74 protein-coding genes, 1 tRNA gene and 2 pseudogenes are annotated in these 90968 nt (G+C 47.0%); 42 read left to right on the forward strand and 35 right to left on the reverse strand.

The genetic code is table 11. From position 1 onward, the window contains the following. Nucleotides 1-39: 39 nt before the first annotated feature. The gene (locus tag OXH39_14215) at nucleotides 40-1635 is read right to left on the reverse strand and encodes a DUF262 domain-containing protein (protein ID MCY3551613.1); all 1596 of its coding nucleotides are present in this window, start codon (nucleotides 1633-1635) and stop codon (nucleotides 40-42) included. A 472-nt stretch (nucleotides 1636-2107) separates the two neighbouring features. Here OXH39_14215 and OXH39_14220 point away from each other — a divergent pair. The 10 genes and pseudogenes from OXH39_14220 to OXH39_14265 all read left to right on the forward strand — a co-directional run bounded on the left by OXH39_14220 (nucleotide 2108) and on the right by OXH39_14265 (nucleotide 10666). Further along, a tRNA-Met gene (locus OXH39_14220) sits at nucleotides 2108-2181 on the forward strand. A 76-nt stretch (nucleotides 2182-2257) separates the two neighbouring features. Beyond that, a complete protein-coding gene (gene tilS, locus OXH39_14225; GenBank protein MCY3551614.1) occupies nucleotides 2258-3745 on the forward strand; it encodes a tRNA lysidine(34) synthetase TilS in 1488 nt (495 codons plus the stop codon). Then, nucleotides 3720-4283, forward strand: a complete 564-nt coding sequence (hpt, locus tag OXH39_14230) for a hypoxanthine phosphoribosyltransferase (protein MCY3551615.1) — start codon at nucleotides 3720-3722, stop codon at nucleotides 4281-4283. Before tilS ends, hpt begins: the two co-directional genes overlap by 26 nt. Before the next feature lie 126 nt (nucleotides 4284-4409). Beyond that, nucleotides 4410-5201, forward strand: coding sequence for a c-type cytochrome (locus OXH39_14235; protein ID MCY3551616.1), 792 nt, complete (start codon nucleotides 4410-4412; stop codon nucleotides 5199-5201). 179 nt (nucleotides 5202-5380) lie between these two features. Next, a complete protein-coding gene (locus OXH39_14240) occupies nucleotides 5381-5911 on the forward strand; it encodes a hypothetical protein (GenBank protein MCY3551617.1) in 531 nt (176 codons plus the stop codon). A gap of 153 nt (nucleotides 5912-6064) precedes the next feature. Continuing rightward, a pseudogene (locus OXH39_14245) lies at nucleotides 6065-6370 on the forward strand (LysM peptidoglycan-binding domain-containing protein). A gap of 57 nt (nucleotides 6371-6427) precedes the next feature. Next, nucleotides 6428-6757: pseudogene (locus OXH39_14250) on the forward strand (M23 family metallopeptidase). Between the two features lies 1 nt (nucleotide 6758). Then, nucleotides 6759-8267, forward strand: a complete 1509-nt coding sequence (locus tag OXH39_14255) for a transglycosylase SLT domain-containing protein (GenBank protein ID MCY3551618.1) — start codon at nucleotides 6759-6761, stop codon at nucleotides 8265-8267. A 45-nt stretch (nucleotides 8268-8312) separates the two neighbouring features. Further along, complete coding sequence (locus OXH39_14260; GenBank protein MCY3551619.1) at nucleotides 8313-9569, forward strand: Gfo/Idh/MocA family oxidoreductase; 1257 nt, start codon at nucleotides 8313-8315, stop codon at nucleotides 9567-9569. Nucleotides 9570-9601: 32 nt separating this feature from the next. Then, nucleotides 9602-10666: a Gfo/Idh/MocA family oxidoreductase gene (locus tag OXH39_14265; protein MCY3551620.1), complete on the forward strand. Its 1065-nt coding sequence runs from the start codon at nucleotides 9602-9604 to the stop codon at nucleotides 10664-10666. A 2-nt stretch (nucleotides 10667-10668) separates the two neighbouring features. On the opposite strand, the gene OXH39_14270 is transcribed toward OXH39_14265, so the two are convergent. The 3 genes from OXH39_14270 to OXH39_14280 are packed head-to-tail and all read right to left on the reverse strand — an operon-like array spanning nucleotide 10669 to nucleotide 18466. Next, nucleotides 10669-16200, reverse strand: a complete 5532-nt coding sequence (locus OXH39_14270; GenBank protein ID MCY3551621.1) for a DUF3320 domain-containing protein — start codon at nucleotides 16198-16200, stop codon at nucleotides 10669-10671. A 48-nt stretch (nucleotides 16201-16248) separates the two neighbouring features. Then, nucleotides 16249-17436: a mandelate racemase/muconate lactonizing enzyme family protein gene (locus tag OXH39_14275; protein MCY3551622.1), complete on the reverse strand. Its 1188-nt coding sequence runs from the start codon at nucleotides 17434-17436 to the stop codon at nucleotides 16249-16251. A gap of 28 nt (nucleotides 17437-17464) precedes the next feature. After that, on the reverse strand, nucleotides 17465-18466 hold the full coding sequence (locus tag OXH39_14280; GenBank protein MCY3551623.1) for a Gfo/Idh/MocA family oxidoreductase: 1002 nt from the start codon (nucleotides 18464-18466) through the stop codon (nucleotides 17465-17467). A gap of 194 nt (nucleotides 18467-18660) precedes the next feature. On the opposite strand from OXH39_14280, the gene OXH39_14285 reads away from it, so the two are divergent. The 5 genes from OXH39_14285 to OXH39_14305 all read left to right on the forward strand — a co-directional run bounded on the left by OXH39_14285 (nucleotide 18661) and on the right by OXH39_14305 (nucleotide 24268). Then, entirely contained in the window at nucleotides 18661-19827 is a 1167-nt protein-coding gene (locus OXH39_14285) for an ABC transporter substrate-binding protein (protein ID MCY3551624.1), read from the forward strand. 191 nt (nucleotides 19828-20018) lie between these two features. Continuing rightward, nucleotides 20019-21182: an ABC transporter substrate-binding protein gene (locus OXH39_14290; GenBank protein ID MCY3551625.1), complete on the forward strand. Its 1164-nt coding sequence runs from the start codon at nucleotides 20019-20021 to the stop codon at nucleotides 21180-21182. Nucleotides 21183-21247: 65 nt separating this feature from the next. Then, nucleotides 21248-22105, forward strand: a complete 858-nt coding sequence (locus OXH39_14295) for a hypothetical protein (GenBank protein MCY3551626.1) — start codon at nucleotides 21248-21250, stop codon at nucleotides 22103-22105. A gap of 305 nt (nucleotides 22106-22410) precedes the next feature. Further along, on the forward strand, nucleotides 22411-23394 hold the full coding sequence (locus OXH39_14300; protein ID MCY3551627.1) for a hypothetical protein: 984 nt from the start codon (nucleotides 22411-22413) through the stop codon (nucleotides 23392-23394). Next, nucleotides 23360-24268, forward strand: coding sequence for a hypothetical protein (locus OXH39_14305; GenBank protein MCY3551628.1), 909 nt, complete (start codon nucleotides 23360-23362; stop codon nucleotides 24266-24268). The genes OXH39_14300 and OXH39_14305 overlap by 35 nt, the downstream gene beginning before the upstream one ends. A 4-nt stretch (nucleotides 24269-24272) precedes the next feature. Here the strand turns inward: OXH39_14305 and OXH39_14310 are convergent, their stop codons facing one another. The 10 genes from OXH39_14310 to OXH39_14355 all read right to left on the reverse strand — a co-directional run bounded on the left by OXH39_14310 (nucleotide 24273) and on the right by OXH39_14355 (nucleotide 35301). Next, nucleotides 24273-25370, reverse strand: a complete 1098-nt coding sequence (locus OXH39_14310; protein MCY3551629.1) for an FAD-binding oxidoreductase — start codon at nucleotides 25368-25370, stop codon at nucleotides 24273-24275. Nucleotides 25371-25461: 91 nt separating this feature from the next. Then, nucleotides 25462-26082 (reverse strand): hypothetical protein, encoded by a 621-nt coding sequence (locus OXH39_14315; protein MCY3551630.1) that lies wholly within the window; start codon nucleotides 26080-26082, stop codon nucleotides 25462-25464. A 55-nt stretch (nucleotides 26083-26137) separates the two neighbouring features. Next, nucleotides 26138-26602 (reverse strand): hypothetical protein, encoded by a 465-nt coding sequence (locus OXH39_14320; protein MCY3551631.1) that lies wholly within the window; start codon nucleotides 26600-26602, stop codon nucleotides 26138-26140. Between the two features lie 197 nt (nucleotides 26603-26799). Continuing rightward, on the reverse strand, nucleotides 26800-27537 hold the full coding sequence (locus OXH39_14325) for a phytanoyl-CoA dioxygenase family protein (protein MCY3551632.1): 738 nt from the start codon (nucleotides 27535-27537) through the stop codon (nucleotides 26800-26802). 209 nt (nucleotides 27538-27746) lie between these two features. Next, nucleotides 27747-28871 (reverse strand): mandelate racemase, encoded by a 1125-nt coding sequence (locus OXH39_14330; protein MCY3551633.1) that lies wholly within the window; start codon nucleotides 28869-28871, stop codon nucleotides 27747-27749. 122 nt (nucleotides 28872-28993) lie between these two features. Beyond that, a complete protein-coding gene (locus tag OXH39_14335) occupies nucleotides 28994-29503 on the reverse strand; it encodes a DUF1854 domain-containing protein (protein ID MCY3551634.1) in 510 nt (169 codons plus the stop codon). Between the two features lie 80 nt (nucleotides 29504-29583). Continuing rightward, nucleotides 29584-32028, reverse strand: a complete 2445-nt coding sequence (locus tag OXH39_14340) for an ABC transporter ATP-binding protein (protein MCY3551635.1) — start codon at nucleotides 32026-32028, stop codon at nucleotides 29584-29586. A 195-nt stretch (nucleotides 32029-32223) separates the two neighbouring features. Continuing rightward, the gene (locus OXH39_14345; GenBank protein ID MCY3551636.1) at nucleotides 32224-32640 is read right to left on the reverse strand and encodes a cupin domain-containing protein; all 417 of its coding nucleotides are present in this window, start codon (nucleotides 32638-32640) and stop codon (nucleotides 32224-32226) included. Between the two features lie 85 nt (nucleotides 32641-32725). Continuing rightward, nucleotides 32726-33544, reverse strand: coding sequence for a glucose 1-dehydrogenase (locus tag OXH39_14350; protein MCY3551637.1), 819 nt, complete (start codon nucleotides 33542-33544; stop codon nucleotides 32726-32728). A 59-nt stretch (nucleotides 33545-33603) separates the two neighbouring features. Further along, nucleotides 33604-35301 (reverse strand): Na+/H+ antiporter NhaC family protein, encoded by a 1698-nt coding sequence (locus OXH39_14355; GenBank protein ID MCY3551638.1) that lies wholly within the window; start codon nucleotides 35299-35301, stop codon nucleotides 33604-33606. A 307-nt stretch (nucleotides 35302-35608) separates the two neighbouring features. Between OXH39_14355 and OXH39_14360 the strand changes: the two genes are divergently transcribed. From OXH39_14360 to OXH39_14395, 8 genes are all read left to right on the forward strand, one after another. Next, nucleotides 35609-36394 carry a sigma-70 family RNA polymerase sigma factor gene (locus OXH39_14360; GenBank protein ID MCY3551639.1) on the forward strand — a complete coding sequence of 262 codons (786 nt, stop codon included), beginning with the start codon at nucleotides 35609-35611 and terminating at the stop codon, nucleotides 36392-36394. A 66-nt stretch (nucleotides 36395-36460) separates the two neighbouring features. Then, nucleotides 36461-36826 carry a hypothetical protein gene (locus OXH39_14365; protein ID MCY3551640.1) on the forward strand — a complete coding sequence of 122 codons (366 nt, stop codon included), beginning with the start codon at nucleotides 36461-36463 and terminating at the stop codon, nucleotides 36824-36826. 66 nt (nucleotides 36827-36892) lie between these two features. Next, nucleotides 36893-37552: a hypothetical protein gene (locus OXH39_14370; protein ID MCY3551641.1), complete on the forward strand. Its 660-nt coding sequence runs from the start codon at nucleotides 36893-36895 to the stop codon at nucleotides 37550-37552. 530 nt (nucleotides 37553-38082) lie between these two features. Next, nucleotides 38083-38331: a hypothetical protein gene (locus OXH39_14375; protein MCY3551642.1), complete on the forward strand. Its 249-nt coding sequence runs from the start codon at nucleotides 38083-38085 to the stop codon at nucleotides 38329-38331. Nucleotides 38332-38560: 229 nt separating this feature from the next. Further along, nucleotides 38561-39505: a ribokinase gene (rbsK, locus tag OXH39_14380; protein MCY3551643.1), complete on the forward strand. Its 945-nt coding sequence runs from the start codon at nucleotides 38561-38563 to the stop codon at nucleotides 39503-39505. Nucleotides 39506-39558: 53 nt separating this feature from the next. Further along, complete coding sequence (locus tag OXH39_14385; GenBank protein MCY3551644.1) at nucleotides 39559-42516, forward strand: tetratricopeptide repeat protein; 2958 nt, start codon at nucleotides 39559-39561, stop codon at nucleotides 42514-42516. A 5-nt stretch (nucleotides 42517-42521) separates the two neighbouring features. After that, nucleotides 42522-43199, forward strand: a complete 678-nt coding sequence (locus OXH39_14390) for a biotin--[acetyl-CoA-carboxylase] ligase (GenBank protein ID MCY3551645.1) — start codon at nucleotides 42522-42524, stop codon at nucleotides 43197-43199. Further along, nucleotides 43183-43620 (forward strand): DUF523 domain-containing protein, encoded by a 438-nt coding sequence (locus OXH39_14395; protein MCY3551646.1) that lies wholly within the window; start codon nucleotides 43183-43185, stop codon nucleotides 43618-43620. Before OXH39_14390 ends, OXH39_14395 begins: the two co-directional genes overlap by 17 nt. Before the next feature lie 27 nt (nucleotides 43621-43647). Here OXH39_14395 and trpC read toward each other — a convergent pair whose 3' ends face one another. Both trpC and trpD read right to left on the reverse strand, forming a co-directional pair. After that, nucleotides 43648-44457, reverse strand: coding sequence for an indole-3-glycerol phosphate synthase TrpC (gene trpC / locus OXH39_14400; GenBank protein ID MCY3551647.1), 810 nt, complete (start codon nucleotides 44455-44457; stop codon nucleotides 43648-43650). Between the two features lie 25 nt (nucleotides 44458-44482). Beyond that, the gene (gene trpD, locus OXH39_14405) at nucleotides 44483-45523 is read right to left on the reverse strand and encodes an anthranilate phosphoribosyltransferase (protein MCY3551648.1); all 1041 of its coding nucleotides are present in this window, start codon (nucleotides 45521-45523) and stop codon (nucleotides 44483-44485) included. A 244-nt stretch (nucleotides 45524-45767) separates the two neighbouring features. Here trpD and OXH39_14410 point away from each other — a divergent pair, with 244 nt between their 5' ends. Next, entirely contained in the window at nucleotides 45768-46232 is a 465-nt protein-coding gene (locus OXH39_14410; protein ID MCY3551649.1) for a GNAT family N-acetyltransferase, read from the forward strand. An 87-nt stretch (nucleotides 46233-46319) separates the two neighbouring features. Here the strand turns inward: OXH39_14410 and OXH39_14415 are convergent, their stop codons facing one another. Both OXH39_14415 and OXH39_14420 read right to left on the reverse strand, forming a co-directional pair. Next, complete coding sequence (locus tag OXH39_14415; GenBank protein ID MCY3551650.1) at nucleotides 46320-48245, reverse strand: hypothetical protein; 1926 nt, start codon at nucleotides 48243-48245, stop codon at nucleotides 46320-46322. Nucleotides 48246-48355: 110 nt separating this feature from the next. Next, the gene (locus OXH39_14420) at nucleotides 48356-49306 is read right to left on the reverse strand and encodes a hypothetical protein (protein MCY3551651.1); all 951 of its coding nucleotides are present in this window, start codon (nucleotides 49304-49306) and stop codon (nucleotides 48356-48358) included. Between the two features lie 174 nt (nucleotides 49307-49480). On the opposite strand from OXH39_14420, the gene OXH39_14425 reads away from it, so the two are divergent. Further along, nucleotides 49481-50317 (forward strand): phytanoyl-CoA dioxygenase family protein, encoded by an 837-nt coding sequence (locus tag OXH39_14425; protein MCY3551652.1) that lies wholly within the window; start codon nucleotides 49481-49483, stop codon nucleotides 50315-50317. A gap of 41 nt (nucleotides 50318-50358) precedes the next feature. Here OXH39_14425 and OXH39_14430 read toward each other — a convergent pair whose 3' ends face one another. Next, nucleotides 50359-51264 carry a cytochrome c3 family protein gene (locus OXH39_14430; GenBank protein ID MCY3551653.1) on the reverse strand — a complete coding sequence of 302 codons (906 nt, stop codon included), beginning with the start codon at nucleotides 51262-51264 and terminating at the stop codon, nucleotides 50359-50361. A 209-nt stretch (nucleotides 51265-51473) separates the two neighbouring features. Between OXH39_14430 and OXH39_14435 the strand changes: the two genes are divergently transcribed. After that, entirely contained in the window at nucleotides 51474-52139 is a 666-nt protein-coding gene (locus OXH39_14435) for a DUF1080 domain-containing protein (protein MCY3551654.1), read from the forward strand. 39 nt (nucleotides 52140-52178) lie between these two features. Then, a complete protein-coding gene (locus tag OXH39_14440; protein MCY3551655.1) occupies nucleotides 52179-53267 on the forward strand; it encodes a Gfo/Idh/MocA family oxidoreductase in 1089 nt (362 codons plus the stop codon). A 104-nt stretch (nucleotides 53268-53371) separates the two neighbouring features. On the opposite strand, the gene OXH39_14445 is transcribed toward OXH39_14440, so the two are convergent. The 15 genes from OXH39_14445 to OXH39_14515 form a co-directional block, all read right to left on the reverse strand. Continuing rightward, nucleotides 53372-53794: a DUF5069 domain-containing protein gene (locus OXH39_14445; GenBank protein MCY3551656.1), complete on the reverse strand. Its 423-nt coding sequence runs from the start codon at nucleotides 53792-53794 to the stop codon at nucleotides 53372-53374. Between the two features lie 167 nt (nucleotides 53795-53961). Continuing rightward, complete coding sequence (locus OXH39_14450) at nucleotides 53962-54249, reverse strand: septum formation initiator family protein (protein ID MCY3551657.1); 288 nt, start codon at nucleotides 54247-54249, stop codon at nucleotides 53962-53964. A 66-nt stretch (nucleotides 54250-54315) separates the two neighbouring features. Beyond that, nucleotides 54316-55617: a phosphopyruvate hydratase gene (eno, locus tag OXH39_14455; protein ID MCY3551658.1), complete on the reverse strand. Its 1302-nt coding sequence runs from the start codon at nucleotides 55615-55617 to the stop codon at nucleotides 54316-54318. A gap of 157 nt (nucleotides 55618-55774) precedes the next feature. After that, nucleotides 55775-56467, reverse strand: coding sequence for a heme exporter protein CcmB (locus tag OXH39_14460; protein MCY3551659.1), 693 nt, complete (start codon nucleotides 56465-56467; stop codon nucleotides 55775-55777). 73 nt (nucleotides 56468-56540) lie between these two features. Next, entirely contained in the window at nucleotides 56541-57242 is a 702-nt protein-coding gene (locus tag OXH39_14465; protein MCY3551660.1) for an ABC transporter ATP-binding protein, read from the reverse strand. A gap of 122 nt (nucleotides 57243-57364) precedes the next feature. Then, nucleotides 57365-58270: a thiamine pyrophosphate-dependent enzyme gene (locus OXH39_14470; protein MCY3551661.1), complete on the reverse strand. Its 906-nt coding sequence runs from the start codon at nucleotides 58268-58270 to the stop codon at nucleotides 57365-57367. Nucleotides 58271-58288: 18 nt separating this feature from the next. After that, nucleotides 58289-60073, reverse strand: coding sequence for a 2-oxoacid:acceptor oxidoreductase subunit alpha (locus OXH39_14475; GenBank protein ID MCY3551662.1), 1785 nt, complete (start codon nucleotides 60071-60073; stop codon nucleotides 58289-58291). Between the two features lie 254 nt (nucleotides 60074-60327). After that, on the reverse strand, nucleotides 60328-60855 hold the full coding sequence (locus tag OXH39_14480; GenBank protein ID MCY3551663.1) for a hypothetical protein: 528 nt from the start codon (nucleotides 60853-60855) through the stop codon (nucleotides 60328-60330). A gap of 13 nt (nucleotides 60856-60868) precedes the next feature. Continuing rightward, nucleotides 60869-61483 carry a HEAT repeat domain-containing protein gene (locus OXH39_14485; protein MCY3551664.1) on the reverse strand — a complete coding sequence of 205 codons (615 nt, stop codon included), beginning with the start codon at nucleotides 61481-61483 and terminating at the stop codon, nucleotides 60869-60871. Nucleotides 61484-61488: 5 nt separating this feature from the next. After that, nucleotides 61489-61884, reverse strand: a complete 396-nt coding sequence (locus OXH39_14490; protein MCY3551665.1) for a hypothetical protein — start codon at nucleotides 61882-61884, stop codon at nucleotides 61489-61491. Beyond that, nucleotides 61877-63199: a carboxypeptidase-like regulatory domain-containing protein gene (locus OXH39_14495; protein MCY3551666.1), complete on the reverse strand. Its 1323-nt coding sequence runs from the start codon at nucleotides 63197-63199 to the stop codon at nucleotides 61877-61879. Before OXH39_14495 ends, OXH39_14490 begins: the two co-directional genes overlap by 8 nt. Nucleotide 63200: 1 nt before the next feature. Beyond that, the gene (locus tag OXH39_14500) at nucleotides 63201-63548 is read right to left on the reverse strand and encodes a hypothetical protein (GenBank protein ID MCY3551667.1); all 348 of its coding nucleotides are present in this window, start codon (nucleotides 63546-63548) and stop codon (nucleotides 63201-63203) included. Nucleotides 63549-63613: 65 nt separating this feature from the next. Continuing rightward, nucleotides 63614-64186 carry a cytochrome c-type biogenesis protein CcmH gene (locus tag OXH39_14505; protein MCY3551668.1) on the reverse strand — a complete coding sequence of 191 codons (573 nt, stop codon included), beginning with the start codon at nucleotides 64184-64186 and terminating at the stop codon, nucleotides 63614-63616. An 18-nt stretch (nucleotides 64187-64204) separates the two neighbouring features. Next, complete coding sequence (locus OXH39_14510) at nucleotides 64205-66223, reverse strand: heme lyase CcmF/NrfE family subunit (GenBank protein ID MCY3551669.1); 2019 nt, start codon at nucleotides 66221-66223, stop codon at nucleotides 64205-64207. Nucleotides 66224-66320: 97 nt separating this feature from the next. After that, nucleotides 66321-66767, reverse strand: a complete 447-nt coding sequence (locus tag OXH39_14515) for a cytochrome c maturation protein CcmE (GenBank protein ID MCY3551670.1) — start codon at nucleotides 66765-66767, stop codon at nucleotides 66321-66323. Between the two features lie 242 nt (nucleotides 66768-67009). On the opposite strand from OXH39_14515, the gene OXH39_14520 reads away from it, so the two are divergent. The 8 genes from OXH39_14520 to OXH39_14555 all read left to right on the forward strand — a co-directional run bounded on the left by OXH39_14520 (nucleotide 67010) and on the right by OXH39_14555 (nucleotide 77284). Then, entirely contained in the window at nucleotides 67010-67957 is a 948-nt protein-coding gene (locus OXH39_14520; protein MCY3551671.1) for a dihydrodipicolinate synthase family protein, read from the forward strand. Nucleotides 67958-68012: 55 nt separating this feature from the next. After that, a complete protein-coding gene (locus OXH39_14525) occupies nucleotides 68013-69224 on the forward strand; it encodes a Gfo/Idh/MocA family oxidoreductase (GenBank protein MCY3551672.1) in 1212 nt (403 codons plus the stop codon). 154 nt (nucleotides 69225-69378) lie between these two features. Then, on the forward strand, nucleotides 69379-70350 hold the full coding sequence (locus tag OXH39_14530; protein MCY3551673.1) for a Gfo/Idh/MocA family oxidoreductase: 972 nt from the start codon (nucleotides 69379-69381) through the stop codon (nucleotides 70348-70350). A gap of 110 nt (nucleotides 70351-70460) precedes the next feature. After that, entirely contained in the window at nucleotides 70461-71447 is a 987-nt protein-coding gene (locus tag OXH39_14535; protein MCY3551674.1) for a Gfo/Idh/MocA family oxidoreductase, read from the forward strand. A gap of 137 nt (nucleotides 71448-71584) precedes the next feature. After that, on the forward strand, nucleotides 71585-74002 hold the full coding sequence (locus OXH39_14540) for a VWA domain-containing protein (protein ID MCY3551675.1): 2418 nt from the start codon (nucleotides 71585-71587) through the stop codon (nucleotides 74000-74002). A gap of 127 nt (nucleotides 74003-74129) precedes the next feature. Then, on the forward strand, nucleotides 74130-74696 hold the full coding sequence (locus tag OXH39_14545; GenBank protein MCY3551676.1) for a Uma2 family endonuclease: 567 nt from the start codon (nucleotides 74130-74132) through the stop codon (nucleotides 74694-74696). Nucleotides 74697-74823: 127 nt separating this feature from the next. Further along, entirely contained in the window at nucleotides 74824-76182 is a 1359-nt protein-coding gene (locus OXH39_14550; protein MCY3551677.1) for a sulfatase, read from the forward strand. Nucleotides 76183-76291: 109 nt separating this feature from the next. Next, nucleotides 76292-77284: an AAA family ATPase gene (locus OXH39_14555; protein MCY3551678.1), complete on the forward strand. Its 993-nt coding sequence runs from the start codon at nucleotides 76292-76294 to the stop codon at nucleotides 77282-77284. 4 nt (nucleotides 77285-77288) lie between these two features. On the opposite strand, the gene argG is transcribed toward OXH39_14555, so the two are convergent. Continuing rightward, entirely contained in the window at nucleotides 77289-78527 is a 1239-nt protein-coding gene (gene argG, locus OXH39_14560) for an argininosuccinate synthase (protein MCY3551679.1), read from the reverse strand. A 315-nt stretch (nucleotides 78528-78842) separates the two neighbouring features. On the opposite strand from argG, the gene OXH39_14565 reads away from it, so the two are divergent. From OXH39_14565 to OXH39_14595, 7 genes are all read left to right on the forward strand, one after another. Next, nucleotides 78843-81866: a hypothetical protein gene (locus OXH39_14565; GenBank protein MCY3551680.1), complete on the forward strand. Its 3024-nt coding sequence runs from the start codon at nucleotides 78843-78845 to the stop codon at nucleotides 81864-81866. A 556-nt stretch (nucleotides 81867-82422) separates the two neighbouring features. After that, entirely contained in the window at nucleotides 82423-83055 is a 633-nt protein-coding gene (locus OXH39_14570) for a hypothetical protein (GenBank protein ID MCY3551681.1), read from the forward strand. A 26-nt stretch (nucleotides 83056-83081) separates the two neighbouring features. Further along, on the forward strand, nucleotides 83082-83837 hold the full coding sequence (locus tag OXH39_14575) for a biotin/lipoate A/B protein ligase family protein (protein ID MCY3551682.1): 756 nt from the start codon (nucleotides 83082-83084) through the stop codon (nucleotides 83835-83837). Then, nucleotides 83834-84901 carry an SUMF1/EgtB/PvdO family nonheme iron enzyme gene (locus OXH39_14580; protein MCY3551683.1) on the forward strand — a complete coding sequence of 356 codons (1068 nt, stop codon included), beginning with the start codon at nucleotides 83834-83836 and terminating at the stop codon, nucleotides 84899-84901. The genes OXH39_14575 and OXH39_14580 overlap by 4 nt, the downstream gene beginning before the upstream one ends. A gap of 95 nt (nucleotides 84902-84996) precedes the next feature. After that, nucleotides 84997-85845: a phytanoyl-CoA dioxygenase family protein gene (locus tag OXH39_14585; protein ID MCY3551684.1), complete on the forward strand. Its 849-nt coding sequence runs from the start codon at nucleotides 84997-84999 to the stop codon at nucleotides 85843-85845. 294 nt (nucleotides 85846-86139) lie between these two features. Beyond that, nucleotides 86140-88404, forward strand: coding sequence for a TonB-dependent receptor plug domain-containing protein (locus OXH39_14590; protein MCY3551685.1), 2265 nt, complete (start codon nucleotides 86140-86142; stop codon nucleotides 88402-88404). A 36-nt stretch (nucleotides 88405-88440) separates the two neighbouring features. After that, a complete protein-coding gene (locus OXH39_14595; GenBank protein ID MCY3551686.1) occupies nucleotides 88441-90696 on the forward strand; it encodes a TonB-dependent receptor plug domain-containing protein in 2256 nt (751 codons plus the stop codon). Nucleotides 90697-90968 lie beyond the last annotated feature (272 nt).

Below are 90968 nucleotides of genomic sequence, written 5' to 3' on the forward strand. Positions count from 1 at the left end.
TGAAGGATACCCAGTATCCTGACTTTTGGCAACTATTATTTATGAAACACCCTCATTTAAATACAAGGAACTATAGCGAAACCCCTCTTTTAGGAGGTCCCTTTTCTCCTTGAAACGACGATTGCCTAACTCTGAATTGCGTCCGGTAAGCGTGAGATTCCCAATGTCGTTACAATACAATTCATGCACTCTTTGATAATCGTCTCCTAAATCCTGTTCCCACTCGTTAGTGAGTGTCTGTGGCATTATATGCTCAATGGTATACTCCTTGAGATTAATAGGTTCCCTACGCTGACAATTCTCCAGTTTTCGGAGCAGATAATCTAGACGGGAAAAGTTAGACATATCTTTACTCGTAAACACGCGCTTGAATTCCCTATTTCTCGGAAAACGTCTATGCGCCTGCAATTCTAAGAAAGTCTCATTTAGATTCTCAAGATAATTGTTTTCATCATCCGTGTCCATTTCGGACAAAATATCGACAAATATATGGTTTAGAAATTTGTCGGACAGTCCACATACGGCGCGTCGGAAGATGTAACTCTCTATCAATCGCAAGGTTTCTATCACTTCTGATTTTTTAATTTTGTCGCTTACGTAATAGTCATAGACCTTAAGCAGAAATGGATAGGCAGTGTCTGCTTTGAGTTCATGTAGATCTGCCAAACACGCCTTTAGTTGCGTATCTTCTTCATCAAGCATTGCGATGTTACGGTAGTACTTTGAATAACGAGAAACTTCTTTGACGATTTCCTCTACCTCTAACTTGTCTGAAGATTGTCCTGTTTCAACATAGATTCTAAAGTTCTTGTAAATATCACTCAGTTTCGGAATTTTCCGAGTTTTTAACGTTAGGTAATGCCTCATGAAACGCTTAAAGTGCTGATCCTCATTCCGAAAACGTTGCTCTATAGGATACCATAAATCGTTATACAATCTTGTTTGGGAATCAAGGTCTTTTCCCATCAGCAAATAGTTACGAATCTTGTCCGTTTCAGAAAGCTCAAGTCCCTTTGTGTTAAGCGTCTCAAAAATCAATTGCGGATTATCTTGAGCAGGTTCCAGCACAATACTGACAATCTCTAATCTTTCAATACCTCTATACACGATTTCAAGATTTGCTTTTTTGCATTGGGAATAAAAAAATCGGTAATTTTTTTCTAAGAGTGGAGCGTAAGGTGTAGGAAGTTCTCTATCTTCTTCCAAGAGGCAAATCAACGTTTCTTTATCGCTTTCAGTGAGAATCTGTTTGTAGCGTGCCTCTCCCATTTTATTGTCATTGAAAAGATAACGATTTGATAATTCTTTTGGACTGATGCCAATATCAACGCCTTGCTCTTGAATAACTCTGCTGAGTGCCGAAATTAAAAGCGATAAGGTCGTCAATCGTTGTTGTCCATCAATCACCAAAAATTCTTGGACGTCTCCAATGTTCTGAGGTTCTTCTGGATCCATGTAGACGATTGAGCCGAAAAAATGGGGTTTAGGTTCTGTGTTTCCGCCAATATATAGGACATCGTCCCAGAATAGCGAACACTGCTCTCTTTTCCATTCATACGTGCGTTGATAGATTGGAATTACAAATTGTCTGGCACCTTCTAAAAATGTCAAAATAGATGTTACCGTAGATTTCATAGATCCTCCTTTTGTAAAAGCAGGCTGTTGCTCTGAGCCCTCGTACAACCTATAAAGCGAGGCTCCGAAAAAGAATTGAATTCGCTCCAATAGACTGCTTGGAGGCAGATAGGCAACAACAAGGCACGTTTAGTAAAACCTATCCGTGCGTTGAATCAGTGTGCGTGTTTCTGTTTACAGCTGATATTATTGTAAATTGCGGCCCGTAGGGGGCCGCGTCAAAAAACAGGTTCGCGATTGAGGTTCTTTTCATTTCAAGAAAGGAAATTCTGGTTGAATCTGACAAAGCCTCACGGTTTCAATCTCGCGATCAAGATTCTTTTTATTTCAAGATAATCATAACAAATTAATAAGATAAAGTCAAATATCAGTTTCCAATCGCAATCGCAAGAAAATGCTTGACTTTTTTGGTAATATATGTTATACTTAATGTAGATTTTAGGGCAAAGTTTGTAAGCCCATCCAGACACGCGCCGGTGTAGCTCAGTGGTTTAGAGCACACGACTCATAATCGTGCTGTCCGGAGTTCGAATCTCCGCACCGGCATTGCTCTTTTTGACACAACTTGCAGCCCAGTTAATATTCCAACGGCATAATTTGCTGTCAAAAATAGGCACACCTCATGAAAGCCGACTTCGTGCGACAGATGCACCGCTTCATTTTGCGGCACGCGATGATCGAAAATGGCGAAACGGTAATTGTTGCGGTCTCAGGCGGTGCGGATTCTCTCGCACTCCTATACGGTTTACATGCCTTACGTACCCAACTCAATTGTCAACTTCATGTCGCGCATTTAAATCACTGTCTTCGTTCGGATGCGGATGCGGATGCGGACTTTGTGCAGCAACATGCAACGAACTTAGAATTGCCGTGCACCATTGGACGTGCGGACGTTCCTCTTTTAATGAAGCAGTGGAAGCTTTCTGTAGAGGCAAGTGCGCGTAGGGCACGGTATCAATTTTATGAAGACATCTGTACACAAATTCGAGCGACCAAAGTCGCTTTGGGACACCATCGGGACGATACTGCCGAGACGGTTTTGATGAACCTCATCCGCGGGAGCGGAACCACTGGATTGAAAGGCATTGCCCCTGTTAGAGATGTCAAGTTTATTCGACCGCTCGCAGATTTTACCCGACAACAGATTGAGGCGTTTCTTACGTCCATGGGGCTGGTGCAGCGACAGGATTCAACCAACACGGATACACGTTACCTTCGTAACCGTATCCGCCACGAATTGATCCCGCTACTTGAAAGGGACTATAATCCGAACATCAAGACCGGATTAAGCCGTACGGCGGATGTGTTGGGCACTGAATCGGAATACCTTGATACGGTCGCGCGGGAGGCGTTTGAGGTGTGTCGGATACAAGATTCGACTGAAATTGAGACATCTATAAAGTCAGGAAGCGTTGTCTTAGACAGTGCGAAACTTCGGCAGTACCATATCGCGGTACAGAGACGGGTGCTGCGGCGGAGCTTCGCTGAGATGTCAGGGTACACGGGCGATCTCTATTTCACACACTGTGAAGCGATGCTAAGCATCGTCGAGGGAGAATCCCCCAATACTGTGTTAGCACTTCCGAACGGCTTGCGATTCCGACGTGTGTATCAGTACCTTATCTTTGAGGCGAACGCGGGTTCCAGATCGCCGGTTCCCGCTGAGATGGAAAATTTTGCGTATCCACTCGCTGTTCCGGGTAAAGTGTCTATTACTCCTTTAAAAGCAGAAATCACCGTAGAACTGGGTAATATCCAATCTCGTGAAGCACCTACGTTACCAGACGGGAAATTTGAAGCAGTGTTCGATTATGAAAAGTTAAAGGAGATGTTTGCAAATCCATCTTTAGACACATTACCACTCACGGTACGCAATCGACGGCAAGGTGATCGGTTTCGACCCTACGGTATGCAGGGAACGAAAAAGCTTAAGGATTTTTTGATGGACGCTAAGGTGCCTCGCTATGAACGGGATAGCGTCCCACTACTCGTTTGTGGTGATGAAATGCTCTGGATCGTTGGTTATACCACCAGTGAACGGTTCAAGATTCATCCCGGTACGCAGCAATATCTTTATTTACGTTATGTCAGCAACGAAACCTCTCCCTGAATCTGTTCTTATATCCGAATCCCGCCTCCAGAGCCGAATTCAGGAACTTGGTGCTCAGATATTTACCGATTACGAGAACCAAGAACTGGTCTTACTTGGTGTACTTAGGGGAAGTGTTCTGTTTTTCGCAGACCTTGCGCGTGCCATCTTTAGGGCGCAACTTGCGGATCAAGGAAGAGAAGTCGCACTTCGCTTTGAATTTGTGCAACTTGTGAGTTACCACAATAGCACAAAACCATCAGCAGTTCAACTTATTCGTGGTGGTAGTGATTACCTTAAACAACGGCACATCCTGATTGTGGAGGACATTATTGATACAGGACGGACTTTGGAGTTTCTACATGAACATCTCAAGCCGTTGAATCCGAAGACTGTTAAGGTTTGCACACTGCTTGATAAGCCTGTTCAACGTCAAGTATCCGTTGCTGTCGATTATATTGGCTTTGAAATTCCGGATGCTTTCGTTGTTGGATATGGACTTGACTATGCGCAACAGTATCGGAATTTACCCTACATTGCTGTTTTGGAGTCAACCTAAATGCCTTTTGGAGCGTTGAAGCTATACAGTGTATAGCATTCAAGATAAAAAAACCTGGATTTTTTATTGACAATAAATTATACATTTGATAAAATACTTAGAATATACATCAAAAGGAGATTCATAATGCGTAAATTTGTTTCGTTTTCCCTTTGCAGCGTTTTGATTATAGGATTTATCCTTCTGGCATACGCCCAAATGTCACAAATGTCGGACAAAGCGAAGCTGGGACGCGAACTTTTCCACGATCCAACTTTCAAAGGAACAATTAAACCAGGTCCATCCAGATCAGGTTACGCGACTGGGCTTTCCTGTGCGAACTGCCACGCCGATTTTGACGACAAAGCAAACCCAGACGGTCTGATTCGTGCAGGGCACAGCGTTGTCGGTGTTCCACACCGCGGAGAAGCTAAAGGCGGGATGATCAAAGGCGCAGATTTCGCACGCGCAGCGGGTGGCGGCGGGTTCTGTTATGAGCATTTCTTACAGCGGGTCGCACACGATAAAGTGAATCCTACCGCGATTCCAGCAGAACATGCTGAAGCACTCATGGCTTATTTTGAATTTATCTCTGGGGACAACAAAGGTCCCGAGTTTGAAATTGCGATGCTGGATGAAACTGCGAAAAAGGCAGCGGGTGAGAAACTCGCCGCTATGAGTGGCGATGCGCAAAAGGGATGGGAACTTTTTGGGCGCGCTTGTGTTGTGTGCCATCCAACCCCTTACAAAGCTGGCATCGGGTCGCAAGTTATCCGTTCCAGAGCTCCTCGCAATATTGACGCAGCGATAGAACGTTGGGCTATTAAAATTCGCGGTGGTGGCTCTCTTATGCCATTCTATGCCCCCGATATCCTTAGTGATCAGGACATCGCGGACATTCTCGCGTTCCTGCGTCAAGAATTAGAAAACATAAAATAATAATCAAATGTTTAGGCTGGGAAAATTCATCTCAGCCTAATACCCTATTTCTAAACCTACTTGATTGTTTGTAACCAAACTCTCTTCTTATCCGTTTCTGTTAGTGGAAATAGATGTTCTATTGGGCATGCCCCGTATAAGTGTTTTTACTGACCTGAATATGAAGAGAGGATGGTACCATGAGAGTATATCGATTCCTTGGAGTGTTTTTTTATATTCTCGTAGTGGGTTTCGTATTAAGTTTCGCGAGTTGCGGTGGTAGCAACCTAAACAATCCTGTGTCCGAGACAGATACAACGGCAACGGATAGTGAAGCCACTGGTGATATCATTGAACTTACAGAAAACCCAGATGCTGCGGAGACGACGGAGCAAGTTACCGATCTTGACGTAAAGATCACCGTTACAAAGAAAACGGTGGAACCTGGCGAAGAGGTGGAACTGACTGCTTCGGTGAAAGGGGTTAGAGGTACCAGTGTCACGTTAAACTGGCTGAATATTACCCAGTTTGGGGTGCTTTCCAATTCTAACGAAAATTCAGTTACTTGGACTGCCCCACAGACGCTAAATGGAGAGAGCGTTCAAGTTGAAGTTATTCAACTTGTTGTAACCGTAATTAGCGAGGTTGTTTCGGTCGGAGCCTCTGGAATTGATACCGATACCCAAATTTTTTCGGAAACAAAAACGGTTTTGCTAACCGTTAGAGATTAGTTTGTAAAAGTTAATTCTGTCCTGAAAGTGGTGTTCGCTTTGCTTGGCATGCTGGTAGAATTTACTTTTGCTTATATTGTCTTAGGGTATCAAATGAAGAGGAAGTTAATTCATATTTCTATAGCTGTTGTGTTTGTGGTAGCGTTCTCTGGAATGAGACTTGATGCTGGTGGGCACCAGCATCTGGTGAAAAAAGGAGATACGTTGTGGGGCATTTCTCGGAAATATAAAGTCCCACTCAAATCGATTATCCAAGCGAATAGCATTCAGCCAACAGAATCGTTGCAAATCGGGAAAAAGCTGCTGATTCCTGGAGCCCCTGTCCCTGTTGAGGGAACTTGGTACCGAGTAAAAGCAGGAGATACGTTGTGGAGTATCGCACGTCGCCATAACGTTGAATCACGGGACCTTCAGAGAATCAACGGTATCTCTTCACCTCGCAGCCTCCAGATTGGCACAAGAATTCGCATTCGACAGGATGGCAGTCCCAGTTTTGGAAAGCCCCTTCGGGTACCTTTGGTTGTTACTTCAAGATACGGGTACCGTCCTCACCCTGTAACGGGCAGATACCAGTTTCATGAAGGTATAGATTTCCGTGCTGCTACAGGGACGCGTGTTTATGCTTCTAAAGCTGGCAGAGTTATCGCTGCCGGTCGACGGGGTGGATACGGTAAAATTGTAGGCATTGAACACGATGACGATTTTACCACGTGGTATGGACATTTATCTCGTATTCGGGTGAAGAAGGGTCAAACCGTCTCCAAGGGGCAAGTAATTGGTCTTTCCGGGAATACAGGTGTTTCAACAGGACCCCATTTACATTTTGAAATTAGGTACAAAGGCAGAAGTGAAAAACCAACTAAATACCTTATTATACCGTAAACGGGGCTGGCTCCTCATAGCGACTGTTCTTCTTTTAATAGCGTATCTCCTGAGTCAAACAAACACATTATCAAATCCACCCAATCTAAGACCTGAGGTCGGAACGCGTGGACTTGGACTGAGCGGCGCGTTTATCAGCAGTGCCGATGATGCAACAAGTCCACTCTGGAATCCTGCTGGGCTTGCAATGCTGCAACGCGGAAATCTCATCTATGACCTGTCCCAAGGTGCAGTTTCTCTCGCGTATCCTATTAAACCGATCGGAACATTCGGTATAAATTTCTTGGATTTAAATAGCAACGACCGATTTCTCGTGGAGCACACCGCGAACCCGATTGGTAGTTTTGAACTTGGTAACAATCAAGCACTGTTTTCTTATGCAAGGAAATTCGGGACTTTACAACTCGGTGCAAGCACAGGCTATAGTCGTGCCCCGTATCACGGTAGCCTCTGGGCACAAAATTATGATGTCGGTGTGGTAACAGATGTTAATTCCTACCTTACCCTTGGCATCCGGTTCCGCGATATTTCTGGTGTGACCATCCGCCACCAAAATGGGCAGGTTTTACAAACTTTCGACCAGCAGCTTGCGTTCGGTGCAGTCCTAACTCCCCATCCAATTATTCGATGGCATAATCGCTTTGATATTACCACACCCGGTTTCGGAACCAGTGTAGAAGTCGGGAATGAGTCAATTATGGCTCGGTTCGGTTCAGCGTTCTCCTTTACCGACAAAACCCTCCCGCAGTCTTGGAGCATCGGGTTCTCACTTAACCAATTGGGAAAACAGTTCCATTACACCTATCTCAATCACGGTGATTTTGACCGTAAACATCTCGCTTCAGTAGGAATGTATTTTGGCGGAGAGCACTCTATTTCACAGAGATCGAATGATGGAACGCAGTTTACCTCACAGAAACCTCAGATTACAGACGGTTTAACGACACAACCACCAGTAACGGAATCAGAAGTTCAAACACGACAATCAAAGCAGACAGATTCCGTATACAAGAGCGTCCAAATCTCAAAAGAATATGATATTGATGTCGAACTCATGCTTTCCATCATTCACACTGAGTCCAACTTTAACCCGCTCGCTGTGTCGAAGAATGGAGCAGCAGGGTTGATGCAGCTAATGCCTGCTGCCGCAAGAGAACTTGGACTCAAGGTGCCACGGTACGAAAATAAACGCAAGCCGAATTTTGATCCGAACATAGATGAACGGTTTGACCCACACAAAAACTTGCACGCTGGTTTAACTTATTTCAAGAGGCTGTATAAAAAACATTTGAATAATTTGACTTTGGCACTCGGCGCGTATAACGTCGGTCCCGGTAAGGTGAGGATACGCGGTCCCCTTATCAGCAGAGGTAAAAGATATGCGAATAAGGTCATTAATCGTTCCCAAATGTACCGAGATAATGAGACACAAATGAAAGTTGATCTTAAGCGGTTAGAAGCGGTCCTTGATTAAACGGAGGGTGCTTGCAAGACGCACCGTCAGCTGCAGGGGGATAACATGGATAAAATTAGATTGGCAATTGTTGGATGCGGCGGGATGGGACACCGACACATGTACGGATTGGCAGAACTCCATCGGGTAGGGTGGCCACGTTTTGACCTCGTCGGTGCTTGTGATCCGGTTCTTGACAATGCTGAGTCACTCGCGGCACAGGCAGAAGAACGTTTCGGTCAAAAGCCTGCTGTTGTTGGAAGTCTGGAAGAACTCGCTGAAGTCGGCGTAGATGCTGTAGATGTGACGACCACGCCACCGTATCATCACACCGTCGCTGTTGAGACCCTTGAACGCGGTTGGCATACTATGGTTGAAAAGCCGATGGGGTTGACGGTTCGGGCGTGCAATCTCATCCGTCGTGCGGCTGATGCTTCTGAGGCAATCCTCAGCGTTGCAGAGAACTATCGACGCGATCCAATGAACCGGCTTGCTAAGGCACTGCTGGACGCGGAAGTCATTGGCACCCCACGTTTCCTCATCCACCATGCAATTGGTGGCGCAAATCGTATGACTATCTCCGTCTGGCGACACCAAAAGGATCAGAGTGGTGTGTTGCTTGATGTCGGTGTTCACTATGCTGACATGATGGAATACCTACTCGGTGAAATTGATACTGTCTACGCGCAAACCCGTCTTCATGAACCTATTCGGCATAATTCTGCCGCAGTGACCGGTGAATCTGGTTCTAACCCCGCTGGTGTCTACACCAAATGGCAGCGCGAGATGCCTGCTGAATTTGAGGCAACAGCGGAGGATGCCGCTTACGCAACGATCACTTTCAAAAACGGTGTTGTCGGGCAATATATTGAGGAGCACGCGGCATGGGGACAAGGCGGTTGGCTCCGCAAAATCCATGGATCCCGAGGTTCTATGACGCTCCCTGGTGACCGGAGCGGTGGGACTATTACCCTCAATATTGACGGACAAGAAACGATTAATGACCAACGGGTTTTGGACCTCGTCCCAGACTTTCATTTAGATGCTGTCACAGCGGACCTTTTCGGCGGCGACCGATTGTGGAACTACAAGTTTACGCAAGGGGACGCGAAAAATATTGCTATTGAATACGGTGAATTTGCTGAAATTATTGCCGGAAACCGAGAAGTTGAAGTCAACGCCTATCAAGGCACACGCTCTGTCGCTGTCTCTTATGCAATCCTTGAGTCTGGTGCAACGGGCAAGATTGTTCAAATGGATCAGATGCTGGACGAATCGATTAACACGTATCAGCGTGAGATTGACGAAGGGTTAGGTATTTAAGTATTTCGCATGCATTGGGGGCAATCGAAACAGTGGCAGACAATCGAGAATTCGGCATCGGTTTGATTGGGTTAGGGATTGGACAGCAGCATCTGCTCGGTTATCAACGTCAAGGTTTACGCGTTGCTGCAATCTGTGACAAGGATGCTACACGCCTTAACGAGGTCGGCGACAAGTTTGATATTGATAAACGCTACACCCGTATTGTTGATTTAATTGCCGATGTCGATGTTGACGTGGTTGACATGGCAGTGCAACCGTGGATCCGTTCTCCTATCGTTAAAGCTGCTGCTGAGGCTGGCAAGCATATCCTCTGTCAAAAACCCTTCTCGATGTCGATGCAACAAGCCGTTGAGATGGTGGAAACCTGTGAACGACACAACGTGCAGCTCATGGTAAACCAAAATTCCTGTTTTGTTCCCGGCTTCCTCGCTATTGAACCCTACATCAATGCTGAACACCTCGGCGAAATCTATCATGTCTCAATAACTTGCAACGGGTTTTACACGGAGTTCCCCGAACGCCACTTGATTCCGGCGATGCAAGTACACCACGTCGGACTCGTCCATAAATGGTTTGGCGAGTATGAGAGCGTTTATTGCCAAGCGCACGGACATAACAGATCTATTGAAGACGGAGAAACTGTTTCTTTAGCACTTTTCAAGAGTCGGAGCGGCATACAAGGATTGCTTTCGTGTAACTGGGCGTCTCTCGCCAATCCCGGACGCAATTTGCAGCACCCGCACGAGGAGATTCGCATCCAAGGCACTAAAGGCGCGATCTACGGAAATAGCGATGATATGACCGTTCACCTCACGGAGCCGGAGCCTCGCGAAATTAAACCGTCGATAGAGGGAACTTGGTTTCCAGATGCCTTCGGTAACGTGATGGCTCACTTTTTGGAATGCTTGCGTACTGGAGAGAAGTCTATCACTAATGGGCGTGGCAACCTACACGTTGTTAAAACCCTTTTCGCCATGCACCAATCCGCCACATCAGGCGAGGTCGTTATGCTTGACGATATTTCACTGGATGGCGACTACGATCTGAACCCTCACCCTGTCCACAGCGCGGATGATACAATCATCCTACGATGACATCATGATAGTTGCACCCTACTGTTCGGTAAGATCTGGAATTCACCGGCTTTGACGAGCTTGTCCAAAAGCGGTTTCATTTTCTCCATAACAGTCTTCCGTGCAGATTTGTAACCGAAAAGTTTAGCAGTTTCAGTTATAAGGGACTTATCAGGCATTGCCCCTTGTGAAGTTAGAACAAATTTCATTGCCTCAACAATTTCCTCTTCACATATCCACTCAATTTTAGGTTTTGTTCGACAACGAACCTTTATCTCCCTATTGTCTGCTGCCCACAGAAAATCTCCATTCTGATGGATAAGTTTGTCTCTTTGGGCAGCTGCTATGCCTGCCTCAATCGCATTTTTAATTCGTTCCCCTGCTCGTTTTAATCCCCAGAGTTGGCGGATTCGGCGGGCAACCAAGTCAGTATGAACAGGGCTCTCAATTTTTACAACCTCTCTCACAGCTTTGGCGAGTTGGAATGTAGTTTGCAGGTGTAACTCACCCTGCATTGGGATTTTTAGATCTTTACAAGTTTGGTAATCCTGAACATGGTCTGCAATAGAAAGAGAATTTGAGGGATTGAAATTGGATTCAGAAGAACGGGCTGGCTCGGATGGTTTTGGCGGATCGATAGGTTCTGGTATTGGAACCGGTGACAATTTTTCAGCCTTAGCACGCTCAACAGCTTCCAAAAGTCGTCGTCTTGTTTCTGCACGATTGCGATACCAGTCTGTTGACCAGATACGATGGAGTTTCCATCCTAACCTTTCAAGTTGCTGCTGTCTTAATCTATCCCTATCTCTTGCTATAGGTGAACTGTGGTAAGGTGCACCATCGCATTCAATGCCAATAAGATAACGTCCAAGGGCGGTTGAATCGACCACTGCCAAATCAATCCGATAGCCTGCACACCCAACCTGTTTACTGACCTTACAACCTTGGCTTTTCAGGAATTCATACACAGATTCTTCAAACGGAGACTCAGGATCTACCAGTGGATTGTTAGATTCAGGCACTGGTAGATTCCCAGTTTCGGCATAATCAAGAAAAGTCTTCAGTGCCCTCACTCCAAAAGGCGCATCAATATCTAATTGAAGATCACTTGCACGAAAATTTGAAAAGACGACACACTTCTCACGAGCACGCGTGATGAGAACATTCAAACGGCGTTCCCCACCATCGCTGCTAAGAGGACCGAAATTTTTATGGAGTTTTCCATCCTTGCCGAATCCATAGCCGACACTTATGAAAATAACGTCGCGCTCATCACCCTGAATTGTTTCTAAATTTTTAACGAAAAAATATTCCTCTCGGTTGCTCGCAAAAAATTCTACCATTTCTGGTTGCTGCTGGAATTGGACTTCAAATTCGTCAAGAATTGCTTGTTGTTGTTTTATGCCAAAGGTGCCTATGCCAAGACTTTTATTTGGATAATTTCGGTAATGCGCAAACGCAGCTTTAACAACAGCTTGTGCCTCTTGCCGATTAGTAGAACTTTTACCACGGTCATAGACAGCATCAGGAATGTGTTCAAACTTAAGTCCCAAATGTTCTGCTTTATCAATAGCCGATGGAAAGACATACAAGTTATTGTCATAAAACTCCTGATTAGAAACAGCGATGAGAGACTCGTGCCGACTTCGATAGTGCCATTTCAACTCCTTCATAGGAACACTTTGCCTACACAGATCTAAAATGCTTACCACACCAACGATTGGGTTTGTAAAATCATCTTCATCTTTTTCCTCATCATCTTCAACGATACCATCAAAAAAACGAGTGGGCGGTAGTTGCCGAGTGTCGCCAATTACGATGGCTTGCTTGCCACGCAAAAGCGCGCCAAGCGCGTCTTCCAGACGAATTTGGCTTGCTTCATCAAATACAACTACGTCAAATTGAACCATCTGCGGATCGCAGAACTGCGCTATAGAGAGCGGACTCATCATAAAGCAAGGTTTGATTTTTTGGATTAAGCCTCCTGCTTGTGTTAAGAGATCGCGAATAGACATGTGCCCACGTTCTCGACTGAATTGCTTTTGTAGAATACCGATTTCTGAATCAGAAGATGCACCGCTAAAAAGACGAGGACGGTTCTGATGCAATTGAGTGATGAGACGTAGTCGATTCAATTCAATGATTTCGCTGTCAAGTTTTCGGAAACCTACTATTTTTTCTTCATGCAGATTAAAAACAAAATCGCGTAGTTCAGATCGTCCCCGAAATGCTTTGTCAAGAAAAGCATCTGCCAAATTTCCCTCAAAGCATGGAACTATATCCTCTGGTTCAAGCAGATCGTTCTCAATTCTACTAATTAATGGTTGTGCAATTGTTTGTTGGCAAGTGTCGCGCAACCTAACAAATTGCTCCCATGCTTGAAGGCGAGTTAGTCCCTGTTCCCATAATTCGAGGCGCGAACGTAGTTCAGTGAAAGAAACTTTTTTAGTTTCTACACCAAATAAGGCATTGGCATCGGTTCCAAGATGATTGAATAAAGCGGCACGTTTCTGTACGAAACGAATTTTAGCGGTTTCAACCTGTTTCGCAAGATGTTCAATTTGTTCTTGATTCACGCCAGTCCCAACTATATCAATAGCTTGTTCTGTAAGCACATCTCCGATCAATTGTTTGCGAAACTCAACAATCCACTCTTTAGACTCGCGTAATCGTTTTGGATCGCTATCCTCACCACGCCAGTACCTACCAAATAAATCCTGTCCTGTTTGTTCCATATCTTGAATCTCTGTTCGGATGTCAGTACATTGTGACAATTTCGCGAGGTCTGTAATAAGTTGCTCCGGTTTTTCAGACAGTTCACCAACATTGCCGTGAACGAATTGTATCCATGAATCAAATAACGGTAGTTCTGCTTTCCACATTTCAAGTTGTGAAGAGAGTTTGCCAAAAAATACATCTTCTGCATCTAAACCGAATACAGTTTTAGAATCAATTTCAAGTTGGCTAAGAAGTGTTCCGCGTTCTTTCACAAAACTCTCGCGTTGAGTTATAGCCTGCCTAATAAGGTCTTTCAGGTGTTCACTTGCAATTCCTTCACTAACAAGGTCTACTGCCCTGTTAGTCAGTGTGCCATCAAGAAATTCTTTCCGAAACAGCATAATCCATTTCGCAAACTGGCGGAGTTGGTCTGTATCGCTCTCCTCTGCTTTCCAATGCGATCCAAATAAAGAGCGGCCCGTCTGCTCCAACGCTTTTATCTCTTTTCGTTTGTTAATACAGTGCGCGAGTTCATCAAGGGATGTGAGAATCGCTTCAATTTTACGGGGTGGTTTGTCTTTGTAAAGACTACGAATCTGCTTTTTAATAGAATTGTATTTAGAGTGGAAGAATCGAACGGGTGGAAAGATCCCACATAATTCTTTGTACTCATCCTGTAGTAAGTCAATATCATCCCGCTCTAAAACTACTGACTCGAAAGTAATTCGTGCCTTAGTTAGAATATTCTGAACGTTTTCGACTTGCTTAATGAGTTTTTCCACCTCAGGGTTGGCATGATTCCAGTCTTCATTCAATAGGACTTCCCGCTCAACTGGGATTGAATTGACCATTACATTTGCTGCATTAAGCACGCGCCGGAGATCTTTAGGTGTACTAATGGATTGAATACCGCAAATTTCCTTTATATCATGGACTTTGTCTTCTAAAGCGCGTAATGCTTCCAAAGTAACGATGAGCTGTTCTTTGTTAAACTTAGCACGGGCTTCTATAATGCCTTTCTGCACGTCTTCAATTTTTTTGATTAATGTGTCAGACTCGCGATTTGGACGATTCCAAGCATCGTTTAATAATACCTCTCGTTCAACAGGGATCGCTTTTGACATCACACTAACACCTTTTAAGGCTTGTGGTAAAGTTGCTAGCATCGTAGGAATCTGGATCGCACAAACGTCAGCGAGATCGTGAATCACTTTTTCCAAAGCATCCAATGCATTAATGCATGTTCCAATTAACGCTTTCGTATTTTTTATGTAGGCAGGTGTTACGATGTCAGGTTTGCAACCACGCCAAGGATTATTTGCTACAGGAGTTACAAGAGGCAGTATAGTTGCGAGTTCTTCAAGACTTTGCTTTGTTTTCGTCCAACAATCCGGTGTAGTTTCGGTTGGATTGGCAAACGTAATCAGCGGCATGTCGCGCTCAACATTTTCAAAATGACATTGCGCCATTTCGCGAACACCGAAAAGCGTAAAAGGAGATTTTTGTGTCTGGTTGATAGGTTCATGGAGTGCGTTGACATAGGCGTTGAGACTCTCTTTACGGGAATCAATTTGATCGAAGATATGATTCTGCTCCGTTTTTTGCGGAGGGCCTACAGCAAGCGAACGTTCAAGTTCTTTCAATACTTCACGTTTATTGGACTTATGACTGTGCAACTCCAAACAAAAATCACCAAGACCAACACTGTCAAGTCGCTCTTTTACAACTTCAAGTGCAGCCATCTTCTCACTGACAAAAAGGACTTTTTTGCCAGCAGCGAGAAGTTCAGCAATCATATTTGCGATAGTTTGAGACTTGCCAGTTCCTGGTGGACCTTCAACTACCAAGTTACGCTTTTTTTTAACTTCTTCTATGACTGCAATCTGAGAAGAATCTGCGTCCATCACATGATAAAAATTGCGACTCGGCACTTGGTCAACCTCTTCTGGTTTAAACTCATCGACTTTATGTGCTTGGGGTGATTCTCCAAGAATCTCCCCAAGCAAAGGATGGTCACCTATTACCCAGCCTGCCGGATTCAAATCTCTGTACATTACAAATTTGGTGAAACTAAAAAAATCAAGATAGATGTCTGGTACAACGCGCCAGTTTTTCTGATGGGATATTGCTTCGGTCACGGACTGAAAATAGGCATCAACGACAGTTTTTTCCTCAAGCATTTTAAGAATTTTAAGATCAGGAAGTTCAACGCCTTGTTCTTTGAGCTTAGCTTCCAGAGATATGTTCGGAAATAATTCCGCTCCACTCCAACAGAGGCTGAATCGGGTCCGAACCTTTTGCTGTTTTAGCTCAACTGGTATGAGTATTAATGGTGCCCTATTTAACTGATTGGCATGTTCTATTTCCGTCCATTCGAGAAAGCCAAGGGCAAGATATAGAATGGAATAACCCTGCTCTCTAAAGACTGTTTCAGCCTGTCGATGAACATAGGATAACTTTTTGTAGAGTTCTTCCTTTGTCAAATCAGTCTGTAAAAGCCGATCAGTGTGGTGCTTCGGAAGTTCAGCATTTTGCAGGTTGAGGAAAGGTGAATACTCATCTAGCTCTTCCTCCTTAAAAAGTGACCGAATTTCTTCTTCGGAAATTTCTGATGGTTTAAATTGCATCGTCTTTGGTTGCAAAACGAGAATGTCAAAAATTTCTCTCGGAATTTCATCAACCACTTGAATAGTTCGCCGTCTGCTTGGCCGATAGTTCAGGAGACGATTGTTCAACGTCAAGTCAAGAAGGCGTTGACGTGCCATCCGCACCGCTTCTTCAATCTTGGACTTGACAGAAGTACTTTTTTCGTTCAAAACATTGTTTTCGTTGTTCATAAAGTTAATTCTCCTGTTTGCGTTCAGATAACTCCCATGTAAGTATTATTACCATTCTCCTCTCCGATCAGGCCAAGGATGTGCCTTGGCAACTTCCTCATTGAGTTCGGTGCCCCACCCCGGACGCGTCGGGATCTTCATGTAGCCATCCGTAATGTCTGGGACGTGTGTCGTCAAGTCGTCTTTCCAAGGGACATCATCAATATCAATTTCCATGATTCGCACATTGGGCAGCACGGCACAAAGACTCGCGCTCATATAAGTGGCGAGGTGGCTATAGTAGTTATGCGGCGCGACGTTGAGTTGAAACACGTTCGCCAAGTCCCCAATCTTTTTTGAGGGTGCGAATCCGTTCCACGGTACGTCTATCATGAACACATCAGCGGCACGACATTCAAAATAGGGGAGGTATTCGCGCATGTAATAGAGGTTTTCGCCGGTACATATCTTCGTCGTTGTGGAATCCTTGATTTGACGGATAGCCTCGTGGTCGTACATATCGATCTCCAGCCACAGCATGTCGAACTGCTCAAGTACTTTGGCGATACGCATGCACGCCTCCGGTTTGAAGTTGAAGTTCAGATCAAGGTTGATACCAACATCGGGCCCCACTGCTTCTCTAAAAGTACCGATTAAGGTTTCGATGTGCCGTAGGACTTGAGGCGTTACGTTTCCGTCGGTCGTACCGGGTCCACCACCGAAACCACCGAAATGGACAGACGCGGTGTCACCGGGAAAAATGACATTGGTTTTAAGCGCGGTGAAGCCTCTTTCAACGACTTCACGACCTAATGCGGCGATGTCATCCATGCTTTTTAAGGGTGGCACACCAATCAGTTCATAATTGCGGGCACGAGAGCTACCACAGTGCGACCAATAGACACGCACGTCATCACGTGTCGGTCCACCGAACAACTCAACAACAGAGATTCCCAAGGCTTTCGCTTTAATGTCTACCAAGGCACACTCGATTCCAGCGATCGCCTTCGCTGCAATGCCGCCAGGACTTTGCCGAGAACCGCGAATCATGTCCCAGAACCGCATCTCATAAGCACGTGGATCTCGTCCAATCATCAGCGGTGTGAAATCCTTGATAGTTCCGACCACGCCGTTGGGGTTTCTGCCGTCGCTACATTCCCCATAACCGGTGATCCCTTCGTCTGTTTCAACCTTAACGAAAGTCCATGGGCGCCACCCTGCATCCACAATAAACGTTTCAATATTTGTAATTTTCATAGTTATCCTTTTCGTTCTATAGGGGCGATTACAACTTGACGACTTCTTTGCGTCGATTCGATTCAAGAAGCGCGTCACAGATGCGCGTTGTATTTACGGCTACTTCGGACCATTTTTCTTCAAGGTTCCCAGATTGCACAATCTGAGAGAACCGCTCAATCATTGTAACTTCCTGAATACACCCATCAATAGTGTTCCGTTCGTTTCCGTCCGGTCCGTGAATCCAGAATCGGGCAGTCTCTTCAGACGTAGGGACGGTGAAATCATCACAGACGATTGAGGCGCGCGTGCCAGCAACTTCAAACCACTTCCGAAGTCCTGTGTCAAACCCACAATCTAAGGTCGCAATGCGTTCGTCCTCAAACCAGAGGATACCAGTGAGATTAAAGTCCACCCCAACTTTGTAACGCGCTGTCGCGAAGACCTGTGTCGGCATCTGCTCGAATGCCCAGAGAATCGCACGGACACAGTAGTAGCCTAAATCTCCGAGACTTCCGCCTGCGAATTCCTTCATTGCTCGGATATTGCCGACAGGGATTGTGTCCCAATTAAAGGTGAACGCAGCTGTCACTCGGCGGAGGTGCCCGAGGGTCCCGTCTGTTAGTTTCTGCTTCATTGCCGCGGTGCGTTCATGATGCACCCACATGACCCCGTCCATCAGTTGCACACCATTTTGTCGACAGGCATCTGCCATAGCAGTGGCTTCATCAGCATTTGCGGCAAGCGGTTTCTCACAAAGGACGTGTTTACCGCGTTCTGCCGCTTTGATTGTCCATTCGGCGTGGAGTGAGGGGGGTAAAGGGATATAGATGGCATCAAGTGAGTCATCAGCGAGAAGCGCGTCGTAGGTGCCGTAGGTCGTAGGAGCATTATGCTCTTGTCCCCATGTAGTAGCACGTTCTTCAGTCCGACTCGCAACCGCAATTAAGTCAGCGTTCCGGGCGAGATGGATCGCATGGGCAACCTTTGTCGCAATATTTGCTGTGCTGAGGATTCCCCAGCGGACAGGTGATTTCGTTTCAGTGGTCATGTTGTTCCATCTGATGTAAGGTTGTTGTTTTTGCCTGTTAGGCTTATCATAATATATCGTATAATGGAAAATAGATCAAGTATATTAGATGTCCGGATCGAATCGGTTTTAACTTGATTTTCAGTGTGAAAATGATATAATGCGATAAGCACCGCGTCTGCTGCCAATAGACCGAAGTATACACAAGGAGTTTTATGAATACGAAAAAATTCATACGATGCGTATTTCTATTCGCGATTGTTGCCCTAATTATCGGATTTTCCGCGTGTGAACGAGTTTCCCAGATTACCCAACCTGCAACATCTCAGATGCCGGAAGTCGGTGAAGATATTTCTATCGGGGTCGTTTTACCATTGACGGGTCGGTTCAGTTACGTGTCTGGCAGCCCACTCTTGCAAAGTTTTGAGTTGGCACTCAGTGAAATTAACGCCGCCCGACCTCATGGTGTGGAACTCAAGCTTATCATCGAAGACGATCAAAGCACCACAGAAGGCGCAATCGCAGCTTTCAATAAACTGATCCACCAAGACGGGGTGTCCGTTATTCTTGGACCTGTTAATTCAGATCAAACGAAGGAAGCTTTTCCGATCGCACAAGAAAATGAGGTGGTCGCAATAAGTCCGACATCTTCTGCCCGCGGTCTCAGCGCGATCGGAGATTTTGTCTTTCGCGTCGCGTTGACTACAGATATACTTATCCCCAGGGGCATTGAAGTCACACAGACACACCTCGGTTATCAACGCGTCGCTACACTATATGATGAAACTGATCTTTTCTCCACCGATAGCGACACAGCAGTGCGGGAGGTCCTCAAGGCGCGCGGTATTGAAGTGGTCGCCACTGAAACCTTCCAAGGTGGAGATACCGACTTTTCCGAACAGTTAACCCGAATCCAGATACTGGACCCTGATGTTATCTTTGTTTCATCTCAACCCCCAGAAAAGCCTGACATACTCACCCAAGGGCACGCACTCGGCATATCTGCTCCGTTCATCGTGCGCACATTAACCGGAGCAGATGTGCAAGCCGCAGGCGCAGCCGCCGAGGGCGCGATGACTTTTATCGGATGGGGTGCCGTTGTTGATACGCCACAAAATCAAGCGTTTGTGGAGAACTATACCACCCAATTCGGCATGGCACCCAGCAACTTCGCGGCGCGCGCGTATGCCGCATTTCATATTCTCGCGGAGGCGATCGAGAGGGCACACGCAACCGATGCTGTAGCGATTCGAGACGCGCTCGCAAGTATCAGAGATTTTGACACAATTTTAGGGAAATTCTCTTTTGATGCTAACGGGGACGCGGTCTACGACCCGAAGGTTCTGATTGTCAAAGACGGCGAATTGCTCCTCTTTCAGTAGCCATGATAATAGGTTGATTTTCTCGTTCACGTAAAGTATAATCATCCAACGTGAGTTCAACTTAAGCGTGCAGGTTGGGTGGTGTACCTGAGAACGCAAGATAGAAGTGTGCGCTACAAAATCCCGTGGACATCAACACCTTTGCGTGGAAAACAAGGGCTACATATCTAAAATCTGATAGGAACTTTATTATGAATACTAAAAAATTCACACTTTTCGCATTTCTACTTGTAATTACTGGACTAATCGGATTCTCCGCGTGTGAGCGAGTTTCCCAGATTGTTCAACCTACCACACCCCAGATGACGGAGACCAGTGAAGAAATTTCCGTCGGTGTCGTTTTACCTCTGACAGGACGACTTACGGATTCATTTGGTAAACCAATACAGCAAGGCTTTGAATTAGCACTCAGCGAAATTAACGCTGCGTATCCCAGTGGAGCAAAACTCAATCTTATTATTAAAGATGGTCAGAGCACTATAGACGGGGCAGTTGAAGCCTTCAATAAACTGATTCACCAGGACGGGGTATCTGTTATTCTCGGACCTGCTACCTCAAGTCAAACTGAGATGGTTTTTCCGATAGCGCAAGAAAATCAGGTTGTGGCGATTAGCCCGACATCTTCTGCCCGCGGTCTCAGCGCGCTGGGGGATTTCGTTTTTCGCGTCGCGCTGACTACAGATATACTTATCCCCAGGGGCATTGAGGTAACACACACAAAACTTGGTTATCAACGCGCCGCTACACTATATGATGAAACCGATCTTTTCTCCACCGATAGCGACGCGTCCGTACAGGAAGTCCTTGCTGCGAAAGGGGTTGAGGTGATAGCTACTGAAACCTTCCAAGGTGGGGATACCGACTTTTCTGAACAATTAACCCGAATACAGACCCTGAATCCCGATGTTATTTTTGTCTCTTGCTTATCGCCGGAAAAGCCTGGGCTTCTCATGCAAGGGCATGAGCTCGGTATATCCGCTCCCTTTATCGTGCGCACATTGACTGCAACAGAGGTGCAGGCCGCAGGTGTAGCTGCCGAAGGGGCGATGACTTTTGTCGGGTGGGGTGCCGCTGTTGATACACCGACAAATAAAGCCTTCGTGGAGAATTATAGTGCCAAATTCGATATGGAACCGAGCAACTACGCCGCGCGTGCGTATGCTACACTTCATATTCTCGCGGAGGCGATCGCGAATGCACACGCAATCGATTCTGCAGCGATTCGAGACGCGCTCGCAAGTATCAAAGATTTTGACACAATTTTAGGGAAATTCTCTTTTGATGCTCACGGGGACGCGGTTTACGATGAGAAGGTTTTGATTGTCAAAGATGGTAAATTGGTACGCTTTGAGTAATCCTCGGCTGCATGTATTGAAACGGGCTGCCTTGAAAGATGCCGAAATGCTAAAGGATGGAAGGTTTGGAGAATGTATTAGGTCAGTTTTACACTAAATCAGAGGTCGCGGGAGTCTGTTGGGAGCATTTCACGAACACACTTTCAACCCTAAATCTGAATCTCAGCGACCTCTTTTTCGTGGAACCTGCTGCTGGCACGGGTGCGTTTTACAAACTCTTACCCCCTAAGAAACGATTCGGCATCGATCTCGTGCCGAAATATAAGGATGTAAAATCCCAAGACTTTTTTAGCATCACCGGTTTCCCATCCGCCCGCAGAGATACTGCAGTTATTGGCAACCCCCCATTTGGCAAACGTGGAAAGTTAGCCATAGCCTTTTTCAATCATGCTGCCCATTTGGCGGACATCATCGCGTTTATTGTACCTGTTAATTTCCGTAAGTTTACAACTCACAAACAACTTGATTCGAGCATGCGCTTCATCAGCAAATTGCCACTCCCAAGAGATGCTTTCCACCTTGATACAGGCAAGTCCTACTCAGTAAATACAGAATTCCAGATATGGACACGTTTGACAAGCACGCACCAAGATATGCGTCAGTATAAACCCTTACCGATTCAGCACCCAGATTTTCAGATGTGGCAGTACAACAACACACCCGATGCTTTGAAAGTTTTTCAGAACCCCTTTGATTTTGCTGTGCCGTGTCAAGGGTGGCAGGATTATTCCCGTAGGGAAACAGATGAAAAGCGGTGTGAACGGAATAAGCAGTGGATGCTTTTGAAAGCAAACAATTCCGGTGTTCTAAAACGATTGATGCATATAGACTATGAAAGTTTAGCACAAGAGTGTGCCACGGCTGTTCCGGGTTTCCGGAAGGGGGACTTAGTGAAGGCGTATGCAGATTACTATGGGAAATAGAATCTACTGCGAGGATAATCTCTAAATCCTAATGTAGAGTTATTCATCACAACGACGTGAAACCTAACTTCTTCATCATCGTTATTTTATTACCAGAAGAATGCGCGGTCCCAGAGTGATGGCAGGGCAATGATATAGCCAATTCTTTTGATTATATTGGTACTTTACTTTTTAATTTTGACAAATTACCTGATTTATGTTAACATATTGTTGGAGATTTCGGTTCACTTCATTTTTTAGGTAAAGTTGAGACTACAACAGAATTTTGCTTGAAACTTCGATTTTTTCACATGAAAGGTTGATTGATGCTCACGTATAAGGTTAACCCGAATACACATCAAGATTATCGCTCGCTCCTTCAAAAAGCTGTGCGCCGTAGTGATGATACTCTTGTTACTAAGGTTGTTGACCAGCTTTATAAGGTAGATGATGCAGCGTGGCTAAAGAGACGGACTGGTGTAATTATTGCTGAAGAGTGTTGGCCACTCATGGCAAAATGGGAATTGCCTAAAAAACTAGAGGAACAGCAGGCGGCGATAAAAGATATTCTTAGTCAGGTTGCTTTATCAAAAAAGTTTAAGGATGCTGCTGGATTAGGATCTCTGGCATATGCCCTGTCAGAAGGCGATAGTTCGGTACTAACCGGTTCTGACGAAGATTATTATATCAAACGTATTAGGGACGCCATTAAAGATGGGAAAACATATTGGAAGTGGGCTATTTCTCAATGTTCAAACGATCCTGTAACTAGGTTGGTTACACAAGCAGAAAGGGCTTATCGAAAAGCCGGATGGCCTTGGGATAAAGCTTTTATTCAAGCAACCGCATATTTAGCAATTAGGGATGGAATTCCTAAATGGAGACCGGTTCCTAATGTTAAAGCGAAGTTCCCATTTTGGGTCGCATTGGATAAGCACACCCCACAAGGAAAAATGGCTCTTCGCGAAGTTTCAAAGAAGACTGGAGTTTCTTGGAGGCAGCTGAATTGGGTCAGTTTTTACTGTGAAAGTGGCCATGTTGATAATTCAATACCTTCCCGATGGTGGGATAGAGAAGTAGAATGGCGACTCAGTAAAGTAGGTTTATCATTCAACATGGCAAAATCAATGTGGACAGAAGCGCGACCGGAATTTATTAAAGCACTACGGGATGAGCCCGCACGCCTTGAAGAAATTTTCGGAGATAGTATTCCTTATAATGTGGGTGGAAATGGACAACTTTGCTTCATTATCCTAAATCCTCGGGAAAAAATCCGTGATAACTGGCAACGACATTCAATCTTTGGTTAACTTGTTTGAGGAACGTCAGGTATTCCTTTATCACGCGTGTCAATTGATTGACTTTCAATCATATCTTCACCTTGGTGGGATTCCCTCACGCGCTCTACTTGAGAGTAAACAGGCAGAATTTACGAAATTCCAGACTGATGCCATTGATCGTGAAAATAGTGTATGGGATAAAGTGTTTGTAAATTTAGCGGACTTTGGTGAATCGTTTGCCCGTGGTGATAAGAGCGTACCGAATCCTTATGGACCTATACTTTTCCAAATCTCGCCCTCGGCTTTATTGGAAACATCTGATGTGGCTATATGTCTTCGGTCCGCCGGAGCACAAGGGTTTAATCGAGAAGGAGAGGCACTCAGGACAGTCGAGCAAATTAATCGACTATTCTTATATCCAAGTAATGTTTACCCCCTCTCTAAGAGGCGTTTAATTAAGTTTGGAAATAAACTGGAAGTAGAATTTGAAGACCCAAACGCTCAAACACCAGAAATCAGTTGTACAGTGTCAAGCGGTGTATTGTCAATTCAAAAGGTCCGACTTGTTAGAGTTGCCCCGTATATGGTAAACGGTCGAAGCCTACGAAATTGGGCAGATAGTATCAAAAAAAGACATGGTGCTCAATTTTCTATTTACGAGCGTACCCACTTTCAAGATAATTCAAGAAAGCTCCTTTATAACGAAATCGTGGAACAAATTGGTGAGGAAATTCCATCATTATATGCTATCACCCAAGATAATACATGTACTCAGCCCTTACGAGAGTGGGCAAGGCAGATCTCCCAAGGAGATTTAGAATGGCAATTCAAAAGATATGCTACATATTTACGTGATGGAACGCTTAAACTAATGCGAACAGCATCTCTGCCTAGCGAACGTTAACAACCTACCCAAACCGCTTAGGTCGATAAGGCGCAAACCAATCCACCCGTGCATCGTCAACAATTTCCAAGGTTGCCATTTCACCTACCAAAGGTGCCAGCGTCACACCGCTGTGCATTAAGGCAATATACAAATTCTCCACCGCTTCAGTAAATCCGAGTACTGGAAACCCATCAAGCGGCATCGGACGGTAGCCAACCGGTGTTGGGATCGCCTCCGCATCCGCTATCGCTGGTAGATAGACCCTGGCACGAGCAAGAAGCGCGTCGGCGTGCTGTTGTGAATTATCGCGGTTGATTCCCTCTTGGGTGCCTTGCCCGATTCTAAGACTCCCATCGGTTAATTGTCGCAGATGCAGGTGCTGATGGTTTTCATCCGTTGATGGCGCATGAATGATTGATACGTTATGTAAAACCTCGGCGCACGGCGTTGTTTTAATAACGATTCCTGGGCTTCGTTGTTGAGGGATGTGTACCTGCGCTAAGGATGCGAGTTCGGTTGTCTGAATACCGCTCGCTAAGACAACAACATCACACGGGAATTCGGCATCGCTGGTTTTGACAGCAGTGATACTGCCGTCGCGAATGACGAACCCTGTGACGTTGGTTTTGGGATGCACGACCGCACCTGCCTCGCATGCACGCTGAAGGCAGGCATCAATGAATTTATCGGTTTCAATATGAATGTCTGCTTCGGAGAAGGACGCGGCTTCCACGATGCCGGGGTGTAGATCGGGTTCAAATGCCAACATCTCGTCACGGGTAATGAGCCGACACGGGTACCCCCAGGTCTGAATTTGTTGGATGCGATCCCGGAGTTGCTGTGCGCGTTGCGGATTGTTTTCCCATCGCATTTCACCGCCGTAATGGATACCGATATCGGTATCAAGTTGATGTGCCAGTCGGTACCACATATCCAGCGAACGTCGGTTGAGGGTGTGATACTCACGCGGATCCTTCCCGAAAGCGTTTGCCCACGCAAATGAGTGTCCAGATGCGCCTGCACCGGGGATATCGCGTTCCAGAAACGTTACAGCAATGCCGTTTCGTCGGGATAGATGATAACCGAGTGCGGCACCGATGACACCCGCTCCCACTATCACAACGTTTTTCGGCTGGAGACTTGAAAAAAAAACTGAATTTTTGTTTGGCAATTTTTTAACGACAGTAAAAAGAATTAACAGTTGAAAAATTTTAGCGGTGTGCTGCGACAATAAATCCTGTTAAACCGGTAAGTAACAGTTGAAAGCCTGTTTGATAGAATAATATTAGAAACGGTTGGCAGAGTGCTATCAAGCCCAGCGCGATTAAACCGACAGAGATTTGTTCACACAAGGTTTTCTGTGAAAAAACAATCGAGAAAACGGTTACTCCGGGCAGCAGCAGGTGTAGAGCGGTACTATTAAGTGATGGAGAGAAAGGTTGGTAAAGGAAAACAATACCGGCGCATGCGAAGAGTGCTGAGACAATACTTACCGGACGCTTCGCGGTTGTTGTCATGCCGAACGCAATAGCACAGGCGAAAAGTATATGAAAAGTTGAGCCGCGCAGGATTGAGGGCACAGGTAGATAGAGAAACCCGAGACCGATCACTAAACCTATACCGGATATAACGGAGATTCGTTGTTTATTCTCAAAAGCGGTACCAGCAAGAATCGCAGCAATACTCAGCAGCACCAACGAGATCCCCTTCAATAGAACGGCATTTTGAATAATACGCGGCGGGAGCAGTGAAATACCTTCTACATAAAGAAATATAATACCAAATACGAAGAATCCGATTGCAAGCAGCTGATTCCGTTTTTCTTTTGCCATAGCAATTTTTCGATACCTATGGAGGCGGCACCTTTAACCTCGTTGTCTGTGCCCATCAATCTTTGCGTTTTAGCAGGCGGTTTACCCAAGTTTTGGATTGTTCCTCTGTTAATTGACTTTTCAGCTTGTCAACTTCCGCTGACAACTCCTGTTTTTCAACTTGAAAGGATTCAATTGTTTCCTGGAGTTGCGTATTTTCGGCAACAAGTGCTTGCTTCTCCCCTTCCAATTTGTCGCAGGTTTCCCGTAGGTGTGTTATATGAAAAACTTGACAACTGAGGTTTTCGATGATGTCATCTGTTGGAATGTTATAGGTAAGTTTTTTTATCAGCAGTGCGAGACCGTCAATGCGTAACTCAATTTGTGGTTTTGGACTATCTCCTGGTTTTTCGGATCGGGCAGAGACGACACGTAGATACGGTTCAATATCGACATCTCTCCGCTCTAACGTTCGATTGATGATTTCTTTTTCCACACCTATTATTTCAGTGATTTTGGAAGGATTCAGATAGAGGTCCATTCCCAAATTTCCTAAGTATATTTTTATGTATGAAGATGAATACTGTTGTCTGCTTTGAAAATAGAGTAAAAAGCAATCATAACATCTGTCAGAATATTTAGCAAGTTAAAGTTTCAGAGTGTCTGTAGGAGCGGTTTCGGCGCGCTTACGAAGCGCGCCGACAAAACAAATTCGAGACGCTGCGAAAAAACGAGATTCTATGAAATCCCATCCCAATATTTCCACATATCGTCGGGAGTCTCAAACTTAATCTGGTCCAAATCTTTTCGGCGGTACCGAGAGATGAGTGCGATTCGGACGTTGCGACCACAGTTGGATCCAGCCGTGTGGCTCATTTGATGATGCCAGAAACAGACATCACCTGCCCCGCCTGTGAATTCGTAACTCGGTCCCAAATCAAACGGAGCGATACCACCCGGAAGGCTATCCAAGTCGTGATGTCTAAAGTATTCTGCCCAAATCCGGTGGCTTCCGGGCCAAACCGTAAACCCGCCACCCTGTTCTTCAACTGTGTCGAGATAGACGGTAGCACCGAGCGTGAAGGCACCGACAACACCTTTAGGCACCCCGTTCGTGGGGGTATGGTAACCGTCAAGATGTCCCCTGGGTTCGCTCCATTTTCTGTCTGGGTCTGGAAAATTGATATGCGGTCCTGCTCCGCCGCTGGCGTTCAATTTGCCCTCACCGACGAGTTCTTCTGCCATAGCGAAGACTCGGTTGTTATATGTTGTCCCGCTGATAACATCTTCGCTGCCAACAGGCACTGTACGATAACCTTTACGAATCCAGGACTCTGGGTCGTTCCGATCTTCTTCCAGCTCTTCCCAAAGTCTGTCAAGTGCGGCATCAATCGCTTCCTGTTCCAGCGCGCCGCGGACGACCAAATAGCCATTTTCTTTAAAGAACGTTCTGTCTGCTTCCGTTAAATATGCCATGGTTCCGTTTCTCCCAGAATGTTTTGTGATCTGCCTTCAGGTTCGGAGATCGTTTCTCCTAACTTGTGTTGGCTTCAGCAAGTGCTGTGCCTACGGATTTGGAGGGTTGCAATATTTCTCCTATCCTCCAACAAACCACTTTATTAGCATAGCTACTGCTATCATACCAACGATGTATATAAGGGTTTCTATCGGTATCCCAATTACCACTATGCACGAACCTCAAATCCATTCTCTTCACGCGCTTTTTGGTAAGGTATCTCGTCTATATTCAATCCGAAACCCAGACTTTGGGGAACATTCACATAACCGTTGGATATGGAATAACCCGAATCATCTATACCCGGAGTCGTCGCGTGATCCCACTCGGTGAACTCAAACCGCTCTACCTTCGCTGCAAGGTGACAGGTGACGAAATTGCCATAATAACCACCATAGTGATGTGGTGCTGTGCCAACGTCCACCGCATCTAATTCGGGACCGAGTTCAAGCCAGCGTGAGAAACCGGGGTAAAAAATATCGTATTGCACGATGTCAATGAGTCCATCTTTTGCCCAGTCTACCAAATTCGGTGAGGCACCACCTTCGCCATCTGCGATACGCGTTTCTAAACCTTCGGCGTTCAGCCATTCCTTCAGTAGACTATAAACACGGGCATCTTCGTGAAACGCTTCTTCCATCCAATAGACATTTGCATCAGCAGCTCCACCTAATACCTGCTTTGTAAGATTGAGGTTATAGCCGTTGTTTGCGTCTATCAAAATCGAAGCATCGGGTCCGACAGCCTCGCGGACAGCACGAATAACATCAATATCCCGTTGTGTCCCTTTATCGAGTGGCATGTGCATCGCGCCGCGCCCTACCTTGATTTTGTAGGCGTTATGTCCGCGTGCCTTCCCCTCTAATGCCTCGGACGCAATAAGTGCCGCCGCTTCAGCATTGTCCTCAAGGTGCAAATCATCGATGTAGAGCGAAGTATCATAACACGGGGCGCGAAATTCTCCATTCCCTCCAGAAAGCATCGCATAGACCGGTTTTTGCGCCAAATTTCCCACCAGATCCCAGAGTGGATACTCCAACATTCTGAATTCTTCGGTGACACCACTTTCTGCCTTGAAAGCATCATTGAGTTGAAACCCAACGATTGCTTCCGCTTTTTCGCGCGAGATTGGCGAAAACCCAAAACCACTGGCACCATCTGTTGTCGTTAGACGTGCGATGGCGGGACGGACATACAATCCATGTTCACCGAGTCGCGAGTTGCAGCCAGCTTTACGAGGGCGTTCACCTGTTAAGCGTGCCCATTCAATTCGTTCGATTCTTACATCTTCCACTCTTACTGACCTCCGTAGGTATCGTTTTAGCAGTGCCGTTTTCGTTAAAAGGAGAGGCGCGATCCTATGTTTATATAGGAAGTTGCGCCTTAAAAAATAATTAAATCTCGTAGAATAAGCCGCTATAATTGCGTTTCAAGAAGTGCCAGACTTGCGGGGTCCAACCGATGGTAGTTCTCAATTTCGTAGCGATTGCCATCGGCATCTTTAATAAGCACTCGCCCGTTTTCAAGGCTGACGACATCGTAGCGAGTCCGCATGCCAAAGGTTACGGGACCACGGTTGGTTTCCACGACCCACCGCGTAACACCGAATTCGCCCTCAAGTTCATGGATCTTGGTGATTTTCGGCATAAAATATCGCTTCTGCAACTCTGACACGAGGATTTCCGCCGACTCTCGCGGTAACTGTCGGATGTCCTGAATAATACCGATTTCTTCGCCTTCGCTATCCAGCAGTGTGATATATTTGTTGGAATCAGTGAGTGGGAAGGATCGGATTGCTTCAACGTTTGTGTGGCTTGTGCCATCCGGCAGTTCAACCGTGAGTTCTTCAAACGAATCTCGCGCAATTTTGACCTTGGGGGCATCAAGGAACTGCACCTCATCGGTAATCGGCGTAGCTTCCTGCATAACGTGGTTTCTCCTTCTTCTATAGCAGGGAGGGTGCGGTGTGCGCTTTCTAAGCGTACACCGCAAAAATGTGTTATTGCCTACAAGGCACGAATCTTTGACAATTCCGTCTGCTTCTCACACAAGACTGCGTAAGTACCATCTTTGGCAAGAAGTTCTTCATGCGTACCGATTTCGTCAACTTTCCCATCTTTCAGCACGACTAACCGGTCAGCATACTTGAGCGTAGAGAGTCGGTGCGCGATGGCAAATACAGTACGACCGCGGACGAGCCGTTCCAACGCTTCCTGAATATTCGACTCGGTTTCTGTGTCTACGGACGATGTCGCTTCGTCTAAGATAAGGATTCTTGGGTCTTTCAGGATCGCGCGGGCGATAGAAATTCGCTGTCGTTCGCCGCCGGACACGCGAGCACCACGTTCACCGACCATTGTATCGTAACCATCGGTGAATTTGATGATAAATTCATGTGCATTTGCTGCTTTCGCTGCAGCGATAATTTCATGCCGAGAAGCCCCCGGTTTCGAGTAACCAATATTTTCGGCTATTGTCCCTTGGAACAGGAATGGATCTTGAAGCACCACACCTACTTGTTGCCGCAGTGCTTTCAACTTAATGTCTTGGGTATCATGCCCATCAATCTCTATTGAACCTTCACTTGGATCATAGAAGCGGGTAATCAGGTTAATCACGGTGCTCTTTCCAGCACCGCTGTGTCCGACGAGTCCAATCATCTCACCTGCCTCTGCTCGGAAACTGATACCGTTGATGGCGTTCTTTTCTGTGTCGTAAGAGAAATAGACATCCTTGAATTCGACATCGCCTTTGATATTTTCAAGGGTGACCGCACCTTCTCTGTCCGCAACACTTGGGGGGGTGTCTATGATTTCAAATACTCGTTCGGCAGATGTTGCGGCTCGGATGAATCGTTCGTTCATCTGACAGAGTGTGTAAACAGGTCTGAAGAACCGTCCCATTAATGCCTGGAACATAAAAAGTTCACCGAGCGTTAACAGTCCATTGAAGATTTGTGAACCACCAATCAACCATATCAAGATAGAACCGGAAAAGATAATAAATTCCATGATCGGGCGGTACAGCGTATACAACTTCGCCGCATTCATTTCGCCATCGAACACCTGATACGTCTTTTCGCTAAATCGGTTTACCTCGTAGCGTTCGCGCGCAAAAGCCTTGACGACTCGCACGCCTGGAATGGTACTTGCCAGTATTGTGCTAATGTCGGCATGCCGCTTCCATAGCACGGAAAACACTTTGCCCATCTTTTTCCCAAAGAAGATGGTAAAGAAAATAAGGCAGGGCACCGGAATCAACGTCCACGCAGCCAGTTTCCAATTGGTGAGAAACATAAAGGCGCAGATATAAACGAGCGTTAGTGAATCACCAATTAAATCTTGCAAGCCACTTGCAATGAACTCGCGGAGCCTTGCTACATCGCTTGTGATTCTTGACATGAGGTTACCGGTGTCACGCTGATTGTAAAAATCTAAGGAAAGCGAGTTGAGATGCTCGTATGTTTCGTTCCGAAGTCTGCGCGTGATATTTTGGCCTACCCATGCCATCATATAGCCCCGGACAGCACCAGCACCCATCGTGAAAACATTGAAACTAATCATTAAAATGATAATGGTGGTAAGGTGCCCCCAACTTCCAGCAACAGGAAGCGTTAGCCACCCTGAAACACCTTCAACTATCCCGCTGAGTTGTCCCCATGTCGGATCTGGAATCGGTTCACCAGTTGCGGTTAACGTAGCTCCGCTGACCCTACTTTGTGCTGGAGAAAGGACATTATCAACGACCTCCTTGCTCAGAACAGCTGGGAACAACGAAACGAGCCGGATAACCATCATCAAAGCAAGAGCAGGAACGGCAACGTGCCAAAAAGGGAATGAATATCTAATAAGTCGGAAGATGAGTTTCCCTTTTTCAACACAATTAACACAAACGCCAGACCAGCGCGGTAACGGTTGTCCGCATTTTTCACACTTGTTTTTATTTTTACCCCAGCCTTGCGGACGGTGTTGTTCCTCATGTTCTACATCCGGGTTCGCGTCTTGGACGAGCGTTTCCAATTCAGGCGTTGCTAACTCGAATTTTGGCGAGACTCGGCGTGAATAACGTGCAACTTCCGTGGCATCCTCGGACGTTCTGATTTTGAGGATATTGTTGCCGTACATTTCAACGATCTCAACAGCCTCAACTGATGTGAGTGGAATCTCACGAACTTGATGCTCAGGAGCACCGTTCTGGTTGAAAGCGAGGAGTCGTCTATCCGTAGCAATTACCCAATCTTTGCCATAATTGCCATCGAACCGAAGGTCGGTTGAAACAGCGACTTTAATTTCTTCGCCCTTTGCAAGTAACTCATGTGCCCGTGTTTCCAATTCCTCGGGCATTTCTTCCATTGTTGTTAACTCTTCGTTAGCCTGTTCGTCGGATGCGGGCTGTCCGTTAGAAGGGCCTTTCCGTAGAAATGTGCGCCTCACATCGGATGACTTCGACATTATCCCGCGCATAAATTAAAACCCCCACAGATTAAAAGGCGTGGTTTATCAGCCTATATTAAACAATTAAGACATTTTATTTAACGTAAAATATAGGAAAAGGGTTAAATTAAAATACAAAAAATTGACGAAAAGATATAAACATGCGCGGAATTGGCGGATTTAATCGTCTGGGACCTCAATTTGTCAATCAATTTACGGATTCGGGGGCGATGTACAAATCAACACCTCCATAGACTCATCACCTGTATTTTCGATACCATGCTCACACCAGGGTGGCAGATGGATAAATGTACCCGCCTCAACAGGAACCTTTTCACCAGCAAGAGTCATTACCCCTTTTCCTTTTAGGATAACGTAGCATTCCTCGGTATGATGGCTCCCCGGTTCAAGGACGACGTGCGGCGGTACAAAAAATATGACTAACCCCAAGTTTTGTGCGGGCGCGTTCGGGTTTGCTGGATGCACAACCCGTACGCCGATACCGTCGCAACCCGAGTACTTTACAGGCACACCGTCTTGGACTGTGACAACGTTCGCTTGCACCTGATGCGCAGGTTTCGGAATAGGAGGTTCTCCTTGATACCCTTTGAACATCGTAATTTTTGCCATTTTTTTCTCCTTAATAGTAGTAGGCACACGCCCTGTGCCGTTAAACCCATACATAATAGCAGGCACACGGCGCGTGCTGTCATATCTACCAATCTCGTGTATAGCCAGCGGTCCAGCCGCCATCTACCGTGAGGATGGTACCGTTAATATAGCTCGCATCTGGCGATACAAGAAACAGCACTGCTGCTGCCATTTCTGTCGTTTCTCCGGGTCGCCCCAGTGGAATGTGTGATAGTAGACTTGCGGCGTTCTCGGTGTAAGCACCGTCGTCTCCATAAAAAAGTGCCTCCGTGCCACGCGTCAGGGTTGAACCGGGCGCAACAGCATTTACCAAAATCCCTTCAGGACCCAATTCCAATGCCATTGAGCGGGTCAGGTTCGCAACGCCTGCTTTCGCCGCGACGTAAGCACTCTGCAGGCGCAGCGGTACCAATCCGGCGATAGAACTGATATTAACAATGCGTCCAGTGGCATTCTCAGAACCAGATCTGCTATGAGATTTAAGGATATAAGGGATAACGGCACGGCTCGTCTTAAAAACGCCTGTGAGGTCTATTTCCACGATCCGCTGCCAGTCCTCTAAGGTGTATTGATGGATCGGCACCCTATCGCTTCGGGTATTAACCCCGGCATTGTTTACGAGAATCTCGATTTTCCCGAAATGCGCCGCAATCTGAGCAGCGACATCCTCCATTTGTGCTGCGTCTGTTACGTTGCCCTCCACGAACAGACAGGTTCCACCCATCTCTTTAATCTCTTCCGTGGTTTTTATACCTGCTTGTGTGTCAATATCTACAATTGCCACGTGTGCACCGTTGTCGATCAGTGCGTCTACGGTGGCTCGCCCGATGCCATTCGCGCCCCCCGTAATAACTGCGACCTTTCCTTCAAGTGCAACCTTCATGTCATTCTCCTTTTCCGTTTCAGGGTTTTTGTAGAGATGATGCTTTTCTCCGTTTCCATCTACGACGCGGTTGGCGAGACATCACGCGATTCGTGAAACTTACGGAAAGCAGCGACACCATAGAACAACAAGACGATTAAGATTGTACCACCGGCGATCCCCATCGCTGAGGAGATTCCAAGCGCGGCAGGGAGATAACCGCAGACCAAAGCGATGGTTGCAACGGTAAGACTGTAGGGGAGTTGTGTTCGGACATGGTGCAGCGGATCGCAGCTACTGGCGATGGAGCTGAGAATCGTTGTATCTGAAAGCGGCGAGCAGTGGTCCCCGAAGATAGCACCGTCCAACACCGCACCGAGGCAAATGATTGTCGTTAATCCGTAACTCCCGTTGTCAAGCGAGAATGCCACTGGAATAGCAGTGGGTATCAGGATTGCCATTGTTCCCCAACTCGTACCGGTAGCGAAAGAGGTCACGGACGCGCATATAAAGACGAGGAGTGGAAACCAGAGGGGTGAAACGATGTCACTAAGCATCGTCGCGAGAAATTGACCCGTCATCAGTCTATCGCAGCTCGCTTTTAAGCCCCATGCCAATAACAGAATACTCAACGGTGTGAGACTCCCTTTTACACCACTCCAAACGACTGGAAGGATGTCTGAAAATCGCAGTTTTGAGAGCCAACGTGCACAGACAATTGCAACAATAAACCCGCTCGCGGCGGCACAAGCGAGAATCTTGACGTTGTCTGCCGCTGAAAGCGCGTTCCGCCATGCAGTGAGTGAGAAGATGGATCCTGTGCCTTTGCCATCTATCCAGAAACCACCTAACAGTAATCCGAAAAGTGTTAGAAGCGGTAAAACGGCTGAAAAAGGTTGTATAACAGCGTTTGGCAAACTGGTGAAAGACGCGGTATGTCCGAGTGCCTTCGCATCCGGTGCGGCAACATTTCCAGTTCTCCGCGCACGCGTTTCCGCTTTGTGCATCGCACCATAGTCCCTGCCACTGATTGCATTGACAATGACAAAAATAATGGTCAGGATACAGTAAAATCGGAAACCGAGTGCATCGAAGAACATCGAATATCCGTCACGTTCAAGTCCGATCGTCTTCGCGATATCTTCAAAAAGCCCCACCTCATAACCGATCCACGTGCTAACGAACGCGAGACCCGCAATCGGTGCACTCGTGGAATCCACAAGGAACGCCAATTTTTCGCGACTGACGCGATGATGATCGGTGAGTGGACGCATCGTCGGACCCACGAGCATAGCGTTGGAATAATCCCCAATAAAGATGAGAATGCCCATCAAACCCGTAATGAATTGTGCTGAACGTGGTCCCTTTGCGAACTGAGAGAGCCATACGATAACCCCACCGATGCCCCCGGATGCTACCACAACAGAGATTGTCGCCATAATGAGACACACGAATAGGACGACCCAGAAGTTAAATAGATCCACGCCATCATTGCCGATGCTTACAGCACGGGTGAACCATATTACTTCCGTCAAGAGACCACTTAGGGTAGCACCTTTTTGGGTCCACGACAGCAGGATTCCAACACCTACCGCTATGCCGAGGCTCGGCAGCAATCGGGTTGTCACGATTGCTAATGTGACAGCGAGTAGCGGTGGAAGGACGCTGTACCATACAAGGGTTTCGGCATCACTCACCTGCTCTGCACGCCACTTAAAAATGAGGCTAAGCCCCAAAAAGATTAAAAAGCCGATAACAAATTTCAGTTTAGAATTCATCAGCGTCCTTGGCATGTTCCTCTTTAGATTTGTGGGATTTATCTGTTCTCGCTTGTGTGTATCATAGCAGTTTTTGGTGTCGCTTGCAAGCCTAAACTTACCTATGGAGGTATAAATATTTTGTCAAAAGTTACTGACGAAAACCTTTTGAAAGTCTTCGTTGTATCAAGACATACTATGAAAATATATACAAAAAAAATACATACAAAAGACCTATTATGTCGGAATTCGCCCCAAATTTTCGTGATCTATATATGAAGGCAATCACACGATCATTTCGGAAAAGATGAGGTGAGCACTTGAATAGGTGAACAATGTTTGTTTAAATCGATGGTTCGTGGAAACCGATGACAAAGAAGAGGCATGTAGACTTATCTTCAATGCGTATTACAAGGCTGTCTTCGACGCAGTTATCAGAATGCGGCGGAATCATCCAGATACCGTCGTCGATCCCGATGAAATCACCAGCGATACCTTCATCAAAGCCTTCGAGAAGCGGAAAGAAATCCAAGAACCGGAGAAGTTGGTAGAGTGGTTGGTAACCGTCGCGGAAAATCTGATGATTGACGAGATAAGAAAATCACGCCAAAAGCGACGCTTGTCAGCTATATTGGTTGGGACCGTTTTTGATGTTGAAAAAGAGGAACCCTTCGCATCAACGCTCGTGGAAACTGATACCGAGCAATCCGAAGCAGACCAGTATCTGGTCGCACAACTCCTCCGTCTCCTTCAAGATACGGACAGGGAAATCGCAGAACTTAAGGGTGCTGAGCTTTCTGCCAAAGAGATAGCGGAACTGATAGGTTCTACTACACCCGGAGCAGTTCAGAAGAAATGGGAACGACTCCGCAAGTGGTTGGAACCCATCGCCCGCAATTTAGATGCTTTGATCAACTGCCTCCCCAAGGAGAAAGACAAGTGGATTATGGAACGGTACTTGGATGGACAACCGCTATCGGTGATTACGGAAGCACTTGGTGTCTCTCCCGCCACCGTTGAGCAAACAGTGAGACGTGTGAGAGCACAGTGGAAGAAAGCTGCGACGGACAATCCCACGGATCCTGTTTCCGCAATGGTTAAGAAGGAGAGATAATTATTAATTTTTCGTTTTGTATTGACTTTTTTGGACGATTTTCATATAATCAAAGGAGAAAAAACAATGAAAATGTCTTTACGTCAGATGATTGTAGTTGTAGTGGTTCTCACCTTGTCAGGTATTTCTCTAACCACAGCACCTGAGGCTACATGGGACCGTGCGTCATCACACCTCGTGACCGTTGATGTTTACAGTGTAAGCGGTGCATATTGTTACACCTACGGTTACAGTTATTATGTGCCGGATACAACCACACAACACTACAAGTATTACCACAGGGGACCTACTGTGCCAAATACGCATCCATATCCACACACGGCGACCCTCACAGGTACACATCAGCATGAAACCGAAGAAGATTTGGACACCTTGTGTGATGGAAGGGATCCTTTCGACAGTTCCGGCACTATGTACGCTTCGGATTCCTAATCCTGTTGAAACTTAGGGAAGTCATCTATGACTTCCCATCTTCCTAAAAGGTAGAAAGGATTTCTCATGCGACTCTTTATTATTCCTGTTCTCATTGTTTGTGTCATCTCAATCGCGTTATTTTTTTTTCTGGAACATGACACAAAGAAATTTATCAAAAACCTTTCCCCATCCCCGGTGCCTACGATAGATAAGGGAAGCGAACATGCAACCGAGACGGCGGATACCCCCTCAATAGATGACACATCTTTGGTTGATACTCAAGAAACCCAAAGAGTCGTTGAAGCAGAGGAAGTACACCCACATCACCCTCAGGCAGATGGCACCCATCAACACGAGCACACACACTCCCATGAAGATGATACTGAAATTTCAGAACCGAATCGAATCCCACTCGCCTCGGCAAAATCTAACACGAAGGAGGATGTGAAGGCAAAGCCGCCAAAACCCTTTGAAACTCTCAAAAAGAAGTTGATTGAAGAGCACGGTGATATTCCGTTAGTCCATACATACATTGGTTTGAAACAGAAGTTTCTGAATCAAGAACAAATGACAATAGATGAGGTCAGCACTTATTGGGAAGCAACAATGGTTTTCAATCCGACCTCTCGGAATCGAAAAACCTATGAGCTAATAAAAAGGCTCTCATCGCAAGCAGATCCTGGCACTTTTGAAATCATTTATGATCCGAAAAAATTAGAAGAAAAAAAGAGATCGGCTCAATGAAAAAGATGCCTTTTTATAGGAACTCATAGCGAGTAAGAGCTAAGAATTCAAAGTCCATGGAGATCTGAGGCGGAAAGAAAAGGACACAAATTATTTCCCTTTCTTTCCCTATCAGACTACATCATTATGCTTTACTCAATATAACTTCTAGGACTGTGCCCTCCTCAAGGAATTCGTTTCATAGCAAAAGCCAGAGCATGCGATCCACGGCCATAGTAACGGATTTCGCCCTCACATCACCCGAAAATCGGGCGGAATATTCTCTTTATACACGCACAAAACATCCTGCCTATCAAGTACCTCAAATACATCTGAATGCTTGTGGAATCGGTACTGTCCTGTTCATCTTTTCCTTCTACACTCGTGCCTAACCGATCACAGTACCGATCCCTAATGCATCCGTCACCATAGGAGAATGGATCGCGTAGCGTCCGATTGGAAGCAAATATCCTACTGAATTAGAACAGTTAAGAGCGTTTTAGAAATCCGACTTCTACCGAACCGTCATAGACAACGACCTCTTCCGTCCCGTGGGGTGGACACCCCCACGTCTACAAGAACCCTACCGCTTGCTTGGAACCATCATCCCTACAGACACAAAGATTCCCTCAAGAGCCATCATCCAAAACACCGTAGGAAATCAGACGCACATTGTCACTATCGGTGATACTCTTGAGACAGACACGACCGTTACAAATATCCAACCCAAGCGTGTCATCGTTGAGAAAGCAGGACAGCAGAGAACCCTCACCTTAAACGCAACGCCGCTGATAAAATAATTAGAGATATGGCGATTGCCGGATTTTGACGAAAAACAACAAATCTTGATTCAGACAACTAACGACTGACGGCTGATTGCTGAAAACCGAATGCCCATGGAATGAACCCGATAAAATCTTGACAATCGCACTGTATGTCAACTATAATTGTCAAAAATCGTTCTTTATAATAGCAAGTTTTGGCTTGCAAGCTACGCCAAAAGAATTAAAAGAATAGGAATGCGTCGTGATGAACCATACAACACCGAAAGTTACCGTTGTTGGCAGTTTGAATGTTGATCTGGTGTGTCACGCGACACACCGACCGAACAAAGGAGAAACGCTCATCGGTGATGCTTTTGATATTTTCACGGGTGGGAAAGGATTTAATCAAGCAACTGCTGCCGCACGATTGGGTGCTGAAGTCACGCTTATCGGAAGTGTTGGCGCGGATCTTTTTGGAGATATGCTGCTCACAGCGACAGCAAATGAACATATTGACAGCAGGTTTGTCACAAAACGTACGAACGTTGGTACAGGTGTTGCAACTATCGTGATTGAACCGGATGGCGACAATAGCATTATCGTCGTGCCGCGCGCAAATATGGCACTCACAACAGCGGATATAGATGCCGCTGCCGATTGGATCGCGGACGCGGATGTACTCCTTTTGCAATTAGAAACACCGATTGCAGCGTCCGAACATGCTGCAGCAATTGCCAAGAGACACGACACACGGGTAATATTAAATCCCGCACCGGCGCAACCACTACCGGATAGTCTTTTGAGATACGTTGATATTCTCACACCAAACCAATCCGAGACGGAGTTACTATCGCGGTTGAAGGTGAGTAATCACGAAGAGGCGTGCCGCGCAGCAGAGGTGCTACGCGCTCGGATGGTGGATACCGTAGATGCTGCTGTCGTGCTAACGCTTGGAGAACAGGGTGCATTGATGTTGACAGCCACATCATCTGAACATATCTCCGCGCTGCCTGTTGAACCTGTAGATACTACAGGCGCAGGCGATGCTTTTTGTGGCGCACTCGCAACCGCCTTGGCGAGCGGTGAAACCTTACATTCAGCAGTTGCGTTTGCAAATGCCGCTGGCGCGGCAGCGGTCACTGTTACGGGTGCAACACCTTCCATGCCGACACGCGCGAAAATTGAATGTCTATTAGAATCTGAAAAATAAAAACCTTAGGGTAGAGAAACCATATTCTGTAGTTCATCAAAGGAAAAAATAAAATGAAAAAAACAGTGCTAAATCCCACATTTATTGTGCTAATTGTATGCTTAGGATTCAATACATCTTTCCTACAAATTTCCTCCGCGGCGGAAAAATGGGAATCGAACATGAGAAAAGACTTCTCAAAGATGTTGCGGGAGAAGAAAAAACCCGCGGAGAAACATCGCGAACTCATCCTCAAGTGGCAGAAAGAGGGACGACTTTCCACACTTCTGACGCTTTATACGGCGGCGAATGAGAATCGCCAGGCACAGGAGCCTTCATCCGCCAAAATTGAGGCAGCGTTCTACTACGGTTTAGGCTACGTACATGCCCTCCAAGCTACGGAAACCGGTGAAGAACTAAATACTGCAATTACCTATTTGCAACGCGCACTTGAGATTAATCCAGATCTATTTTGGGCGCGCTTCAACCTCGGCGGTATCTATCAGGAACAAGGCAAAGACGAATTGGCACTTGCTGAATTTGAGTCTTGCATCGATTTAAACCCGAGTTACTACCCTGTTTACTATCGCATCGGTGAGATTCATTTGAAACGGCAGCACTACCCGGAGGCACTCCACGCCTTCGAGTCAGCACGGAAGTTGAATCGGAAGTGGGAGTATCCGCAATACGGTATCGGTTTAGTCTACTTCGCACAAGGTGAGATAGACCGCGCCCGAGAGGCATTTGAGAATATTACCCGTCAAAAAAAGAAGTTCGCTCCCGCCTACTTCAAACTTGGACAGGTGCTTGCCATGGAAGGTTTCTTTGATGATGCATTGAAAGAATACGCCAAAGGGTCCCAACATCAAGACTACTCCGGACAGGTGCTTTACGAGTTGGCGGTTATCTTCGATGAAAAAGGCAATACAGATGGAGCAATTCGGCTATATCAACGCACAATTGAGGTTGAACCAACCCATGCAAAAGCACATTTCGCGCTTGGAGAAGTCCTCTATGCAAGTGGTGATACCGTGACAGCGGTCCAACACTATCTACAAGCATTGGCACTCACGCCAAGCATTACGGACACTTTCTATGAACCGCTTGAACCTTACTTCGCCGGATTGATGACCCCAGATGAAGCGATGCCACTTTTAGAGAAAGCGATGCTTGTTCTCCCTGACGATCCACGCTCTCACTTTTATGCAGGCATCATTAAGGCGGACGTAGGCAACATTGAAAAAGCCATTGAACATTACGAAAAGACGCTTGAAATTATTGAGGCGGACGCGAGTTATCTACAAATTGAACTCACTTTGGGAAACCTTAACGATGTTTATTTCAAACTTGGTGAACTTTATCACCAACAGGGAGATGTAAACACTGCTGTTGCCTACTTTAAACGTGCCTTGGAATTAAATCCAGAATTGGCAGATAGATTTATCACACAGGGACAACGCGCTTTCGATGCAGGCAACTACCAAGAAGCCATTGAGCCGTTAAATACACACCTCCTACTGTTTCCAGAAGACATCAGTGCTACCTATCTGCTGGGGCAAAGTTACGAGGCTGATAGCGATACAGATAGCGCACTTGTTTTTTATGAACGCACTTTGGCATTAGACCCACAGCGACCAGATGTGCTTCTCAAGATGGCTCACATTTATCGTGGACGCGAGGCACATCAACAGGCGGTTAACACCTTACAACGAATTATTGAAATCGCGCCTGAAACGACTGAAGCACACTATCTGCTGGCACTCTCTTATCTTTCACTAAAGCAGCCTGATGATGCGTTATCCGCATTTCTTGCTACTGTTCGGTTGCGTCCAGACGATGTCGCAGCACACTACCACGCGGCAATCGTTTTTGAGCAGAAGGGCGAGATAGACAACGCCATTGCACATTATGAGAAAACGATTACGCTTGATACAACGCTGCTTGAAAACGACATAGGCAGGAGCTTACAAACTCCCTTGCCGGGCGTTGAAGCAACAGAAGCGGAGCCCTTTTTCCGACTCGGTGCGATCTATCGTGAACGCAACGACGAGGATAATATCATCCGTGTGTATCAACCTGCATTGGAAATAGAGCCTGCGCATCCAGAACTTCATCACCTCCTTGCTGTTATTTTTGAGAAGCGGGACGAGCGTGAAGATGCGATTCGGTACTACGGATTAGCGAATCAGTACAACCCGGAAAAATTCGATTGGCACTATAGTTATGCACGCGTGCTTGACCGACACGCTGAAACGCTCGGAGATGACTATCATAAACATGCTGAGATGGCTGTTACAGAGTACACGACAACCATTGCGCTGAATCCGGACTATATAGATGCTTACTTTTATCGCGGGATGCTCACGCTTCGTTATAGGCAGATAGGCAAAACGCTTTATCGCTATAGCCAAATTTTAGAGGATTTCAGGCAAGTGGCTGAATTCCAACCCAGAAATCGTGAAGCGAACTACCAGCTCGGGGTCATTTACCTTGAAATTGATCGGCATCGTCTCGCCAAAGAAGTTTTTAAGAAGATGCTCTCTTACGCGCCAAAATATAGGGGCATCCATCTGCACCTGGGACAGATTGCGGAATGGGAGCAGATGTGGAAACAGGCAATTCAGCACTATGAAGCGGAAGCCGCGCTTATTCAACAACCGCCTGAAGAAAGCGATGATATTGCCGTCAAAACGTATCAACGTCTCGGTAATCTCTACTATGCACACGCCTTAGATTACAATGCGGCGAAAGAGACGTTGGAGAAGGCACTTGCTTTAGATGATACACACGTGCAAACGCTGCTCAACTACGGTAATAATCTTTTCAGTATGGATTTACTCGGCGCAGCTGCAGAACAATTTGAACGAGTGATACAACTGGAACCGGGCAACTTGACAGCGAACTATAACTTGGCGTTGATGTATGAATATACAGAAAAGAGCGCACAAGCGAAAGCCCAGTGGCAACGTTTTCTCGATCTTGATCCACCGGAGCAGTGGAAAAATGAGGCAAAAAAACACCTGAATCAATAACGCCTATGGATGTTACGCATCTGCGTGCGACGCTTCAGACCGCTTTCATTGGTTGTCAAATCGAACACCATACGCAAGTTGCCTCTACCAACGACATCGGTATTACGCGTGGGAAAACCGGTGCAGCAGAGGGAACCCTCATCATTGCGGAACATCAGACCGCTGGACGCGGGAGATATGGCAGGAAATGGAGTGCTCCCCCCAGAAAGAGTCTTCTTGTGTCCGTTGTGCTTAGGCATCGCTTGCTTCGCGATCAAGTTGCGCTTCCCAATCTCATCGGTGCAATCGCCATTGCACAGGCACTTCGCACAACACACAAACTTGATGCCCGGATTAAGGTGCCTAACGATGTCCGGATCAAGGGAAAAAAGGTGGCGGGTGTACTCACAGAACTTGCTTACGATGACCAGCAGCACCCGTTTTTTGTCTTGGGTTTTGGCGTGAATGTCAATAGCACTTTAGAGGATTTCCCGCCGGAACTGCGTGAAACGGCAACCTCTGTACGGATAGCAGCTGCCCGTATGGGAAACCAGGACGCTGAGATCTGCCGAACCTCGTTGTTACAAATCATACTTTGTCAATTGGAAAAAACCTACCAGCAATTGAAAACAGGTGAGACAGATTTAATCATGCGGCAGTTTGAGGCGTTACAGGAAAGGACATCACATGAAGACGATCGTTAGTGCTTGTCTCTTGGGTGTGCGCTGTCGATACGACGGCGGCGACAGCCAAAATGAAACAGCGATGAAACAGAAGGAAACGTCCGAACTCATTCCTGTCTGTCCCGAAGAGTCTGGCGGGTTGCCAACGCCGCGTCCTCCGGCAGAGATTGTCGGCGGCGATGGTGAGGATGTCCTAAACGGTAAGGCAAAAGTTATGACTGTTGATGGGAGAGATGTGACTGATGCCTATTTAAAGGGTGCCCATCACGCCTTACAAGTCGCACAAGCACACGGGGCAACGCAGGTGATTCTCAAAGCGAGAAGTCCATCCTGTGGCTGCGGCGACATCTACGACGGTACTTTTTCCGGGACCCTTACGTCCGGCGACGGCGTGACCACAGCACTCCTGAAACGACACGGCATTACCGTTACTTCGCTGTAGTTTCTACCGACGGTGTTTAACCCGCGTTCAAGAAATTAGACATCGAACCTGTTGTCCAATATCGGGACTCCGCATCAATGACTCACCGACAAGCATCGCCTGCACATTTGCTTCCCGCAGCCTCGTAACGTCTTCACGCGAATAGATACCACTTTCACTTACCACAACCCTGTCCGTCGGGATAGTCTCACGTAATCGGAACGTTGTTGCGATGTCCGTTTCAAACGTGTGCAAATTTCGGTTGTTGATACCGATAATCTGCGCATCAACGTCCAACGCGATAGCCAATTCTTCTTGTGTATGTACCTCCACCAGACACGCCAGCGACAACGACTCAGCGACATCCATAAACGTCCGCAATTCTGGTGCTGTCAGTGCTGCTACAATTAGTAAGATAGCATCCGCCCCGGCGACGCGCGCTTGATAGATGTGGTAAGCATCAATCGTGAAATCTTTTCTGAGCAGTGGTACGTCAACGACATCTCGAATTGCGCACAAATAGGCGAGTTCGCCTGAAAAAAAATGTTTGTCCGTGAGCACAGAAATGGCAGCAGCACCGTTTTCAACGTAGGTTTCGGCAATTGACACCGGATCGAAGTCTTCACGGATAATGCCTTTACTCGGTGATTTCTTCTTCACCTCTGCGATAAGCTTAACAGCATCGCTACCCGTAATGGCATCACGGCTTTTGACAGCAAGTTTTGGCTTGCAAGCTGCGCCAAAATCCCGCGTTGGTGGTAGGTTCTTAACCTCTGATTCCAACTTCGTAAGCGGCACCTGTGCCTGTTCAGCTGCTAACTCTTTCCGTTTATGTGCGATGATTGTGTCTAATATCAATGCGTTATCCCTCACCCATAATAGGCTAATTGTTGGACACCAACTTCAGACCTTCTAACTTCGCGAGTGCCTCGCCTGAGTCGATGGATTCCGATGCAAGTGCGATACCCGCATCAAGGCTATCTGCCTTCCCACCTGCAACAATTGCCGCGCCAGCGTTTAGCACAACAATATCGCGCTTGGGTCCTCGTTCGCCTTTCAGCATATTCACTATGATTTCAGCGTTCTCCTCTGGCGCACCGCCCAAGAGTGCATCAGGTTCCGTTTTCGGAATTCCGAGTGTTGTGGGATCAAGGGTATAAGTTTCAACAGCACCGTTTCGGAGTTCCGAGACGCGTGTCGTTGTTGTTGTTGTGATGTCATCTAAGCCATCAGCCCCATGCACAATAAACGCGTGCTGGCACCCGAGATTGTTGAGCGCATTTGCGTGCGCTTCAGTCAATTCTGGCGCATAGACCCCAATTACTTGTGCTTGTGGCCCCGCTGGATTGGTTAGCGGTGCTATAGCATTGAAAATTGTGCGAATTCCGATTTCTCGCCGCGGCCCGATGGCATATTTCATCGCGCCGTGCAGCACCGGCGCGAACAGGAAACCGATGCCGACCTCATCAATGCAGTGACCAATTTGTTCAGGTCCAATTTCAATATTCACACCCAACGCCATCAGTACATTCGCGCTGCCGCTCTGACGTGTTACACCGCGGTTGCCGTGCTTTGCAACCGGTACGCCTGCGCCAGCGGTAACAATAGCGGAAGTTGTTGAGATGTTGAAATGGTTCAAACCCGTCCCACCCGTACTGCACGTATCAACAAGTCGGGGAACTATAGGTGTAGCTTGTAAGTCAGGCGCATGGCGTGTCGGAACAGGCGTGGATTTGGCGCGCATTGCACGCGTTGCCCCTGTAAGCTCTTCTATTGTTTCACCTTTGAGCCGCAGAGCGGTAAGAAAACACGCAATTTGTGCGTCTGTCGTCTCACCCTCCATGATTTCGTTCATGGTATTAATCATCTCTGCTTCGGTTAGGTTATCTCCTGCTATAACTTTCTGAATTGCTTCACGAATCACGCAGTATTCCTCCTAAAATATGATGCCTACAATTATAGCAAATCTTCACAGACATTTCAAGAACGACATCTGAATCCAATCCAGAAGAAACTTGCAATTTATCTTCAGATGGTATAATATATCAAGGCGTGTCCCAGATAAAAAGATAGTTCTCTTGTACCACAAACTGTGAGTTTGTGGCATTTGGCGTATAATCCTTCAAACTCATCCTTGTATAAACGAATTTATAAAAAGAAACAAAAAGATGATCCGAAACTATAAACCGAACGACCTGCAAACCCTTCGAGAGATCACCGCTATCTGTTTCGAGAAAGTGTCCATAGACAAAAACATCGAAGACCAATTTGGACGTATTGGTGATATGGACTGGAAAGAACGCAAAATGTCCCATATCAATGACGATACAGAAGCAAACCCAGACGGGGTTTTTGTGGCGGAAGTGGACAGCGAGATTGCTGGTTATATTACAACCCGAATTAATCACACAACACGGATTGGCAGTATTCCGAACCTCGCTGTGTTACCACAGTTTCAACGCCGCGGTATCGGCAGACAGTTGATTGAAAAAGCGTTAGCGTATCTGCAGTCGGAAGGGATGCTTTATGCCCGCATTGAAACTTTGGAACAGAATCCCGTAGGTACAAGTTTTTATCCGTCCATGGGCTTCACAGAAATTGCAAGGCAGATTCACTACATCCAACCCCTGTAGGATGCAGTTGTCAGTTAACAGTACACCGTGAAACAAAATGTGATGAGTCAAAGCATCTCTTAATTGCGTATTGAGTACTGAATACTATTAAAATAGGAACCGGTACATCGGTTGATTTGTCGTAATTCCTATGAGGCTCCAGACGCTGCCGACGATAAATTCACCTAAGATTAAGCCCAAGAAAAACGGAATAAGTTTTCGATGCGCGCTTACACCACCGTGCCGAAGGATAATCCATTTGATGACTGAACTTACAAAGATCGAAAACCAGAACACATTCATCGACCAACTGCTGGAGATAGCGAACCCAGCAGGATGAAAGGGCCACCAAAAAAGCCGCATCCGCATTATCATCAGGAAACCGGTAATGAGAAAGCCGATACACATTGCGATGGTTGCTGGTACATCTGGTGCTCTCGGTGAAGTCAGCCAACTTTGAAGTCGGTTGAAGGGTCGCCCTGCGAACCAGTCCCGCGCCCCCTCAATATAAGAGATATGATAGAATGCCCAAAATGAGGCAAAGGTTCCAATAACGATTGCAACGCACATCGCAATCAGCAACCGTCGGTTGGAAATTTCTGTCCGTTCCGCTAATTTAAACCCCTCTAAGATGTGTGGCATCGGATGCCCACGATAGGCACGGTTGAAGAAGAAGAGATACGCCATTATGGTTAAGTTGTGCGGACCGAGCAGTCGTGTTCCAAAAATGCGAGGCATCATCTCATCGGGTCCAATAAAGTGTAAATCGTGGACAGGCGATCCGAGTTCCGCACGCATTCGAGTCACTGCTGTGGAGATAGCGTAATAAATACCAAAAAACACGAGGATTACCCAGATAGACATTCCTGCTGTTTTGCAAAAGCCAACAATAAAAGCGAGACTTGCGATAAGCCCTAACACTGTCATTCGATAAGACATCGGTTCTTCTGAATCGTCAACACGTGGATCGTTTCTAAATAATTTGCGTCCAACCTGCGCGAGGTGTTTTCGCGTGGCTACAATTGCGATAACAAACAATCCGAGATATGCCCCGAAGGATTGTTCATCAGTGAAAGGGAAGTTCGGCATGCCCCGTACGCCTAAAGCATCTCCGAAGATCCGTTCTGCTTTCCAAAATAGGTAGAAAAACCAGCATGAGAATGACAAGTCAAGTGGAATAAAGAAAGCAATGCCTACTGCAAATGGAAACACGGCTATCGGAGTCCATCCGATTGCACTCCACGGTTTCTGTGTAAAGAATGGACGGAGGTCATAAAGCCTCCCACCCAAACTCGGCACTGTCGGGTAAAGATAGTGAAGCCCATTGAGGATATCAATTGCGCCAGCGAGACCGAAACCGAGCCACATCATCTTGTTTGTCAACAAGTTTGTTCTGCCACCACTTGTCAATTCAAGCGGTAGTTGGATAATAGGATAACTCAGTTTCTCATGTTCTGTCCACTGTTTCCGGACGAGGCTGTTGATACACACCATCAGGAATACCATAGCGCATAAGAAGCCACCCCAGACAACAGTCGTCGTTAACCACCCTTGAGCAGTTTCCCATTGGTAAAAGGTTGTTTCGCCGCGGTAGTATTCTGTTAAGAAGGATCTTTCCTTGACAGCCATCCAATCCGGGATATACCGATGAAACAGGTCTGCCCAGTCATTTTCCGGTGTTGCGTACCAGAAAGCGTACGGAATCATCGGAATCAACACGCGAAGGACATCGTGTCCTGCAAGCGAGGAAGCGATCGACAACATGACGTAAATCGTCAACAATTCACCTTGCTGTATTGCAACCGCTGGTGCTATCCGTACCAAGAAAAGGTTAACACATACAATAACAAAGATGCAGAAAATGACGTTAAAGTAGAGGGAAATAGTGGTCGGATACCCTTGCCCAGCAGAGTCCAGAATCCAGTACATATTCGGGATAATAAGGACAGTACCGAGTAGGATTGCTCGCCATGATGCTCCAAATTTGGAGGGTTGTCTTGATCTATGAGGTTCTGAGGTTAATTCGCTTTTCAAATTGCGTGGTGCTTCCTCTCTATAGCACGTTTATAGGCTCGGAAATAAAAATCAAATCGGAGCTTTCGTTAAAGATTATCTCAATGACTGTTGAGAAAAACTCTGCATCGTTACGGCTCGATCCCGCTGCCATTTTCCAACATTTGCGCGAAGGTTTCAAGACTGTACGTTCGTAAAACTTCACGACGCAATTCTTTGAGACGTTGCAGGGTTTCAACACTTTCAAGCATTGGCTTCAACTTTTCCACATCTTTAGCAGAAAATCGAACCTCCAGTGCCTCAAGAATACCTTCAATGATGCTTTCTCGGGCACCTTGTTCAATGCCTTGTTCAATGCCCAGTTTTTTGAAGTATTGGACAACATCTGATTGCATGAGGATTTCCTCCGGTATAATTTCACGAATGTCATCAAAGTTGAAGATGACGTTACATAAGATAGCCATAGAGGCAAGATAATTCGGCTTGTCCGCCATGTCCATCGGGATAGTTTCTGCAACTTCAATGCAGTGTCGCAACCATTCTTTAGAACCCATCTCCTCTGGCGGCTTCATTAATGGTGCGAATGGGATGAGTCCTTTCAACTTTGCCTCCAGAATGTCTTGTCCCTCTATCTCAGAGAGTCTGATTACCTTGTATTTGATGGTAATCTCGTACCCTGGACCGTCTTGGACGTATTCCCCCGGATCATTGAGACCCGCATCCGGATGAAAATAGATGACATGCGAATAGATAGGTATTCCAAACGTCCGAATCCCTAAACCAACGTAGCCTGCTACGCGGTGCGGCATCGGTATCTGCCTGCTATCGTGCGTCTGAAGTTCGAGATGCACGATAACTTCTTTTCCGCGGACCCTCGCGTGTATGAAACTATCGGCACGATACCAATTCACTGTCGGCTGTTCTGTTTCAAGAACCCGAATTACCTCAGCATCCTGTGTGCCAAGACTGAATCTGATTAGGTCATTCGGATCCCCTCGAATGACGTTTTTTGCCACTGTATCATATCGACCACTCGGAAAATCGGACGCGTCGGGCTCAGGTTGCTCTATATTTTCTTCCATATTAAGTTTCCTTACAGAGTCAATTAGAAAAATAAAATTGCTTTGAAATTTTTTCGGTATGTCTTGTATAATGCATAGCATGATTCAAATCTCGATCAGCAGATCGAGGTTACTTTTGGCGAAGCCTGCAAGCCAAACTTGCTATCAAAAGCCAACGCACTAAAGGATAACACTATGGATACAATAACAGATCTTGATCCAGCAACAGTCTTTACACCAGAGCACAAAGAATTTGTCGAAAACAATGGGTATTTGCTGATTAAAAATGCTTTGCCCCCTGATGTTGTCGCGGAAATTGATGCTGCTGTTGACGAGGTTTATGCCAAAGAGGAAGCCGCGGACAGACTTGAGAATGGTGGTAAATTAAACCTCCGTAACTGCATCACGCACCACGAGGCTTTCCTTCAACTCCTTGATTGGCAAAAAACGGTGCCGCTCGCCTACGGCGTGCTCAATTGGAACGTACAGATGATTACGTCACACCTTATTGTACTCCCCTCAAAAGAGGAGCCGCCTCCTGAGGTGAGGAACCGCATCGGCTTGCACCGCGACGGCGGCACTTCACATGCGGAAATGCAGGAACCCCACCCTCGGATCATGCTTAAGATTGCCTACGCTATCAGCGACCAATCCGATCCTGCCTCTGGCGCGACCGTGTTGGTTCCAGGGAGTAACCGGTTGACGGGTAGACCACCACTTGATCCAGATACAGGTTGGGCACGCGGTGCCATCTCTATGAATGTCAATGCCGGAGATGCATTTCTCTTTGAGCAACGGACATGGCACGGTATAGGGCATAACTGGTCTGGCATGCCCCGCAAAACTATTTTTATGGGCTACGCCTACCGCTGGGTCAAACCGATGGATTATATCACGATGCCTGATGAACTGGTTGCCAAATGCAATCCGATCCAGAAGCAATTGATTGGGGTTGTCAGCGATCCACTCAGTTATTATCTACCGAAAGACCAAGATGTACCGCTGCGAGAATTGCTCAGTTCGCAAGATTAGTTGGCAAGCCGACACTCCACAATAAGGATGTGTGCTACTCCTTATTCAAGTTCGCTTTTGAGTGAAAGGCTATAGTCAAGCAGCGCGTTGGCATAGGGTATATTGTGGAGTCCGTACCCACTATCGCCTTTAACCATGTCGTAGTTCAGTTTTGCGTCCAGATAGGCTTGCGAAGTTTTATCAGGTGCAGCGTCAAGTATCTTTTTGACGGCTTGCATCTTCGATTCTATTTCGGCGCGGTATTGTGGTAACTTCGTTTCCATGTTGTTATCAACACTATCGTGACAGCCTGAAGTACTACATGTCGAGAAGTCTGCGATGAATGTGTGGCCTCCATGTTTCGCAACTGTCTCTGGGTCCTCTTTTGCCATGTGGCAATGTACACATCGTTTCTTCATTGCGCGCACATGCGGCGACGGCATCCGTTTCACACCGGCACCCTCACGTCCAAGGAACATCTCCGATTGTGATTGGTGAACGATACCTGCGCCCGCGCACCCACAGTCCATTTTATGGCAGTTGACGCATAATTTTTTTGCAGGCTTCACCAATAAGTGTTCCTCTTTACTTGTGTGGGAATGGCACGAAGAACAAGCAACAGCGTTCACCGCTGTCTCTATATTGTAAGTATGCCCTGGATAAACCCGATCACTGAAGACTTCGTAGCCAGAGGAGTGACAACTCAGACACGAGGTCTGGACTTCGTACGGACCTTCAATCAGGTTGACAAGAGCGTGTGAGTGCCCCGCGTGCTGCCATTCTTGATAGGCGGGTTCGGTTGCATGGCATTTGCTGCAACCCTCAGCAAACGGTGTTTTTGCGTTAAGGGCAACGTTCTCTATAGGTGCTGCGTGCAGTGTTCCAATCTGGTCGTAACCACAAATCGTAAAAAGGGCAATTGTTCCCATCAGTAGGGATAACCCTAAAAATAAGAAAACCTGTTTCATGAGTTTTAATTATCCTCGTCCAATTTCTCTTTTAAATCAATGGAGTTCTGTTGCTGACTGAATAGACTTGATGATTAAATATAGTATCCGATTGTGTGAAATATGTCAACACTTTTTAGTGTTAAAAACTCACGAGTTACGACCTTAAGATTTCGTCAAACTCGCGGGATGACTTCGATCTGGAGATCGCGACTGTAGGAGGGACTTTGATGTCTCAATCTGGAAACGGAATTGAACTTTTCAACGGTAAGAATATGAACGGTTGGCTCGCCCGAGGTGGCGCGCCACATCATGAATGGGATGCTGCTGGTAGTGTTGCTCTCAACCCAGACGATGCGAAACTGCTCGAAACGACAGCCGGTGAAGGGATTTTTTACAACGGTGCTACCGGACGGACGCTTGATATCTACACCGAAGCTGAATACGGTGATTGTGAATTACATGTAGAATTTATGGTGCCACAAGGTTCCAACTCCGGCGTTTACCTCATGGGTAGATATGAGATCCAGATATTGGACAGTTGGGGTGAAACGGAACTTGGCTACGGCACCTGTGGCGGCGTTTATTGTCGTTGGATCGACAATCAACCGGTGGATGGCGTGCCACCGCGCGTCAACGCCAGCAAACCACCGGGTGAGTGGCAAACCTACGACATCACCTTCCGCGCACCAAAATTTGATGCCAATGGCAGTAAGATAGCCAACGCTACCTTCGTCAAAGTCGTGTGGAACGGACAGGTCATCCATGAAGATGTTGAAGTAGTGGGTTGCACACGTGGCGCGATGGTGGAGGAAGAAGCCGCTACCGGTCCAGTGCTGTTGCAGGGCGACCATGGACCTGTCGCCTATCGCAATGTTGTGCTAAAACCGATTTAAGCCGTTTTAACTACAAACATACCGGACTAAGGAAATGTTATGCAGAAAATAAAACTTGGTGTTATCGGTGCAGGCGGTATCGTCTGCCGAATGCACCTGCCCGACCTCGTACAGGGCGACGATTTTGAAGTTAGTGTCATTGGTGGTAGACGCGAACACCGTCTCAAACATCAATGTCAAGAATTCGATATACCACGCTGGACACAGGATTACGACGCAATCATTGCAGATGATACACTTGATGCCATTCTGGTTGGCACACCGCATCCCTTACATGTTTCGTGGGGTGTCAAAGCACTCGAGGCTGGCAAACATGTGCTGATGCAAAAACCGCTTTGCGGCGATATGAATGAGGCGAATCAATTTGTCGAGGCAACTGAAGCGAGTGGTAAAACAGTCATGTGTCTCCCGCATTTCGGCGCGGCTGTCTATAAGATTCGCCAATTAATTGCCGAGAATGCGATTGGGCGCGTGTCCGGTGCGAGAATGCGAAGTAGCCATGGAGGTCCCGAAATCTACTATGCAGAGATTCGCGACATCTTCGGTGAATCTGGCGACGATCTGTGGTTTTTCGATGCCAAACAAGCGAGTGTCGGCGCACTTTTCGACATGGGCGTTTACGCTGTTTCCAGCCTCGTTGGGATGCTTGGCACCTTCAAACGGGTGACGGGTTTCGTTTCTACGTTTGACAAACCGACGGAATTAGAGGATGTCGCAACGCTTGTGCTTGAGATGCAATCGGGGGGAATCGTCACTGCGGAGACGAGTTGGTGCGATCCAGCACGCACGGGTGAAGGGAGTGTACACGGCACAGCAGGCAAATTTACGATGCCCGGCAAAGATGGCGCGACGCTTAGCCAGTGGACACCGACCTCTTACACGCGCGAACACGCGCCCGTTGATGTCAAAGCGATTGACTGTTCAGACGCAGCACCGAGTGGAATGCACACACATTTCGCCGAACATATCCGTGAAGGAACGCAACCACCGCTCTCAAATGTGTATACAGCGCGGCATGTTACTGAAATTTTGCTTGCTGGACTTGAATCTTCCGAAACAGGTAAGGCAATCGAGCTGACCACAGAAGCAGAAAATTGTGGAGATTGTTCGTCCGCAGACTGTTGTTGATACGATAATTGAACTAACAGCAGAAGCAGATAGATAGTTAGAAAGGAAAAGAGGTGTGTTTCATGTAGGCGCGGAAAGCGCGCCTACATGAAATGACGAAACGTCTAATCTAAACTGGCGTGAAATTCATACCAATCATCAAGGTTGTTGAGATTAACAGCGTCCAAGATAGAACCGTCGTCGCCAATACCGCTTGCACCGAGGATGCCCCCACGGGTATCGTCGTCGTGATTATAGCCTGAAATTGCAGCGTTCAGTTCGTCGACTGCTGCTTGGTCAAAACTTCCGTTTTCCGAAACCCACGCTTCAAATTGTGGATAGGTGGGCGAATTGTCGCTGATGTATGCCAGTGTAGCGTCCTTGTCCAGTCCGAGTCCATCTAACACCATCTGATCAAAACCTGCGCCGCATGCCGGATACTCTTCATTTAGTACACCCTTGGCATCCATTAGCACTTTCGACCAGAATCGTGGAAGATGCAATACCCCAAGCGGTCCTGCAACTCCGGAACTAATTGTGGGTATCATTGGTGTTTTCTTCCTTCCAAACATTCTGTTTTCCTCCCTTACTTTGAACGTTAAGTAATAGGTCGGTATTATCAACATAACAGGTGTTATTGCCTGCCATGCGAAATTCTACTCTATTATAGCAGCGCGTACAAAAAAAGCAAGAAAAATTTAAATGCTGTTACGAATCACTTAACATCGTCAGGTTTAGCGACTTTAAACTTGAGTTCGCCGGGTTTTATATAACCGAGCCGTTTTCTCGCGAGCCGCTCCTTTGTGAGTTCGTCGTTTTTTAGCATTTCGACGCGCTTCTGGAGCCGGTCACGTTCGGCTTCCAGTTCTCGGATCTCGGCGCGGTAGGCTTCTTCAGCGAGCTGCGCGTGCTGCCAATCGCCATAACCGTTCATGAATTGATCAACGCTAACGAGGAGTAATCCAACCGCAATAAGAAGTAAAATTGGACGAAGAATACGCATGAAGTGGACCTTAAAAAAAAGCGTTCTGGGACAGCACACAAGCTGTCCCTATGCAAATGTAATCGGTTAACGGAGGTTTGCCAAATTATAGAAGACATCCCTACCATCAAAAGTGGCACTCTCGCCAAGTTCTTCCTCAATACGGAGAAGCTGGTTATATTTGCAGACACGATCGGTACGCGAGAGTGAACCGGTCTTTATCTGTCCTGCGTTCGTTGCAACAACCAGATCGGAAATAGTGGTATCCTCTGTTTCACCCGACCGGTGTGAAACGACAGCTGTATAGTTGAAACGTCGGGCAAGTTCGATAGCGTCAAGCGTCTCTGTCAAGGTGCCAATCTGATTGACTTTGATCAGGATGGAGTTACCAATACCTTCCTGAATGCCGCGCTGCAAACGAGTGGTGTTGGTCACAAAGAGATCGTCCCCCACGAGTTGAACCTTATCCCCGATTGCCTCGGTCAAGTGCTTCCATCCTTCCCAATCGTTTTCGTCCATCCCGTCTTCAATGGAAACAATTGGGTATTTCTCACAGATTTCCGTGTAAAAGGCAACCATTTCTTCTGCTGATTTGGTCGGTTGTGCCTCTGCTTTCAATTCGTAGGTGCCGGTGTCACGATTGTAGAATTCACTGGAGGCGGCATCCAATGCCAAAAGAATGTCGTCCCCAGGGACGTAACTGGCACTCTCAATGGCTTCAATGATGACTGCGATTGCTTCCTCATTGGAACCCAAATCCGGTGCGAATCCGCCTTCATCGCCGACAGCGGTGTTGCAATTTCGGGCTTGCAAGACCGCCTTGAGGCTATGAAAAATCTCGGCACCCATGCGCAGTGCTTCGGCGAAACTCTTTGCCCCCGCTGGCATTATCATAAATTCTTGAATGTCAACATTGTTGTCGGCGTGAGAACCACCGTTTAAGATGTTCATCATCGGTAACGGGAGTTCTTTGGCGTTCGCGCCACCGATATAGCGATAAAGGGGTTGCCCCACTTCATCTGCAGCGGCTTTCGCGACAGCCAACGAAACGCCTAAAATAGCATTCGCACCGAGACGGCTTTTATTTTCAGTTCCGTCGAGTTCGCGCATGGCAGTGTCAATATCGTTTTGTGCAAAGACATCTTCCCCCGCGAGGGCAGCAGCGATAGTTGTGTTGACGTTCTCAACGGCTTTCTGAACACCTTTTCCCAAATATCGGTTGGTATCCTGATCACGCAATTCAACGGCTTCGTGTTCACCCGTAGATGCGCCAGAGGGAACGGCAGCGCGTCCGAATGCCCCTGATGCCAAATTAACGTCAACTTCGACTGTCGGGTTACCACGCGAGTCTAATATCTCGCGTGCGTGAATATGAATAATTTCTGACAAATCTTTTCTCCTTATGAAGTGTATCGACTGCTTTTTTAGAGGCCTTACGCAAAATCCATTCCTTTCTTGCGGGATCGGAAAACTGGAAGATTGGAAGGGTGGAAGTGTTGTGCGTAAGTCTTATTTTAGATGTACCTTCCAAACATTTGCGTCAATACTATTCCTCAATGACAGCATCTGCAAGTAGATACGCAGCTGCCAAAAAAACTAAACTACACCCGATGAGCAGTGCCAGCCAAAATCCGTTATCTAATCCGCCAGTTACCAAAAGCGAGACGGTGCATTTCGCTCCGCCCATAATAATTGGGATGACGAGAGGAAGTAAAATAACGGAAAGGAGGCTCTCGCCGCCATTCGCACCTGTGGACATACCAGCTAACAGCACACCGACAGCGCAAAAACCGAGTGTCCCGATACCAAGTACACCGGATAATTTCAATAATATACCCACCGTCACCACATCAAGCAGATCCAAAAATTGAAGTGCGATGGGGGTAATGACGATTTCCAATAGGAATAAAAAAATGACATTGCTAACGACTTTAGAGAGGTAGAGATTACTCGCATCAACGCCGGTCAGGCGTATGCCCTGCAACGCACCGTGTGAACGTTCTGCTGTGAATGAACGGTTCAAGGTGATAATCCCTGCAAAAACGAATGCCGCCCAGAGGACACTTGCAGTGAGTTTGCCACGCTCTCCCCTTTCAGGAAAAATCGGGCCAAACGCGAAAGCAAAAATGAGGACAACTAATATGCTGAAGACGAAGACTAATACAAACGTCTCTTTTGAACGGAATTGAAGCCCAAGGTCTTTGCGAATCAACGCGCCAATTTGACGAAGTGCCTTCATGTTTGTCTCAATTTTTTGCCAGCCATCAAGTGTTAGTAGCCAAAAGACGTTTTACGGCACAAGAACCCAACAGTTAAGAGCTTAACCTCTCTTCATACATAAACAGCAACGTCTCTGCTGTAATTTCATCTTTCTGCGCGACTTCCTCCAGTTCTCCCTTTATCATAAAGAAGAACCTTGTGCCTGCGAGATAGCCCAGCTCTGTATTATGTGTTGTGATGACAATACCTTTGCCGTTTTGTTGTTCTTGTGCAATGCGCTCCAGAGCAAACTGCTTGGCAGAAGCATCCAATCCAGAGAAGGGTTCGTCGAGTAATAAAACTGAAGGTTGATGGAGAAGTGCTCTGGCAATCATAAAACGCTGCGTCATGCCCCGTGAGAAGATGTGCAGAGGCTCATGGGCAAAGTGTTGCAAGCCGACTTCCGTGAGGAGCGTCATACAGCGGTGTTCTAACTGTTTAACGCCGTACATCCGTCCAAAAAACTTGAGATTCTCGTAAGGACTGAACACCGGATAAGCGAGATTTTCATGAATAAGGACACCCAATCCGTTACGCACGTCCGAGTAATTTGCGATTGCATCCGCGCCTTCAATCTCAAGTTTCCCGGATGTCGGCTTCAGGAGTGTCGCGAGAATTTTGATGAGCGTTGTTTTACCAGCACCATTAGGACCGAAAATTGTAACCACTTCGCCCGGATTAACCGAAAGCGTGGCATCTTTGACGATCGCGCGATTTCCAAAGTCTTTGGTGAGTTGGGAAGCACGAAGGCGCATGGTGTGAGAGATTCCGGACCGGCTGGAAAAGTGGAAGTCCTTCCAACCCTCTATCTTTCCATTTGGAAGGGTGGAAGGGTGGAAGATTGCGGGGCTTCCATCCTTCCATCTTTCTTCTACTTTTACATCATTCTTTGGATGATTGCGTCACCCTGCTCCTGGGTGATGCCGAGCGGTTGATGCACTATAGGACCTTTTTCCAAAACAGGTTCCATTTGATCCAATGACTGGCGGCTTGTATCATGGTAGAACAACCCAAGCTGCGTTTCATGCCCCGTCTTGACTGCTTGCGCAAGTGCAGCGGCTCTGTCACTTGTGTCATGATTTTCAAGAGATTGGACTCGCTCCTTCCAATAGTCGAAAATCTTCATTTTCTCCTTCTTCCAAGTCACACAAGGACTGATAACGTCAATGAACGCAAACCCTTTGTGTTGCATCCCGTTATACATCAATTCCGCGAGTTGTCTTCCTTCAGAACTAAATGCCCTTGCGACATAAGTCGCACCCGCGACAATTGCCATCGCAACCGGATTGAGAGGTGACTCTAAATTACCGAACGGCGTGCTTTTCGTCTGTTCTCCTACTATAGTCGTCGGTGAGGCTTGCCCAACAGTCAACCCATACGTCTCGTTATTCATGACAATGTAGAGGAGATCAATATTTTTTCGCATCGTATGAATGAAATGATTTCCGCCGATACCGTAACCATCACCATCACCACCCGTGACGACAACATTCAACTCGTGATTGGCAAATTTAGCACCCGTTGCGACTGCTAAAGCGCGACCGTGTAGCGTATGCATCCCGTACGTTTTGACATAACCAGGGAGGTTAGAGGAACACCCGATTCCACTTACAGTCAGGTGATCATGATTGCCACGACCGAGTTTGGCATAAGCGTTTTGTAGCGCATTAAGGACACTAAAATCACCACAACCGGCACACCAATCGGGATTAACATCACCTTTAAAATCTCGCGCTGTAGGTGCACCTTGAATAGGTCTTTCTCGTCTTGCTCGTCTCGCCATCTGATTCATCCTCCTTTGTTAGACAACAATCTCTTGATAGGGGACATAAAGATCTGTTTTACTGTTCAAAAGTTCACGGGTGCCATCAACAACGTGATGCGGCATAAACGGCTCACCGTCGTATTTGCGGATGTGCCCATCTGCCTTAAAGCCGGTCTCACCCCGTAAAAACCGAGCGAATTGACCCGTGTAGTTGCACTCAACGATAATCGAATGCGCAGATTTTGCAAGCACTTCGTTGACGGCATCTTCATCCATTGGATAGAGCCACTTGAAGTGGATATGGTTGGTGGCAATGCCTGCTTCGTTTAACATTTGTGCTGCTTCAGCGATGACACCATGCGTGGACCCCCACCCAATCAAGGTGACTTCGGCATCTTCAGCTCCCTCCAGAGTCGGAGGCGGGAGCAGTTCAACGATGCCTTCCATCTTGCGTTGCCGTTTCTCCATAATATCACGACGTTTATGAGGATTCGTGAATTCATCACTAATCAGCCCCCCATCTTCATCATGATCGTCGGTAGCAACAACGTGCGTATGCCCAGGCGTGCCAGGGATAGCACGGGGCGAAATTCCGCTGTCTGTGATCTGGTAACGCAGATATTCACCATCTGTCTGTCCTTGTCCGGTGATTAATTCCCCACGGTCGATTTTAGGTTGCCAGTTGATAGAATCCGGCACGAATGTCGTGTGACCTTCCGCCAGCGACAAATCCGTGAGCACCATGCCGGGGCACTGAAACTTGTCAATGAGGTTAAAGAGTTCAGGTATTGTATCAAAACCGTCCATCATACTGGTAGGTGAAACAACAATTTTCGGAAAATCACCTTGGCTCGCGCCGAGAACTTGCCATAAATCTCCCTGCTCGGTTTTGGTAGGTAAACCTGTGGAGGGGCCCCCGCGTTGAACATTAACAACAACGATTGGAATTTCCATCATGCCGGCACTGCCAATCGCTTCGGACATGAGTGCGAAACCGCCACCCGATGTGGCACACATTGCGCGTGCACCGGTGTGTGCAGCACCGATTACCATATTGACAACGCTGATTTCATCTTCACATTGCCGAACGATAATACCGAGATCGCGAGCGTTTGGGGCCATCCAGTGGAGAATACCTGTTGATGGACTCATCGGATATGCAGCATAAAATTTGACACCTGCGGCTGCACCGCCCATCGCCATCAGCATATTACCGCTACCGAACGCCAACGGGGTATCCTGTCTCTCAAATTGGACATCTAACGGCGTAAAGTGTTCAGCAGCGTAATCGTAACTTGCACGTGCAGCAGCAATATTCGCATCCACTACTGCTTGACCTTTACGTTTGAGAAATGTCAGAACGATGATGTCCTCAAGCACTGCTAAATCTATCCCTACCAATTGCAAAGCCACACTGGACATACAAACATTCAGCATAAGGGCTTTTCTATCTGGGTCGTTGGTGAGCTCTTTATAGGAAATAGGACACAATTGGATGTCATCTCGTGTTGGAGGCTCTTTCACATGCTCGCTATTATAGATTAAAGCACCACCAGGGGCTACATGTGGCAGATGCTTCTCTACGCTATTGGCATCCAGAGCAATAATCAGATCTATCTTGTCCCCGTGGTTCGCAACAGGTTCAGAACTGATCCGGATCGTCAGGAAGGAGTGACCGCCGCGGATGAGGGATTGATAGGCGGTGTAAGTAAAAACGTTCAGCCCATACCGGGCACAGATTTGGCTGATGCTTTTGCCTGCAGCTTCTATACCCTGCCCGGGTGCCCCTCCTACAGCGATTGCAAAATCGTACTTTGCCATCTTGGCTCCCTTCTAATAATTTTTCGTATTCCAGTCTGATACCGCAGATACGCCACAGTTGGTCTCAATCAATGTTGCGACATCAGATGGATGGACAAATAAGCAAATTGTTCGTTTGTTAATTACATTGCGATATTTGCGCCTTTTTCTTAATATTCATGAACACATATAACATTCTATTTTTTTAATTATACCATGTTTAAGTGATTTTTTCAAGTTTTTTAAATCTCTACGAATGCACTATATAGCAGATTTTATAAACCTGCTCCCCCGATCATAGTATGCCTCTTCAGATTGCAAGTAGCCATTTCCCACTCCGCCACAATCACCTGCCGAGGCAATTTTCCATCTTCTGAATGGTACACCAACACATCGTGCCGATGATATTCGTGCAGTAGGGCAACAAGGGATCGGGAAAAACCTGCTGGAGAAATCAGGAAAGAATATAAAGGACGCGCAATACGACTATACATCAGAAGTTGGGAAAGGTGTGCCAACGTGAGTTTGGTGTTTTTACACTCGACCAAAACCAGCTCGGTCGGTTTATTGGCGTGATGGACAAATCCAACAACATCAACTTTTATATTCCATGAACGCCATTCTCCAAGAAAGTTGCCACGGTTATATGTGCTAAGAAAACGGGAAATTGGGGTATGCGGAAAGGCATGGATATCAATCTCAACTTGACGAAATCGCCCCTTTAGAAAATTCTCTAACCATTGGCACACATCAGGGTACAGGTCCATAACACTCTTCGGACCGACCTTTTCAGGGGTTTTCATGGAAACTTCTCCATTACGTTTGGCTGAACGCTTCAAGTGCCTGTTTTGCTTCCGGGGTTCCAATTTTTTCTAATGCAAAAGCGACATAATTTTGGACCTCTTCGGATTCATCGTCAAGTGCCTTGATAAGCGCAGGTACTGCATCCGCTGCTGCGTCTTCCAGTTTAGCAAGCGTGTACGCAGCATAAGACCGAACATCCTCCGACGGATCGTTCAAAGCATCAATAAGCGCAGGCATCGCACCAATTGCCGCGCTCCCCATCAGATTGAGCGCGCGAGCTGCATATTCGCGGAACTCTTCATTGAGTTTGTCAGATAACGCTTCCACCAAAACCGGTATTGCTGGTTCACCGATGAGGCTAAGCGTATTACCAAGCGCGAGTGCATAGTACCTCTCAGCTATCGCCATCTGATCAATAAGCGCAGGTATTGCCGGTTCACCAATGGCAGCCAAGACCTCAGTGGCTTGCTCAACCACATCCCCAAGATTATCAGCGAGTGCCTCAACAAGTTGCGGTATAGCAGGTTCACCGATAGCAACCAATTCTTCTCTCGCAGCTTCAAGGATATCGTCATCCAGCTCCGACAAATCCTCGATTAAATCCGCTACGATGTGTTCATCGTCCATCTATTCTATTCGCCTTTCTTAACATACGCCAACATTGTGATAAGACGGTCGGTTTGTTCGGGTCGTAAATACTTGTAAAACCATTCCGAAAACTCACGCTCGGCTCTGGTGAGCTGAGCCGTTAGGGTGGGGACGGTGGACTCTCCGATTTCCGCTAAGACCTCCGCAGCGTGGTTCGCCATCTGTTCCATGTAAACAGGAAGTGCGGACTCCTCGATATGGGTATAGAACTCGGCACCATATCCAGAGATATGCCAGCATTCCTGAGTAAGGACATCAATGAGCTGTGGAATAGCCGGTCTACCTATCGCAATTAATTCTGCTTTCGCGGTGTCCCGAATGTTTTCGTCTATATGACCCAACATGACTATCAAATCAGCGATGTGGTGTTTGCTATGCATTGTTTCCCCTCTTTTGTTCTTCTAAGAGTGTGGTAAGGCGTTCGGTTTGTTCTCGGCGCAAGCGTTTGTAGACGCGCTCCGAGATTTCCTGCTTCTCGTACTTATCATCGAGATGCGTAATGAATTCAAGCCTTGCGACGCGGACATGCTCGCGGTCGTCCGGAGTCAGTTTACGAAGCCATCCGGCGTCTGAAGGTGTTGAGGTATTATCAGTATTAGATTCGGTAGTAGTTTTGGCTGTGCGGAGTTTGAAAAGTGCAGCAACGAAAAAACCCCCTGTCAATGCTGCTGCAACAGCGATAAGTATTAGTTGTCCAAGATTAGATGTCTGCGCTGGTAAGGCACCATGCGCAGTGTCCATATTCACGTCGAATGCTAAGTCGATTGTTTTGCCTGCCTCAAACGGCTTTGGCGCAGTACTCTGATAATTTAGATAAATGACCCCGTGGATTTGTTCGCGTCTGGGTGCCCCGAAAAACTTGGCACGCGGCATAAGACCAACACCTTCAGGGACTAAAAATGAGAGTTTTGATGTGGTGAAATTCAGGCGACGGGATAAATCCAGTCCGTCTTTCTCGACATGAAAAATATAAGTGTAGCCTAAGATCGTTCCTCCAGGCGGTAATGGCGTTGTCAGGATGGCGTGATTAGTGGCAGTATCCATCGTAAGGGCTACTGACGAATGCGGTTGAAAAGCCTCAACACCTTTTGGAAGCGCGAAAAGTGCCCCAACCTTTTGTGTGCCGTGTGTTGTTCTAAAAGGTAGATCGCTTAGGTTTTCGATCTCAAATACTTCAATAACTGTAACAGCACCGTCTGGCGGGTGGTCCTCAGGTGGAGGTCCAATAAAGAGACTATGCGTCTTGACACGGACGTGCGTTTTGTCTTCTGTAAACGCCCCAATTTCAAAGTTGATTTTGATATTCGGAGCCCAGGTTGACAGCACCAGATCTTTCTCAATGTAGTCTGTGCCTTCGTAGATAGTTGAAACCGTGTAGTGAACACTGGGATTAAGTGGTAGATTCCCGAAACGGTAGTCCCCATTTTCATCCGTTGTCGTTTCTTGTGTTTCAGCGGTGTCAGCCTTATGTACCGTCAGGGTTACAGGTTGCGAGGCGATGGGTTTCTCGCGTTTTCTGTCAATGACTGTGCCTTGAATGTCGCCCGAATCTGTTGTTTGCTGGGCATGGAGGGTGGAAAGCCAAAAGAGAAGGGTCAAGGCAACCGTTAGTAAGCTACCGATGCGCCACGCGGGAACATAGCGAATCTGCATGTTGCGTTTTGAACGGTTGTATAAAGATGTGTTAGTGTACATATTATGTTTCACGTTGTTGCTGTTTAAATCTCTCAATTTCTGCTTCTACATCTGACAAGGATTCGTTTTCGAGTTGCATGATGACGCGCGCAGTCTCTTGCAAGAGTTCTTCACGTAATTCTTGGTAGTCGGCATCTGAGAGTTTTCCGGTTTCGTAATCTTCGTCAAGGTCTGCAAGTGCGGCGTAACTGTTTTCGCGTTCCTGAAAGAGGGTTCGCCGCCGTTCTTCAACAATTTCCTCTGACGACGCAATAGCTTGCGGACCTGTTTTCGAGAAAATCGGGAATCCCAGATAGATAAGAAGCAGGATCCCAAAAATTACCATCCATAAAAGTACAAGGAAAGACATAACAACCCCTTTTGTAAAGTCGTACACACGTGAAAATCAATTCCGTCGCGAAAAACCTGCTGAGTCTAACTCTCCCGTTTGTACCTTTCAAGTTCAGTCTCAACCTGCTTGACTGCTTCATCCGAAGGTTGTGATTCCAATGCTACCTGCGCGTCCACTGTTACTGATGCCCTCTGCCTTGACTTTCGGAGCACAACAAAGACAATCCCACCAATTACAATCAGAATGACAGCAGGCATAATGTAGGCAAGTATGTTAATACCTTCTACAGGCATGACTGCATAATATTGCGGTCCGTAAGTGTCAAGGTAATCCGTGCGAATTTGCTCAACGGCCTCACCAGCAAGCAACCGATCGCGAAAATTGTTCTCAATATTCATTGCCGTGCTGCACGTACACACTTCAATTGTCTCCCTTACACATCCGCAGTAACAGTAGACTGTAGTTAGCAGCTCCTCTAAATCGGACGTAACCGTGGCATCTTTCATGTCCTCCGGTTCTACCCCAGCGGTACCTTCTGTCTGTGCATACGCGATGACACTAAAATTGCAAGCAATAATAAGCACAATAACCCGAAGACAATTAAGAACTACAGATTCATTGAACAGCATAATGCGATCAAATCTTCCTATTTTCATGGTCTTATTCCTAACCTGTCAAGCGTCTCTATTGCGTTCAGATTTCTCGGCTATCGCGACGATGCCACCCAATACCATTATAGCAACGCCAATCCAGACAACGCCAATCAGAGGGTTGTAATATCCTTGAACGTTCACAACGCCTCCTGTCTTGACATCCGGTGGGATATTGCCCAATGCAACATAGAGGTCGTTCATACCAAAATGTCGGATCGCTGGTTCCTTTGTAGGTTCTTCATCCGGTTTCGACTTGTAATAGGCATGAAGTGCGGGTTCCATTGTCCCTATACGTTTCCCATTCTTTTCAACGTCGAAAATAACGCTGCTCCGAAGATAGTTTCCGTATTCTTTATCAAACGCGTCTCTCATTGTGAGTTTATACTTGCCTACTTCCATTGATTCCCCGAGTGTCATACTTTTGGATTCAAGCAGAAAATAGCCTTTTGATCCCATAATGCCGATATAGAGGATAACGATACCGATATGGATGATGTAACCGCCGTATCGTCTCTTGTTGCGCTGGATAAGGAGGTTCAAGCCGTTGAGGAGAGAGGTTTCCTGTCGCTTCGCTCGGAGTTTCGCCCCGCGATAAAATTCAGCAAAGATTGCAGCAAGCACGAAAACAGCAGCAAAACTACAGAGCACTGAGTACAACGGAAAAGTATATCCTATTAATGCAAGGAATCCCCAGGTCAAAGCACCGCCGACTAAACCGATAACAAGCGGCAACAAAAACATGCGTTTGAAGTTGTTAGGCGTAATTTTCTTCCATGAAATGATTGGACCGGCACCCGTTAAGAATAGCAGCAGTATCCCCGGAATGATGACGACTTGATTGAAAAAGGCTTCAGGAACTGAGGACTTTTCACCGTTAATCGCCTCAGAGATGATTGGCCATAACGTACCCCAGAGGATAATTAGGGTTAACCCGACGAGGAGCCAGTTGTTCAGGACAAAGGCACTTTCACGGGAGAGAAGAGCTTCTAAACGATTCGCGCTCTTGAGTCGGTTCCAACGATAGATGATAAGTGCGATGACCCCGGCAGTTGAAGTTAAGATGAAGCCAAGAAAATACCCACCAATATCCGATTGTGCGAAAGCATGTACCGATGTGATGATTCCACTACGCGTAATAAAAGTCCCTAATAGTGTAAATTGGAAGGCAAGCGTAATTAGGAGGATATTCCAAAGTTTGAGCATATTCCGCTTCTCTTGGATCATCACAGAGTGTAGATAAGCGGTGCCGAGGAGCCACGGCATAAAAGAGGCGTTTTCGACCGGATCCCATGCCCAGTAACCGCCCCAACCGAGTTCTTGGTATGCCCAATTGCCACCAAGCGTGATACCGATCGTCAGAATAATCCACGAAAATAGCATCCATCTACGCGAGCGAAGTATCCAACCGCTTCCGATTCTACCAGATGCGAGTGCACCAACCGCAAACGCAAACGGGACAGTCAGGCTAATCCAACCGATATATAATGTCGGGGGATGGATCGCCATGAGCGGTGTCTGGAGAAGTGGGTTCATTCCTTGACCGTCAGCAGCGACCTGTCCGCCAGGAAACCGAGCGAGTGGATTGTAAACGCCTTCAATTAAGCCTGTGACAAGGATAGTGAAGAATAACTGAACAATAGCGATTGGAATCAGAGAGTAGTCTGCTAAGGTATCGCCTGTCTGTTTGACACGTTGGTAGTTCTGCCAGACGACAATAGCACCAGCACCTGTAAGCACCCAGAGCCAGAGTAGGAGGGAACCGGACATGGCACCCCAGAGTGCCGTTATTTTGTAGAATAGGGGTTGTGCCGCGCTCGATACCTCAAAAACATAGCGCATTGAGAAGTCGTCGGTGACAAAACCGTAGATTAATGCACCCGTCGCGATACTAGTAAGAATGAAGGTGGCAACAACGGCGTTTCTGCCGCTCTGGATGGCACGGGCATTTCGTATGCGGAGCCCGAAGCTGAGAAAGCCAATTGCCCACAAACATGAAAGCACAGAGAGGTATATAGCGGCTTGTCCGATTTCCGCAGTCATTCGCTTCTGTGCCTCCTCACTTTTGAGAGCAAGTTTTGACTTGCAAGCTGCGTCAAAAGGGTGTCGTTGAACATACTGCTAAAGTGTTGTGTATCCCTTATTCTGAAGCATACGAAGTTTCATCTGTAGGTACGGCACTTTCTGCCCCTTCGTATTTTGAGGCACATTTCGTCATGAGTTTCGTAGCAACAACGAGGTTCTGTGCTGCATGGTATCTACCTTCAACGAAAACACTGCCGCCATCTTTAAAGTTATCCGGTTTAAGCTGATCTTCGTAAATCACGTTCACTGTTGCATCGGTCTCGCGGTCTCGGACAGCAAAGGTGAGCTTAAAATTGACGGCATCCCATTGCGAACTCCCTTCTGCGATGAGACCATCAACCTGGACCAACTGATCGTCTGCACTGTTCGCATCCGCCACAAGCGCAGCGGGTGTGAAATGTCGCATACTCGTGCTTCTGGTCATGGCTATTACCAAAAACGCCATACCACTTAGCAAAATGACACTCGCTGCGATCACTTTGAATCTTTTCTGTTTTTGCACCTGAACATCCCTCCATTAATGCGAATCAGTAGGCGCGACTTTTAAGCGTACTGATGAGATAAAACCTTCTCTTTAAAATAATACTTGATTTTACATTCAAAATCAAGTTAAAATAGATTAAATTTGGAAAATCGTGTGGAATCCTACGTAGTCATACGCTTTGTGAAATCTGCAAGCAAATCACAAACGAAAAGGGAGATTTGTGAGAATTTTCGTTTTTCACAAATCTTTTTGCGAAAAATATGGAATTAAATTGGCAACACCATCCATGGGCGGGTGTCTTCCCGGCGACGCTCTGCCCTTTTCACGAGGATGAATCAATTGACGAAGTCGGATTGCGTCAGTATATGCAGGAACTTGCGAGTGTTCCGGGGATAAAAGGCGTTGTCTGTAACGGGCACACCGGCGAAATCATGTCTCTCCGATCGCATGAAAGACAACAGGTTACGCGGGTGACCGCTGAGGCTGTTGGCGATCGTGTTAAAGTTGTTTCGGGAGTTAGCGCGGAAGGAAGTCTTCCAGCGATTGACGACGCACTCGCTGCAAAGGAAGCGGGCGCGGATGCCATCCTGTTGATGCCTGCGCATCATTGGTTGCGTTTTGGAAGGACCCCTGAAACGGCAGTCGGTTTCTTTCAAGATGTCGCCGAAGGGGCGGACATACCGATTATTGTTCACCAATATCCCGCATGGACAAAAGCAGGATATAGCCTTGAAGAGATGTTGGAGATGGTGAAAATTCCGCAGGTTGTCTGCATTAAAATGGGCACCCGTGATATGGCGCGCTGGCGATGGGATTATGAACAACTGAGAGAAGCCGCGCCGGATGTCCCTATCTTGACATGTCATGATGAGTACCTGCTCGCTTCGCTGCTTGAGGGCAGTGATGGCGCACTCATCGGGTTTGCAGGATTTGTCCCTGAGTTGATGGTTGATGTCGTGCACGCAGCACTCAATAACGATCTTATCGGGGCACGCAAAGCGCGCAGTCAGGTGGATTCATTGGCACGAATCGTCTACAATTTCGGAGAACCGAGCAGTGATGCCCATCAACGGATGAAATGCGCACGTTGGTTGATGGGAAGATTCCCCTCAATGACGATGCGCCGACCTCTGCGTCAATTGTCCACAGCCGAAGTAGACAAAATCCGAGCAAGTCTTGAAACAACCGGCTATCAGTGCGTTCACTAAATTTTAATGCACATCCACTGCCCAATGTGAGTACTATAAGAATTGGAGGGTCCGAATGTCACGTCTGAAATACGCTTTAATTGGCCACGGTAGACGCGGCGCAGGGCACCTGTCAACAGCTGCGACACTGAAGGATACCTTTGATATAGTCGCCGTGTGTGATGCACATCCTGAGTCGGCGGAAGCCGGTGCAGCGAGATTCGGTGCTAAAGCCTATACGGATGTCCGGAAAATGGTTGATGAAATATCACCCGATGTCTGCGATGTCGTTGTGCCTATGCAGCTGCATCACATTGTCTCCTGTTACCTCTCACGGTGCGGCATCCCACACAACGTAGAAACCGGACTCGCACCGACACTCGGTTTGATGGATATGATGATAGCCGACGCTGCCGAAAATGGGGTGAAACTTCAGACATCGGAGAACTTTCCGTTCGTTCCTGTGGAACAGTTTGTGTGCAAACTCATTAAGGAAGGCGTAATTGGGAACATCCACAAGTGTTACCGGCTCTTTTCTACAACCGGCTACCACGGACTCGCTGCAATACGGTGCCGTATGGATGCCGCTCCAAAAATGGTCAGCAGCATCGGGCATACGATGCCTGTTAGGTCCTACGTTGATCGGGCGAAACGAGATTTTAATCGCGAAAACCTTGAGTTCTACGCCATAGATTTCGATAACGGTGGACTCGGCATTGCCATGGTAGGGAACAAGAATGGATGCCTCGGACGGAATAAACTTGTCGGTTTCGAGACGTGTGGTGAGCGCGGCACGATTATTACCAACGGGAATCAGGGTGCCACCGGTGGTGAAACAGTCAATGTTTGCACAGATGAAGACCTGCTAAACGGAGGCAGGGCACAAACCTACGAATTCCAGAGAGAATATAGTGATAATGGCACTTTGCAACGTATCTTTGTGGAACTCCCAGCGTCTCTTGGTGGCACTGTAGCGTGGGTAAATCCGTATCAACAGACGGATATCTCGGAGACAGGTATCTCATTAGCGACAATGCTTGACGGTATCGCACGTGCTGTCCGGGAGGATACACAACCGCTATGGACGGGTGAAATGGGCAGAGCAGACCAAGAGATGGTGATTGCTGCGCACCGATCCATCCAGACGAATCGACAACCTATCGAACTTCCACTTGAACCCGATCCTGCAGAAGAGGATGCGTTTGATCGCGATTTTGAAGCACAGTTCGGTGTTCATCCACGCGAAGATATCGAAAAAGCATTAGAGGTTAATTTTAAGGCACGTTAGTTGAAATACCTCCAACCAAGGTAGGTGCGGTTTCCCAACCGCACCGAGTCTGAAAGAAGAATACTTTGTCGGCAAGGGCCACATACCTGAATCCGATAATCTATTTATGAGAGGACTTGCAACAATATCTAAGTACATATAATAGAGGTAAGAGATGAAAGAAATTAAAATCGGATTTATTGGATGTGGTGGCAATGCCAATGGGCACATGAACCAGTTAGCTGGGATTGAAGGGGCAAATGTTGTGGCTGTGTGTGACGTTCAAGCTGAACGGGCGCAAAGTGCAGCCGAGAGGCACAATGCAGATCCTTATACTGCACACCAACATCTACTTGAACGCGATGATTTGGATGCGGTCTACTTGAGTCTTCCCGTCTTTGTTCATGGACAACCGGAACGTGACGTTATTGCGCGCGGCTTACCGTTTCTTGTTGAGAAACCCGTTGCCATCAATATAGATATTGCCCGTGAACTTGAAGCCGCGGTAGCGAAAGCTGGATTGATAACATGCGTCGGTTATCAACTTCGTTATCTCGGTTCGACACAGATAACGCAGCAAATCCTGAAGGAAAGAACAATTAACATGATCGTGGGTAAGTACTGGTGCAGTACTGGACATGGCGATCCGAACGCGTGGCTCCGTCAGATGAACAAATCCGGCGGTCAACTTGTCGAACAAGCAACACACACAATCGACATGATGCGTTATATGGGTGGCGAGGTGGAGTCTGTCTACGCGATGCAGGCAAACAGACTCCTTAAAGAGACAGATTGTCCTGATGTCAATAGTGTCGCACTCCAGTTTGCCAACGGTGCTGTTGGTTCATTGACTGCTACTTGGGCTTATGCAGGAGACTGGTCGAACGCGAATGTCTTGGACTTGCTGTATGAGGGAGAACTGTTGAATTGGAACCCATCACGGGTCTTGGCGCAAGAAGATGGTGAATGGGTAGATAAGACTGAGCCGAGTCCAACAATCGATGAAGTTTTTGTTGAGGCGGTACGTAGTGGTGATGCATCTCAGATTTTGAGTCCCTATAGTGATGCTGTCAAGACGCTTGAAATATCGCTCGCAGCGAATCTTTCCGCGCAAGAGAAAAGGTTGGTAGAAATCTCTTCGCTATAGGGTAATAGTTATCAGTTCTCGGAGGAGAGGCTGTCAGCCATCAGCAACGGCAATCAACAGGAAAGACCGAAAGCCGACAACTAATGGTTTCCGATAGCCAATAAAAAATCATGGCGAAAAAATATCGGGTGGCGATTGTTGGGTGTGGTGGTATATCCAACGCTCACGGCAATGCGTGGCGAAATTTGCCAGAAATCGAAATTGTCGGGGCATGCGATGAAAAATTTGAATCGCTCGCGCGCTTTGCTACTGAATATGAGGTCCAAAATACCTACAACGATCTCCGACAGATGTTAGAGAAACAGCAACCGGATGTCCTCGTCATTGCGACGTGGCCCTCAAGTCATCTCAAAAATGTGCTGGAGGCGGTCCGGTGTGGTGTCAAGGGTATCCTTGTTGAGAAACCGATTGCGGTCAACACCACACAGTTGGAACAGATGATTCAGGTTACAGAACGTGCCGATATCTTATTGATGGAGGCGTTCATGTATCGGCATCACCCGTTGACACTCGCTGTGAAACAGAAGATTGAAGATGGCGCGATCGGGGAAGTGTGCTATGCACGCTCTACTTTTTCAACAGGACTCACCGACCGTCAGAATTGGAGATTACGGGGGGACCTCGGTGGTGGTGCTGTCATGGATTTGGGGTGTTATTGCATCAACATCATTCGTTATCTTGTTGGACGGGAACCGCAGTCGGTCTGGGCAACAGGTAAATTTGAACCGATTAACAACGTCTGGGAAACTTTGATTGGAACCTTGGACTTTGGCAACGGTATTACTGGACAATTGGACTGCAGCTTTGGTTGGACATGGCGTGAATCTTATGAGGTCGCTGGTACAGATGGCACGCTTTTCGTTCAGAGCGCGTGGGGCAATTCGGAAGGTGAGTCACACTTTATTGTAAACGGCGAGACTTTTAGTGTTATTGATGGCGTGAATCCTTACGGTGCTGAGATTTTGAATCTCTGTGAAGCAATAGATACAGGTGCCCCTCTCCATTTACCGATAGAGGACGCGCTCGGAAATATGCGTGTCATTGATGCGTTGCACGAATCTGCGCGTACAGGTCAGCACCTCAGTCTCTCCGCGTGAAGTCTTGCCTGCCAATCGCTGATTGAGCAATCCCGGATGGTCGTAAGGAAATAGCCGTTCTTTTGGAACTGAGTGAATGCTAATAAAAACCCGATTAACCTGTGAGGTCAATCGGTGAAGGAGCCTGATTGTTAAAAATGTTTGAAAAAATGATGAAGTATCCCATTGACGTTTTTCGAGAAGGAAATTTCTCATTTGGGGTACCGTTACCCGGGCTTCTTATAGCTGTTCTACTCATCGCGCTTTTTGCTGTTACAATATGGGCGTATCGGAGTACACAAGGACGTATCCGACGCGGTTTCCGAGGTTTTCTCATCTTTCTTCGTGCGGTTGTACTCTGTTTGCTTGCCTTCTGCTTGCTCAAACCCTTTCTAACGATTTATCAGACAAACCCTGATGATTCCTATCTATTGGTGATGGTTGACCGCTCTAAAAGCATGCAGATCACCGACTCTATTGATTCGACAACACGGTTGCGCCGCGCCAACGACCTGTTGTTCGCCGAAGAGGACGGACTCCTTGAAAAACTGGATGCTAAATTCAAGGTCAGACTTTTTGCGTTTGACACTACCGCAAAACGGATTTCCAGCGAGGCATTGACAAGCGCGGAGGGTGAAAGTACGGATATTCCACAGGCACTAAACGAAGCACTTGATGATCTACAAGGAATTCCACTTTCTGGTGCTGTATTGTTAACGGATGGTGCAGATAGGAGCGGTGTTGACATCGCAAAATTTGCCATGCAAATCCGAGAGCGAAAACTGCCGATCCATACCGTCGGCATCGGTGCCGAAGAGGGCAATCCAGACCTTGAAATTGTCAAAGTGGATGTACCTCGAACAGCAGAAGAAGATTTTCCCGTGGAGATGTGGGTATCGCTGAAACGAAAGGGATTCAACGGAAAGAAGGTGAACGTCCAATTGACGAGTAACGGACGAATCCTAAAGACAGCATCCGTTGATCTGGATGAAGGAACCTCCTGGATGCCACAACTCGGCGGAACAGGCACAACATCTGCGCCTAAGACCGGACGCGTGTCGATTAAGTTTACCCCTCGCGAAGCCGGTACCCAAAAGTTTGAAGTGCATGCGGAGTTAGGTGAAGTAGAGGCGGTGCCACAAAACAACACGAAGACATTTTTACTCAAGGTAGCACCCACCAAACGTGTAAAAATCCTACTTGTTGATGGTAGACCGCGTTATGAGCTGGGTTTCATAAAACGTGCCCTGAATAACGATCCGAACATCCAATTAACGGATCGATTTTTGAAAAGTATCTCTACGAATGGTCAGAATTACGGCGGTACTCGCACCGATGTATCGCATGATTTCGGTTTTTATCCGGATGATCGGGAAACCCTCTTTGACTTCGACGCTATCATTTTAGGCAATGTAGATGCCTCCGAATTTACACCGAAGCAGTTGGAAAATACCGTTGAGTTTGTACGCACTCGAGGCGGTGGGTTGCTTATGTTAGGGGGTTCGAGTTCGTTGGGAAACCACGAGCTTTCTGGATCCTATATCAATACGCCGATTGCCCAATGTCTCCCTGTGGAGTTGGAACTTGGATCCGCACCAGCACCGTTGGCACCGAGACGACTCCCTCGGTCTACCAGCCGTTCACGGTCTACCGACGATAAAGGATATAAATTGCAACTGACACCGGAGGGGAAGGTTGAAAATTTGATGCGGTTGGCAGATATTCCTACCGAAAATTTGGAACTTTGGAAGATCATGCCCGCGCTGAAAGGGTATAGTAAAGTGAAACGCGCGAAAGCAGGAGCCTTGGTTTTGGCGGAACATCCGACTGACCGAAATGAATTCGGAAATCGGATCCTCATCGCGACCCATAATTACAATGCCGGACGTGTCATGGTATTTACGCCGCATTCTTCGTGGCGGTGGCGGTTGATACCCTCCCACGAAGAGGGTAATCAACGATTCTGGCATCAAGGTGATAGTCACGAACGGTTTTGGCGACAGGCTGCGAGGTGGTTGACAACGGCACCAAAAGAACATCTTAAACTTGATATTGCAAAAACAATTTACGCGCTGAAAGAGCCAGTCGTGATTGAGGTCACCGCTACTGATCCAGAGTTTCAACCGACTAACAACGCAAAGATTCGAGCTATCGTCGTTGACGAAGAGGGTAAGCGTAAAGAGTTGAGACTTGAACAGATCCTCGGTAAAGATGGTCTCTACACTGCGCGTTTTATTCCGAATCGATACGGCGAGTACACCGTCATTGCAGCCGGTAGTCTCGGAGGTGAGGACCTGGGTGAGCAGCAAACCCTTTTTGAGGTAAAGACATCTTACGCCGAATTTAGCGATGCTGAACTTAACGTCGCACTTCTCAAGACTTTGGCTGAGGGTAGTGGTGGAAAGTATTACACAGTGGAGGAAGCAGACCAACTCGTAAAGCAGATTCCACTCGTCGAAAGTGCAACATCAAAAATTACGGATGTTGACATTTGGGATATACCTCTCATCTTTGGTGCGGTTATCGCGCTACTTGGATTTGAGTGGTTTTTGAGAAAACGCGGGGGTTTAGTGTAATGTAAGGCCTGCTCACATTGGAAAAATATTTATAGGCGTGCTATTTCCAATCTCGCCGCATCTGAGGAATTAACAAATCATTCTTACCAGAAATTCGCTGTGAGACATCAAAAGAGGGATGAAAGACATGACACAACAAGAACTTCACGAAATCGCAGAAGGCATTCGCTCACCGGAACAGATCTCCATGACATTGGCGGAATTTCTTGAGAACGATGTAGACGGATATGAATACGTTAAAGGAGAATTAGTGCCGATGTCCCCACCAACGAGGATACATAGTAAAATTAGTGTTAAGGTTATCCGATATTTGGATCGGCATGTGGATGAGAATCAGTTGGGAGAAGTCCATGTAGAGGCAACTTTTCAGGTCGGTGATCGGGGCTTGAAACCCGATGTGGCGTTTGTTTCAACACCGCGGTTGGATGGAGATGAAAACAAAGGTTTCCCGATACCGCCCGATCTGGCAATTGAGGTCGTTTCGCCGACAGACGTTCAGTGGCGTGTTGCAGACAAAGCGTTTGCCTATTTGAACGCAGGAACGCGCCTCGTCTGGGTTCTGGATCCCCGTTCCAAAACGGTGACGGTCTATCGTTCCGAGAGAGACATCGCGCTGTTCACATTTGAAGATACACTCACGGGTGAGGATGTCGTACCGGGGTTTACCTGTCCGGTTTCACAACTTTTTGAGTAGTGTTCTGTCCATTCTAAAATTGAGGCTGGTAGGTTGGATTGAACGCATTGAAACCCAACACAACCACCTCCTACAAATCCAATTACTGATTTCGATTGTCAAATTTCATTAGGGTACACGGAGAATCATGAACAATTCTTATAAAAGCGTTATGTTCGTCATCGCTGACGATTGGAGCCGCATCGCGAAGTGCTACGGAAATGATGTTATCCGAACACCGAATATTGATGCCTTTGCGGAGCGCGGGGTCGTGTTTGACTACGCATTTTGCACGAGTCCTTCGTGTGCGGTGAGTCGCGCGTGCATTCTTACCGGGCAGCATAGTCATACACATGGACAATATGGACATTGCCACGGCATTCACGGATTTCGTACACACGAGTATATGCAATCGGTGCCAAAAATTCTGAAGTCACACGGATTTGCGACGGCGTGTATTGGGAAGAAACACGTTGAACCTGAGAGTGTTTACCCCTTCGATTTTGAACCGAGGGTCGACAATCGCAGTCCTGTAGACATGGCGGTAAAGGTTACGCAATTTCTGACCGAGAACGCGGACAACCCCTTCTATCTCCATATCGGCAGTGGCTACCCGCATCGTGCAGGGAAGGGATTCGGAAACGACAGGACACATCCCGGTATTGAACCCCGCGCTTACACACCGGAGGAAATTATTGTCCCGAATTTTCTACCGGATGTACCTGCTGTCCGTGAGGACCTTGCTGATTATTACGAGAGCGTTTCGCGGTGGGATGCTGTAGTAGGCGCGGTTTTGGACGCGCTTGACGCTTCTGGACGCGCAGATGAAACCCTTGTTTTTGTCACAACCGACCACGCAATGCCGTTTCCTGGTGCAAAGGCATCAAGCTTTGACAGTGGACACCACTGTCCGCTGTTAATCTCCAGTCCTACACAACAAAAGTACTGTTTTCACAATCAAGCACTCGTCAATTGGGTTGACTTTTGCCCGACGATGTTAGATTGGTGTGGTGTTTCACATCCCGATGGAGAAGACGCACTTCCGGGCAGCTCGATCCTCCGTGTGCTTGAAGATGACAGCGCGCATCCGGGCAATGGTGACTGGGAGGAAACCTACTTCTCCCACTGCTTCCATGAGGTGACGAATTACTATCCGTATCGCGTGTTACGCGGGAGGCGATATAAATACGTCCGTAATCTGGCATATCAACTGGAAACACCGCTCCCCAGCGACCTGTTCCGCTCGATTTCATGGACGGCAGTCCGAAATGACAACGTTCAACAACTCGGTGAACGGCAGCGGACTGATTTCCTACAGCAGGGTCGTGAGGCATTGTTCGATATGCAGAACGATCCAGCAGAGTCGCAAAATCTTATAGACGCACCAGAGTTACAGGACGTAGCCAACGAGATGCGCCGAAAGGTCATTGAGTTCAGGCAAAAAACCCAGGATCCTTGGTTGGAGCAGTCCTTTCAGGAAGGCGAAACACAACCTTTTTTCACGTAATAGCCATTAGCAGTCAGCCATCAGAGTTGTGATTTTACCATATAGATCACTGACACAACTGCTCTTTGCTGACAGCTGAAGGTTTCCGACTGCTGACCGCCATTAAAACATGCAAAACTACGATTTAGAAGCCATGAATGCCCGCATCGAAGCGGATAGTGGGTTTATACAGCAGATTCTCACGGAGGTGGGAAAAGTTATCGTCGGGCAAAAAGTACTGCTGGAGGGACTGGTTATTGGGTTGCTCTGCAACGGGCATATTCTACTCGAAGGGGTACCCGGACTTGCAAAGACAACCGCCGTGAGCGCACTCGCTCAGACGATTGATGCTTCCTTCAATCGTCTGCAGTTCACACCCGATCTACTTCCTGCTGACCTCGTTGGCACACTCATCTATGATCAACAGAAGGGCGATTTCTACACGAAGAAGGGACCCATTTTTGCCAACGTTATCCTTGCTGATGAGATAAACCGTGCACCCGCCAAAGTGCAGAGCGCGCTCCTTGAAGCGATGCAGGAACGACAGGTCACGATTGGGGACACGACCTATCCACTCGACGATCCATTTCTCGTTCTGGCGACCCAAAATCCGATTGAACATGAGGGCACCTATCCTCTACCCGAAGCACAGGTGGATAGGTTCATGCTGAAAATTAAGGTTGACTACCCTTCACATGCTGAGGAATTGCAAATCCTTCGGCGGATGACTACCGAAGAGGTCTCCTCTATTCAACACGTGATTGCCCCGAAAGATATTATTCGATTCCGGGAGGTCGTCCGAAACATCTATATGGCAGAGCAGTTGGAAAATTACATTGTCGATTTGGTGTGTGCGACGCGTGCACCGGAAGCGTATCAATTAGATGAACTCAGCACGTTGATTGAATACGGTGCATCGCCACGCGCGACAATTTTCCTCGCTTTTGCTGCGAGGGCGAGAGCATTCCTTTCCCAGCGGGGTTATGTCACCCCTGAAGATATCCACGCAGTGGGGATGGATGTGCTAAGACACCGAGTCATTATCAGTTATGAAGCGGAAGCAGACGGACGCGATGTTGAGAGCATCATCTCACAGGTATTCGCGAAGATTGAAGTGCCTTGAACCTCTATTCCTTTGTCTGTCCAGCGACAGCCGATGCCCTTGCTCCTACGCCCAGTACTGCTAAAAATCCCTCTGAATCGGCGTGGTCGAAATCGCCGATTGCCTCCATAGAAGCGGTCTCCTCGGAATAGAGTGAGTGAGGTACGCCACCTGCGGCATGGAATGCCACATTCCCTTTGTAGAGTGCTACTGTGATAGTTCCACTCGCCAAATCGGTCAACGGTTGAATAGAAGATAGTAGTGCCTGTGTAGCGGCATCAAACCAATAACCTTGATAAATCTGTTCTGCGATTGTTTTGGCTACGCCATCGAAGTGCCGACGTGCACGTCTATCTAAAATCAGTTGGAGCAGATACTCGTAACACTTTCCAAGCAATTCCATCCCCGGAGATTCATAAACGCCGCGGCTCTTAATCCCAACAAACCGATTTTCAACAGTGTGAATGCCGATACCGACACCGTTTCGTCCACCGATGCGGTTTGCTTCTAACAAACTCTGGAGTGCCGTGACGGGGCTTCCGTTGACTTCCACAGGTGTCCCACGGGCAAAGGTAACGGTAAAGTGTTCTACATCATCAGGTGCATCTTTCGGATGGACTCCCATGCCGGGGTTGATAAATCCTGCTGGTGTTTTCAGCGATTCGAGTCTTCCGGCTTCATGCGTGAGTCCTAAGAGATTTGCGTCGGTTGAGTAAGGTTTTTCGTGTGTGGCGGTAATCGGTAGATTGTGTGCTTGGCAGAAGTCTATCATCTCTTTTCTGCCACCGAAGTTTTTCAGGAATTCAGCATCTCGCCACGGGGCATAGACAGAAAAATGAGGGTTAAGCATATTCGTGGCGAGTTGAAACCGTACTTGATCGTTACCCCTACCGGTTGCGCCGTGTGTCAAGATGGAAATACCGCGCTTTTCCATCTCCGGCAGGAGTGCTTTCACTGTGACGTGTCGCGCGATGCCAGTTGTATTCCAGTAGCCGCCTTCATACATCGCTTGGCACTGGATGAGTCGGATCCCATCTTCGGCGAGTGCGTCTTTCGCATCTACAATGATTGCATCTTCGGCACCGCATGCCAGCATCCGTTCCCGGATTTCGGAAACGTCTCGTTCATCGGGTTGACCGAGGTCTGCCGTAAAACAGACGACGTTGACCCCGTTATCAACTAACCATTTGGTGATGGTGCAACTATCTAAACCTCCTGAAACAGCAGCACCAACCGTTTTTCCTTTTAATGTATCAATATTCACAAGCAGTCTCCAAGGTGTTGTGTATTAAGTTATGACGGAATTATACCACTTTTTGGGGCAGCTTGCAAACCAATATTGAGATGTTCAACAACGATGTATTTGATAATTTATCCCGTTTATAGTATAATGGTTCAATGGTGCGATGGCATCCGCTCCATCTGGAGCAACGAATCTGAGAAGTAGAAGGTAGCGATACCTTTTCCCCCCGATCTCTCAAAACGGCGTTAGGTTTACAATTTTCACACGACTCTCTCAAGTCGGTCTTAAGATTCCTGAAAACCCGATCAGATATATTTTCTCTGGGACTTTCTCTATATGGAATGTGTGAAGGATATTATCCAACAGTGCCATGAACGGCGACAGAAGGACATGCAACAGCGGGAGACGATTGTCTCACCCACGTTGCACGGTGAATACCCTTACCACTATATTGTTTATTGTGCGCATCGGTATCCGTTGCTTTTGCATGACCTTGAACAGGCAGATATTTCGTTTATGCCGATTGGACAAGCACCCTTCGATCGGGGTCCAGCGTATTGTGGTGGCACGCGTCTCTTAAGACGACAAGGCACACTCAACTGGGAGCCAAGGCGATGGTTCTCGTCCTGGGGGATTCAGGTCTACACAGGAACGCCATCCGCGCGCGACGGGGCGAACTGGCACGACATCGAGTTCACCTACAGGGCGATCCGCGATGCCCCTGATGCCGTTGTTGCCTGTGTGGACGCACTCGCCAACGCTGTTATGAACCCGCTACTCACCTTACTCAAAGGTGGAGGCTTGCGGTTTTCGTGTCGAGTGCCAGACTATCTTCACCCGAACACAACAGACGCAAAGCAATATGTTCATAAGCATCTACCCGACATAGACCATCACCGCGATCGTGATATCTACATTGAGATTACTGGCGATAAAGGCTTTACGCGCTGGGATGCTCGCTACGAGATTCTTACGGGTAACCTCTTAAACCCGCCTATCATTTCTAAAGACGTGCTTTTCGCGTTTCTCGATGTTTTGCGAGAACTGCTCCATGAACCCGCTCCGGTATCGGAATTAGACCTGACAGATGCAGCACTCATAGATACACAGGATTTCGACGATTTCGATGTCATAGAATCGTTAGAAACGGAACAAGTTATGAATGAAAGTATCCTGGCAGTGCAACGCGGTGAACTTTCTCCGATTAGCATTAAACGACCGAGACCACTCCTCGAAAAAGCAAAACACACTGCAGTGGAGGGTGAGAGGAATCTCTCTGAATGGGAAGCCCACATTCTTGGGATTACCACAGGTTCAATGAGCACTGAAAAGAGACGTGAAATCGAAGCTACATTTCTTGATACCGCCCCTATATGGATCAACGCTAATACCGCACACGATGCCGAAGAAGCAGAGCGGTATTATGAAGGGCAGGGCGTTTCAGTCGGACGTTGGAAACCACGAAACTATCGCTGGGAACAGGTAAAGCGGATACCCATTGTTGAAAGGATGCAGAATCCTTTCGCGCCGGGAAACGCCTGCGAAGATGCCGAAAGATGCAACGCCTTAGAGCAGAAAGGCGGTGATCCGAATAAGAGTATCTGTCCGAGTTGTCCGGTTTATGAAGCGTGTCAAGTGCGCGGGTATCTTTCTCAATTTCAGACACTCAAGGAGAATCAGGTCATCGTATCCAATATTCGGAACCTCTTTCTGGACCGACGGTATGCGGCGTTTGTTGAGGCGTTGATTGTTCCTGATAGGGTCTGTATTATAAATGATTCTGAATCCCAGCTCACGAAGCTCTTTACAGAGCATCATCTGTCAAGCGAGATTCTCGAAGGCTGGCTCATTAATTGGAGTGGTACGGTGTTGGGTCAATTCGCGGAAACAATGCTGAACGCTATTCAAATTACAGACAGTCAGCACGGCGATATTGCGAAGCGAATTCGTACCGTTGTTCAGGCGTTTGAAGGGTTAGAAGATAACATTATTCAGCAGATGTGTCAGGTAAATTGCCCAGGTAAAGATGGTAGCAGGATTGCAACAGATATTGAGAGTGCAATCCAGTTTGGGATTTTGGATATATCAACCTCGGAAAACATAAAGAAGGTACCGAATGTGTATCTCGACTCAGAGTGGACGTTATGGCATCAGTTGAAGACATTCTTTGCGTATTATACGCGCGATATGGATGCTCCGATGTTTGTTGATGACGGGATTCTGCGGTTCTGGTTACCACCGAGAATTCATCAAGAGATTCAGAAACTTGCGTTCATATCGCCAGCATTCTCGGAAGATTGTTTCAAAGACGTGTTTCCTGAAGAGACCGTATCAGTCAGGCGGGTTGAATCGCAGGAGACATCGCTTTCACGGAATAAGTCCTTCCAACTGCGGAGTGCACCGCATATTTCCCATGCAATCGCAAACTACGAGGTTAATTGGGATGTGTTTAGTCTTTCTGAAATTGCGAACCGCTTTTTTCGCGGTATCTATAGAGAAATGAAGCGACACCCAGATCGCAATCATGTCGTTATCTCAAGCACAAGCACAAGACTGATGTTGAAAAATGTTTTTGATAAGATTATCAGCTACCACGATCTCATCAAAGACACCCTGGCATCCCCTGAGGATTTGCGATCTACTTTTGAAGCGGCTGACATTTACTACGACCGCATCAATGTTCTACGATCCGTCTTTGAGGGTGCTGATGTTGTTTGGATTGTAGGAACACCTTATTTTCCACCGCATTTTATCTGGGAACAAGCGAAAATACTCTTTGGAAACCAAGTGGAACCGTTAAATTATAATTTGACAATGAACCCTTATCAATTTGAAGATGAACGGATACAAGAACTCTATGAACAGAACGCTATCGGTATCCTAACACAGATTGTCTACATCGCAGGATTCAATAAGGCATCAGATAGAACCCTGGTTCTCAACGCGGCTTTACGGGTACCCTCTGTCACCGATGCTCCAGAGACGGAGTTATTCGATTGGGAAGACTTTGAGATCGCTGGCGGGTTGGATGACCTCTCAGAGACCATTCGGATCCGCGAGGATTACGAGGCAGAATACGCGAACATGGATGCTTCATGGACGCGAGAACGTGTTGAATATTTGCTCGGTGTTTCTAAATCGCAAGCGAACCGTATCTTGATGAGATTGAGGGGCGGTAAACTTGAGCGTGTCCCATTTCATGCTCAGATTTTCGAGCTGCTCTCGGATGGAGAGAAAACAACATCTGAAATCCTTGAATCAATTCAGGGGAATCCAGGCTCCATTAAAAACGAACTCACCCATCTTGTAGAAACGGGTGATATTGTGAGGGTCCGGCGGGGTGTTTACGCACTGGCATAGGCAGTTATCTACCTTTCAAAACGCTTTTTTTGCAAAAAAATTTATCAAAATACACTTTTTTTATACAAAAATTGTATTTTTTCTTGCAAAACAGAATTAATTTGTGTATAATTTATTTAGTATGACTAAAAATCTGCTCCTATTAATAAGCCATTATGATTTAAGTCATACAGAATTCAAACTGAAATCCATTCATACATCATACATAACCATGATTTCAGTTATACAGAATTCAAAAGGAGATTTGGTAGAGCGCAGAGAGGAAAATTCCAGAAGCGCATCCTCTCTGTTGCTCGCCAACTCCCTTTTCAAACCACTCCAATGAACATACCCCTGCACGCCCGACAGATAGGAATATTTATTATACTAAACTAAAGTTTGGATAATATATTTACACACCCATCGGTTTGACAGATACTCACAACTAAGTTATAATTTTAAACATAATCCCATTTCTGAATAATGACTTCTCATTAACAAAAAATTCTTGACATCCCTCCCAAAACCGCGTACAATGAAACCTTAAGTAAGCTATAATTGTACATGGAGGTTTCTTATGCCGACAATCGAAAAAGTTTTTGACTCCCCAGGTCCACAACCTAATGGAATGCAAGCGACTGAAGACGGTCTCTGGATTCTCGACCAGCAGACGAATGAAGTGCATCTCGTCTCTTACGAGGGCGATGTGAAAAAGACGCTCGCCACCGGCTCCGACAGAGGCAGCGGTATTACGGATACAGGTGGCACACTCTGGCTTGCGTCTACCTACAGTTGCGAAATCTTATCAACTGACCCTGAAAGCGGTGAGACACTTGCCTCTTATGACACCCCCGGCGCAGGTCAGACCGGTGCGCACGGCTTAGAATGGCGCGACAATAAACTCTGGCTGGCGGTGCCGCCTTCTGCCACTATCTATCACGTCGATGTTGAAGACGGTTTTAAGGTGATTCATACGCTCCCGGCTCCTGGTGATCGACCACACGGCATCGCATGGGTGGGTGACGATCTCTGGTGTGTTGAGACGAACCACCGCGCGATCTTTCACCTCAACCCAGAAGATGGCAGCCACCTGAACAAAATTGAGATACCGGAACCGCATCCTGAACCCCACGGCATGACCTACTGGGATGGGTATTTCTGGTACTGCGATGCACATACCACAGCGGTGTGTCGCGTCCCCTTATCCTAATGGAAACAATTGGCAGACTCCTGAATATGGGAAAAAGCAGTGCCGCGATGAATATGGCGGTTGACGAAGCAATTCTGCTTTCGCAGAAGGAGCACTCCACTCCGACACTACGGTTTTACGGTTGGACGCAACCCGCGTTCAGTTTCGGTTACTTTCAAGATATTGCTTCAGAGGTTGACATAGATGGGTGCCACGCGGATGGCATCGAATTGGTGAAACGGATGACTGGTGGTGGAACCGTCGTGCATGGATGGGAATTGACCTATACACTGGTGCTTCCGAGGAGCATCGGAGAAATAGGTGTTTCCGAAGTGTATCAACGCATTGGGCAATCGCTCGTCAAGGCGTTTCAGAAACTCGATGTTCCTGCACAGTGCTATGCTGCAGACGCAGATACTTCGCAGTCTGCCCAGAACATTTGCCTGACAAATCCTGCTGAATATGACGTTATGTGTAACGAAAAGAAGTTAGCGGGTGTTTCTGTGAGGCGTAATCGAGATGGGATACTGTTCCAGGGCTACATCTCTTTAGACATGCCGCCTACGTCAATCCTCGCTCGCGTTTCAAAAGACCCCAAGGTTCAGAAGATGCTATGCGAGAAATCAGCCGCTATCAATACAGAAGGGCGTTTTGTAACGAGAGATGCCCTCATCCAAGCCATTTCTGAAACATTTGACCTCGAAATTGCGTTTAAGTCAGGAAAACTGTCGCTGATGGAGCGAGCGCAGGCGAAAACCCTTGCTGAAACCAAATATGCCACAACGGCGTGGAATTTGGGATGAACCAAAATCAAAAACCTACCAACACCGTGCTCATTCCACAGGGTGCGTTTATCATGGGCACCGATATTGAGGACTTCTACGGGACCGCCTTAGCCAATTCAGAGCATGCCAAACTCGATGAAGCACCGATGCACGTCCGTTTTCTTGAAGCGTATCTCATTGAGCAGTATCCGGTAACAAACGCCGAATATGCCGCTTTCGTGCAAGCGACAGATCATTCACCACCGGTCCATTGGAAAAATGGGAGTTTCGCGCCTGAAGATGCGAATTCGCCCGTCGTTCATGTGAGTTGGCATGATAGCAATGCCTACGCCGAATGGGCGGGTAAACGGCTACCGACGGAGGCGGAGTGGGAGAAAGCGTGTCGTGGGCCTGACGGGCGGATTTATCCGTGGGGCAATACCTTTGTGCCCGATGAACCTGAATCTACAGAAGCCTCACAGATTTTGACGACGCATCTCACTACTGTAGGGGTTCGTCCTGCCACATTAAGCCCTTACGGTGTCGGCGATGCTGCCGGTAATGTCTGGGAATGGACTGCAGATTGGTATCAACCATATCCTGATCCAAAACGTCAAAAGTCTAAACGGACGACAGACGATACACATAAGGCATTGCGTGGTGGGTCATGGTTGGAAGTGCGAGATGGTACGGCGGAACGTTATTTTCGGTGTGCGAATCGCTTGCATGCCCCGCCGGAGTATACCGCCGGAAATATTGGTTTCCGTTGTGTACGTGAAGTGCTGCAGAGACAAGCCGAGTCGGTGCATGTTCCCATAGAAACCCTTATTGACTATGTGAAGCAACGGAAACTAACCAATCTACGACTCCTTCAAAAACGTGCGCAAAAGAACGCCCTCAAAGATATGTTCATCGCTGTCCTACTCATTGGGGGAGCGGGTTATGGTATTATCAAGGCACCCGAGTTGGTATTAGGCGGCGTGACTGCTGGCATCATTGGAGCAGGGTTCCTCTTTAGTGCAAGTGTTAATTTTTGGCGGAGATGGCGCGCGGTGGCGCGCGCAAAACAGGTAACGTCCGAAAGTTTCTTGCCTGTTCAGTGAAAGGACTTTTCACGTTGACGAGAATTTGGATTCAGGGTAAACTTTTCATAAACTAAAGCATCGCGACTTCAAGTCGCTTCTATAGGGGAAAAACGATGAACCCGCTATGTTTAGAACACTGTTTGACCGAAACAGAAAAACAGCAGTTTGAAGAGAACGGTTTCTTGATAGTTGAAGATGCCATCACCCAGGAAATGGTTGATAAGTTGATCATCGCTGTTGACCGGGTTGGCGCAGAACACCTGGGCAAAGACGAACTCCCACCCGATGCGCAATTCAACCTCCTCGATTTTGTCGGCAGAGACGAAAGCTTTATTGAGCTGCTTGACTGGCATAAGACGTTTCCGAAAGTCTGGGGAATTTTGGGGTGGAACATCAAACTCTATCATTCACATCTAATTGTGCTACCGCCACTACCACCGGAAGAACGAGACAAACCTAAGCGTCTCGGTTGGCACCAAGATAGTGGGAGACTCAATATCGAATTGGAAGGAAACCCACGTCCACGTGTATCGTTGAAGGTGGCATTTTTCCTCACCGATACATCTGTCCCGGGACGTGGTAATTTTTCTGTGATACCGGGTAGTCACAAGTTAAATGCGGTGGAGATGCCTGACGAGAACACGGCGGACCCCGAGAACGCTATATCTGTATTTGCCAAGCCGGGAACGGCTGTCTTTTTCGATCGCAGGTTATGGCATGCTGCAGGGCGAAATGCCTCTGACATCACTCGAAAAGTGCTGTTTTACGGCTACAGTTATCGTTGGTTGCAACCGCGGGATAACATGACAGTGGCGCATTTCATGGAACGCTCCGACCCAATTCGACAACAGATTTTGGGTAAAAGCACAGGTGGAATGGGATATACCTCGCCCGGTGAAAAAGATGTGCCGCTTCGCTCGTGGATTCAGGAACACCTCGGTTCTGATGCAGTTGTGCATTAGCATAGAAAAATAATGGGCGAGCAACACTGCTCGCCCTTATGGTTTTGAACAACATATCATTTTTTTTGGCAATTCTGAAAAGAAAAATTGTATACTTTTATTGAATAATACGGGTTTAACACAGAGATACCACACGATCTTTATAGCGTTTGCACGGTCCCTTTTCTTCTTCTTTTGTTGAGAGAAAAGCGGTTGAACTCTCTGTTCTTATGCTGTAAACTCTTAAGTTAAACTCACGTTCAATATATCGTATGCAATTTTCTGACATAGCAGGAATAGGAGTTGCCAACTTTCATGAAGTCTTTTTTTTCTCTACTAATGGTTTTTTGGGTTCCCGCGATTGCCTTTTCCCAGACAGGCACAATTGAGGGCACTGTCTATAATAGTGTGACGAAGGCACCATTAGTAGGCACAGAAGTTCTCATCCTCGAAATCGATGCACGTCAGAAAACGGATGAAAATGGAAAGTTCGTTTTCAGTGCCATTCCGGCAGGAAATTATATCTTAATTACCACAATACCTGATACCGAATTGCAGCAACGCACCTCAATTGTCGTTGCGGCTGGGGAAACCCTGAAGCCTGATATCTATATGGAAACAGCGCAGTATCGGCTTGAAGAGGTTGAGGTAATTGACGAGCGTGCTCCCAAAACTGTCAGCAAAAAGAGCCTGCAAGCGGAGGAAATTACGCGCTTGCCCGGCACAGGTGGTGATGTACTTCGCGCCCTTCCAGCAATCCCCGGTATCGGCGTAGCAAACGATTTCAGCGGGGCACTCTATATTCGCGGGGGCTCCGATGAGGACAATCTCTATTACTTCGACCGAGTGCCGGTCGGTTACCCCTACCACTTCGGCGGGCTTGTCTCGTCCTTAAGCTCCGAAATTATCGATCGAATTGATGTCTATGCAGGCGGTTATGGTGTCGAATATGGCGTGGACTCTCAAGCCGTAATCGACATCTATTCACAAGATAGTAGCCCAGCGGATTTGCGTGGGAAGTTTAATCTCAATCTTCTGTATTCGGAGGGTCTGTTTCAAGGGAAGATCGGCGAAAAGGGGTTCTGGTATGCAGCAGGACGCAGGAGTTATATTGACCTCTTCGTCGGATCCTTGTCGTTTGATACTGGCGCGATCACTGCGTTCCCACGTTTCTGGGATTATCAGCTGAAGGCCGGCTACGATCTCAACGAAAAACATCAGTTTTTTTTCAATCTCTTTGCCTCTGGGGACCGGTTTTCCCTGAAGTTAGATGGTGAAAATGTGGACGAGGATTTTAGAGGTAATAGCAGTTTTGAAAGCGGTTTTGAAGGCGGAGGCATCCATCTCCGTTCCTTTCTGACAGAACGGCTCACCTCCTATCTATCCCTAACCCGGTCAAAGTTTCTATTTGATGTCAATTTCGGTCCAGCATTTGAGCTTGAAATTGATGCACCCAGCTATGTGCTTCGCGAGGATCTTACTTATGAGTTAAACCCAAAACATCGACTGGAATCTGGGTTAATCCTCGGACTTGAACCCGGACAGGTTAATGGCACTTTTGCTCGCATACCTGATGAGGGTGAGGTTGAATATGACATCCGGCTTGAGGAAAAAGTAGCCGTAGACGAATATGTGCGCGGGCAACGTATCGAAGGTTACCTGCAAGACAGATACGCACTGCTGCCCTTTTTATCTGTGGTATTTGGACTCCGTTTTGATTATTTTAATCGCACTGATGAACTCTCTATCCAACCGCGTGGCAGCCTGCTCATAGAACTCCCCAATAGTTCCGAACTCCAATTTGCTTATGGCATTTACAACCAGACTCCCCTACCCGCCTTGCTCTCTTCGAGTGTTGGTAATCCCGCCTTAAAGTCAAGTCGCGCAAGCCACTATATCCTGGAACTCAAACGGCCGCTTTCACAAGATACAGAAATAAAAATGGCAGCCTATTATAAAGACCTCACAGGCTTGGTAACGGCTGACGAAGAAGCCACTTATCTCAATCAAGGCGTTGGCTATGCACAAGGCACCGAGATTTTCCTACGCCACCAGAGTGGGGATAAACTTTTCGGTTGGATTTCTTACGCGTATGCGCTGTCTAAACGTCGAGACCGGACTGGCGAACCGTATCGTTTTTACTCATTCGATCAGACGCACGTTGCTACGCTCGCTGCCAGTTATAACCTTACGCCGACTTGGGAGATAGGTGCGAAGTGGCAGTATCGCACCGGAAATCCATATACACCTGTTGAAGACGCAACTCAAATCAAGGATCCGAGAAATGGAAAACCTATCTATAGCCCTGTTTATGCCGAAACTAACTCTGGCAGATTGCCTCCTTATCATAGATTGGACCTACGTGTCAGTAAAACTTTCCAATTTGGAGGGTGGAAGTTAGGGGCTTTCATCGAACTTCTAAATGCCTACAACCGAAAAAATTTGTTGGATTTCAGATATAGTTATAGCATAGACGATACAGAACTCGGAAATAGTGATCAATTGCCTATTATTGTAGAACGCGAAGATGTTAACCAATTGCCTATCCTTCCTTATCTCGGAATCACGGCGGAATTTTAATCGATTTTTCAAGGAGATGGGACCCTGAAACAGATATTGATCCCCATAATTTTTATAGCGTTAATGCCGCTTGGTACCTTCGCGCAAACGGATGATGCTCCTCAATCCGACCCAGTAGAGGCAGCGGCATCTGATGATGTTCATAAGTTGGAAGAGATAAAGGTCGAAGCAAAGCGATTAGATAAAACAACACGGCGGACGCTGGATGGCGCGATGCTTCGGCGAGCTACAGGCGGTGCCGGTGATCCATTCCGGGCAATAGCCCGACTTCCGAGTGTCGGCACAGTTAACGATTTCTTTGGTGTGCTTTCGGTGCGTGGCGGTGCCCCCGGAGATAATCTTTACTACTTCGATCGACTGCCGTTAGGGTATCCCTATCACCTGCTCGGTATTGTCTCAGTGGTGAGTCCAGAGGTTATTGGAAACATTGATGTCCATCCCGGTGGGTTTGGTGCGCAGTTTGGTGCCGACTCGCAGGCAGTTATTGATATTCATTCCCGTCCAAAAAATGCGAAGTTTTTGGGGCAGTTTGATGAAACGTTAAAACCCGGTTTTTTTAGGTGGTTGAGATCCATGACACAGTTTTTGGTGCAAAGGTTTGATGGGACACTAAAACCCACTTTTATCTATCATGAAGCCTTCCTCAGCGGATCTTTTTCTTTTCGAGGTGCACCTTCAAAGGACTCATCTGACAACAAAACTAACCAAAAAACGGCGCGGACTGACCAAGAATATTTGGAAAATAGATTATCGGCTGGACAAGGTTATTGGTACGCTTTCGGCAGACGCAGCTCCTTGGAGCCGTTTTTTGAACTGGCTTCAAGATTAGTGGACCTTGAAGATTTGGTGCGAGAGGTGCCGAATTTTTGGAGTTACCAACTAAAAGGTGTTTATAAATTCAACGATACGCATGGAGTCGTGCTTAACGCAGTTACCGCGTATGATGCCTCTAAATTATACTTAGGATCAAAGGAGGTTCACGACAGTGATCTCCAAGGTACCTGGAACTCAGAAAATCCTTTTGACGTCCAAGGGATTCATTTTTATTCTCAGTTGTTGCCACGATTCAGGTCTATTCTATCGTTGACCCGTTCATTTACTGAAAATGAACTCGCTTTCGGTAAAGGATACTACTACCGGACAGCGGCTTCTGTTTACGCGCTCCGAAATGATTTTACTTACACAACCGCTTCAGAAAATACCGATGTAGAATTCGGTTACTTGCTTTCAAGTACGCCTTCAACAGTCACAAGTCATGGTGCTCGGCGCCCCGAAGAAGGGGATGCGGATTATGAATTCCGAATCCGACACAACTTCAAAACCGTCAATGTTACGGAGACGCGAAACCTTCATCGTTTGGAGGGATATCTTCAAGCCAGCCAGAACTTATTCTCTCCTAACGTTTTGGGCACTTTCGGAATGCGGGCGAGTTACTTTAATCTCACGGACAACCTATCCCTCCAACCACGCGGGCAATTTCGTTTTATCCTTCCTTGGGAAGCATCTCTATACTTTAGTTATGGTCGCTATGCACAAAATCCACGATTAGATCAGTTTGTACTTGGCGTAACGCCAAACTCGTCTCTTGAACAGAGTCTCGCAACGCATTACGTCCTTGAATTGAGACAAACGCTACCATTCGGCATGAACATGAATATAGCTGGTTATTACAAAACGCTCGAAGATCTCGTCACCTATAATAAAAGTGAGAGGCAGTACCAGAACGGTCAGGCTGGATTTGTGCGTGGACTTGAGGTTTCTTTAGGCTATAAAATTCCCGAAGTCTTTGATGGATGGTTGGCGTATGCTTACACTATTTCCAAACGCCAGGATATTTCTGAAAGATTTCATCGATATTATACCTACACCAGTCCACATGTGCTGACTGCCGCAGCGAGTTACAGTGCCCCGCAGAGATACCTCCTCTCAATTCCGCTTATTGACGCGTTCGATATAAGTGCGAAATGGCAATACCAAAGTGGTGTTCTCTACGCGACTTTGGTAGGTCGGACCCTCTATACGAATCCCCGAACGAAGGAGAAAAAGTGGCGACCAGATTACGGGGAATGGAAACGCACCGCACCCTATCACCGGTTGGACTTGAGTCTCCACTTTCAATTGTTCGGCGATTTAGAGGGCAGCGGTTGGGAATTAGGGCTTGCGCTTGAGGTGTGGAACGTCTACAACCGGAACAATATACTTGAAGTTCGCTACAGTCCGAATTTTACAAAAGAAGAGCCTATTTCACAATTGCCGATTATTCCATTTGTAGCGATAGTGTTGGAATTTTGATAATCCCTCGTTCAATTGAAATTTATATAGTCCCATTTGCCCTCCTTTTCGTCTTTATATTAATTAACCTTAGTTGACACCTTATGTTAAATAAACAAGAATTGCAGGGGTAGGACACCACAGAATACCAGATATTAGAAGAAATTTATTATATTTTCAATCAAAAACGGTGTATACCTGTCTAAAATCTTGTAAGTAGCAACTTAGGTTATTAATTGAGGGTGTTTCATAAATCATTAATATTCTATCGAAAGACAGTTTTAATGTGTGTG

The sequence above is a fragment of the Candidatus Poribacteria bacterium genome (assembly GCA_026702755.1).
Classification (GTDB): Bacteria; Poribacteria; WGA-4E; order WGA-4E; family WGA-3G; genus WGA-3G.

Bases quoted from the DNA above. Each gene is read 5' to 3' on its own strand.
- OXH39_14215 (MCY3551613.1), bottom strand. From the start codon at position 1,635: ATGAAATCTACGGTAACATCTATTTTGACATTTTTAGAAGGTGCCAGA.
- tilS (MCY3551614.1), top strand. From the start codon at position 2,258: ATGAAAGCCGACTTCGTGCGACAGATGCACCGCTTCATTTTGCGGCAC.
- hpt (MCY3551615.1), top strand. From the start codon at position 3,720: ATGTCAGCAACGAAACCTCTCCCTGAATCTGTTCTTATATCCGAATCC.
- OXH39_14235 (MCY3551616.1), top strand. From the start codon at position 4,410: ATGCGTAAATTTGTTTCGTTTTCCCTTTGCAGCGTTTTGATTATAGGA.
- OXH39_14240 (MCY3551617.1), top strand. From the start codon at position 5,381: ATGAGAGTATATCGATTCCTTGGAGTGTTTTTTTATATTCTCGTAGTG.
- OXH39_14260 (MCY3551619.1), top strand. From the start codon at position 8,313: ATGGATAAAATTAGATTGGCAATTGTTGGATGCGGCGGGATGGGACAC.
- OXH39_14270 (MCY3551621.1), bottom strand. From the start codon at position 16,200: ATGAACAACGAAAACAATGTTTTGAACGAAAAAAGTACTTCTGTCAAG.
- OXH39_14275 (MCY3551622.1), bottom strand. From the start codon at position 17,436: ATGAAAATTACAAATATTGAAACGTTTATTGTGGATGCAGGGTGGCGC.
- OXH39_14280 (MCY3551623.1), bottom strand. From the start codon at position 18,466: ATGACCACTGAAACGAAATCACCTGTCCGCTGGGGAATCCTCAGCACA.
- OXH39_14285 (MCY3551624.1), top strand. From the start codon at position 18,661: ATGAATACGAAAAAATTCATACGATGCGTATTTCTATTCGCGATTGTT.
- OXH39_14290 (MCY3551625.1), top strand. From the start codon at position 20,019: ATGAATACTAAAAAATTCACACTTTTCGCATTTCTACTTGTAATTACT.
- OXH39_14300 (MCY3551627.1), top strand. From the start codon at position 22,411: ATGCTCACGTATAAGGTTAACCCGAATACACATCAAGATTATCGCTCG.
- OXH39_14315 (MCY3551630.1), bottom strand. From the start codon at position 26,082: ATGGCAAAAGAAAAACGGAATCAGCTGCTTGCAATCGGATTCTTCGTA.
- OXH39_14320 (MCY3551631.1), bottom strand. From the start codon at position 26,602: ATGGACCTCTATCTGAATCCTTCCAAAATCACTGAAATAATAGGTGTG.
- OXH39_14325 (MCY3551632.1), bottom strand. From the start codon at position 27,537: ATGGCATATTTAACGGAAGCAGACAGAACGTTCTTTAAAGAAAATGGC.
- OXH39_14335 (MCY3551634.1), bottom strand. From the start codon at position 29,503: ATGCAGGAAGCTACGCCGATTACCGATGAGGTGCAGTTCCTTGATGCC.
- OXH39_14340 (MCY3551635.1), bottom strand. From the start codon at position 32,028: ATGTCGAAGTCATCCGATGTGAGGCGCACATTTCTACGGAAAGGCCCT.
- OXH39_14345 (MCY3551636.1), bottom strand. From the start codon at position 32,640: ATGGCAAAAATTACGATGTTCAAAGGGTATCAAGGAGAACCTCCTATT.
- OXH39_14350 (MCY3551637.1), bottom strand. From the start codon at position 33,544: ATGAAGGTTGCACTTGAAGGAAAGGTCGCAGTTATTACGGGGGGCGCG.
- OXH39_14355 (MCY3551638.1), bottom strand. From the start codon at position 35,301: ATGAATTCTAAACTGAAATTTGTTATCGGCTTTTTAATCTTTTTGGGG.
- OXH39_14365 (MCY3551640.1), top strand. From the start codon at position 36,461: ATGAAAATGTCTTTACGTCAGATGATTGTAGTTGTAGTGGTTCTCACC.
- OXH39_14370 (MCY3551641.1), top strand. From the start codon at position 36,893: ATGCGACTCTTTATTATTCCTGTTCTCATTGTTTGTGTCATCTCAATC.
- rbsK (MCY3551643.1), top strand. From the start codon at position 38,561: ATGAACCATACAACACCGAAAGTTACCGTTGTTGGCAGTTTGAATGTT.
- OXH39_14385 (MCY3551644.1), top strand. From the start codon at position 39,559: ATGAAAAAAACAGTGCTAAATCCCACATTTATTGTGCTAATTGTATGC.
- OXH39_14390 (MCY3551645.1), top strand. From the start codon at position 42,522: ATGGATGTTACGCATCTGCGTGCGACGCTTCAGACCGCTTTCATTGGT.
- OXH39_14395 (MCY3551646.1), top strand. From the start codon at position 43,183: ATGAAGACGATCGTTAGTGCTTGTCTCTTGGGTGTGCGCTGTCGATAC.
- OXH39_14410 (MCY3551649.1), top strand. From the start codon at position 45,768: ATGATCCGAAACTATAAACCGAACGACCTGCAAACCCTTCGAGAGATC.
- OXH39_14420 (MCY3551651.1), bottom strand. From the start codon at position 49,306: ATGGAAGAAAATATAGAGCAACCTGAGCCCGACGCGTCCGATTTTCCG.
- OXH39_14425 (MCY3551652.1), top strand. From the start codon at position 49,481: ATGGATACAATAACAGATCTTGATCCAGCAACAGTCTTTACACCAGAG.
- OXH39_14430 (MCY3551653.1), bottom strand. From the start codon at position 51,264: ATGAAACAGGTTTTCTTATTTTTAGGGTTATCCCTACTGATGGGAACA.
- OXH39_14435 (MCY3551654.1), top strand. From the start codon at position 51,474: ATGTCTCAATCTGGAAACGGAATTGAACTTTTCAACGGTAAGAATATG.
- OXH39_14440 (MCY3551655.1), top strand. From the start codon at position 52,179: ATGCAGAAAATAAAACTTGGTGTTATCGGTGCAGGCGGTATCGTCTGC.
- OXH39_14445 (MCY3551656.1), bottom strand. From the start codon at position 53,794: ATGATACCCACAATTAGTTCCGGAGTTGCAGGACCGCTTGGGGTATTG.
- OXH39_14450 (MCY3551657.1), bottom strand. From the start codon at position 54,249: ATGCGTATTCTTCGTCCAATTTTACTTCTTATTGCGGTTGGATTACTC.
- OXH39_14460 (MCY3551659.1), bottom strand. From the start codon at position 56,467: ATGAAGGCACTTCGTCAAATTGGCGCGTTGATTCGCAAAGACCTTGGG.
- OXH39_14465 (MCY3551660.1), bottom strand. From the start codon at position 57,242: ATGCGCCTTCGTGCTTCCCAACTCACCAAAGACTTTGGAAATCGCGCG.
- OXH39_14470 (MCY3551661.1), bottom strand. From the start codon at position 58,270: ATGGCGAGACGAGCAAGACGAGAAAGACCTATTCAAGGTGCACCTACA.
- OXH39_14475 (MCY3551662.1), bottom strand. From the start codon at position 60,073: ATGGCAAAGTACGATTTTGCAATCGCTGTAGGAGGGGCACCCGGGCAG.
- OXH39_14480 (MCY3551663.1), bottom strand. From the start codon at position 60,855: ATGAAAACCCCTGAAAAGGTCGGTCCGAAGAGTGTTATGGACCTGTAC.
- OXH39_14485 (MCY3551664.1), bottom strand. From the start codon at position 61,483: ATGGACGATGAACACATCGTAGCGGATTTAATCGAGGATTTGTCGGAG.
- OXH39_14490 (MCY3551665.1), bottom strand. From the start codon at position 61,884: ATGCATAGCAAACACCACATCGCTGATTTGATAGTCATGTTGGGTCAT.
- OXH39_14495 (MCY3551666.1), bottom strand. From the start codon at position 63,199: ATGTACACTAACACATCTTTATACAACCGTTCAAAACGCAACATGCAG.
- OXH39_14500 (MCY3551667.1), bottom strand. From the start codon at position 63,548: ATGTCTTTCCTTGTACTTTTATGGATGGTAATTTTTGGGATCCTGCTT.
- OXH39_14505 (MCY3551668.1), bottom strand. From the start codon at position 64,186: ATGAAAATAGGAAGATTTGATCGCATTATGCTGTTCAATGAATCTGTA.
- OXH39_14510 (MCY3551669.1), bottom strand. From the start codon at position 66,223: ATGACTGCGGAAATCGGACAAGCCGCTATATACCTCTCTGTGCTTTCA.
- OXH39_14520 (MCY3551671.1), top strand. From the start codon at position 67,010: ATGGAATTAAATTGGCAACACCATCCATGGGCGGGTGTCTTCCCGGCG.
- OXH39_14525 (MCY3551672.1), top strand. From the start codon at position 68,013: ATGTCACGTCTGAAATACGCTTTAATTGGCCACGGTAGACGCGGCGCA.
- OXH39_14530 (MCY3551673.1), top strand. From the start codon at position 69,379: ATGAAAGAAATTAAAATCGGATTTATTGGATGTGGTGGCAATGCCAAT.
- OXH39_14535 (MCY3551674.1), top strand. From the start codon at position 70,461: ATGGCGAAAAAATATCGGGTGGCGATTGTTGGGTGTGGTGGTATATCC.
- OXH39_14540 (MCY3551675.1), top strand. From the start codon at position 71,585: ATGTTTGAAAAAATGATGAAGTATCCCATTGACGTTTTTCGAGAAGGA.
- OXH39_14545 (MCY3551676.1), top strand. From the start codon at position 74,130: ATGACACAACAAGAACTTCACGAAATCGCAGAAGGCATTCGCTCACCG.
- OXH39_14550 (MCY3551677.1), top strand. From the start codon at position 74,824: ATGAACAATTCTTATAAAAGCGTTATGTTCGTCATCGCTGACGATTGG.
- OXH39_14555 (MCY3551678.1), top strand. From the start codon at position 76,292: ATGCAAAACTACGATTTAGAAGCCATGAATGCCCGCATCGAAGCGGAT.
- OXH39_14565 (MCY3551680.1), top strand. From the start codon at position 78,843: ATGGAATGTGTGAAGGATATTATCCAACAGTGCCATGAACGGCGACAG.
- OXH39_14570 (MCY3551681.1), top strand. From the start codon at position 82,423: ATGCCGACAATCGAAAAAGTTTTTGACTCCCCAGGTCCACAACCTAAT.
- OXH39_14575 (MCY3551682.1), top strand. From the start codon at position 83,082: ATGGGAAAAAGCAGTGCCGCGATGAATATGGCGGTTGACGAAGCAATT.
- OXH39_14580 (MCY3551683.1), top strand. From the start codon at position 83,834: ATGAACCAAAATCAAAAACCTACCAACACCGTGCTCATTCCACAGGGT.
- OXH39_14585 (MCY3551684.1), top strand. From the start codon at position 84,997: ATGAACCCGCTATGTTTAGAACACTGTTTGACCGAAACAGAAAAACAG.
- OXH39_14590 (MCY3551685.1), top strand. From the start codon at position 86,140: ATGAAGTCTTTTTTTTCTCTACTAATGGTTTTTTGGGTTCCCGCGATT.